This is a genomic window from Allokutzneria sp. NRRL B-24872 (assembly GCF_002155965.1).
In the GTDB taxonomy this organism is placed as follows: domain Bacteria; phylum Actinomycetota; class Actinomycetes; order Mycobacteriales; family Pseudonocardiaceae; genus Allokutzneria.
Window position 1 is genome coordinate 1 of the sequence record NZ_MUMH01000137.1, and the last position, 85025, is coordinate 85025.

The window sequence follows — 85025 nt, forward strand, 5'->3', positions numbered from 1 at the left end:
GTCCGCCGCGGTCCACACCGACGTCGGGGTGGGCCGGTTCGGGTGGTTGCGCTTGAGCGCGGCGTAGGCTCCGTGCTCTCCGTGCTCCGCCACCAGTCGCTGGTACTGCGGGTCAGCCTCCAGCGCCGCGGTGCCCAGCCGCCGTCCGATCTCACTCTGGTAAATGCCGTCGGAGGTCTCGGCCCAGCCGAACACGCCGATTCCGCGATCCTGCGCGACATCGGCGAGCACGAAGTGCATCGCGGTCTCCGCGAGCTCTGTGCCCGCGCCCAGCCTGCCGCCCGTCCGGACGATCAACTCGCTGTCGACGACCGAGACGGTCGAGGCCGCCCTGATCACACCGTGGTCGTGGGCGACCACGACGAAGTGGGACCGTTGCAGGTCCTGCAGCAGGCGGTGGGCCAGCTGGTCGGTGTTGGGAGTCGACCTGAGCTGCTGTTCCATCCAGTCCCAGCGCTCGGTGCCGCGCTCGACCACGTGCACCGCGCCTTGCCGCTGACGGAAGAACTCCACGGTCTGCGTGGTGATCTTGTTGATCGCGTCCGACGGAACGGGTGCGTCGACGGCCCGAGTGTGCGGCGCGGGCGCGACCGGTCCGGTCGTCTCTGTCGCCCTGGCCATGGGAGCGGCAGGGGGAGCGGAGACGGTCTCCGCCGGTGCCTGCGTCGGTACCGGTGCTTCAACCGCCGTCGCGGGCGCGCTGGTCGTCGGAACCTCCGGCACAGGAGCGGCTGTCACGGGAGTGGCCGTCGCGGTGTCGGGGGTGGGCATCGGCGAGAGCACGGCCAAGACGTCGTAGGCGTGCTCCACCCCGCCGATCGTCCGGTCCGTGGCCGTACCGGTGATCATCCCGGTGTCCACGATCTCCTGGAGCCGGGCGAGCGCGGCGGTGATCTCGTCCCCGCCCAACCCGGCCTGCCGGAACCGCGCGGTGAGCGTGGCGGTGTCGACCGAGCGCACCGCCTCCAGTACCGAGGCGTCGAGCTGCTTGCCGAGCCACGCCGAGATGAACCGCCCGTGGATGTGCAGACCGCGGTGCCTGTCCAGGGGGAACGCCTGCTCGTGATCGACCAGCAGCAGCTGCCCGTCCGGGCCGGTCAGGTAGTTCTCCGTGCCCCGGTCGGGGTTGGCGATCACGTAGTCGAAGACGGCGGCCCGCTGCTGGTCCAGCGCCGTGTACTGGCTCGGGTCCTGGTGTCCGGGGCGAGCACCGGTGTGCCAGCGCTGCAGGGAGCCCCAGCCTTCCGGGCCTTCCCAGTCAATCGTCGGTGCGACCATGTCGGTCCAGGTCAACGCCTCGGCCAGCTGAGAGGTGGCGATCTCCCGGACCGCTCCGGACTCCGCCCACGACGTGTTCCGCCTCAGCGGCTTGTAGACGGCCTGGGCGTCGAGTTCCTCGACCCGGACCAGCATCGGCTGGGTCGAGCCGGTGCCGACCCGCCAGAAGGTCATCTCCGCCCGGTCACCGGAGAAGCGCTCACGCAGATCCTGTCCGGTGTGGACGGTCTCGGTGAACGGGTCTCCCTGCTCCTGCTCGACCTCCGCCGCGGTGTCCCGCGTCGCGGTGGCCGGTTCGGTGAGATCGACCGGAGGTCCGGCGTCCGAACTGCCGAACCGCCACTGGGCGGCCCGCAGGTCTTCCGAGGTGAGCTCGGTGAGCTGCTTCGCCTCGAGTTCCCGCGCCTCCTGCTCGAACGGGTCGTCGAACCCACCCACCCAGGCGGCACCGGTGATCCTGCCGTGGTTCCTGACCTCCACCAGGCGGTCGAGCGCCCCCTGGATCTCCTCCTCCCGCATGCCCGCCCCGCGCAGGCGGTCCGTCAGCCGCCCGAGGTCCACCTGGCGCAGGGCACGCAGGGTTTCCGCGCTGAGCGTCTTGTTGAGCAGTGCCTTCGTGAAGGGCGAGTCGATGAACGCCCGGCGCTCGCGCACCTTCGCGGCGTCCGGGAACGCCCTTTCGTGATCGATGAGGAACAGCCGGCCGTAGCGGATCAGGTAGTTGGTCGCGTTGCGGTCGGTGTTGGCGATCACGTAGTCGAACACCGCGGCGCGCTCGACGTCCACGGCGTCCAGACGGGACAGGTCGTGCTCGGCTGAGGGCAGTGCGCCTGCCGGCTCAGCACCGGGTACCCACTTCTGGGCCGAGCCGCGACCCCGTGGCCCGTGGCCCCACTCGGTGGCCGTCGGCACCAGGTCGGTCCAGCCGATCTCCTCCGCGACCCTGGACGAACCGATCTCCCGGACCGGCTTGTCCTCGGCCCAGTCCAGCCCCGGGGCGACTCCCTTGTAGATCAGCCGGTCGTCCTCCGCGCCGAAGTCGAGGATCCTCGAATCCGAGGAGTACCCCAACCCGAGCGTCCAGTCCGAATGCTCGTCCTCGGTCAGGTGGCGGTGCATCTCACGCTCGAGTTCGCTGCGTCCGAACTGGTCGAGCCCGTCCTCACCGATGACGAGCTCGGCCGCCTCGAGCCGGTCGTCCTCGCCCAGCCTGACGAGCCTGGCGCGGAGCCTGCGCTCGGCGAAGATCTGCGCCTCCGAGGACAGGTTCCTGAGCACGACCTCTCGCTCCAGCACGTCCTCGCCCACCCTGGTCCTGAGCGCGAGCACGGCGAGGTCAGCGGAGTCCGCCAACCGCGTGCGGATCGTGGGGTCCGAGATGTGCCCCAGCAGGGCCGTGATCACGTTGATCTTGGCCAGCTGCGCGTACTCGCGCCCGGCCAGCGGGTACTGGTCGCCGCCGACCCGACGCTGGGCCCTGTCGTAGAGCCCGACCAGCGCCTCGGCGAGTTGCTCGGCCACCGACACCGTCGCCTGGGCCGCGTCGAGCGGGGCGTTGATCCCGATCGTCACCTCGTGCCTGCCGGAGACGTCGTGGTTCACCTCGTGGTAGTCCCGCAGCCTCGAGTCGTCACGGATCACCTTGACGATCGGGCTCTGCCGGAACTCGGCCGAGGTGACGTTCATCCACTCCGCTCCGTGCGCTCCGCGGACCACGACCTGGGGGATCGCCATGAGATGGCCCAGCAGCAGCTCCGGCTCGCCGTGCTCGTGCTCACCGTGGAAGAGGTGGTCCACGGCGTCGCTGTCCGGCCGGGTGACCGGCCGCCTGCCCTCCACCGGTGGTTCCTGACCGATCTCCGGCGGGGACATGACCAAGGGCTGCGGCCGTTCCGGGTGCAGCCGGCCGACGGCGACCGCCGCCACGTTCTCGGCGTGCCGCTCCAGCAGGTCGACCGAGGTGTTGCCGGGCCGGACGCCCGCGCGCAGCCGCTCGGCGTGCGCGAGCTCGTGGGCCAGGACCTCCGCCAGGGTGTCCAGGTCGGCGAAAGCGTCAGGGCCGATCCAGATCACCCGGCCGTTGCGCGGGTCACCCTCGGCGTAGACGGGGGTGTGGGCCTTGGCGCCCTCGCCCGCCATCCACGCGAGGTTGTCCTCCCTGCGCACGAAGACGATCTGGTCCACGGCCGCCAGATCGGCTTCCATGCCGATGCGCTTGGCGACCTGCTTCAGCACGGCCCGCAGTGCCGCGTCCGCGGGCTGAGCCCCGTCGTCGACCTCCGGGCGCGGCCCGATCTCCCGGGGCGAGGAGCTGTCGTCGCTGCCGTCGGACTCCTCGGCGTCACCGATCTCGCCGCCCCACGCCTCGCCGGTGATCATGCCGTGCTCGCGGATCTCGGCGAGCCGGGCCATCGCGCCGATGATCTCGAGTTCGCCCATGCCGAGGGCGCGCAAGCGCTGTTCCAGCCTGTCGACGTCCACCGCGTTGACGGCGTCGAGCACGTCGCCGTCCAGCGGCTCACCCACCAGGTCGCCGACGAACTCGCCGTCGATGTTGACACCGGCCGCGTGCCGCAGCATCTCCTTGACGGACGGGAATGCGTAGCCGTGGTCGATCAGGATGAGACCGTTGTCGCCGTCGGTGTTCGTCAGGTAGTTGGACGGGTTGCGGTCGATGTTGCCGATGACGTAGTCGAAGACCGCGGCGCGCATCCGGTCGTACTCGGAGTAGCCGGTGTGTGAACGCAGCGACCGGCTGGTGCCCTCCACCCACAACTGCGCCGAGCCACGCCCCGAAGGACCGTCTTCCCACTCCGTGGCCACGGGCACGAGATCGGTCCAGCCGATCTCCTCGGCGACGCGGTAGGCGGCGATCTCTCGGAGCCCGTCGCCGTTCGCCCAAGTCTTGAACTTGCTGAGGGCCTTGTAGATCACCTTGGTGCTGTCCGCGAGCGCGACCAGCAAGGGGTTCGTGCTTCCGCTGCCGACCTCGGTGACCTTCCAGTCGGCGTCCGAACCCACCTCGAGGCGGCTGCGCAGTTCGCGCTCGGCCGCGCTGGTGCCGTCCTCGGCGACATCCAGCTGTGCGGGGGCGTCCTCGGCGATGCCGCCCTCCCACGCGTCGCCGGTGATCATGCCGTTGTCCTGGATCTCCCGCAGCCGCGCGACGGCCTGCTCGATCTCCCAGCGGCCGAGGCGCGACCGCAGCAGCACCTTTTCGAACTGCTCCAAGGAGATCTGGCGCACCGCGTCCAGCACGTCGGCGTCGAGTTCGAAGCCGATGTGCTCGACGACGAAGGGGGACATGATCGTCGGCGTGGTGTTGTGCCACTGCTCCTGGGTCGGGAACGTCAACGCGTTGTCGATCAGCCGCAGCTCGTTGCCCGGAGTGCGGAGGTGGTTGGCCGCGCTGCGGTCCATGTTCGCCATGACGTAGTCCAGGACGGCGGCGCGCTGGGTGTCCGCGTCGTCGTACCGGCTGATGTCCTCGTGTCCGCGCAGCGCCCCGGGGACCCACATCTGCACCGAGCCGCGTCCGAGCACACCCTCTGACCAGTCGGTGGTCGTCGGGATGAGCTGGGCCCAGCCGAAGAGTTCGGCCAACCTGGACGCAGCGACCTCCCGGCGCGGGCCGGTGTCCTCCCACGCCAGGTCGATGGGGTCGGACAGCTCCGGCTTGTAGATCGCGCGCCCGTCGTCCTCGAGCAGCACCAGCTGCGGCTCGGTGCCGCCACGACCCAGGTCGATGACCTCGGACCGGTCGGTGAGCCGGTCCAGCAGTGCCCGCTCCGCTTCGCTGACCTGAAGTCTCTCCGCGATCTCCAGCAGTTCCTCGATCGCGGCGGCCAACGTGCCCTGGTTCAGGAAAGCGTTGGGGGACAACATGATCACCTTGCCGCCCCCGTTCTTGGGAACGGAGCCGCCCGTCGGCGCCTCGGAATCGTTGCGGATGACGACGTCGTCCAGCGCGGCAAGCCGTTCGGCGAGACCGGCGTCCTCGGCCACCTCGCGCACGGTCTGCATGGTCTGCGGAAGTCCGCCGTCCGTCCGCGCGGTCGGCGGTCGAAGGTGGCTGGGCGTGCTCTGCCCCGGTTCGATCTCGCCGTCCCAGACCTCCCCGGTGATCTTGCCGTTGTCCCGGATCTCCTGGAGCCGGGCGAGTGCGCCGTCGATCTCGGCGTCCTCGATGCCCAGCGCCCGCAGGCGTTGTGCGAAGCGTTCGGTGTCGACGCCCGCGACTGCCTGCAGCACTCGGGGGTCGAGCGCCTGGTTGAGCATCCGCAGCGTGAACTCGGACTTCAACGCCATCCGATCGCCTGTTTCTCGGAGGACGGCGTCCACCAGGCTGATGGCGTTGTCGATCAGGACCAGTTTGCCGTTGACCGTGAGGTAGTTGCCGGTGTTGCGGTCGTGGTTGCCGATGACGTAGTCGAAGACCGCGGCGCGCTGCACGTCGAACAGGTCGTAGTCGCCGATGTCGCGGTGGGCAACGCGAGAGTCGGCGATCCACAGCTGGGCGGAGCCGATGCCTTCGGGGCCGTCGGCCCACTCCGCGGTCACGGGGACGAGGTCGGCCCACCCGAGTTCCTCGGCGATCCGGTAGCCGGCTACCTCCCGAGCGGGAAGGCTGTTGCCCCAGTCGCCTTCCTCGTCCGGCTTGTAGACGATCTTGTCGTCCCCGAGCGTGACGATGTTGGCGGTGGAGCCCCGGAACTGGAACGGCGGTGTGGTGACGTCGGTGAGACGGTTCAGCAGGTCCCGCTCCGCAGCACTGCTGCCGTTCTCGGCGATGCCGTCTTCGCGCCGGAGGAAGTCCCGGTACGGCGAGTTCCGCGGAGCGTCGAGCTGCCTGCCGGGGACCGGCGGTTCCTGGCCTGGCCGAGGAAGGGCCATCGCCTCCGGCTGAGCCCGCTCCGGGGTCAGCCGGGCGAGCGCGACCGCGGCGGCGTTGTTCGCGTGCCGTTGCAACAGCGCGACGGAGGTGTTGTCGGGCGTGAGGCCCGCACGCAGCTGCTCCGCGTTGGTCAGTGCCAGCGCCAGGGCCCTGACCAGGGTCTGCGGGGTGGCGAAAGCCTCCGGCGCGAGCCAGATCTCGGTGCCCGCGGCGTCCACCGGCGTGGCGCTGAGCGAGCCTCCTCGGCGCATCCACTCGGAGTTCTCCGGCGTCCGGACGGTGACGATTCGCTCGACCGCGGCCAGCGACTCGCTGAGGCCGACCACAGTGGCGACCTGGGTGAGCACCGCACGCAGGACGGCGTCCGAAGGCTGCTGCCCGTTGTCGCTCAGGTTCGCCAGCAGCGCCATCGCAGGCACCTCGGGCTGGCCGAGCTGACCGCCCCAGGCCGCCCCGGTGATCATGCCGTGCTCGCGAACCTCGGCGAGGCGGCTGAGCGCCCCCATGATCTCCAGCTCACCCATGCCGAGGGCCCGCAACCGCTGGCCGAGCTGCCGCGGGTCGACGGACTCGACGGCCTCGCGAACGGACCGGGGGAGGACCTGGCCGCGCACCCTGTCGATGAAGCGGCCGTCGATGTAGGACCCCGCCGGGCCTCGTGCCATCTCCCTGACGGACGGGAACGACCAGGCGTTGTCGATCAGGGCGAGGCCACCGCGTTCGGTGGTCAGGAAGTTGCCGGCACTGCGGTCACTGTTGGCGATGACGTAATCGAAGACCGCTGCCCGTGCCAGGTCGTGCTCCGAGTAGGAGTCCAGGCTCGGGTCGGAAGCACTCGCGTTCGGCAGCCACAGCTGCGCTGAGCCCCTGCCGTGACTCGGCGTGGTCCAGTCGGTGGTGGTGGGGACGAGGTCGGCCCAGCCCAGCTCCTCGGCCACGCGGGACGCGGCGATCTCGCGCAGGGCATCGCTCAGCGGCCAACTCGCCGAGTCCTCCCACGGCTTGTAGATCGCCTGCGTCACAGCGCCAGGTGTCGCGGAGCCGTCGTCGACGGTGGCGAGGTACGGAGTGGAGGTCCCGCTGCCGACCATGCTGATGTCGGCGTCTGCGGCGGAGAGCCTCGCTCGCAGCTCTCGCTCGGCTCGGCTGCTGCCGTCCGCTTCCTGCTGAAAGGGAGCGACGACAAGACCGGACAGCTCGCCGGCGACGCCGATCACCCCGGCCTCGATGGGGTTCTCGAGGGGGAACGGGTCGCCGGGGATCTGCTGGTTCAGCGCGTGGCCCTGCATCTCCCGGATGAACCGGCCGACCTGCGGGGGCCTCGCAGGGTCCCAGCTCGTGGCGAGCTTGAGCACCGCGATCGTCACACCCGTGACGAGGTCACGGACCGCGGCGATGCCCTCGGCCAGCTTGCGGAGCCCCACGTTCTGGGCGTGGTCGCCGCGGCCGAGCGCCTTCGCCACCACGCCGATGACCGCGTCGCGGTGCGGCGAGGACGGATCCTCCATCGCCTTCACGACGTTCTCGACGCTGAGCCCCGGCAGCAGGTGCGGTGCCTCGGCGGTGAAGGACGCGATCGCCCCGGCGTTGCGGGGGTCCTCCACGTTGTCGGACATCGGGTGCAGCGGGGTCACCCGGGCCAGGTTCTTCACCGCCTCGACGCGCCCTCGGGGGGTGGTGCCGTCGAGCAGGGAACGGATGTTGCCCATCAGCCGGGCGACGGTCACGTCCTCGTCCTCGATGGCCTTGCCCTCCTCCCTGCGCTCGGCGATCTCTTCCAGATCGAGGAACGAGTGCAGCAGAAGGGCGTGGGTGATCCGCTGCAAGAGCAGCACATCGGCTCCGTAGCCCACGACGAAGGCGTTGAGCACCCGGGTCAGCGCACCCCAGTCGTCGCGCATCTCCAGGTACAAGGTCGAGACGAGATCGTCGACGTCGGAGAAGGGGTCGCCCTGGTCGGCGAGGACGACGAGATCGTGCGCCGAGGGGTTGCCTGTGGGGGGCGCGACCGGGGTCCTGACCGGCACGCCGCCCGGGCCCAGCGAGTCCGGGACCAGGTCGACGCCGTTGATGCGGACGTTGCCGTCGGCGTTGACGAGCAGACTGCCGGGGCGCAGCCTGTTGAGGGTCAGCACCACACGGCCGCTGTCCGCCCGCTCCGGGTCCAGCTCCGCGGCGCTGACCCGTGCCTCAAGGGCGGGCAGGACGCTGGTGAGGCCGTGACGCTCGAGGAACTCGGGGTGGGTCAGCAGAACTTCGAGCACAGCCGAGGGCATCTGGTTGCTGGGGAGGCGGAACGGCTTGGGAGCCGCCTCGGTGTCCTCGGACGTGCGGTGCAGCGTCGCGACGTGCCCACCCAGCTGCCGGGCCGCGTCGACCAGGATCGACAGCGCTCGCCGGCTCGACTGCTCGTCCTTGGTGTCCAGCGCTCTGGTGAGGAGTTCGGTGAATGTTCTGGCCCCCGCCTCGGACGGGAAGACCGCGATGCCCGTCGCCGTGCGGTGATCAGGAGAACTGAGGGAACCGACGTCGACCGGGCCGTCGACCGCGACGGGCACGCCGGAGCGCTCAGCCCCGCGGTCGATCGCGGCGCGGCCCTTCATGTCGCGGAGGAAATCACCGGCTTTGGTCTCCGCGTCGCTCCGGTCGTCGTTGAAGTCACCCCGGTCGTAGAGCTTGACCACTCCGATCTCCCGCACCCCCGACGGTGCGAGGACCTGGACGGAGTAGGAGCCGTCGTCCCGGATCCCGAAGCTCAGGTTCCGCGCGTCGTCATGGCCGAGCGCCGCGGCGACGAACTCGGCGACCTCACCCCAGTACGGGTGGCCAGCCTGCTTGAGCGCGGCCCTGACATCGACGGCGCTCATGCTGGGAAGGACACGCGGTGCCGCGTTCACGAACGCCCTGATGGCGTCGTGGTTGGCCTGCGGCTCGTTGTCGACCGAGCGCCGCTCCAAGTCCGTCGCCAGTGCCAGTTCCAGCGTCGTCCTGACGCGCTCCGCCTGAGGCGTCAGGGGCACGGCCTCCGCCGCCTCCACCGGGCCGGGGACGGGCTCCGCCGCCTCCGCCCGGGCGGAGGCTTCCTGCACCTTCTGCAGGTAGAGCGGTGTTTTCACCTGGGAGAGCCAGGGCTCCGTCGGCGGGTGGCTTACGGGGCGGATGTCCAGAATCCCGTTGCCGCGCAGCACTTTGCGGCCGAAATGCGCGAACGCCACGACCATCGCCATCGGGATTTCAGAGGTCCACCAGAGCGGGTCGCCGCGGAGATGGTCGCTGTTGAGCAGGACGTCGCCGGGCATCAGTTCCACGGAAACGGTGCGGTGCTCGGTCAAGTACGCCCCGCCCTGACCGCGGCTCACCAGCTCCTTGAGCACTGACGGCTCCGTCAGGCCGTTGATGTCGAGCACCATGCCGTCGGGTGTCATCACGCCGCTGTGCCTCGGCACCCAGACGCCGTCGACGAGGGAGTCGAAGGTCACGACGTCCCACCCGGTCATGTGGTGCAGCGCGGCGGCGAACCGGTGGCACTGGTGCCCGCTCAGGAACTCCCTCGCGTAGTCGTCGATCGTGTTCGCGGTGAGGATCACGGTGCTGAGTCCGCTAGCGGTGGGGCTGTGCATGTCGAAGATGATCTGCCCGTCGAAGCCGAGGCCGGCCGGATTGCGCCGGAAGGGCGCCACGTTCGGGTCGTCGTCCCCCAACTGCGGTCGGCTGCCCTGCTGTGATCGGCCCTCAGCGGCACCTGCCTGCTCGTCGTTGGCTCCGGGCTGCCGCGCGCCCGCATCTTCACCCGTGGTGGCGCCCCACGCCCGTCCGGTGATCGTGCCGGTCTCCCGGATCTCGGCGATGCGCTCGCCGAGGAAGTCGTTGGCGGAGGTGTCGTCGATGCCGAGCAGCCGCACCCGAGCGTCGTCGAGCCGAGCGACGGCGGCGACGGTCTCGGGGCTGAGCGAGCGGCCGGACTCCATCCAGACGCGGACGATGTCGGAGCGGAGCTCCGTGAAGGGCAGCCCCTGATGGGCGTCCCTGGGCCAGGACTGCCTGCTGCCGCGCAGCAGTGCCCGCCCGATCCCGCTGACCTGCTGGTGCTCGGCGGGCCTGCTCATGATCCCGGCGAGGTAGTCCAGCACCACGGCCCGTTCGAGGTCGATCGGTGAGTAGGCGCGCAGAAGGTCGACGGCCTGCCTGGCCTTGCCGTCGAGCAGCGTCACGGAGCCTGGGCCGAACCGCCCGTCGGACCACTGCATGGTGGTGCCGACGAGGTAGCCCCAGCCGAGCATCTCGGCGAGTTCGGCGTAGGCGACGTCCTTGGCCGCCTCGCTGTTCTCCCACTGCGGACCGGCCACCCGGTAGGTCGCCTTGTCGTCGCTGTCGATGAAGGTGATCTCGTACGTGCCGGCGCCGGTGGGCCTGATGCCCTCGATCTTCCGCTCAAGCATCCGCGCCAGCTCTTGCCTCCGCGTCCCCAAGTCCTTGACCGGGACGTCCGTGCTGCGCGGGCGCTGAGCCGGGGCCCTCTTCGCCTCTTCCTGGAGCGTCTCCCTCCGCGCTGGCACCTTCGCGGCGATCTCGTGCGCGGCGCGCACCGTCATCGCGGAGTTCAGCTGGCTGTCGGACAAGTACTGGGCGGCGCCGTCCACGAGACGGCCCATGTCGCGGTGCGTCTGGACGTTGTCCTGGTCGGCGAAGCTCCCGACGCCCAGGTGCTGCTCACCGTGCGACTGGGTCTGCGCCTCGGCGATGACGCAGCGCGCCAGCGCGAGTTCGATGGCGCCGGCGGCACCGGGCAGCGCGGACGTCGAGGTGACCAGGCGTCCACCGACGCGCAGGTAGGTCTTCCACTCGCCGTTCGGTGCCTGGACGTGCGCCTGGTTGACCGGGGCGACGGCGCGGATCTGGCCCATCACGTGGACGACCACGACGCCGTCGTTCCTGGCGTTGAGAACAGCGGCGATGTCGTGGTCGGCCTTGTCGCCGTTGTTCAGGCGTTCCAGGTCGCGGAGCAGTTCGGGCCAGCGGCTGTCGCCCTTCATGATGACCTCGGCGACACCGCCCGCGTCGTGGGCCTCGTTGGCCTGGCCGGCGATCACGTCGATCGCCTCCTCCGGGACCACCGCGTTCAGCTCGGCGTCCACTCGGTCGGCGAGTTCACGCGCGTCCGCCGCGGTCCACACCGAGTTGTGCGCGTGCGCCCACGGGATGCCCGCCGCCGCGTGCTGGTCGAGCCTGCGGCCGATGAACAGGTGTCGCGAGATGGGCGAGGTCTGCGTGTCGTGCCGGTCGAGCACCGGTGCGCCGCGTTCCTTCGCGATCTGCGCCAACAGGTGCTGCGCGGCGATGTCCGCCTGCGGCAGACCGTTCGCCAGAACACCGGAGGCGAGCACGATGAAACCGCTCCGGGTGTCCTGCACCAGCGTTGCCGCCTGGAGGCCGCCCGGGGTGGTGGCCACGATCGCGAAGTTGGCTTGACCCAGTTTCTGCTGGAGCTCTGTGGCGACGCGGTCACCCGCCTGCTGGCCGCGTCCGGTGTCGTGGAACAGCCGCTGCCAACCCGGGCTGTTGCGCCAGATCACTTCGGCGCGGCCCTGATGTTTCCCTCGGAACTCCCTGACGTCCTTCACCACGTGGTCGACGGCCGCGTCGGGCACACCTCTGCCCACGTTGCGCTCGAACGGAGCCCCATGGCCGTGCCCGTGCTCCTTGTGGAACAGGAAAGACATGTTCTCGGTACCGGAGCGCGGCGGTTGCCAGGCGATGTTTTCCGCGTCGGCGTAGGCCGCCTCGCGGTCGCCGTTCAACCTGGCCAGAGCGACGGCCGCCCAGGCGTGGGCGTGCTCCTCGAGTGCGTCCACCGAGATGGTGGCAGGGGTGTGACCCGCGCGTAGTTGCTCGACGTGGGCGAGTTCGTGCGCGAGCACCCGCATGAGGGTCTCGATGTCGGCGAAGGCGGCGGGCGCGAGCCAGATCTCGTGGTTCTCGTCCTTAATGGGGGTTGCGCCGAGGGCGTTCTCTCGCCTGAACCACTCCAGCGTCTTCTGCTCGTGGTCGAGTACGACGTTGACCGCGAGCAGTTTGTCGAGGAGCCCGGCTTTACCCGCGGCGTCCCAGACGGAGTCCATGGTGACCGGGAGGCCGGGGTCTGCTGTGGCGGAGCCTTCGGACTCCCACTTGGCCCAGGCGTGGTTGTACTCCAGGGACAGGTTGACCCTGCTCCTGATGATCCGGCCCCACGCCTGGCCGGTGATCCGGCCTTCGCGCTGCATCTCCAGCAGACGCTCGACCGCGCCCTGGATCTCGTACTCGCCGATACCCGCCGATCGGAGTGCGGCGGCGAGCTTGTCCGGGGCCATCTCGCGCAGTTCTCGCGCGACCTGTGCGTCGAACGGCTTGTTGAGATGCTCCGACACGAAGTCGGAGTTGATGGCGACCGTGCCGGACTCCACCTGTTCGCGCGTCGGCAGGATGTCCGCGTCGCCGTGCAGCACGAGGTTGCCTGCGAAGTCGGTGCCCCACGCGCCATGCGCTCGGTGGTCACCGGTCTTGGCCAGCAGGTAGTGCACCGCCGCCGCGCGCTGGCCGTCCAGGGACCGCTGAGCGGCGGATGACACGCCCCACGTGAAGCCCGGCACGTGCTGGAGCACGACACCAGGGTCCTCGGGCCCATCCCACGCCACTGTGGCTGTGCCGATGTGCGGCCAGCCGATGGCGACCAGTGCCCGCCACTCCGCGAGCAGGCGCTTGGTCGCGCTGTCCGGGTCAGCGGGGTCGAGCGTCATCTCGCCTTGCGGGACGAACACGCCGATCAGGTCGTCCTCCGGGCCGACCCGGTGCTGGCCGTATGGGGAGAGCTCCGACAGCAAGTCCTCGTCCCGCCACACCGTGGCCTCTGGGGAGTCCAGGTCGGCCGCGAGGTCGGTCTCGGACTCGTCCACTTCGTGTTCGGAGGCCGCTGCGGTGGTGCCCGCCGCAGTCAGCACGGTGAGGTCGGCGGGGGAGCCTTCGGCGAGCTCGAGCACCGGCTCCGCTCCCGAGGGGAGGGAGGCGACGATGAGACCGGCCAGTTCGCCGTCGACGCCGATCACCCCGGCCTCGATGGGGTGCACGAGGGGGAACGGGTCACCGGGGATCTGCTCGTTGAGCGCGTGGCCCCGCATCTCCCGGATGAACCGGCCGATCTGCGGGGGCCCCGCCGGGTCCCAGCTCACGGAGAGCTTGAGCACTGCGATCGGCTCGCCGGTGCCGAGATCGCGGACCTCGGCGATGCCCTTGCTCACCTCCCGGAAACCCAGGTTCTCGGTGTCGGTGCGGCCGAGCGCCTCGGCCACCACGCCGATGACCGCGTCGCGGTGCGGCGAGGACGGATCCTCCATCGCCCGCACCACGTTCTCGACGCTGAGCCCCGGCAGCAGGTACGGCGCCACAGCGGTGAAGAACGCGATCGCCCCGGCGTTGCGGGGGTCCTCCACGTTGTCGACCATCGGGTGCAGTTCGGTCGCCCGGGCAAGGTTCTTCACCGCCTCGACGCGGCCCTGGGGCGTGGTGTCGGGGCCGAGCAGGGAAGGGATGTTGTCCAGCAGCCGCGTGACTCTCGCGTCCTGGCCGTCGTATCCCTTCTGCGCGCCCTCGGCGATGTCCTCCAGATCGAGGAACATGAGCAGCAGGAGGGTGTGGGTGACCCGCTGCCTGATCGACACGCCCGGCCACGCGGCCTCGTAGCCCGCGACGAAGGCCTCAAGCACCTCGGTCAGCGCGCTCCAGTGGTCGCCCATCTCCTGGTACAGGGTCGAGACGAACGTGTCGATGTCGTAGAAGGGGTCGCCCAGCTCGGTGAGGACGACGAGCTCGTACACCGGGAGCTCGCCCTCGGGGGGCGCGATCGGAGTCCTGACCGGCAGACCTCCGGCGCCCAGGGAGTCCGCCACGTACGCGACGTTGGTGAAGCGCACGTTGCCGTCGCCGTCGACGAGCAGGCTGTGGGGGCGCAGGTTGTTGTGGGTCAGCACGACCCGACCGCTGTCCGTCCGCTCCGGGTCCAGCTCCGCGGCGATGACCCGTGCCTCGAAGGCGTCGAAGCCCTCGGCGAGGCCGTGGCGCTCGAGGAACTCGGGGTAGTCCGTCAGCACTGCCAGCACGCCCGAGGGCATCTGGTCCCTGTCGATGGAGAACGGCTCGGGAACCGCCTCGGTGTCCTCAGACGCGCGGTGCAGCGTCGCGACGTGCTCACCCACCTGTCCTGCCGCCTTGACCAGGGTGGACAGGGCTCGTTGGCGTGGCTGCTCGTCCTTGGCGGAGCGCACCTCGTTGAGGAGGTCGGCGACGTTCCTGGATCCCGTACTGGACGGGAAGACCGCGATGCCCGTTGTGGTGCGGTCGTCGAGATCGAGGGAGCCGACGTCGACCGGGCCGTCGACCGCGAGGACCACGCCGGAGCGTCGGGACGCCTGATCGATCGCGGCGTAACCCTTCATGTCGCGGAGGTAGTCGCTCGCTTGGGCGTCCGCGTCGCCCCGAGCGTCGTAGAGCTTGACCACTCCGATCTCCCGCACGCCCGACAGTGTGAGTGCGAGGACGGGATAGGCACCGTCGTCGTTCGGTCGCCCGAAGCTCAGGTTCCGCGCGTCGTCGTGGCCGAGTGCCGCAGCGACGAACGCGGCCACCTTGGGCCGGTACAGGTCGTCGACCTCCTCGATCGCCTCCTTGACGTCGGCGGCGCTCATGCCGGGAAGGACGCGCGGTGCCGCGTCCACGAACGCCTTGATCTTCTCGCGGTTGGGCTCCGGCTCGCCGTCGTCCGTGCGCCGCTCCAACTCCGTCGCCGACGCCAGCTCCAACGTCGCCTCGACGCGTCGTTCAGGGGTGGCGTGCCGCGGATCGACGGGAGCCGTGCTCTCCGCCCACGCTTGCCCGGTGATCGTGCCGGCCTTCCTGATCTCGATGATGCGCTCGACGAGCCAGTCACCGGCGGCGGTGTCGCCGATGCCGAGCAGGCGCACGTGGGCCATGGTGAGTCCGGCGACGGCGGCGACGGTCTCAGCACTCAGCGGGAGACCGGTCTCCTGCCAGGCGCGGATGACGTCGGAGCGGTTGTCCTCGAAGGACTGACCGCGGTGGCCGGCACCGGGCCAGGAGTCCTCGCTGCCGCGCAACAGCGCCCGTCCGGTTCCGCTGACGTGCAGGTGACCGGAGGGCCTCGCCATGACCCCTGCGAGGTAGTCCAGCACCGCGGCCCGTTCGAGGTCGATCAGGGAGTAGGAGGCCGCGGGGGTGCCTGCCTTGGTGGCGTCGCGGTCCAGCAGCAGCACCGAACCCGGCCCGTGCGGTCCGTCCGTCCAGTGGATGGTGGTGCCGACGAGGTAGCTCCAGCCGAGAGCCTCCGCGAGACGGGCGTAGGCGATGTCCTTGGCCGCCGCGTCGTTCTCCCACGTGCTGTCGCGCAAGGGCGCCGGTCGGTAGAGCGCCTGGCTGTCATCGGTGAAGGTGATCTCGTACGTGCCGTCTCCGATGTGACTGACGTTCGCGACCTCCCCGGCCAGCTTCTGCTTCAGCTCCTCCGTCTCCGCGGGGACGTCCTTGGCCGGGACGGCCGTGAGCAGGCGCTGGACCTGCTCGGTGACGGCGTCCTCGATCGCCTGCATCCGCGCCGAGACCTTCGCGACCATTTCACGCGCGGCCCCCGTCAACATGACGGAGTTCGCCCAGGGAGCGAACAGGCCCTTGCCCGTCCCGTCCGTGCGGCGGCCCAGGGCCTCGTGCGCCGGGAGGTCCTCGGGCTCGACGGAACTCGCGAGGCCCCGGTACGCGGACACGTTCTCCAGCGGCTTCTTCGCCTCATCGACGACGCGGCGCGCCAAGGCGAGCTCGGCGGCACCGGTGACGCTCGACGGCGCGTACGTCGAGGTGAGCAGGGGTGCACTGACGAACAGGTAGTCGTAGTGGTCCTGAACCGCGGCGACGGCTTGCACCTTGCCCCGCACGCGGACGACCACGACGCCGTCGTTGAGGCCTCCGAGGACGGCGGCCATCTTGCGGTCGGCCTCGTCGCCGGTGCGCAGGCGCTCCAGCTCGCCGATCAGTTCCTGCCAGCTGCTGTCGTCTCTCATGACGACCTCGGCGACACCGCCGGCGTGGTGGATGTCGTTGGCCTGTCTGGCGATCGTTTCGACCGCCCGTTTGGGGATCGCCGCCTTCAGCTCGGCGTTGACGTCGGCGGAGAGCTGCCGGACGTCCGAGGTGGTCCAGACCGAGTTGTGTCCCGGGTGAGCGCCCTTGATGCCCGCCGTCGCGGCGTGCAGGCCGATCCTGCGGCCGAGCAGCCGGTGCCGCTCGGTGTCCTCGGGAGTGCGGGCGTGCAGGTCGAACACCGGAACGCCTGACTCGTCGGATTCGTCGGCGTCAGGGAACCGCAACCGGGACGCGATGTTCGCGAGTTCGTGGTGCGCGGCGGTGTAGGCCTCAGACGGGCCGGTGCCGAGAGTCCCGGCCGCGAGCACGACGAAGCCCTCCTCCCGGATCTGCACGAGTGCCGCGGCCTGGATCTCTTGCGAGGTCTCTGCCACGACCGCGAAGTGGGCGCCGTTCAGCGAACCGTCCATGGTGCGGGCGTCGACGCCGTCGACGCCGTCGGCGTGCGCCGTGCCCGCCTTGATGGCGCGGACCAGCTGCTGCCAGCGCGATGGGTCCCTATCCGGGTAGATGGCATCGGCACGGCCACCGGACTTCCGGAAGGCCCTGACCTCATCCACGATGTGGTCGATCAGCGGTTCCGGAATGCCCTGTCCCGTGTTGAAGTCCGCCGGAGCCCCGTGCCCGTCCTCCCTGTGGAACAGGAACGACGCGTTCTCGGTGCCGGGGATCGGGGGCACCTTGGGGATGTCCCTCACGCCAGCGAACGTCGCCTCACCGCCCCGCGCCTTGGTGAGCGCGGTGTCGGCCCAGCCGTGCGCGTGCTTTTCGAGCTCGTCGATGGAGGTGTTGCCGGGCCCGAGTTCTGCCTTGAGCTGCTCGGCGTGGGCCAGTTCGTGCGCGAGCACCCGGATGAGGGTCTCGATGTCGGCGAAGGCGGCGGGCGCCAGCCAGATCGTGCGCCCGCCCTCCTTGACGGGGGTGGCGCCGAGCGCGTTCTCCCGCCTGAACCACGCCAGGGTGTCCCGGTCGTGCTCGGTCACCACGTTGACCCTGCTCAGCTCATCGAGGAGCCCGGCCTCGTGCGCGGCCTGGCGAAGGGTCTCGTCGTTCACCGGGAGCCCGGGTTCCGCCGTCGCGGAGCCCTCGGAGATCCACTTGACCCACACGTGGTCGTAGTCCTCGGAGAGGTTCACCCTGCCCCTGATGACCCGGCCCCACTCCTCGCCGGTGATCTGCCCCTCGCTCTGCAGCTCCAGCAGGCGGTTGACCGCACCCTCGATCTCGTACTCGCCGATGCCCGCCGCGCGCAGCGCGGTGGCGAGCTCCTCCGGAGCGATGGCGAGCAGCTCCTGCTGGACCTCCTCGTCGAACTGCCGGTTGAGGTGCTCAGCGACGAAGTCGGAGTCGATGCGAACGGTCCCGGACTCCACCTGCTCCTGGGTGGGCAGGATGTCCGGGTCGCCGTGCAGCACGAGGTTGCCCGCCCGGTCGGTGCCCCACGTGCCGTGCGCCCGGTGCTCCCCGGTCACGCCGAGCACGTAGTGCAGCGCCGCCGCGCGCTGGCCGTCGAGGGACCGCAGGGCGGTGCGGTTCACGCCCCGCACGAAGCCCAGGACGCGCTGGAGCACGACACCGAGCCCGCGGGGACCTTCCCACGCGACCGCGGGCGGGCTGAGGTGCTGCCAGCCGAAGGTGACCAGCGTCTGCCACTGCGCGAGCAGGCGCTTGGCGGCGCTGTCGGCGCCGTCGGGCGCCTTCTCCCCGGTGGGGATGAACGCGCCGATCAGGCCCTCCTTCGGGCCGACCCGCCATTCGCTGTACTCGTGCAGCTCGGGCTCGGAGAGCCCGAGCTGCTCCCGCCACACCGTGACATCGGGGGAAGCCAGGTCGACGAGGAGCGCAGCCGCTCCGGCGTCCAGCTTCCCGGAGACCGAGCTGATGGCGCCCACCTTGGGCAGGCTCTCCGGGTCGATCCCAGCCAACTCGGCGAACGCCGCGGCGCCCCTCGGCGGGACGGGAGTGCCGTTGGCGAACTCGATCCCGGCGACGGCCGCACCGGTGATCATGCCGGTGTCGCGCATCTCCGTCAGCCGGGCGCTCACCCCGGCGATCTCGTCCTCACCGAGTCCGTCCCTGCGCAGCTGTTCCGCCAGGTGCTCGACGGAGACGTTCTCCAGCACGGTGCGCAGCGTCCAGTCGCTGAAGCGCACGCCGAGCTGGGCGGCGACGAAGTTCGAGCGGATGACCGCGCCGTCCCGCCCGGGGAACGCCGGGTAGTTGACCTTGAGCACCGGCGCGGCGCCGGTGGCCGCGAACAGGTCGGTCCGGTAGATGGTGCCGTAGGTGTCCTCGTCCCGGCCGAGGTGCCCGATGGCGTAGTCGTAGATCGCCGCCAGTTCCCGGTGCAGCTGGTCGTAGTCGCGGACGTCGAGTGCGTCCTTCGTCAGCGTCTCGGGGCTGCCGAGGGCGTCGAGGGGCCTGGGGTCCCCGACGCCCAGCCGCTGCCGAACCACTCCGGGACCCTGCGGACCGTGCCACGGCGTGGCCGACGGCACCATCGTGGCCATGCCCCGCCGCAAGGCGGTGGACGCGGTCAGACCGAGCTCGTCACCGATGTGACCTGCTGCGAGGACCTCGCTCAGCATGGTGTCCTCGACGGGAACGCCCTCGTGCTGCGCCAACCTCGACAGGTAGTCGCCGACCGGACCGTGCGGCCCGTCGAGGCGGAGCCAGCCGGGCTCGTCAGAGAGCTCTCCGGCGACCGTGAACCCCGCCTCCAACTGTTCGCGCAGCTTCAGCTCCGCCGGCCCCATCAGTTGGCTGGGATCGGAGTCCCACGCCGCGTAGGAGGCGGCCTTGCCAGCGAGCAGCGCGTTCGCGTTTCCGCGCAGGTGCGCGGTGGTGAGGGCGGCCCAGTCCTGTCCCTCCGGCAGCTCCGCCAGCACGCGGTCGGCGAACTCCAGGAACTCCGCGGCGCGCGCGGCGATTTCGCGCCTGGTCGACGGCAGCGGCCGCTCGAGTTCCGCGCCCTCGCCCTTCGCCTGGTCCAACTGGTAGGCCATGACGTTGAGCACCGCGAGCTTGCCCGCGGTCTCGGCGCCGACGGTGGTCTTGGCCGACCACGGCAGCAGGCTCCGCAGACCCGACGGCTTCTCCTGGCTGGCCAGCTTGCCCAACTGGTAGGCGTACTCGCGCACGGCCCGCTCGTGGTCGAGGCCGCGGCGGACCTGGATCTCGGCGGCTCCGCCTCGGCGGATCCGGAACGAGGACAGGGCGTTCTCGTCGCCCGGCTGGTGGAATCGCTTGTCGGTGGTCAGCCGCAGCTGGGTCGAACCGAAGCTGACCTCGATCGGCTCGCCCGGCCGGTGGGTGCCGTGCTTCAGCCCCGGCACCGCGCCGGACCAGCGGAGTTCGTCGAGCGCCCGGGTCACGTCCGACGATGCCGGGTCGAACGGCCGGAGTGAACGAGCGGACCCGAGGGCTCGCGCCCACTCCGCGTCGCGCACCGCGGGTTCCTCGATGGCTTTGGCGTCCCTGTCCAAGCCAGTGGGGAGCTCGTGGAAGAACGTCAGGGTCGCGAGGACCGTGCGGGCCCGCGCGGTCAGCCGTCCGCGCTCGACCAGCTCGGCAACGCCGTTCTCGCCGACCGCGCCGATGAGCGTCAGGGTGGCCGCGCGGAACTCGATCCACAGCGGGGAGCTTTCCAGCCCGATGATCGGGTCGAATCCCGTGTCGGTGGCGTGGATCGCGTTGGCGGTGGCGTTCATCCGGTAGAGCGGGCGGGTCACGCTGTCCACGCCCGGCGGCGGCGCGCCGTGCCGCGGCAGGGGCGGGGGCGGGGCCAGCGGGGGCAGCCCTGCGTCGTGGCGCAGGCTGCCCTCCAGGGTGCCGATCAGCTCGGCCGCCGCGATCACGGCCCTGACGACGCTGTGCCGCCGCGCGATGTACAGCACGGCGGTCTTCCCGCCGAGCGCGTTCTCGAACACTCGCACGTGATCGAGGAGGTCGTCCTCGGCGACCGTCACGGCGAGTTCCACCTCGGCTCCGGTTTCCCGGAAGAAGAGCTTCGGCGGGCGGCCCTGGGCCTGTTCGACGGACACCCCGGGCATCGAGCCGATCATCGCGATCAGCTCGTCCATGCTCCCGACGTCGGTGACGCCCCCCTCCCGGAACAGGGTCGCGATGTCGTCGTCGGAGAGCGGCCCGTGGCCGTGCTCCTTGTGGAACAGGATCTTGATGTGCTCGGTGCCGGGGGGCGGGAGCACCTCGCCGATGCGCGGCAGCGGAACCCGCTTCGCCTTGCCGCCCCGTGCCCTGGTGAAGGCGCCGTCGGCCTCGGCGTGCGCGTGCTCCTCCAGCAGGTTGATGGAGGTGTTGGCCGGGCTGAGCCCCTTGCGCAGTTGCTCGGCGTGGGCGAGCTCGTGCGCGAGCACCCGGATCAGGGTGTCCATGTCGGCGAAGGCGGCGGGGGCCAGCCAGATCTCGTCCCCGCGCTTCTCGACGGGGGTGGCGCCTAGCGCGTTCTCCCGCCTGAACCACGCCTTCTTCGTCTCGGAGTGGTCGATGACCACGTTCTTGACCCTGCGCAGCTCCTTCTGGAGCCCGGCCAGTTTCGCGGCCTCCCGCACGGTCTTCTGGTCCACCACCAGGGTGGCGTCCATGTTCGCGGAGCCCTCGGAGAACCACTTGGCCCACACGTGGTCGTAGGTCTCGGAGAGGTTCACCTGGCTGCGGACGACGTGTCCCCACGCCTGCCCGGTGATCCGGCCCTCGCGCTGCATCTCCCGCAGCCGGGCGAGCGCGTCCTGGACGATGTCCTCGGCGATGCCCGACGAGCGCAGTGCCTCGGCGACGCGCTCGGGCGAGATGTCGCGCAGCTCGCGCTGGACAACGGCGTCGAACGGCCGGTTGAGGTGTTCCCGGACGAAGTCGGAGTCGATGCTCACCTCGCCGGACTCGACCTGCTGTCGCGTCGGCAGGATGTCCGGGTCGCCGTGCAGCACGAGAGCGCGATCCGGGCTCTTGCCCGCGGTTCCACGCACACCGGGCACGTTGGTCTTGGCCAGCAGGTAGTGCACGATCGCGGCGCGCTGCCCGTCGAGGGAGCGCAGGGTGGCGAGGTCGACGCCCCGCGTGAAGCCCGGCACGTTCTGGAGCACGACTCCGCTTCCCTCGGCGGAGTCCAGCACGGCGGCCGGGACGCCGAGGTGCTTCCAGCCCACCGCGAGCAGCGTCCGCCACTCCGCGCGCACCCGCTGGGCCGCGCTGTCGGGGTACCTGGCGTCGAGCACCATCTCCCCGAGGGGGATCAGCACGCCGATCGGGTCGTCCTCCGGCCCGACCCGGATGTCGCCGTACCGGTGGAGCTCGGACTCCAACAGCCCGCGGTCCTGCACCCGCAGCCGCGCGTCCCGGGCGGTCAGCCGCTCATCGAGGGCAGCCTCCTCGGGGCCGTCGGTGACGTCGGCGGTCGCCACGTGCGGCCGGTACACCAGGAATTCGTCGTTCTCGGTGAGCAGGTGCTCGCCGTCCTTGCGGGCGACGCCCTCGGCAGGAGCCTCGCCGCTCACCCTGGTGATCGCGGCTTCGGCCGCGGCGTCGGCCTCGGTCAGCCACGCCGAGTGGTCCACCAGCGGCCCGGAGCGGAAAGCCCTGGAGTACGAGAGTTGGGCCGCGATGGTGCGGATGAGCGTCGCCTCGTCGGCGAAAGCCTTGGGGCCCAACCAGAACTCGCTGCCGCGCTGCTCGGACGGAGCGACGCCGCTGGCGTGCTCCCTCGCCATCCACGCCACCGTCGGCGCGTCGTCGATGATCAGGACCCGCACGCCGTCGATCGTCAGCGCGCCGTCGGTGGCGTCGATCCCGGTCGTGAACCCGGCCCGCTCGGCGGCCTCCCGCGTGGCCGCGCGCCGCTCTGCCCGGTGCTCGATGTCGGGGTTGAGAGGGGCTTCCCGCGTCTCCCAGCCGTGGCCGAGCTGTGCCCGCACCTCGTCGGCGACCTGTGCGGCGTCCTCCGCCGACCACACGGAAGTGGGGACGGGGCCCGTGGACCCGGCGAGGAAACGCCTGCGGCCCTCTGGCCCGCCGTGATCGGCGACCAGCCGTTGGTAGCGGGGGTCGAGTTTGAAGGCTTCCGTGTCGAGGCGGCGGCCGATCGCGTGGTGGAACGGCCTGGACGACTGGCCACCAGCACTGTCGTACGCGCTGAAGACGGTCAGCCCGCGCTGCCGGGCCAGGTCGGCGAGGACGTACTGCACCGCGGTGCCAGCACCCGCCGCACCCCGGTGCGCGCTGCCCAGCAACATCACGTGGAGGCTGTTCGAGCCGGGGAAGACGTCGATCCCCAGTACCGCCTGGATGCCGTCATCGTTGTGAGCGACGATGACGGAGTCGGACAGAGTGAACGTGTCTCTCACGTTCTTCCGGCCGTAGTCGACGCGGGCCGATGTGGCGCGCCGGTCCATGAGCGCGCTCGCCTGCCGCTGGAACTCGTCCCACTCCCGGCTGCCCCGTTCCACCACGGCGATCCGGCCGCCATCGGCGAAGAAACGCTTGGTGCGGCGGGCGATGAAGTCCACGGCCTCCGGTGAGACCCCGTTGCCCGTGTTGCGCGGGATCTCGCTGATAGGAACGGAAACGCCGTTGCGCGCCAACGTGTGCCCGTGCCCGTCCTCCCGGTGGAACAGGAAGGTGACCTTCTCGGTGCCGGGGACCGGGGGCTTCTCGCCGATCTTCGGCAGCGGAGGCCGCTTCGCCCTGCCGCCCCGTGCCTTGGCCATGGCGGCGTCGGCCGACGCGTGCGCGTGCTCCTCCAACACGTTGATGGAGGTGTTGGCCGGGTTGCGCGACCAGCGCAGCTGCCTGGCGTGGGCCAGCTCGTGCGCGAGGACCCGGACGAGGGTGTCCATGTCGGCGAAGGCCGCGGGTGCCAGCCAGATCTCGGTGCCGCGGTAGTAGACCGGGGTGGCGCCGAGGGCGTTCTCCCGCCTGAACCACTCCTGCGTCTCCACGGAGTGCTCCATGACCACCTTGGAGACCCAGCGCAGCTCGGTCCGGAGTCCAGCCAGCTTGGCGGCCTTCTTCACGGTGTCCATGTTCATGGGCAGCGCGGGGAGCGCGGTCGGGGAGCCCTCGGAGAACCACTTGTTGTACACGCGGTCGTACTCGCCGGACAGGTCGGTCTTGCCCCGGATGACCCGGCCCCACGCCTGCCCGGTGATCCGGCCCTCGCGCTGCATCTCCCGCAGCCGGGCGAGCGCGTCCTCGATGATGTCCTCGGCGATGCCCGACGAGCGCAGTGCCTCGGCGACGCGGTCGGGCTCGATGGCGAGCAGCTCGCGCATGACGTCGGGGTGGAACCTCGTGTTGAGGTTCGCGCTGACGAAGTCGGATGCGATCTGCACCCCACCCGCCTCGACCCGTGCCCGCGTCGGCAGGATGTCCGGGTCGCCGTGCAGCACCAGGCGCCCCGCCGCGTCGGTGCCCGCCGTGCCGCGCACGCCGAACGTGCCGAACTTGGCGAGCAGGTAGTGCATGATCGCGGCGCGCTGGCCGTCGAGGGACTTCTGGGTGCTGAGGTCGGTGCCCCGCGTGAAGCCCGGCACGGTCTGGAGCACGACACCGCGTCCCTCAGCGGAGTCCAGCACGGCGGCCGGGACGCCGAGGTGCTTCCAGCCCACCGCGAGCAGCGTCCGCCACTCGGCGATCACCTGCTGCTTCCCCGTGCGGAGCACGACGCCGATCGGGTCGTCCTCCGGCCCGATCCGGGTGTTGCCGTAGTCCCGGAGCTCGCCCCGCTTGAACGGATCGTCCACTTCCCACAGCCGCGCGTCCGGACCGGTCAGCTGCTCGGACAGGGCCCGTTCCTCGGGGCCGTGGGCGATGTCGGCGATCACCGCGCGCGGTCGGTGCGCCAGGAAGTCGTCGTTCTCAGTGGTCAGCTTCTCGTCGGCCTCGCGCGCGGGCACGTCGGCGGAGACGTCGATCCCCGCCCTGGCGAGCGCGGCGGCGATTTCGGCGTCGGCCTCGGCCCGCCACTCCTGGTGGGACGCTCGCCCGTCGCGAGCGGTGGCCCTGGCGTAGGCGACCTGGGCGGCGATGGCGCTGATGCGGGACTCGACGCTGACGAAGGCCTTGGGCCCCAGCCAGACCTCGTGACCGAGCCGGTAGAGCTGGGTGACGCTGCTGGCGTTCTGCGACGCCATCCACGCCACCGTCGGCGCGTCGTCGACGATCACATAGTCAGTGCCCTCGATCTTCAGCGTGCCCTCGGCCGCGTTGAACTCCGTGCGGTAGCCGGCCCACTCCGCGGCCTCGCGAGCGGTTTCCAGGTGCTCTGCCCGCTGCGCGGCTCGCTGCTGGGCTTGCTGCTCGGCGTCGGGGTTGGGGGCCTGTCCGTCGGACTCCCAGCCACGCCCGATCCTCGACCGCACCCCTGCGGTGATCTGTTCGGCGTCCTCCCTCGACCACGCCGAGGTGAACCGGCTGTGGAACATCCTGCGGCCGTGGTACTTGCCGTACTGCCTGAGCGTCTGCTCGTAGTTCGAGTCGAGCTTGAACGCGTTCACGTCGAGGCGGCGGCCGATCGCCAGGTCGTAGGGCTTCGACGGCTTGTCGCTGTGCGCCTCGTACGAGCTGAAGATGTTCATCCGCCGCTGACTGGCGATGTCCGCCAAGGCGTAGTTCAACGCGGTGCCTGCGCCCACGGCGCCCCGGTACGCGCTTCCGTGGGACTTGACGTACAGGCCCCGGTAGATGGACCGATTCCTGTGGGTGAGGTCCTCGACGGCCATCACCGCCTGGATGCCGTCGTCGTCGTGGGCGACGAGCATGAGGTCGTGGTCGGAGGCGAAAGCGTCGTCCACGTAGTACCGGCCGAGGAGGTCGTTCTCCGACCGCGCGTGCTCGGTGTCCATCAGCGCACGTGACTGCCGCTGGAACGCCAGCCACTCCTGGCTGCCCCGCTCCATCACGGAGATCCGGCCGCCTGCGTCGAAGAACTTCTTGGTGTGGCGGGCGATGAAGTCCAGCGACTTGTCCGGGACACCCTTGCCGACGTTGGGCGGGAACGCGCGGGAGGACGTGAAGAGGCCCTTGGTGACCAGCGCGTGGCTGTGCTCGTGCTCCCGGAAGAACAGGAAGTCCAGGTTCTCGGTGCCGGGGACCGGGGGCTGCTCGCCGATCTTGGGCAGGCGGACCCGCTTCGCCCTGCCGCCCCGCGACTTGGCGAGCGCGGCGTCGGCCGAGGCGTGCGCGTGCTCCTCCAACAGGTTCACGGAGGTGTTGGCCGGGGTGCGACCCTTGCGCAGTTGTTCGGCGTGGGCGAGTTCGTGCGCGAGGACCCGGATGAGGGTGTCCATGTCGGCGAAGGCCGCAGGGGACAGCCAGATCTCGGTGCCGTGCTTGTCGACGGGGGTGGCGCCGAGCGCGTTCTCCCGCCTGAGCCACTGCTCGTTCTCCGTGCTGTGCTTCATGACCACGGAGACCTTGCTCAGCGCACGCCCGAGCCCGGCTCGCCTCGCGGCCTCCTGCACGGTCTCGAAGTTCGGCTCCAGCGTGGGAGCGACGTTCGAGGAGCCCTCGGAGATCCACTTGGTGTAGACGTGGTCGTAGGTCTCGGAGAGGTTCACCTGGCTGCGGACGACGTGTCCCCACGCCTTCCCGGTGATCCGGCCCTCCCACCGCATCTCGGCCAGCCTGGCGAGAGCGTCGTGGACGAGGTCCTCCGAGATGCCCGACGAGCGCAGTGCCGCGGCGACGCGGTTCGGTTCGATGTCGAGCAGTTCGCGCTGGACCACGGCGTCGAACGGCCTGTTGAGGTGCTCCCGGACGAACTCGGAGTCGATGCTCGTATCGCCCGACTCGACCTGTTCCTCCGTCGGCAGGATGTCCGGGTCGCCGAGCAGCACCAGGCGCCCCGCCCCGTCAGTGCCCGCCGCGCCGTACAGGCCGGTCTTGGCGAGCAGGTAGTGCATGATCGCGGCGCGCTGGCCGTCGAGGGAGCGCATGGTGGCGAGGTCGACGCCCCGGGTGAAGCCCGGCACGTGCTTGAGCACGACACCGTCCCCGTCGGGGGAGTTCAGCATCGCGGCCGGGATGCCGAGGTGCTTCCAGCCCACCGCGACCAGCGCCCGCCACTGCGCGCGCAGGCGGTTGATCGTGCTCTCGGGGTCGCTCGGGTCCTGTGCCATCTGCCCCTGGGGGATCAGGACACCGATCGGATCGCTCTCCGGGCCGACCCGGGTGTTGCCGTAGTCACTGAGCGCGGACCCGCCTTGCTCTTCCCACACCCGTGCGTCCGGGGCGGCCAGGCGCTGCTCGAGAGCGGCTTCCTCCGCGCCGTGGGTGATGTCGGCGGTCCCCGATTGCGGCCGGTACGCCAGGAAGGCGCGGCCCTTGGTGAACGGCGACTCGTTCCGGTCACGCGCGGGCATGTCGGCCGGGTCTTCGTCGCGCACCCTGCCGAGCGCGGCGGCGGCTTCGGCGTCGGCCTTGGCCTGCCATCCCCGGTCGTCCCACGGCAGGACGCGTTCGAGGGCCTTGGAATGGACCAACGCGGCCGCGATGGCGTGGACGAGGGCCTCGTCACTGACGAAAGCCTTGGGCCCCAACCAGAACTCGCCACCGACGCGGTCGAGCGGCGAGACGGTGCTGGCGTTCTCCCGGGCCATCCACGTCGCCGTCGGCGCGTCGTCGATGAGAACCACCCGCACGCCTTCGATCAGCAGCGTGCCCTCGGTGGCGTCGAGTTCTGTGGCGTACCCGGCCCACTCCGCGGCATCGCGAGCGGCTCTCAGGCGAGCGGCTCGCTGCTCGGCCCGCTGTCGGGCGTCGACGCCGGGGGCTGCTTCGCGGGACCGCCAATCGCGTCCGAGCTGCTTGCGCACCTCGTCGGCGACCTGCCCGGCGTCCTGCGCCGACCACGCCGAGGTGAAGCCGGTGGTGTAGTCGGCGGCGACGCGCCCACCGTGCTCGGAGAGCAGCGTGTGGTAAGCCGGGTTGACCTGCTGAGCCGCCATGTCGAGACGGCGGCCGAGCGCCTGGTGGAAGGGCTTGGACGACAGGCTGCCGTGCGACTCGTACGAGCTGTAGACGTTCCGTCCCCGCTCGCGGGCGAGGTCGGCAAGGGCGTACTGCAGGGCGGTTCCCGCGCCCGCGGCCCCTCGGTACGCGTTGCCGAGCCACGTCTCTTTCAAACCGGCGAAGTCGGGAAGGTCCCTGACACCCACCACTGCCTGGATGCCGTCGTCGTTGTGGGCGACGATCATGAAGTCGTGTTTTTCCTTGAACGCCGTCTTCACGTGCTTCTGACCGCGTTGGACGATCTCGGACCGGCCGGGGCGCTTGATCATCAGTGCGCGTGTCTGCCGCTCGAACGCCAGCCATTCCTGGCTGCCCTTCTCCACCACGGAGATCCGGCCGCCGTCGGCGAAGAACCGGGCGGTGTGGCGGGCGATGAAGGTCACCGCCTCGTCCGGGACCCCGTTGCCCACGTTGGGCGGGGACGCGACGGCGGAGGAGAAGAATCCCTTGAGGAACAAGAATCGCGGGTGCTCGGTGCCCTCCTCCGGCGGCTCCTGCCCGACGGTGGGCATGTCCATCACGTCGGGGATCACGCGCGCCTCGAGAGGCATGTGAGCCTGGCGCGCCTGGGCCACCGCGGCGCCCATCTCGGAGTGCGCGTGCTTCTCGAGGAGCTGCCTGGAGGTGTTGGCAGGGGAGAGACCGGCCTTGACCTGACGCGCGTGGCCGATCTCGTGCGAGAGGTACCAGACGTGAATGACCACGTCGTCTCCGGCGAGAGCACTGCGCGACAACCAGACCTCGCCGTCCTTGTCGACGGGCGTCGCTCCGTGAGCGCCTTCGCGCTCCATCCACGCCTCGGTCACGGCGTCGTCGATGATCACCACGCGGATGCCGTCGACGATCACCTCACCGGGGCGCGGGGACGGTTCGACGGTGTAGCCCGCGGCCGTGGCCGCCGCCCGGACCTTGGCCAGCGCCTCTGCGAGCTCCATCGCCTCCGCGCGCTCGTGCCCCCACACCACGTGGGGGTTGTCCTCCAAGGACTCCCAGCCGCGACCGAGGCGTTCCTGCACCCCGTCCGCGATGGCGTTGGCGTCGTCCGCGGTCCAGCGCGCGCCGGTGCCGACGCCGAGGCGACGGCCGAGCGCCTGGTGGTAGCCCGAGATCCCGCCGAGGTCGCTGACGACGCCCATGTCGTGGCGCCCGGCGAAGTCGGCGAGGGCGAACTGGGTCGCGGTGCCCGCACCGGCCACGCCGCGGTAGGCGTTGCCGAACGTGGTCACCTTGAGGCCGCCCGCCCCCTGATCGACGCCCAGCACGGCCTGGATGCCGTCGGCGTTGTGGGCGACGAAGGCGAACTCCGGCGTGGAGCGGAAGGTCTCCAGGACGTTGCGCCTGCCCTGGCTCACCCGCTCGTCGGCGACGTCGACATCCGGGGTGAGCGCAAGAGCCTGCCGCTCGAACTCCGCCCACCGCCTGGTGCCCGGCTCGATCCGCGTGATCTTGCCACCCTCGGCGAAGAACTGGTCGGTGCGGAAGGCGATGAAGTCCATCACCTCGGCAGGGACGGTCTCGCCCGTGCGCGCGGGGACGTCCTCGGCCGACGGTGCGCGGACCTCGCCGGGGGTGATGTGCTCGGTGATCCGCCAGGAGTCCGAGGCCGACCAGATCGAGTCGAACGCCTCCGGGCCGCGCTGCACGGACTTCCGGTCCACCCGGCGGCCGATCGCCTTGTGGACGTGGTTGTCCTCGAACGCGACGCTGACGACGGCCGTGCTCCGCTGCGCGGCGTACTTGGCCAGCTCCACCTCGGCGGCGACCGCCGCGGTGTTGACGCTCGCGTCCGGTCCGAACCCGGCGGTCAGCGCCGTCTCGATCTCGACCTCGATGAAGCCGTTGTCGGTCTCGGTGATCGCGATGGTGGCCTGCACGACGCCGTCCACGTGCGCCACGACGACCTTCTGGCCGTGGTTGAGCGAGTCCCACATCGACGGGGGCAGCCCCGTCGACCTTGTCGACTCGGGCGCCTGCTCGCGGAACTCGTCCAGACGCGCGTCATCGGCGGCGTCGATGATCTCGACCTTGCCGCCCATCGCCCGGAAGGCGTTGGCGTGGAAGGACAAGAACGCCAGCGCCGCGTCCGGAACGCCGTCGCCGGTGTTCGGCGGGACCGGGTTCGGGTTCGGGTCCGGTCCGTCATCGCCCGGCGATCCCCAGCCGCGGCCGTCGAGGCGTTCCCGCACCCCGGCGGCCAGCTGCGCCGCGTCCTGCGCGGTCCACCGGGAGTTGACGAGGTGCCCGCGGTTCTCCTCGAAGAAGGCCTCGGCGCCCTCCTCCGAACGCAGCTTCGTGACCTGGGCGTGGAGCTGCCGGTCGAGCACGATCGCGTCGTGCCCGACGCGGCGGCCGATCGTCCGGTGGTAGGTCTCGTCGTCAGTGTTGTCGTAGGTGCTCAGCACGGGCAGGCCGCGCCGCTGTGCGAGACCGGCGAGGACGTACTGCAAGGCGGTACCGGCACCGGTGGCCTGGCGCGGGGGACTCCCGAGCGTGCGCGATGCCAAGCCCGCGCTGCTGACCTGGATCCCCAGCGCCGCCTGGAAGCCGTTCGCATCGCGGGCGATGATGATGAAGTCGTGTTCGCTCGCGTCCGCGTTCAGCGCCAGCGCTTGGCGCTCGAACTCCGCGTGCTGAGCGCCGCCGCGCTCGACGACGGTGATCCGGCCGTGGTTGGCGAGGAACTGCTCGGTCTGATCCGCGACGAAATCCATCGCTCCTTCGGGAACGCCCTGACCGGTGTTGGGCGGGACGGGCGTGGCGGGTGGCTCGGCGCCGTAGCGCAGGAAGCGGAGCACCAACTGCTTGCCCGCCCGGAGCCGTGCCTGCACGGCGTCCACCAGGCGGTTGCCCGGGTCCTCGCCGCGGGCCCTCGCCAGCGCGACGCGGGCCGCCTCGTCGGCCTTGGCCGGGGTGTCGTCGGAGAGGCGGTGCTGCTGGAGCTGCTGTGCGTAGGTCAGCGCCTGAGCGAGGGCGGCGACCAGGCTCTCCTCGCTGGCGAACGCGCCAGGTGCCAGCCAGATCTCCCGTCCGTACTGGTTCTCCGGCGCCGCGAACAGCGTCTCGCCGCGCTCCAACGCCGCCAGCTTCCAGCCGCCGTCGACGACCACGACGTCGACCGGTCCCAGCAACGCGGTCAACCCAACCCTGGCCGCGACGTCGTGGACGGTCACGAGTTTCGCCGCCCGCTCCCGCCGCCGTTGCGTCGTGTCGGCGTCGGCGGCGTTCTCCGGGGAGCGCCAGTCACGGCCGCCCAGTCGGTCGTACACCCCGTCGGTGATCTCCAGCGCGTCCTGCGCGCTCCACGCCGAGTTGTGCCTGCTGTCGCCGGAGAGGTTGAAGGCGCCCCGGTCGATGCGGCGACCGACGGCCAGGTGGTACGGCTCGACGCGAGCGTCCTCGTAGCTGCTGAGCACGGTGGCGCGCCGCTCTTGGGCGACGTCGGCGAGTGCGTACATCAGCGCGGTGCCCGCACCGGCCGCTCCGTTGTAGGCGTTGCCGATGCGGTGCTCGACGATGGTGTTCCCGCTGACCGCGTCCTCGTTGACCGAGAAGGTGATCACCGCTTGCAGGCCGTTGTCGTCGTGGGCGACGAGCGCGAAGTCCGGCTTGCCGAGGAAGGGCGCGAGCACGTTGTCGGCGCTGCCCTCGGCGTACATCGGCGTGCCGCTCCCGCTCTCGCTGAGAGCACGCGCCTGGAGCTCGAACTTCGCCCACTGCGCGCTGCCCCGCTCGACCAGTGAGATCTCGCCGTTCGCGCCGAAGAACCGCGCTGCCTGCCTGGCGATGACGTCCATCGCCTGCCGAGGCACACCCTGACCGGTGTTCGGCGGGGTCTGTGCCCCGCTGTGGAGCAGGTAGCCGTCGACGTGGGGCCGCTCGGGGCGGTACGGCGACTGCTCCTCTGGTTCCAGGCCCGCCCTCTCGAGCGCCGCGGCGGCCTCTGCCTGGGCGTTGCTCTCCAGCAGGTCGACATCGGTGTTGCCGGGGGTGAGCTTGGCGTGCAGCTGCTTGGTGTGTGCCAGCTCGTGCGTCACCACCTCGACGGCCTTGCTCCAGGAGGTGAAGGCCCAGGGAGCGAAGAGCACCGCGTCGCCACCCATGCCCACGGGCGTCGCGCCGGGAGCGCCCTCGCGCCGCAGGAAAGACACCTCGCTCGGCGTGAGCTTGGAGTAGCGGACGTCCTTCACCCTCGCCAGCTCGGCCTCCGCGCCACCCAGCCTGGCGGCTTCCGCGATGGTCTCGTAGGTGATCGGCAGGCCGCCCGCGGTGACGTCGACGCCCCACGCGCGACCGGTGATGGCCCCGGTCTCGCTGATCTCCTTGGCCCGCTCGACCAGCCACGCCTTCGCGCTCTCGTCGCTGAGACCGAGGGTCATCAGATTGGCGTGGCTCAGACCCCTGACCGCGGCGACGATCCTCGGGTCCAGTTCGTGGCCGGTCCTGGCCAGGTCGAGCCAGAGACCGACGAGCTCCGAGCGGTCCGGGTCGAACTTGGGCCGGTTCTCGTTGTCCGTGGGGACCGAGTGTCCGCCCCGCTCGAGCACCAGCGCGCCGTTCACGGACTTCAGCACACCGTTCGACAGCGCACCCGCGAGGTACTGGAGAACCGCTCCGCGCTGGATGTTCCACATCGAGAAGGTCTTGCCGATCTCGTCCGGCTCGACGACGGTGCCGGTCTCGATCAGCTGGACGTAGCCGGAAGTGTTTTCCCTGCTCCACCTGACGGTGACCGGAACCAGATCCGGCCAGCCGAGCTGATCGGCGAGCTCGCTGACCAAGCGCATCCGGAGGGCCGAGCTGTCGCTGGCTTCCTCCCCGCCGTACTCGGGCACGTAGAGCGCCTTGCGGCCATCGGGCAAGGTGACGATCTGGTCGTCGCCGACGCGCTCGACGGAGGTGTCGGGGTGGGCGAGCAGCACGCCGAGTTCCAGGCGCTGCTCCGCGATGTCCTTGGTCGACCGCGCGCGCTGGCCGTCGGCGGTCGGGGTGGGCTTCGGCTCCTGGGCGATCTGTTCCATCCGCGCCCGCACCGCGTCGGCGAGGAAGCGGGCGTCCTGCGGCCTGATCACCGAGTCGACGTCAGGGGCCACCGCGAACGGCTGAGCCAAGTTGCCCATCTGGCGGCCCATCGCGGCGTTCCGCTGAGTGGCGTTCCTGCCATCCGAGCTACCCGCGATCTCCTGATTCGTGGTGCTCGCGTGCTGCACCAGTGTCAGCTCGACCGCACCGGCGAAGCCCTTGGCGGGATTGGCGATGCTCTTCAGCGGCCCGGTGTGGAAGAGGCCGGACCACGTGTTCAGCTGCGCGACCGCGTGAAGTTCGCCGTTCACGTGCGCCACGACGAGCCCGTGTCCCAGCGGGTCGCCCATCACCGGCATCGGGTCGGGGCGGACTCCCAGCGCGGCGGCCTGGCTGACGAGGTCCTGCCAGCGGTGGTGCCCCTTGTAGATGATCTCGACGGTGCCGCCGTGCTCCTCGGTGAACGTGTACCGCTCGCGGGCGATCACCTCCACGGCCGACGGCGGTACACCGCGGCCCACGTTGCCCTGGGGCTGAGCCTGGGCAGGTGCGTTCTGCTGGCGGGGGTCGATCACGACGACGTTGTTGCGCACCGCGATGTTGCGGAGTTCGTGCTGTGTCGCGGTTTCCGCGGGTGCCAGTCCTCTGCCGACAGTTCCCGACGCCTGGAACACAAGTCCCTGCGGCGTCCGCATCGCCACCGTCGCCGCGTGCAGCTCGTTGTTCACCGTAGCCACGACGACGGAGACGGAGCCCAGCTGCCTCTGCTGGGCCGCGCGTGCCAGTTCTTGGTCGATCTGTTGCGCGCCCTTGTGACCGCTCCTGGCCGAGGACTTGATGTCCTGCTCCAGCTTGGCCCACTCCGGGGTGTTGGGCCGGACCTCGAAGGTCTTCCCACCAGCCCGGCGAAAGCCCATGACCTGCTCGACCGCGGAGTTCCTCGCTTGCGCGTGGGCGGGTCCGTGCTGGTGCCCGTGTCCGCCGCCGTGGAACAGGAAGCGCTGCTCCTCCACGTCCCGCTCCGGCCCGCGTTCGGGCATCTCGACCACTGTCTCGGGCCTGCCGTGGAAGCGGTCGAGCGCTGCCCGCGCCTCGCCCTCGGCGTGCTCTTCCAGCAGATCGACGGGGGTGTTGCTCGGGCGCAGCCCAGCGCGCAGCTGCTCGACGTGGCCCTTCACCTCGTGCGCGATGACCTCGGTGGCGGCGGCGTCGTCGAGGTCGAACAGATCCGGCGAGAACCAGACCTCGGTGCCGCCCTTGTCGACCGGAGTGGCACCGAGCTCCCGCTCCCGCCGCATCCAGGCGACGGTGGGGGCGTCGTCGATCGGGACGACGGTGACGCCCTCCATCACCTCGGCGAGCCCGACCCGGGCCGCGAGTTCGTGGACCCGGCGCACCCGCGCCTCGCGCGTGGCCTCCCGCTCGGCGTCGGTCTGCTCGGTGGGGCTCTCCCACTCCCGGCCGCCGATGCGGTCCCGCACGCCGGTCACGACCTGCTCGACGTCACCCGTCGTCCACACGGAGTGCGTCTGGTTCTCGACACGGCGGCCGATCACCTGGTGGTAGGCCTGGTCCTCCGCCGAGTACCCGCTGAGCACACCGAGGCCGTCGCGGTGCGCGAGCTCGGCCAACGCGTACTGCACGGCCGTTCCCGCGCCGGGCGCGCCACGGTAGGCGTCGCCCAGCGCCTGCACGACGAGGTTCTCCGGCCCCCGCTGGACGCTCAGCGCGCCCTGGATGCCGTCGGCGTTGTGAGCGACGATCACGTAGTCGTGCGGTGTGCGGAAGGACTCCAGCACGCCGTCCCGGCCTGCCGTGATCCGCGCGTGCGTTCCGGGGTCGCTCTGGGTGAGCGCCAGCGCTTGCCGCTCGAACTCGGCCCACTGCGGGGTCCCGCGCTCGACGACGGTGATCCGGCCGCCGTCGCCGAGGAAGCGCTCGGTGTGGAAGGACATGAAGTCCACCGCCTCGCTCGGCACGTCCTCGCCCGCGTGCGGCGGGACGACGGCGGGCGGGAGAGGCGCGGTGCCGGGCTCCGCCAGCGCCGGGAGGGCCTCCAACCGCCCCCGGACCCCGTCGGTGATCGCCCGCGCGTCCTCCGCCGACCAGAACGAGTTGAGGTCCTCGGTGGTGGAGCGCGCCTCGGTCCGGTCGAGACGACGGCCGATGGCGTTGTGGAACGGCCGCGAGGCTTCGTCGGCGACGCTGGCCACCGACACGCCCAGGCCCGCGACGTGCTCGGCGATCGCGAGCTCGACGGCGACCGCCGCCCCGCGCACACCGGAGTCGTGAGAGCTGCCGAGGGAGAGGATCTCGACGCGGCCGTCGGACTCGTCGATCCTCGCGGCGGCGTGCAGTTCGCCGCCGACGTGCGCGACGAAGATCGTCTCACCGTGCTGGAGCGCGTCCTTGAGGTACTCGCGCCCCTTCTTCTCCTGTTGGGTCCCCGTGGTGACCGAGGCCAGCCCGGCGGCCTGCTCGAAGAACTCGAACCACGAGTCGTCGGCGATCCCGCTCGCGGGCCCCCTGACGACGGTGACCTCACCGCCGAGCTCGCTGAAGGCCCTGCTGTGGAAGGCCATGAGGTCCATAGCCGCCGCCGGGACGCCCTGCCCGGTGTTGGGCGGGACGTCGCCGACCGAGGGCCGGAAGGAGCCGGTCGAGACCAGCCGCGCCCACACGCCGTCGGTGATCGCCTTCGCGTCCTCCGCCGACCAGATCGAGTTGAACGGCTCCTCTTCGCCGGGGCGCTCGATCTCGATGTCGAGCCTGCGCCCGAAACCGTTGTGCAGCACGTGGACGTCGGAGCTGACGTCGGTGACGCCGAAGACCGGCATGCCCTCCGACGCGGCGAGGCCGGCCAGCGCGTGCTCCACGGCCACGGCGCCGCCGCGAACGCCGGTGTGCGCGCTGCCGAGCGTGACCACGCTCAGGTAGTCGTCGCGGTGCCTGAGGCTGACGGCGGCCTGGATGCGCCCGTCGACGTGGGCGACGATGAAGGTGTCGCCCATCGTGACCGCTTCCAGCAGGTAGCGCCTGCCGAGCGTGACCTCGTCCTCGTCCTTGCCGTCCTCCTGCCGCGCGATCCCCTCCGCTTGGTAGCGGAAGCCGACCAGGTCCGCGTCGCCCTCGCGCAGCACTGAGATCGTGCCGCCTTGAGCGCGGAACTCGTTGGTGTAGAAGGCGATGACGTCCAGCGCAGCCGCCGGGACGCCCTGCCCGGTGTTGGGCGGGACATCGGCGACCGACGGCCTCGTCAGCTGACGAGTGCCCTGCCCGGCGATGAAGCCCATCGCCTCGCCGGGAACGCCGTCGCCGACGTTCGGCGGGACCTCGGCGCCGCTGTGGAACATGTACTTGGCGTTCTGGTGAGCGGGGTCCGGGGGCTCCTGGCCGATCGTCGGGAACCACACCCGGGCGCGGGGCTCGTCCTCCGGGACCTCACCGCGTTCCTTGCGCGCCGCGAGCTCCAGGGCGGCATCGGCCACGTCGTGCGCGTGCCGCTCCAGGAGGGCCAGGGAGGTGTTGCCCGGGGTGATGCCCTGCCGCAACTGCTCGGCGTGCGCCAGCTCGTGCGCCAGCACCTTCATGAGGGTGCGCTCGTCGGCGAAGGCCGAAGGCGCGAGGATGATCTCCAGGCCGTGCTTGTCGACGGGCGTGGCGCCGTCCGCGCGCTCGCGCCGGATGTGGGCCAGCTCCTCCGGGTCGAGCATCGACATGCGCACGTTCACCCGGGCCAGCTCTGCGCTCATCCCGATCTTCGCCGCGACCTTCGCGACGGTCTCCTGGGAGATCTCCAGGCCGGTCGAGGTGAGGTCCACGCCCCACTCGCGGCCGGTGATGGCCCTGGTCTCGCTGATCTCCTTGGCCCGCTCGATCAGCCAGCCCTTGGCGTCCCTGTCGCCGAGGCCGAGGAGGGCCTGCAGGTTCTTGCCGTGCAGACGGGTGACCGAGCTGACGATGTCCGGGTCCAGCTTGTGGCCGGTCTTGGCGAGGTCGAGCCAGAGCCCCAGGAACGGCAGGCGGTCGAAGGCCTTCTCGGCGTCGAAGGACGTGGAGTCGCGAACACCGGTTCCCGGGAGCGAGGACGAGTTGCCGTGCAGCACCGGGGAGCCGTTCACGGAGATGACGTCGCCGGCATCGCGGTACATCACGCCGGCGACGTACTCCAGGACGGCGACCCGCATGATGTCGCGCACCGAGAAGTGCAGGCCGATCTCGTCCCGCGTGATGACGGTGCCGGACTCGATCAGCTGGACGGCGCCGGAACCGGGCACACCGGTGGTGAGGGCGACCAGGTCCGGGGTGCCGAGTTCCTCGGCGAGCCTGGAGACGTCGAGCATCCGCATGGCGGCGCTGTCGGTGTTGTCCTCCCCGCCCCGCACGGCCTGGTGGACGGCCTGCCGGTTCTGCGGGAGGTCGATGACGCCGGGCTTGATCCCCGCTTCGGCGACCTGCCGACCGAGTTCCAGGCGCTGGTTGGCGAGGTCCTCGGCCGACCGCGCGCGGTGGACCTCGCCGGAGCGAGCCTCCGCCTCCGACCGTGCCGCCTCCGCCTTGAGCACGGCCATCCGCGCTTCCACCGACCACACGATGACGCCCGCGTCCGACGGCATGATCATGGAGTCGGCTTCCAGCGACAGGTCGCGGTGGCCGCCGTCCATCCGGCGCCCCATCTCCAGGCTCGCCCGAGATGCTTCCGGGCTGCCCGAGACACCCACGATCCGCCACGGATCGGTGTTCTCGTCCTGCGGCAGGCTCGCGAACCGCGCCAGCTCCAGCTCGATCGCGCCCGCGACGGTCTGAGCGACGCCGGGAGCAGTTACGAGCGGCCTGGCCAGGTAGAAACCGGCCCACGTCTCCAGCTGCACGACCGCGCGGACGTTGCCGTTGACGTGAGCCACGACGAGACCGTCCCCGCGCGTGCCGCCCAGTCCCGCCGAGGTCCTGGGGTGGACGTCCAACGCCTTGGCCTGGGCCTCGAACCGATCCCAGTAGGGGTGGCCGGGGTAGACGACGTCAACCTTGCCACTGCCCTGCCCCTGCTCGCTGAACTCGTGCGCCTCGCGGGCGATCTTCTCCACCGCCGACGGCGGCACACCTCGACCCACGTTGGCCGGGCTGGGAGCGGGGGCCTGGACCGGGGCGCTCAGCCGCGCCTGGACGCCCTGCACGAGCTGAGCGGCGTCACCGCTGGTCCAGACGGAGTCGTGCAGCGGCAGCCCGGGGAAGCCGCGGTAGCGCTGCTCCAGCGCGCGCTGCGGGCCGACCTGGCGCAGCAGGTGCTGGAAGGGCGCGTCGAAGGCGTGGGCGTGCGGGCCGAGCCGACGGCCGAGGTCGCTGTGGAAGGTGTCGTGCCGGGCCAGTGGACCACGCGTGCCGCTGTGGTCGAACACGACGCGGCCGCTGGTCATCGAGATCTTGGCGAGGTGGTGGTGGGTGGCGGTTTCCGCGGCCTCCCGCCGCGGGCCGAGGGATCCCGAAACCTGGACCGCGAGCCCGCCGTTGACCGCCGACGGCGTCTTGGCGGTCAGCGTCACCAAGGTCACCGCGTGCGTCCTGCCGTTCACCTTCGCGATCAGGGCGACCGTGTGGGGCAGTTGCCGGGCGTCCAGGCGTGCCAGGACCTGGTTGATCCGCTGAGCGTTCGGGTCGCCGTCCTGATCCGCCCTCTGGAGGTCCCGCACCATCGCGGACCACGCCGGGTCGTTGTGCCGGGCCTCCCGGATCTCGCCGGGGAACTGCCGGAGGTGATCGGCGACGAAGTGCACCGCTGTCGCGGGCACTCCGTTGCCCACGTTGGGCTGGAACGGCGCACTGTGGTGGTGGCCACCGTGGAACAGGAGCTCGATGCTGTCATCGAATTCGGTCTGGTCGCCCTCGCCCTCCGTGGGTTCGGTGACCTGGTCGGTGAGGTTGCCGGGTTCTCCGCGCGCCTGGCGGAGCGCGGCATCGGCGTAGCTGCGGGCGTAGCGCACCAGCACGCTCCTGGCGGTGTTGCCGGGCGTGATCCCCTTGCGGAGGTGGTTGGCGTGGGCCAGCTGCTGCGTCAGCACCTCGACCAGGGTGGCCATGTCGGCGAAGGCCGACGGTGCAAGCCAGATCGCGGTCCCGCGCTTCTCAACCGGGATGGCGCCGCGGGGGCCGTTCTCGGCGAACCAGGCGAGGGTCGCCTCGTCGTGTTCCAGGACCAGGTCGGTGATCCTGGCCAGGTCGCCGTCGACGCCCGCGAGGAGCGCGGCCCGCAGGACGGTCTCGGCGGTCCTGGGCAGCTCCACGCCCTGCTGAGCCGCGGTGAGGTGCTGCTCAGCGCGCCCGCGGCGAATCCCGTGGTTGTCCTTGCCGGAGACAGGGCCCCGCGACGCCTGACCGGTGATCTTGCCGAACTGCTGCATCTCCCACAGGCGGATGAGCGCGGCGTCGATCTCGTGGCGGTCGAGCCCGGTCTCCGCCAGCACCTCGCCGAGGACGACGGGGTCGATCGCGCGCAGCTCGGCGAGGACCTCGGGGGCGAAAGCGGTGCCGAAGTGCTCGTTGATGAAGTCCGACCCGATGGCCAGCTCCGTCGGGTGACCGGCGAACTTCCCGGGGAGGGAGTCCCCGTCGTCGGTGAGCACCAGGCTCCCGTCCGGCCGCGTCCGGTGCGTGGAGTACTCGCTGCGCTTGCCGAGCAGGTACTGCGCCGCCGCGACCCGCTGCCGATCAAGGACGTAGTAGGCCTTGGGAGCCAGGGGATCGCGCAGGCTGGGGTCGAACTCCACCACCACGCCAGACCCGATCTGTGCCAGGCCGTCGAAGCGCGTCGTCGCCAGGCCGAGGTGCGACCACTTCGCCACGACGAGCGTGCGCCACATCGCCTGCAGGCGGTTGGTCTTGTCGGCGGCCCGTTCCGGGTGGCGACCGCGGGGTTCATCGGCGATGAAGCTGCCGATCGGGTTCTTGGCGGGCCCGAGCAGGGGCGGGCCGATCGTCGGCCGAGGCCGGGTGCCGATCCTGCCTGCCTCCTGGGTGGTCAGGCGGCGCGCCATGTCGATCTCGCGCTGGTGCAGGCCCGCGGCGGGCACGTTCGCCAGCGCGGGGGGAACGGACCCCGCCGCGGGCAGGGGCGCCGGCTGGAGGCGGCTGGCCGTGGTGCCGTCGGACCAGTAGACCTCGACACCCTCGCCGAGGATGCTGCGGTGTTCGACCATCTCCTTGATCCGTTTGACGACCCCGGCGGTCTCCTGCTCGGTCAAGCCGTACGCGCGTAGCCGCGCCGCGAGGCTGTCCGGCGTCACGGCCCTCAGCCTGGCCAGCACGTCCTCGCGGAAGACGGTGCGCTGTTCGACCACGGATGCCACGAAGTCGGACTTGACGACCGGCTTGTTCAGCCGCCCGCGGCTCTCGTTGTCCGGCGGGAACGAGCGGTGGAAGCCGGACAGGCGCGGTTCGCCAGAGGGCCCGGTCTCCGAGGAAGCGCCCTCCGCGTTGTACCCGACCGCGTAGTGCACGGCCGCGGCCAGCTGCTGGTGGAACTCCGAGTAGCTCGTGACGTCCGCGTGCCCCGGCGTCGTGCCGGACATCGTGCGGCGCACCGCGCCCGGGCCCTCCGGGCTGTTCCAGAACACCGCCTCATCCACGATGCTGGTCGCGCCGAGCGCCTCGGCGGTGTACGCCGCGGACACGATGCGACGCGCCGCGCCGCGCGTGTCGCTGCCGACCTTCGAGCGCACCGGGGTGAAAACGCCGATCTCTCCGAAACGCCCCGTGACGCGGTAGAGGGATGTGGTGACGCTTGTGGAATTCGAGGCGACCGTCACGCCGTCGGCCGCGAGTGCGTCGCGGAGCGTGGGCCGGGCGGGAGGCGCTGTGTCCGCCGATCGCGGTCGCGTTTCGGTCGTGGAGTCAGCTCGGGTCCTGTCGGCGCTGGCCTCCTGGGCTGTGGTGAGCAGCGTTCGCGCTGCCTCGGTGAGGTGCTCGGCGAGCCGCAGCCCGGTCGGCAGTTCCTCGCCGGTGCGCCGGGCCAGCGCGAGGAAGTCCCGCGCCAGCGCTGCGGAGGGCTGCTCGGCCCACTGCGCGGCCATGGTGTTGAGCACCGCGATCCGGCCCGCGGTGTCCGCGTCGAGAAGAGAGCCGGTGATGCCCCGAGACAGGACCCGGGGCGTGTTCGCCTGCCCCGCGTCGGTGATCTCATGCGCCAGCTTGCCGAGCTGGAAGGCGTACTCCCGGGTGGCCCGTGCCAGGTCGGTGCCCTTGCTGACCTTGATCAGCACATGAGTGTGACCTTCGCGCTGCGAGGAGGACAGCGCGCCGTCATGCCCGAGGAAGCGGGAGGGCTGCTCCACGTCCAGGCGCAGTTGGGTGGAGCCGATGAGGATCTGGATCGGCTGTCCCGGCACGTGCGGGCCGTGCCGCAGTCCCGACACCGCACCCGACGCGGCGAGCGTGTCGAGCACCGTGACGAGATCACGCGTGTCGAACGCCCGCTGCGAGGAAGAAGAACGGAACACCCCGTCCCACGCCTCGGCCCGCGGCAGAGCGGCCTCGGGCCTGCCACCGGTGGCGGCAGGGGGAACCTCGTACCCGAGCGTGATCAGCACCGACCTGGCTCGGGCGGAGAGAACTCCCTCGCGGACGAGCCGGGCCAGCTCGGCGGGTGTGACCTGCTCCTGCACTCGCGACAGCCCGTACCGGAAGTTCCTGAGCAGACTGGCGCCGACGGGCCCGCCGTCCGCGCCGAACTCCAGGCCCAGCGCGTGGATCCCGTTGGCCGCCGCGTTCATCGACTGGATCGGGGAGTTGACGACAGCGGGGTTGGGGGTGCGCGGGTCCTGGTTCACCGGCTGTGGGAGCTGGGCCTCTCGGCGGTGCCAGAACTCGACCATGCCCAGCCGCTCCGCGAGCGTGGTGACCGCCTCGACGACGGTGCTGGCCCTGCCGATGCCCACCAGGGCGACGGTCGAGCCGGACGCGCTGGTTCGCACGTCCAGGTAGCCCAGGCGGCTGTCGGTGAGCGCAATGGCGACGTCGACCGTGCGACCGGTGGACTCGAAGGTGACCCGTGGCCCGCCGTCGGCGTTCGGCTCGACCGAGACGCCGGGCAGCGGGCCCATCAGCGTCAGCAGCGCGCCGAGGTCGCCGACCTCCATGACGCTGCCGCTCGCGGCGAGAACCTCGTCGGCGCGGTGCGCCGGACGGGTCGCCTCGGTCAGCTCGTGAGCGTCATCCCGACCTGGGGCGGCGTCTCCGACCGCTCGACCAGCACCGTCGTCCGACCCTCTTCCCGTGCCCTTGGCGTCGGGAACTCCACGCCGAGCACCTGCCACTGGGTGTCCGTCTCCGGATCCCGCAACATCAGGTCGTCCGTCATGGTCCCGGCGGTCAGATACCCCGAAACCAGCAAGCCCGCCCTTCGCGGGAGGTCGTCCACGTAGGCCACCTGGAACTGCACCGTCACTGTCGTCTCCTTCAACGAGATGTCCGTCTGTGGTCGCTGCCGGGGCGGTCGTCTCCGGCTCCGGCTCGCGCTCCGAAGTCTGCCCTGTCTCCCCGGCTTCCCCAGTGGAGGCGGCCTGCTCCGGCGTGGTGTCCGGGCGCTGGTCCGGGTCACCGGGCGTGCTCCCGTCCGGCGTGCCGTCGCCGCCGGGACGAGCGCTGTTCGCCTCTCCCGTCAGCCTGCCGCTGCGCTGGACGATCTCCAGCACGGTGAGCGCGGCCTCGATCCGGTCGGCGTCCATGCCGATCGCGGCGAGGTCGGCCCGCAGTTGGTCGGCGGTGACCGCGCGGATGTTCGCCAACAGGTCGGCGTGCAGCTGCCGGGTCGGGTCGGCGAGCTCCTCCTGGACGACCGCACCCGCGAAGGGCGAGCGGTGTGGGCTGGTGCGGATGTTCTCCTCGGAGTACGCGCGGTCGGAGACGCCGGGGAACGAGGCGCCGAAGTCGACCGGGCGCGGCACCAGCTCGCCGGTCACCTCGTCCACAGTGGTGACGTAGTTGTTCGGGTGCTGGTCGTCGTTGCCCGTCAACCAGTCCAGGAATGCCAGGGCGTCGCGGTGGTACGCGCCGTAGACGGAGGGATCCGGGCTACCTGGCATGGTGTCGTCGAGCCACAGCCGGATGACACCTGGCCGATAGTCGTCGTCGCCCTGCCAGTAGACGGTCGGCGGGACCAGACCGAGCTTGAACCGGTGGTCGACCGCGTAGGCGCCGACCTCGTTGATGCCCTGCTGGTCGACCTGGTCGTCGTCCAGGTAGTCCGGCTTCGGCTTGTGGATGACCTCGACGTCGTTGCCCAGCGTCAGCTTCTGGCTCTCGTTGAGCGAGAAGTTGAGATCGTCGCCGAAGCTGTCGGTGTTGACGTCCGCGAGGTCCTCGGCGGACATCAGGGAGTTGGTGACGACGTTCTCCGCCGCCACGACGCCCTGCTTGAGGCCGTACCGGAGCACGTGGGTCGGGTCGTCCGCGCCAGAGGCGGCGGCGTGGTAGGCATCGGCGCCGTAGAACAGCAGCGGGACCGGGCCTTCGGCCAGCGGCATGCCCGCGTAGGTGCTCTTCTCCGGGAAGGCCGGGGGAGTGCCGCCTTCCGTCAGTTCGTGCAGGCGGGCAATGGCCGCGTTCTCGTGCGCGTCGGCGTCGCCCTCCAGGACCGACGTCGGCGTGTTGCCGGGAGTGATGCCCGCCTGCAGCATCTTCGCGTGCCGCGTCTCGTGCGTGACGACGCGCGTCAGCGTCTCGAGGTCGCGGAAGGCCGACGGGGCCAGGAAGACGACCCTGCCCTTCTCGTATTCCTTCTCCTTGCCGTTCTCGTCCTTGAGCGTGACCTTCTCGGTCGGCGTGGCGCCGTGGGCGCCCTCGCGCTCCCACGAGTCCAGCGTCGCCTGGTCGGTGACGACCACGTACTTGACGTCGGAGCGGTCGATGCCGACCAGGTCCGCAGCCCACTCCGCCGCCGCGGCGGTCATCGGCAGCTCCGCCTTGACCGTGTTCGCGGAGGCGTCCAGGGGCAGCGGGGGCCGCTCCGGGAGCGCCTGGTTCGGGTAGCGGGCCTGGACCAGCTGGTCGAGGTCCTCGAAGGACCACTTCGCGGGCAGGCCTGCTGGGTCGAGCTCGAACTCCTCGAGCACCTGGGACAGCGTGAGGTCCGGGGTGCTCAGCTGCTTGCGCAGGAGCTTCACGGTCATCGGCGAGAGCCGCCCGGTCTGCTGGGCGATCTCCAGGTAGGCCTCGGTCAGCTGCGCGTTCGCCTTGCCGAAGCCCTCCGCGTAGGCCAGCGAGTACAGGATGCGGTCCGGCGACATCACCTTGGAGTCGCGGGACAGGATGTAGTTGTTCAGCTCACCGCGCTGGTACGCCCCGCGCGCGTGCCACTCCGAGGCACCGACGTTGAGCCCGGTGGAGACGATGCCGCTGCCCACCTGGATGGCGGTCTTGGTCAGCTCGACACCGCTACCGGCGGCCTGGCTGGCGATCCGGCCGAGGAGGCTGGGCAGGTTGCCCGTTCCGGCGTCCTGGAGCAGGAACGCGCCCCGGCTGGGCACGCCCGTCGCGCCGTGGTGGTAGATCGCCACCCACGTCTCGATCAACGGCAGCAGAGCGTTCGCGTCGCTGCCCATGGCCAGTGCGTGCGTGTCGGTGCCGTTGGGCACCAGCAGGCTGTTCGGCTCGCCCGGCACCGGCGGCAGCAGCCGCAGGTTCATGAAGCGCGGGTGCTTGCCCCTGAACTTCGCGCCGAGGTTCTTCCAGCCGGGCTTGGCGGTCATGTCGACCCACAGCTGGTACTGGCCCCTGCCGATCCGCCGGATGTTGCCCAGGTGCGGGATCTCGCCGACGGTGCCCGCGTCGATCAGCGCGTCGAAGTCGTCGATGATCTGCTCGGGATCCCTGTCGTACTGCTTGAGCCGCTCGGTGAGCGGGCGCAGCCGCTCCGCGAGGTCGTCGTCGGAGATCGTGCCGACCAGGTCGGTGATCGCCTTGCTGGTCTGGCGCAGCCGGTTGGAGCCGTGCCGCACCCAGTCGTCCATCGCCCGGGGTGTCACGTCCTCCTTGCTCACCCCGGTGCGCAGCGTCCCCGCGGCCTGTTCCATGAGGCGGCGCGCCCTCATGACCACGGTGATGCTCTCACCGACGGCCGCGACCGAGTCTGCGAGCGACTGGCTCATCGAGGCGATGCTGGCCGCGGCGGCGGTCTCGGCGGCGACCTCGGCCTCGGCGGGGGACATGCCGTCCGCGAGCGCCTTCTCCCGTGCGGAGTCGGCTTCCGAGCTGCTCATCACACCGCTCACGACGGCGTTGAGCACGCCGCGGCCCAGCGTCCGGATACCGGCGTTCCACGCGAGCTGGCGCTTCTCCCGGGGGTGGACCAACCGTTCCGTCACCATGATTTCGCCCAGGTGCTCGGACAGCCACACCTTGGCCTCGTCGAGGGTGAGCCGGGTACCGTCCTCGGTCCACTCGGTCGGCAGCAACATCGCGAACTCGCGGATGTCCTTGCCCTTTTCCGCCGCGGGGCCCTTGTCCGAGCCGGTCCGGACGTCCGCGTGCGTGGTGAACGGGCTGAACGGGCCGAGCAGGTGTGCGGATTCCGAGAGCCCGATCTTGATCAGCGCGGGCATCTTCGGGTTGCGCAGCTCGGGCTTGCTCTCGATGACCACGACGGGTCGGAACTCGTCGATCTCGTTCAGCTCGATCCGGACGCTCTGCACCCGGTCCAGGCCCTCGGCCTCGGCCTTGAGGTGCTTGGCCGCAGCCATCATCATCGCGGCGTGCCTGACGGCGCCCTCGCGCTCGGCGTCGGGCACGTGCGTGAGCGCCTCGGCCAGGGCCTGCTCCGTAGGCGTGACGGGCTTGGGGGGCTTGTCGCCGTCGAAGGAGACGGTGAGGGTCGGGCGGTAGTCCCTGGTCTCGTCCAGGTCGATCCGGACCCCCGCGGCGTCTGGCTGGGCTCGCAGTTCTTCGGCGATCTTCCTGGCCGCCACCAGCATCTCGCCGAGCGGATCGTCGGAGACCGCCTGGCCCGTCGAGCGGGGCGGCAGCTGCGACTCGACCTCCGCGCGCAGCCCGTCGGTGACCCGCGTGCTCGCGCCGATCAGACCGAGCGCGTTGTTCGCGTGCTTGGTCATGTCGTCGGTGCTGACCAGTTCCTGCCCGGCCTGGCGTTCGCGGCTGGAGTGGGTGTAGAGCGCGAACGCGGACTGGCGGTGCCGGGCGTTCATGTACGCCTGCAACGCCGAGCCCGCGCGGATGCCCGCGCTGGCGATCAGCGCGGGTGCGAACAGGGGCATCGTGCTCGTGAGCAGGGCGAAGCCCAGGGTGAGCCCCGGATCCAGCGGGTAGTTCCAGAACAGGAGGAACTTTTCCTTGAAGTACTTCTTCATCGCGGGCTGCAGCATCACCCGGGACGCGGCACCCGAGAGCGTGCCGATCTTCGCCGCGACCTCGGCCACCATGGCCTCGGGTCCCTGCTTGACCAGGTTGGGCGAGACCTTGACCCAGTAGCGCAGTTCGGACTTGCCGACCGCGGCGCCCTTGAGGAACTGGTCGGTGTGCGCCATGTCGCCCTCGACCAGCGAGATCTTCACGTGGACGGGGAGCCGGGGCTCGTCCTTCTTGGGATCGCCGGTCCACACCGTGAGGGAGAGGGTGCCGAGGTCGTTCGGCTGCTGGGTTCCCGACGCGTCCTGGGCGGCGATGAACTCCTTGGAGGACCAGCTGACGTCGGTGGCCTCCGTCATGAGCTTGTCGATGTCGGCGCTCTGCGAGTACTTGTCGACGAACTCCTGATCGTTGATCAGCTGGGCGATGGTCTCGCCCGTCCACCGCACCCGCGTCTCGAAGTTCCTGCGCTCAGTGGTGGTGAGCTCGTGCAGCTCCTGGTAGGGCAGTGCGTCGGGCAGCGCGACGCCGAAGGTCTCGGTCGCCGCCGCCAGGCCCTTGCGGGTGGTGAACGTGGTGTCGGTGATCTGCTTGTTGGTCGGGCCGATGCCGCCGCGCCAGCTCGAACGCAGCCTGCGGGCCGCGTTGCCCGCCTCGGTGTTCTTGCCCGCGTAGGAGTACCAGGTGGTGATGCCCGCCAGGGACGACCACAGTGCGACCGCGCCCACGCCGACGACGAACGGCAGTCCGACCCACGCGCCGAACAGCAGCGAGACCCCGACGCCGAGGGCGGTGCCCAGGATGTTGCCCGCCTGGTAGAGCAGCGTCGCGTTGACGTCGACCTTGATCGGCGGGACCTGCGGGACGTAGTTGGCCACCTCGGCGAGCAGGATCTCGCCGAGCGCGGTGTCGATCTCCTCGGTCGTCGCTCCCTTGCGGACGTCCAGCACCAGCTGTCCGCGCTCGACCCAGCCGTCCTTGGCCACGTCCGAGCGGCGCACCGCGGGCCCGTCCGCGACGTCGACCACCCGCAGCTGCAGGGTGAAGCCGGGGCGGAACAGCCGCAGCGGCCCCGACGTCCAGGACACGTTGAGCTGCGTGGTCAGCGCCGGGTTCGCCGCGTCGTGCTGGCTGGGCAGCGAGTGCTGGCCGAAGGCGAAGCTGACGTCGTCGACCGAGATCTCGGTGATCTGCTGGACCTTGATCTTCTTCAGCGTGTCGTTGAGCCTGCCGCGCACGTCGGTGTTCTTGGCGTAGTTCTTGGTCCCCAGCAGCCGCAGCGTCCTGGCCATCTCCGGGACCGGGTGCTCCTCCAGCCGCGACATCTCGCCGACCAGCCGCAGCCCGGCCAGCGTGTTGGGCAGCCCGCGGAAGCGCGGGTGGTTGGTGAGGATCTTCTCCAGCCAGCGCATGCGCTTCGGCGAGCCCTTGACGACCTCGTTGAGGCCGAAGCCGTGCCGTCGCCCGTCACCGTTGATCAGGGTGCGCAGCCGCAGGTCGACCTGGGCCAGCTCGGCGGCCGTGCGACGCGCGGCCGCCGGCTTCGTCGAGTCCTCGCGCAGCCCGGCGAAGTCGGCGGCCCTGCGGCCGTCGAAGCCCGCCGCCCGCAGCGCGGTGACGAGCTGCCGGTGCTGGTTCAGCAGCGCGAGCAGATTCTCGGCGGCCTCGATGTCGCTGGTGGCGACCTTCTCCATGCCGGGCCAGCGGCCGGGCTTGGGCTTGGCGGCCAGCACCGACACACCGGTGTCGTGCTTGATGCCCAGCGTGACGTCGCCGGCGACGAGCATCACCGGGTTGGCGGCGTGCAGGTCCTCCAGCAGTTCCGCCTCGCGCTGGACCCGGGTCAGGGCCCGGTTCAGCGCTGCGAGGTGCTTGTCCGCCTCCACGCGAACCTGGTCCGCGCGCGCGGTGGTCTCCTCGGAGAAGGCCCGCAGCCGCTCGGAGGAGATCTCCTGGCCGAACAGCCGAGGAGTGACGTTGCGCTTCTCGGTCTCCGCGGCGGCCATGGCCTGGTAGGACCAGGCCAGCGCTTCGAGGTCCGCGTCGTGGGCCTGCGCCAGCAGGTCCCTGCGGGACTCCGCCACGTCCATGAGCACGGCGAGCGCGTCGGTCAGCCGCCGGTACCGGTCGGAGAGCCGGATCTGCGCGGTGGCCAGCCCCGTCTCGCTCGGCTTGGAGTGCACGTCCACCAGGGCGTCGGTCTGCTCGGCCAGCAGCACCGCGTCCTCGAAGAGCTTGGTGACGACCCGCTCCTCGGCGAGGATGTTCTCCGTCGTGGTGGCTTCGCCGCCGGCCAGTGCCGAGCTCTCGCGGAACTCCTCGACGGCCTCCATGAGCTGGCGCAGCTCGCCGAGCACCTTGCCGTCCGCGTCGAAGTCCTGCGCCGACGTGATGATCACCGCCGGGGTGGCCGCCCGCTTGGGCACGACGGCGAGGGCGTTGGCCGCCTCCTCCGCCTCCTCTGCGGCTTCCGCTTCCGCCGCGTCGGCGTCGGCCTCGGCGAGAGATTCCTGCTTGGCCTCGTCGATCTCCTGCTGCCGCTTGGCCTCGGCCGCCTCGGCCTGCCTGCGGGCGTCGTCCTCCTCCGCGGCGCGCTGCTCGCTCTGCTGCACCTGCCGTGCCCGCAGGCGCTGGTTGACCAGCTCGTTCGCGGACAGACCACTGCCGCCGTTGCCGTTGGCGGTGAGCCAGGACGTGGGGACGAAGTCCGGAAGCTGGTGGAACGCCGACTCCAGGGACCGGAACAGCATCAGCTGCTGCCCGACGGTGTTGCGCGGCAGCGGCGGCACCACCAGCTGGACCGCTCTCGCGTCCTCGGTCAGCACCAGCTGCGGTGCGTCGACGGTGCCGTCGATCACCACGAGGACGTCCACAACGGACCCGTTGACGAGGTGCGCCTTGACCCGGACCGGGGTGTCCTCGGTGACGACCGCGCCGGGAACCTTGGCCGCCGCGATGCGCACGGCCTCGAGCTGCAACACGGTGCTCGTACCACCGGCCCAGGTGCGCGCGCCGATCACCGGCACCGGAACGCCGGGGACGCCTCGACCGGCGTCATCACCGCCCGTGTCGGGCGAGGACCCGTCGTCGTAACCCAGCGCCGCGCGAAGGGCGGGCTCGGTGAAGAGCACCGGCATGAAGTGGCCGTTGTTGTGCAGCAGGACGGCGTCGGGGACGCCGGCGCGGCCGTCGTGCCTGACCACGCCCTCGTCGTCGACCACGGCGATGGCCAGGTCGTGCCGCGCCGCGATCATCCGCGTCATCGCCGCCAGCATCGGAGCGGTGAGCAGGCCCTTGGCGCCCCAGGTCGAGACCGCCTTGCTCTGCTGCGCCTCGCTGTGCAGGCCGGTGAGCGGAAGCAGCCGCCGCTCTCCCCCGGGCAGGCCGAGCTCGCGTTCCAGCTCGGCGCGCAGGTCCTGCGCCAGCGCGGTCGCGTCGTGGATGCCCGCCGCGGCGAGCTTGCCCGCGGGCAGCTGCCGGAAGACCGCCTCGAACACGTTGGCCGTGCCGTTGGGCACCCACGCCGTCAGCGCCTCGTTGAGCGAGAGGAACTCCAGCTGGGCCCGCGTCGGGACGTTCTTGTCCCCGGTCTGCTTGACCACGTCGGCGGTCGTCAGGGGGCCGGTGAACGTGGAGCCGGGCAGCTGGGAGGCCACCCAGGCCGCGGCGGGCGCGCCCCAGCGCGCCAACGCCTCGTCGATCGCCGTCCGGCCCGCCTGGTCCAGCGGGTTCGGGCCGCGGTAAGCGCGGTCCATTCGCAGACCGTGGTAGTAGCTGCGGACGATCTGCTCGACCGTGTCGGCCCTGGCCGCGCGGTCGGAGTCCAGCGTGGGCGCGGGGGTCTGCTCCAGTTGCGCCGGGCGGGTGTTCACCGCCGAGGCGAGCCAGTGCGGGTCCACCTCCAGCGCCAGCCGCCGCTGCGCGGGGTCGAACAGCCCGAAGTTCACCGCCAGCTCGGCGGCGAGATCGCGCAGCAGGCCCGACTCGTAGACGCGGATCGTGCTGGTCAGCCCGGCCTGGTTGAGGAGATGCCGGAAGCGCGCCAGCTCCCCTGGCGTGGCCTTGAACCCGAACAGTGGGGCCAGTTCGGCCAGCGTGAAGGCGGGCTCCCGCATCGGCAGCACCGAGACGGCCGACCGCAGCGCGGCGTCGGGGGAGATGCCCGCCTCGACGGCCTGCTGGTAGACCGCCACCAGGTCGAGACCGCCCGCGATGGCCCAGGTGACCGCCGTGCTGGTGGAGATGTCGGCGCCCTGCCACGCCTGCGCGAGCGCGCGCTGGAAACCGGGACGGATCGCGTCCCACTCCGCCCGCGCCCGCTCGGTGTGCTCGACCAGCAGCTCGGCCCGGGTGACGTCCGGGTCCTGAGCGACCTGGTGGAGCACTTCGTCGACGTCGACGCCCGCGAACGCGGCGTCGATGACGGCGGAGTCCCGTGCCTCGGCGACGACCGCGTCCAGCGGCTTGCCGATGGCGGAGGAGCGTTCCAGCATCTCGCTCAGGTCGATCCGCATCCGGATCGCGTCGCTGAGCGCGTCGAACTCCCGGATCAGCGCGCCCTCGGAGTCGACGTCCGTCGGCGCGCCCTGCGGCACGATCAGCTGGGCGAGCTCCGCGAACGGCGCTCCCTCGCCCTCGCGCACCACCGCGCCGTCCGGTGCCACCCGGAAGGTGGTCACCGTGCCGTCGTTCTCCTTGCGCGACAACAAGATCTCAACGCGCAGCTGGTTGGCGACGCCGCGCGCGACCTGGATCGGGTCACCGGAGTGCCGCAGCTGTTCGGCCGCCAGCGCCGTGAGCGCCTTGAGCGAGGTGGCCGCGCCCTCCTGGCCCTTGGTCAGGCGGGTGAGGTTGTGCTCGACGCGCTGGAGGGACTCGCGCAGCTCGCTCTCGCGCGCCGCCGCGACCTCCCACGCCCCGACCACGGCGTCGAACTCGGTGCGCGCCCGCTCCATGCGCACGCCCTCGTTGCGCCGCACCTGCTCCAGCGCGGCGTCCAGGCTCGCGACCCCGGTGCGGGGCAGCCGGTTGCGACCGAGCCGGTCCAGCATCCGGCGCACCGCCGAACGCTCCTTGGCGTTCGCGCCGTGCTCGGCGTAGGCGCGCTCGACGGCGGCCTTCCACGCCTCCTCCGCCGCGCGCAGCTCGGCGCGGGCCTCGGCGAGCGGTTCCCCGGTGGTGCGCTGCTGCTCGGCGATGGCGACCGCGTTGTCAGCGGCCTCGCGCGCCCGGTGGACCAGCGCTCGGTCGACCTTGTTGGGGTCGAGCCCGGCCAACTGGGCTCGCGCGTTCACCATCGCGTCGGAGATCCGCTGGGCCCGCTCGGCCTGTTCGGCCGCACTGTCCAGCAGCGGGTCGCTGGCGAGCTTGACGAGCATCTGCCCGCTGATGTCGGTGCGCTGACTGACCAGGACCTTGGCGATGTTGTCGGGAAGGCCGTCGAGGATGCCGTGGCTGACCGCCACGTGCGGGTAGTCGGTGTCCAGCGCCTTGGCCTGCGCCATGACGTCCGGCTTCGCCCTCGGGTCGCGGGCGTCCAGCGCCGCGCGCTTCTCCGCTGCCTCGGCCAGCAGGCGCCCCAGGTCGAACTCCCGCGCCTCCTGGTCGCGTCGGGCGAGGGCCTCGCGGACCGCCTCGCCGTCGTGACCCTGCAGGCCCAGCGCCACCAGCCGGTCCCACGGTTTGGCCGACTCCAGCTCCTGCAGCAGTGCGGGCAGATCGCGTTCGTAGACCTTGAAGTTGAGCCAGCCGGTCGCGGCGTTGGGCCGGTTGCGCTCGCGGACGAGGATGTTGCTGTTGTTCACCTTGGTGGTGAACTCGCGCACGATGAGACCGGCGTGGAAGCGGGCCCGGACGTGCACGAGCGCGCCGAACTCCTCGGTCTTCTGGTCCCCTCGCGCTCCGGTGCTCGCGGTGATGCTGGCCTGGCTGCCCGCACCCGCCGACACCCCACCGGCGCCGTCGACCCCGAGGGCCTCGCCGAGCGCCTCCTCACCACCGAGGCCGAGCGGTGTGGTGCGCTGCCTGTTGATGGTGATGTCGGTGCCGGCGTCATCACGCAGGACCTGGCCGATACCGCCGTTGTCGGGCTGGTCGCTGACGACGTGCACGCCCGACACGTCGAACTTGGCGCGGACCTGGATCTTGTTGACGGCGAAGCCCGCACGCCCGCGCCTGCGCAGCATGTGCAGGTCGGAGCCCAGCTCCGCGCCGTCCTGCTCGTTGACCATCCTGGCCACCCGAGAGCCCAGCGCGGTGACCGAGGTCATCTGTTCGATCGCTCCGCGCAACCGCCTGACCCGGGAACCGTAGAGGTCCGCCAGGAAGTCCGTGACGGCCTTCCTGACGGGCTCGTTCGTCACGTTGTCCACGCCGACCCGGTCACCCGACGGGAACTCGGTGATCGACCGGTAGTCGACGTGCTCCGGTGGCGCCGGCCGTTCCCGCAGCAGTTGCCCATCGGAGACGTGCAGCCCGATCGTGCCCTGCAAGACCTCCGTCGTCGTCCTCCCGCGCCTGATGCTGCGCAACAGGACGTTGTTCAACGGGCCGCGCTCGGTCCCGCTCCGGACGACCTTGAGCTTCACCTCGACGGGGACCTTCACGTCGTGCGCCCCGCGCCAGTCGAGCTGGGTGGTGGCGCGAGTGACGTTGCCCCGCTTGTTGTGCGTGGTGCTCGTGCCGATCTGGGTGCTCGCGGACAGGGCGTCCGGCCCGGTGTCGAGGACTCCCTCACCGGACAGTCCCGCGCCCACGCTGGTGCCCACGGTGGTGGACGCGGACTCCTGGTTCACCTCGCGGATCTCGTTCTCCGTACCGCGCGCCTTCTGCTGGCCGACGACCTCCGCGTCACCGACCGGGCTCACCGAGATCGCCAGCTGGACGCGCTCGACCAGCCACGGGTACCTGGAGCTGACGGGTACCAGCACCTCGATCAGCGAGCGCTCGCTGTTGAAGGCGTCGTTGAGCAGCGCGTACGGACGGTTGCCCGCGAGGCTGGTCTCCAGGGCGCGCTGCACGTTCGGGTGGGCGAGCAGGTTCGGCGCCGTCCTGGCGAGCAGGTCCCTGACCGCCTGGTCCAGCTGGACCTGCTGCGTGTCACCGCTGGTCGCGTCGGTCCTGGACATCTCGAAGGCGTAGACCGCCCGACTGCCACCCAGCGACTCGCCCTTGTCCAGGAACTGCGGCAGGCGCAGGGCACGCAACTCGGCCGATGCCTCGGGCGAGTGCTCGGCGACCGCGGCCACCACGTCCAGGACGTCTTCCGCCCCGGCGCGCTCGGCGGCGTCGTAGACCTCCTCCGAGGAGTAGCGCAGCAGCACATCGCGCAGCAGCTCGTGGTCGAGCTCCTCGCCCGCGTCCCGCTGAGCAACGGAGAAGCGGTGCACCGCCCTGGCCATGACGTTGCGGCTGATGTCGTTGTCGCCGTCCTGCCAGCGCCGGAAGGAGGTGGTCATGTACTCGGCTGGCAGGTCGAGCTTGCCGCTGGCGTAGGCGGCCACGAGATCGGACTCCGGGCTGACCCAGGTGATCTCACCGCGGTGCCAGACCGTGACCGTCTTCGAGGCGGTCACGGCGGCGGCGCGCTTCTTGAACAGGCCGCCCCGCAGCCGGTCTCCCACCGTCTGCTCGACGAGCTCGGCCTTGAACATCAGGCCGGTGCGCAGGTGCAGCCGCTGGTCGGCCTCGAGGTTGAGGATGTCCTGGCCGAAGGCCGCCGTCGTGCTCTGCGACCTGCTGGTGCCGACGGAACCGCTCACCGAGGGGCTGAGGCCCACGTCGCCGCCGATGAACTCCGTGCCCTCGGTGACGCCGCCGTCGGAGCCGAGGCTCCCGCCCCTGCTGTAGCCGGAGCCGAGGCTGGTGTAGTTGAAGGAACCGTCGGCCATCACCACGTTGCCGCTGACGAGGCCGAGCACATCGGTCTCCAGCGGCACCGCGGAGATCTTCAGCGCGTAGCGCTTGTGCGTTCCGAGACCGCCGAAGCTGCCCAGCTGGAACAGCTGGTCGCTGGTGCTGCCGCTGAGGATGTAGTCGGTGATCGCCGCGTGCAGCGACCCCGCGCTGAGCTCGGCCGCGACGGCCTGCCGGTTCGGCGAGTCCACGCCGAGCAGCCGGCCCGCGCTGGCCTCCACCTTGGCGAGCAGCCCCTTGACCGAGACCGAGACGACCTTGGCGTCGTTGTCCCGGAACAGCTCCGGGTCGGTCTTCTCGGCCACCCTGACCGGTGCCTCGGAGTGGACGAAGCCCTCCGGCACGTAGATCTCGGTGCTGGCGTCGAAGGTGACCGAGCCGTCCCTGGCCGCGCCCGGCAGCGCGACCGCGCCCTTCGCGCCGTTGACCCGGACGACCAGCTTCAGCGGCACATTCCACCCGAGCACCGGGCTGTCGTTGTGGATGAGGTTGACCTTGACCTCGCCGTTGGTGACGGAGACGTTGGCGCTGACGTCCCTGCCGAAACCACCGCCGATGGCCCCGTTGCTGTCGATCGCGTCCAAGGCACCGGAGTGGTTGCCACCCAGCTGCTTCGCCTTGGTCTCGGCGCTGGAGACCGTCGTCGAGGCGTCGTGCCAGAACATCCCGTAGACATCGCGCGAGGTGTCAACACCGAGGAAGACGGCCTTGTCGTAGTCGGCGACACCGCCGATGACGATCTCGACGTTCTCCTCGGCGTAGCCCTTGAGCGGGTTCAGCCGCTTGACGGTGAGCCTGATCCCCTCGTGCATCAGCGTGGTGTAGTCGAGGGCCACCGCGGCGCTGGAGAGCTGGTCGGAGATCATCGCCCGGTTCATGGCGAGCAGCAGCTGCGCGCGCGAGGTCAGCTGCGCGCGCGTGCCGGGGTCCATGTCCGAGGGGAAGCCCTCGCCCGGCACCACGAAGTCCTTCGTGGCCAGGGCCTCGACCAGCATCTTGTGCACCGGGGCCAGCAGATCGCCGTCGTCAGCGGTGCGGGGTGAACCGTCCCGGTTCTGCGCGGTCAGCCTGTCGATGGCCGCCATGCCGGGGCCGCCAGAGCGGAAGTGCTCCGGGAAGCGCACGTCCTCCGCCTCGGGGTCCTTCCTCGGCACGTTGCGCAGCGGCTTGCCGTCCGGCCCGATGAGGGCGGCGTCGACGGGCATGCCCGCCCGGAACGCTTCCGCGTCCGGCGTCTCGGTGTGCACCTTCACCGTCGTGGTCTGCGCGGCGACCTGCAGTTCCCTGCGATCCTGGCCGAGCAGCCGGACCGTGACCTCGGCATCGGTCAGGTGGCTGGCGACTCCGCCGCGGTAGCGGTCGATCTGCAGCCACATGCCGGTGGAGTTGGTCGACAGACCGCTCTTGGTGGCCCGTTGCCACGTCCGGCTCAGCTTCGCGCGCAACGCCTTGGACGTGGCCTTGGCCTGTACGCCCGCCCCACGGCTCATGGAGACGCTGCCGTTGGAGCTGTAGGTGGTGTAGCCCCAGAACTCCAGGTAGGAGTTGGCGCCGTCGCCCATCAGCACGGCGGTGTCCATCAGCATCTTCGCCGAGATCTCGGCGAAGACCACCTCGTCGGTGTCGAGGACGACCGGCAGCTCGACGGAGGAGTTCACCGCCTTCTGCCACTCGGTCAGGATGTGCGGGATCGAGTCCTCGACCTGGGCGCGCAGTGCCGCGCGCCCAGTCGCGGACATCTCCTCGTAGCGCGAGCCCAGAGCCGTGCGCAGCTGCTCGACGACCATGTCGGTGATGCCGTCGCGGTCGGACAGCGCGCTGGCCTTGGTCCTGGGCATCTTGGCGTCGATGTGCCCGGGGTCGACGCGGCGGCGCACGACGTCGGTGACGGGGCGCAGGTAGGACTCGTCGACCGACAGCCGCAGCGTGTTCGGTTCGTCCGCGGACCATTCCCGGTGCGGGAGCGCGTCGAAGCGCACCTCCGTCCCGTCGGCCCGGATCTCGGTGACGACGAGCGTGGCATTGCCCTCGAAGTAGGAGAACGGACCCTGGCTGCCCTTGAACGCCCGGTAGTTCTCGCGGGTCGTCTGCCCGCCGACCTGCTGGGCCTGGCTCCACGACAGGACCCGGCCGAGGGTCACGTTGGCGATCTTGCTCAGCCCCGGCACGCCGGACAGCGTGTCGATCAGGGAGCCGAACCCGGCAGCCACGGTCACACCGAGCTTGCTGCCGCGCGCGAGGTTCATCGCCTGGCCCCACAGCCCGCGCGCGTACCTGCCGCGGGCCTGGTCGGCCATGACCACCCCGGAACGGACCTTGACCAGGTCCTCCAGGGTGAGGGCGATGCGGAAGCGCTTCGTCTCGCCCGTGCGGGTGGTCAGGGTCAGCACCTTGCCACCGGGGGAGGTGACGTCCGCCCAGTTGGCCAGGACCTTGGCTTCCAGCCTGCCGCGGGGGACGTCGAGCTGCTTCGCGTACTCGGCGATCCTGGGGATGCCGCTCATCACGCCGGCCTCGGTCAGCGCGGAGCGCGTGAGCTCGCCCGGAGCGACCGGCTGCCCGTCGAGGCCGAGCATCTCGCCGTTGGTGAAGAAGTCCAGGTCGGCGAGCGGGTCGAGCGTCGCGCCCTGCGCGGCAAGCTGCGCCTGGAGCGCTGCGGCCAGGGGGTCGTCGGGAGCGGACGGGGCGCCGAACTTCGCGCGCTCGTCGACGATCCGCTGGTGCAGCCCGTCAAGGGCCCGCTCCAGGACGGCCTGCTGCGCCGCGGCGTCAGTCGGCAGCAGTGGCATCCTCAGCCGGGTCGGGTCGTCCGGGTTCTTGCTCAGGAACAGGCGCGGGCTGTTGAGGTCCGGACTGGTCTCGATCACCAGCGCGATGCGGCCCCCGCCGGGCGTCCTGAGGTGGAACTCGCCGAGGAAGTCCGGGCTGACGACCACCGGGACGGTGGGGGAGGCGTCGAGCGCTGCGACGACCGCGGGGTCGATCGTGGTGGCGGTGCCCTTCGCCCAGACGCCCGCGAAGCGCACGGTCGCGACCTCGAACGCCGTGTTGCCGGTGTAGGGCGGGCGCGTCGGGAGCACCGGGGCCGGGGGTGCGACCGGCACGGGCATGTCCGGCAGCGTGGGTGCGGTGCCGGTGAAGCGCACCGGCATGAAGTGCTCGCCCGTGCTCAGCAGCGCGACGAAGTGGCCGTCGCCGCCGAACCGGGTGAGGGCCGTGTCCCTGCCGACGACGAGGACGTCCAAGCCGTGGCGCGCTGCCAGCAGTTTGGGCATCTCCGTGCGGAGGGCGCCGCCGAGCTGGTCGTGGTTGCGCCAGTCGCCGAGCGCGCCCTGGCGCTGCGCCTCGCTGCGCAAACCCTCCACCAGCGGGAACAGGGTGCGCTCGGCCGCGGGAAGACCCAGCTCAGCCGTCAGCGCGGCCATCATGTCCTTGGCCAGCTCCTCGGCGGTGAAGATGCCCTTGTCAGCGAGCGCGTCGGCCGGGAGCTGCTGGAAGATCGCCGCGAACGGGTTGATCGACCCGTTGGCCACCCATCCGGTGAACGCGTCGTTGTCGTGGAGGTAGCGCAGCTGCGTCGGCGTCGGGACGTTGTGGTCCCCGGTCTGCCGCGTCGGGTTCTCCATGGTGAAGTCGCCCGCGTACGCCGACCCGGGCAGCTGCGTCGCCACCCACGCCGCGTAGGGCACACCCCACCGCGCGAGCGCGTCGTCGATCCGCTCGCGACCGTCGGAGCCCAGGTCGTTCTCGCCGCGGTAGGCGCTGCCGAGAGGCAGGCCGTGGTAGTAGCGCCGGACGATCTCGTCGACGGTGCCCGCGCGCGCCTGCCGCTGGGCGGCGTCGTCGGCGACCAGCGGAGCCCTGCTGGGCTCGGCCGGGCGCAACCGCGCCGCGGAGATCGTGTGCTGGGGGTCGACCTCCAGCAGCTGCCTGCGCTGCCACGGCTCGAACAGGCCGTGGGTAACGGCCATGTCCGCCGCGACACCGCGCAGCAGTGCCACGTCGTAGTTGTCGAGCGCGTCCGCCATGCCCGCCATGGCCAGCAGGTGCTTGAAGTCGGCCAGGTCCGCGGGCGTGTTCGCGAAGCCGAACAGCGCGGCCAGCTCCGCGGTCGTCGCCGGGCCCGCGAACATGGGCAGGGCGTTGGCGATGCTGCGCAGTTCGGCGCCTGGCGAGCTGCTCGTGTCCTTCAGCTGCAAGTAGAGGGAGCGGAGGTCGATGCGGTTGACGAGAGCGCGGATCACGTCCTGCTCGGTGATCCCGCCCTGGACCAGGGCCTGCGCGAATCCGTCGCGCATGCCGTCCCAACGCCGCTGGGCGGCCTCGGTCTTCTCGGCCAGCGCGTCGCCGCGCAGGTCCCCCATCTCGATACCGCGCTGCTCCATGGCCGCCCGGCGCACCGCGGCGTCGGCCAGGACGCGGTCGACGTGCACGCCGTAGCGCGCGGCGGTGACCACAGCCGGGTCACGGGCCTCGGCCACCAGCATGTGTATCGGGCGGCCGGTGGCCACCGAGCGCTCGATCAGCTCGCCACGGTCCAGGCGCTTGCGCTCGACCGTCCGCTGCAACACCTCGTCGTTGTCCAGCTCGAAGGCCGGACCGCCGTCGGCGTTGTCACGGCGCACGCCACCATCGGGCGCGACCCAGTAGCGCACCGTTGAGCCGTCGGGCTCGGTCAGCGTCAGCAACACCTCGGCGCGCAGCTCGGAGGCCACACCACGGGCGGTCTCCAGCGAGTCACCCTCGTGCCTCAGCTCTGTGTGGCGCAGCGCGGTGAGACCGTCGAGGTCGTCGAGCACGCCCTTGACCGCGCGGTCGAGCTCCGTGAGCGCGTTGTGCAGCTCCCCACCGCGGCGGACCGCGGTCTCCCAGCTGCCCATGGCCCGGGTGACGTCCATCCGCCGCAGGTCGAGCAGCCGTCCGGTCTCCCGTGCGGCCTGCTCGGCAGCGGCCACGTCGGGCCTGCCGAAGCCCATCCGCTGCCCGACCCGCTGGAACAGGCTCGGCTCGTCCTGCCGTCGGGTCTGCTCGGCGAGCACCGCCTCGGCCTCGTCGTGGGCGGTCTCGGCGCGCCTCAGCGCGGCCCGGGCCGCGGGGATCTGGTCACCGGTGGCGATCATCTCCGCCGCGATCGAGGCCGCGGCCTGGATTTGCGCGACGGCCTGCTGGGCGGCCCGCTGGGCCTCCGCGGTGCCCAGCGCGTCGACCCGGTTCTGGATGGCGACGACCTCGGCGAGCACGCGCCGTGCCAGGTCGTGGTGCTCGTCGACGCGCGCGATCGTCGGATCGCTGTCCAGGCGCACCAGTACCTGACCGGTGATGTCGTTGTGCTTGTTGCGTTCCAGCAATTTCTGGACGGAGCGTGGCAGCGCGGCCTCGGCCTGCTTGGCGGCGCCGAGGAACGGGTAGTCGGTGTCGAACTTCGCCCGCTTCTCGAACGGGGTCTCTTCGGCGTCGGCTGCCCGGGCTGCCTGGTCGATGAGCTGGTCAAGGTTGAAGCGGGGGGAGTTCTGCTCCCGCTCCCGCAGCTTCGCGGCGATCTTGTCGGGACTCAGCGCCGCCAGGCCCAGCACCGAGTCGCGGTCCCAGGCGTCCGGGTTCTCCAGCATCGCCAGCAGCGCGGGCACGTCCTGCGAGAAGACCTTGAACTGGACCGTGCCGCGCGCGGCGTTCGGCCGGTAGACGCTGTTCTTCAGCGTCTTGGTGCCATCGAGGGCCACCCGGTGCCGGGTGCCCTGGAAGTCCACGTGGTAGAAGGCGAACACGTCGACGACCTCGCCGACGATCTTGTGGAAGTGCTCCTCCCTGGTGCCTCCCCACACGCTCAGCCCGCGTCCGCGCTGGGCGCCGACGTTGTAGTTGAGCTTGCCGCCGACGCCGTCCGGCAGGAAGCGGCTGGCGCTCTCGAGGTCCTCACCCGCGCCCAGGCTGAACGGCAGTGTGCTCTGGTTGCTGACGCCGTAGGAGTAGGTGTGCTGGCTCCTGCCGGCGAAGCCCTGGTTGAACCCGTCCGGGCGCTCCGCCGTGACGTGCACACCGCGAAGCTTCATCTTGGCCGTCGCGGTGATCTCGTCGTGCTTGTACCCGGCCCGCAACCGAGCCGGGATCTTCTCGGCGGAGAAGATGTTCTTGCCGTCCATCCACTTGCCGAGGGAGCTCTCGACGTGGTCGGTGCCGACCACCGCGTCGGCCATGTCGCCGTGCTGCGCCATGTCGACGCCGAGGGCCGCGAGGAACTTCCGGAACGGCTCCCGCATCGGCTCGGTCTGGACGTCATCCGTGCCGACGATGTGCGGCGCGGGTCCGATCATCTCTCCGAAGGAGATGTGCGCCGGCGGCGTGGGCCGCTCGTCGGAGACCAGTCCGGAGGCGATCTCGACGGTGAGCACGCCGCGCACCGTCACCGAACCGGAACTCGTCACGTTGAACATGCCCTGCGGGAGCTTGTTGCGCCCGGACAGCAACAGATTGTTGAGCAGCTTGCCCGGCAGCTTCGACTTGTCGACGGAGAACGTCAGCTCCACCGGGATCTCCACGATGTGGACACCGCTCCAGTAGCCGCGGCTGACAATCGTGGTTTCTTGGCTCTTGTTCTCCCCGGTGGCCGAGCTCCCGCGCCCGGTGCCCACCGAGACGTTGTCCGGTAGCGCGCCACCGAGGCCGCCACCGATCGCGCCCGCGTTGTTCACGCCCACGCCCGTGGAGACGTTCACACCGGCCGATTTGGCCGTCTCCTGGTACTCGTAGAACAGGTTCTCGATACCGCGAGCGCGCACGCGACCCACGATCACCGGGTCTCCGACGGCCTTCATGCTGCCGTGGATGGCCAGCTGCTCGGCCGTGACAGGCAGCTTGCCGCCCGCGACGCCGACCGGGACCGTTCCGGACCACAGCTTGTGCTTGCTGTTGAACATGGACTTCATCTGGCCGCGCATCCGCGTGCCCGCCGTCTCGGCGGCGAGCCCGCCGTGCAGGCCGCGGATGCGGTTCAGCAGCTCCGGCGCGTTTTCGTTGATCAGCTCCATCAGCAGGTCGTGCTCGTGGACCTCGACGGGCTGCCCGTCGACCTCGTGCTCCAGTCGCAGCGACCGCACGGCGGCGTTGCCACCGATCGACTGTCCCTTGGCGAAGGAGGCGGGCAGGTGCTGCGACCGCATGGCCACCGAGGCCGCCGGTGCGGTCTTCGCGATGTCCTCGAGCCTGGCCAGGTCCGCCTCGCTCACGATGCGGGTGGTGAGGGTGAAGTCACCCCGCTCGTCCGAGGAGTACTGCTCCAGTGCCGCGGTGAGCAGGTCGACGTCGACGTCCATGCCCGCGGCCTGCTGCGCACGGGCAAGGCGGACAGCGGACAGCGTGACCGTGTTGCGGCCGAAGTCCGCGTCGTCCTCCCGCCAGCGCTTGAGCGAACGCGCGACGTCCTCCATCGGCAGCGCCAGCGTGCCGTCGGCGTAGTCCTCCATGATCTCGGACTCGGCCTTGACCCAGGTGATGGCGACGTCGTGGACGACCTGGCGGGTCCAGCCCTGCTGCCCTGGCAGCTTGCCGCCCGGCTCGTAGCTGACCTCGACGACCAGGTCGAACTCGGTCCGCAGGTGCGGCTGCTCGTTCTCGAAGGTCAGCGGGAGCTGTTCCTCACCGCCGATCTGCGTGCGCGTGGAGCCCTCGGTCCTCGCGGCGTTGATGTTCGCGGACAGACCGGTCTGGCCGAGCAGGTCCTGGAGGGACTCGCCGAAGGAGCCCTCGACGCCGCCCGGGGTGGACCGGCTCACGTTGCCGGTGACCGCGTTGAGCCGGAAGGTGAAGTGGCCGGTGACCGCGTTGGGGATGTTGCCGATGCGGTGGGTCTGCTTCGGCACCGCTCGCATCGTGACCTTGTACTTGCCGTGCCGCCCCGCGGAGGTCTCGAAGAGCTGGTCGTTGGTGACGCCGTTGGCGATCATCTGCTTGAACTGGGCGAACAGCGTCGAGTTGTCGAGCATGCTCTCCAGCACCTCGACGGAGTCCGAGTCGGGCTCGAACAACTCGGGAACGATCCCCTTCACCGCGTCCCGCAGGCCCGGCGACTCGACGGAGGTGACCACGGCGCCGTTGGTCGCGAAGACCTTCTTGTCGGTGACGTCGGCGACCTTGGTCGGCTCCGTCTCCTGGGCGAAGCCCTTGGGCAGGAACACCTTGACCATGCCGGTCTGGGTGACCGTCTGCGGCTTGCCGTCCGGCCCGGTGACCGTTCCGGTCAGGGTGATCGGAACCAGCCAGGCGTCCATCCGGCCGTCGGTCTCGAACAGGTGCACGTCGTTGGCGCGCTCGGCGTTCGAGGAGCTGGTGCTGACGCTGCGACCGCTGCCGCCGCCCTGGCCGAACTCACCGAACTCGATCTTGTCGCCGCCCCGGCCGGTGATCCAGCGCTTGACCTTGGCCCTGACGGTGGAGTAAGAGACCGCGGCGGTCTCGATGAGCAGCCGGGCGAGCTGCTTGCGCTGGGTACCGAGGTAGACGGCGCCCGCGTGGTCCAGCTTGGCGTCGACCCGGACCTGGGTGACCCGCTCGATCTCCGGGGTGCGCATGTCCTGGTGCTTGAGGAAGAAGATCTTGCCGTTCTGCACCAGCTGGTCGATCTGGGACTCGACCATCGCTTCGGTGAGCTGGCGCTCGAACCACCGTTCGTTGAGCACCTGCTTGTCCCGCGTGCGACGGCGCCAGGTCAGCTTCTCCTGGGAGCTGTCGCCCTCCTCGGCGGAGGTGACCGTCCCGCGCACGGCGCCGGTGTCCGCCGCCATCGCCCGCACCTGCTGCATGAACGACGCGAGCGCGTCGCCCTGGTGCTTGCCCCCGAGCGGCTGGCCGTTCTCGTCGTGCAGGACGAGGCCTTCCAGGATGCCCGTGCCGACGCCGACCTTCGCGACGTGCTCCGGCAGCTTCGCGTCGGGCGCGTCGGGATCCTTGCGGATCGCGTCCACCGACTCGCCGTTGGCGTCGACCGCGTCGCGCGAGGTCGGGTAGCCGTGCTCCACCGCGTCTTGGCGCGACATCTGGACGATGAGCGTGCTGTCCACGATCGACGGGTCGCCGACCTTGTGCCCGAGCGGGCTCTGCACCTGGATCTCGATCGCGGTGGGCACCTGCAGCGTGACCGCCTGCTCGCGCCCCACCCGAACGTCGATGACCGTCTTGTCGGAGTAGGTCGCGCTGGTCTCGGAACGGCCCCACATGCGGCCGCCCTTGTGCGGGAGCACGAAGCCGATCCACTTTTCCAGCCGGCTGAGCAGCTTCGAACCGACCCCGGCCTCGGAGTTGAAACCGCGGGTGACGGCGGTGACGCCACCGGTCTTGAGGAACCAGACCAGGACGCGCTCCAGCAGCAGCCCGCCCTTGGCGAAGCGCCCGGAGTCGCTACCACCGAGCATCATGGATCCGGCAGGGTCCATCGTCGGGCGCAGCATCGGCCGCGCGACGATGTTCTTCGCCGAGTCCACGATCGTGAACGAGTAGCCGCTCTCCCGGTTCGCCGGGCGGACCATGTCCGCCTCGAACGCCAGGACCGCGGTCTCGACCTGCTGGTGCAGGTCGGGGACGGTCGCGGCCAAGGCCGGGCCGAGCATGTCCATGAGCCGGTCGACGGTGGCGTTCCTGCCGTGCCACATCGCGATCGCCATGTGCGGCGTGTCGGCCGCGGTGGTGTCCACGCCGGAGAGGTCGCGCCGGACGCTGCTCCCCGCCCGCTGCAGGAAGGAGTCCGGGACGCCGACGAGCAGCGTGTCGGGGGAGCCGGGGTACCACTTGCCGTCGGGGGCGCTCTTGAACGGCCGGAACGTCCTGACCTCGACCCACTTGGTGGGGTCGTCCTCGCTGGGCTCGGAGATCCGCAGGGTGACCGCGACCTCGAACGCGGTCGCCGGTCCTCGGTTGGTGACGATGGCGTGGTTGGTCTCGCCGTACTGCTGGGACATCACCGTCTGGCCGGTGGAGTAGGAGCCCTTCTTGCCCGCACTGCCGGAGAAGATCGGGTTCTCCCCGATCGTCAGGGCCGAGACCGGGATGCCCGTGAGGAACGTGACGGCCGCGCCGGCCAGGTTGACCACGTCGTCGGCCGACAACGACGCGCCGAAGCCGATGGAGCTGCTGCGGCTGGAGGACTCATCGAAGCCTGCTTGGCCCTGCCCGAGCAGACCGTGGCCCTGCTCGTGCGGGCGGACCGCGGTGCGCACCCGGCGCGGGTCGCTGAAGTCCATGTGGATCAGGCGCCTGATCTGGCGGCCGTCCAGCGTTCGGAAGTCGATCACCGCGCCGTCCGGGCTGAGCACCTTCTGCCAGTGCGACCTGATGGCCTGGTTCACGTCCGCGACGGTGACGTTGAGCATCTCGGCGAGCTCGGCGGCGTAGGGGATGTGACCCATGGCGGCGCCGTTGATGAAGCCCGCGAGCGTTGGCTCACCCGGCGGAACCAGGTCGCCGTTCGCGTCGCGCTCCAGGCCTTGGTCGTAGACCAGCGGGATGCCGCTCGCGGTCCTCGTCGGCCTGCCCTGCGCGTCCTTGCCCTCCTCAGGGGCTCCCTGCTCGGCCGCGTTCCGTTGCTCTGCCTCGACGAGCACGGCGGGAAGCTGTTCCATGATCTGCTCGACCACGAGCCGCTGCGCCGCGGGGTCCTCCGGCAGCGACGGGACGATCGCCTGGAACGCCTCCACCGTTCCGTCCGGCCGCAGTGTCACGAAGACCTGGGGCTCGGTGGACGGGTCCATGGCCACGCTGATCCGCAGCGGGACGGTGTCCTGACCGAGCTGCACGAGCAGGTGGTCACCGCTCGGCGCGAGTTCGCCAGCGACGGCGTCGTCATCGCTGAGCCCGGTGAGCACGTCGGGGGCGATCGCGGTCGCCGAGCCCGGGTGGGACCACGGGCTCAGTTCCGCGAGCGGCACACCGATGTCGCGCGAGGAGGCGAACAGCCCCTGCAGCTCCGCGAGCAGCCCGGCGAGCACGCCCAGCTGCTCGGCGGTGTCAGCGGGCAGGGCCGGAACGACGAGGGTGAGTCCGATCATGTCGCCGGACTCGGTGCGAAGGGCGTCCACCCGCGCTTCGGCGACGGAGGTGTCCACCGTGATCCGCACCGGGACGTCGTCCTCGCCGATCCGCACCGGCACCTCGTCGTCGGCCAGCTCCTCGACCTGCTGGGTCTGCGCCTGTCCGCGCAGGAGCCCCACGACGGACGGGGCGACCGAGTCGGCGGTCCCGTCGGACCACGGCACGGCGATGCGGGCGAAGTCGGTGTCCGGGACGAGCGGGAGCGGCTGCGTCTCCGCCTCCGGGGCGGGCTGGGGGTCGGCCTGGGGGGCGTGCGTGCGCGCCTCGGCGACGGCCGCCGGGAGCTGGGCGACGACCGCTTCGAACATGGCCCGGACGTCGGCCGACTCCGTGGGCAGCGACGACACGAGCACTTCGATCGACCGCAGCGAACCGTCGCGCGCGATGGCGACGACCACGACGGGATACGGGTTCGATCCGCCGCGGAAGACCACCGGGACGCTCGCCCCGTCGATCTGGACCGCCAGGTCGTGCGCTGCCGTGGGCGCGCGATCACCTGGCACGTCACCGGCGTTGTGCAGCGCCTCGACGACCATCAGGTCGAGGGTGTCCCCGGAACCGGGGAAGCCCCACGGCGCCAGCGCCCTGGCCGGCACGTGGACGGTGACGCCCTCGTCACCCCGGTCGTGGACCGAGACTTCCTGAGTCTGAGTCTGGGTCTGGGCCTGCTGCTCGGTGCTCTGTTGTGCGGGGGCCTGCTGTTCGCCTTCGGCGGCCTGGTTCGCGGCGGCCCGTCGCTCCGCCGCCTCCTGTGCGGCAGCACGCTGACGCGCGGCCTCCGCCGCCAGTTCGGCGCGGTGCTCGGTCACCAGGTCCGCGAGCTGGGCGAGCAGTGAACCGAGCACGACCTGCTGGTCGATGCCGCTGTCCGGCAGCGCCGGGACGACCAGCACGACACCGGGGTCCGGGCCGACCTCGACATGCGGTCCGGCCGCGTTCGTGTCGACCCGGATCACCAGCGGCTCGGCGTTGGGGCCGATGTGCAGCAGGAGTCCGTCGCTGTTGGTCGGATCGTCGGTGACCGGGATGTCCGAGGCTTCGAAGAGCCTGTCGAGGACCTGGGGGCGCACCTCGGTCTCTGTGCGGTTCTGCCACGGTTCCAGGACCGGGACCGCGACGTTCTGCGGTGCCACCGGCAGGTTCGGGCGTTGTTCGGTCAGCAGATCGCTCGCCAGCGCGGGGAGCTGGGCGAGCAGCGGGCCGAGCACTGCCCGCGCACCGGCGGTGTCCTCCGGCAGCAGGGGGACGGTCAGCACGAGGCGGCCGTCCGGACCGAGTTCCAGGTACGGCTTGGTGACGTCCTGCTCGATCCGGATGACCAGGGGCGCGGTGGTGGAGCCGATGTCCAGCAGGTAGTGGTCGGCGTCGGGCGACTCGAGGGTGATCGGGATGTCCGGGTCGGCGACGAACCGGTTGTGGGTTTCGACGTGCACCGAGTTCTTGGTGCCGTTCTCCCACTCCAGCAGGACCGGGACCGCCACCCTGAGCGGCGGCGCCGTCTGTGCTTCGCTCTCCTGCTCGGCTTCCTCGGTCTCCGCCGACTCCTCGGCCGTGGGCCCGGCCTGTCGCTGCGCGACGCGCTCACGCGCCCCGGGCAGCGCGTCGCGCAGCTCCTGGACCTCGTCGGGCACGCGGCTGCCGAAGCTGCGCTCGATCGCGAGCTGGAACAACTCGACCGGAATCCGCGCCAGCGCCTCGTCGCTGAGGCCGGACCACGCGAACGACCAGTCGCCGCGGAGCATGATCGGGTCGAGCGGCTGGCCCATGACCCGGTGCAGGTGGTCCATGCCGAGGGCGAGGGCCGTGACGACCGCGGCCGGCGCCTGGACCGGCCCGAACACCCTGGAGATCTGACGCAGGGCTTGGACGTCGAGCCCGGCCTCGCGCAGCGCGGTCGCGTCGATGTCCCCGGCGAACGCGGGAACGTAGTGCCGCAGCGCCTCCAACGGCGTGATCTCCGCCAGGCGCGGGGCGACCCGGCGGGGAAGGCGGACGGGGGTGTTGGTCGCGGGGGCCTCGCCGTGCAGCACGACCAGCCCGGCCCTCGCCTGCACGGCGTAGGCCGGGAGGTCGGTGCCGAAGAGGCGGTTGAGCGCGATGTCCAGCAGTTGCAGCGGGACGCGCTCGCGGTGCCCGGACTCCTCGCTGATCAGCAGGACGAGCTGCCGCCTGACCAACAGCGGATCTTCGAACAGCGGCATGAACCGCATGCCCCGCGCGCCCCGCACCAGGTGCGCGGCGATCACGGCGGGCAGCAGCTCGGGGGCGGTCGTGGCGGCGATGACGCGCAGTTCCGCCTTGGAGAGCCCGGCCGCGGCGAGCGCGTCGGGGTCGATCTGGCCGGTGAACTCCGGGACCAGCCGCCGCAGGACCTCCTGCGCGGTGAGCGCGGCGACGGTCTTGTCGGCTCCCATGCTGACGTAGGTGGCGTCCGTTGCGGAGCCGGGCTGGGCAGCCTCACCCAGCGGCGCGGGCATCTTCCGCGTCTGGGTGTGCGCCGGGAAGTAGTGGGTTCCCTGGCGCAGCACGACGAGCCGCCGTCGCCCGGACTGCCCGTGCTCCACGACGGACCCGTCCTCGGAGACCAGCACGATCCGCACGCCGAGCTGGTCGGCGACGGCCGCGAGGTCGGCTTCGGAGGTCTCGTCCAGCTCAGCGGTGCCCGTGCGCGCGCCCGCGCGGTCCAGCGCCGCGCCGAGCGTGCCCTCACCTGGCATCGTCCACTCGATGCGCAGGAACGAGTCGTTGAGGAACTCCTGCTGCGCGCGCGTGGGCGCGTTGGGATCGCCGACCAGTGCGACGAAGTCGGCGTCGGCGAGACCGGACACCTGGCGGGCGCCGGGCAGCTGGCTGACCATCAGCGCCGCGGCGCCGATGCCGTAGGAGTAGATCGTCGAGCGCACCTGGTCCCACAGCCGCGGCGAGGCGAGGCTGCCGCCCGCGACCGGAGAGCCCGCGGGCTGGCCGTGCAGGAACTGCAGCAGCACCTGGCGCGCGCTCGCGTCCAGCGCCGCCCGCGCCGCGGAGTCCTCGGGCAGGGGCAGGGGAAGGGGGGACTGGGCGGGCTCCAGGAACGAGGGGCGCAGCCGCACGGCGGCACCCAGTGCCTCCGGGTCGTCCTCGATCGCGGCGCGCCGCTGCGCGGCCGTCGCCAGACCACCGCGCACGGACAGGTCGGCCGCCGCGGAGCGCAGCGCCCTCAGCTGGGTGTGGGACAGGGCCTGCGGGTCGATGCCCGCCAGCTCCAGTGCCGCACCGAAGTCCGCCATGTCGGCGGCGTTGGAGCGGCTGTAGCCGAACAGCTCGGCCGCGTGGCCGATGTCGGCGGGCAGTGGCGCGATCTCCGGGCTGAGCCGGGCCACCTCAACCTGGAACTTGGCGACCCGCGTCGGAACGTTCTCCCCGTAGCGGTTGGCGATGGCCACCCGCAGCAGCGACTGGGGAACGCGTGCCTTGCCCTCGTCGTCGGCGCCGATCCACGCGTGGTGCAGCATCGCCCGGCGCATCGGCTCGTCCTGGACCTTGCCGATGGCCTTGGCGTGTTCCATGCCGCGCGCCAGTGCCGTGACGATCGCGCCAGCGAGATCCTGGGACCCGAACAGCCGGTGCAGCTCGCGCAGGTCGACGTCGGTGCCCGGCTGGACCAGCCGGGCCGCGTCCAGTGAGATGCCGAGCGAGGTCACGGCCTCCCAGAAGGCCTGCTCCCGAGCGGCGCTGGAGAGCACCTCGTCGTCGGTGGACCGCTGCAGCATCGTTTCGCCGCTGCTGAGCGCGGCCAGGTACTCGCTGTCCGGCCGGTGCAGCTCGTTGCGCACGATGGACTCGAAGTCCAGCGCCTCGGCGATCGCGGTCATCCGCGGGGTCCGCGCCTCGGCCGGGATCGCCAGGTAGACGGACCGCTCGGCCATGTGGGCCGCGACCTCGCGCTCCTGCAGCTCCAGCGTGCCCAGTCCCTGCGGCGGGCCCTGCAGCCAGTGCGTGACCTCGTGCACCACGCGGCCGGCGATCTCGCCGACGGTGACCCCGGGCTCCATCAGGATGGAGACCTGCCCGTCCGCCCAGTTCAGCACCGCGAGGATGCTGCCGTCGGGCAGCATCGTCATCGTCTCGACGATCTGGTGGATCTCGTCGACGAGGTCTTCCCGCGAGTAGCCGTTGGCCGTCCCGACCACGTCGGCGATCGCGTCAACGCCCAGCTCCGCGACCCTGGCGATCTCCGCGCGCACGGCGTCGAGATCGGTCACGGGGGTGGCGGCCACGGTGGCCAGACCGGGGTCGAGCAGGTCGTGCAGCGTCCGCACGGCGTCCTCGACCACGGTGCGGTCACCGGTCTCGGCGAACTCCCGGTAGGCGTTGAGCACCTGCTGCGCCGCGACGAACTTCTGGTAGCTGCCCAGCTCGTCGTCCAGCACCAGGCCGCGAGTCGCCGAGTCGTAGGAGTCCCGGAAGTGCTGGACCAGCTCCTGGGCGAGGTCGCGCCTGCCCGCGTCGACGAGGTGGGAACGCAGGGAGTCGCCGAGCTCGCGGATGTCCACGTCGCTGCGGACCGCGGCGGGCTCACCCGTGCTGTCGAGCACGACGAGCCTGCCGGTGCCGTGCTCGTCCCGGTAGAAGCGGAAGTTGTCGACGGGCGAGTCGCCGTGCACAGCGGAGATCCACTGGCTCGGCAGGAACTCCGCGGTCCGGGTGGTGCGCGCCAGCGCCGTGACCACCTCGCCGGTCACCAGGTCGTTGTTGCCGTCGGCCACCGCCATCGCGCGGGCGGCCTCGGCGAACTCCGTGGCGAGCCCCAGCCAGTGCGCCCCGGCCGGTGCGTCCTCGCCGGCGGCCGCACGGGTGTGCGCGTGCAGCTCGGCGAGCGCCTTGGACGCCAGCGCCAGCGCCTGCCTGAGGTCCGCGACGGCCTGCTGGTCAGCGGGGTCGTCGGCGACCCGCTGGATCAGCGTGCTCAGCGCCTCGCCGGGCGTGGTCGCGGTGAGCGACACACCCAGCATCAGGTCGTTCGGGCCGTGCACGACACCGAGCCCGAGGAAATCGGGCGTCTCGAAGCTGGTCCTGCCCTCTTCGGCCAGGTGACCGTTCGCCCAGAAGCGGAACGCCAGGTCCTCGACCGAGCTGTGCACGGCGAGCACGGCGAGCGTCTCACCGTCGGCGACCACCCGGAAGGACCGCCCGTCGGCGAGCGGCTCCAGCGTGATCTCGTCCTCGTTCCTGCTGAAGCGCCCCGCGAGCTGAGCGGCGGCGAACTGCCGCAGGCTCTCCCTGTGGGCCGCCCCGGCGCTGCCGGGCTCGTCGGCGGTGGCGAGCGCGGCGGAGTACTCGTTGGACGCGGCGGAGCGCATCGAGGGGGAGGCGATGTAGGTGTCCACGCGCGTTCCCGCGACCACCGGAAGTGCGTCGACGAAGGCGTTCAACGCGTCCTCGGAGACCCGGACGCGCTGACCGGGCACGCTTGCCACGACGCTGTCGACCATGCCGTGCAGCTGAGCGGTCGAAGGCGTCATCGCGTCACCGGGACGCAACGAGCGCATCACCTCGCCCGCGCGGTTGAGCTGGCCGCGCAGCGGGTCCTCCCGCCGCGAGTGCCACGGGGAGCTGTCGCCATCGGTCAGCGCGGCCAGCAGCGGGCTGTCTGCGAGGTTGAGGGCGTCCGCGCCGCGTTCGACCATGTCCGGCGTCCACGTCGCGACCCTGGCCAGCTCCTTGGTGAGCACCGAGACCGGCAGCGACCGGTACAGCGCCAGCTCGGCCTTGTGCGCCTCGATCTCCCTGTGCCGCAAGACCTCCGTCGGCAGGCCGCGCGGATCGCCCTGGAGCAGGTGGGCGGTCTTCTGCACGACGCGGCCCGCCAGTTCGGCGACGGTGACCCCGGCCTCGACCCGGACGGCCAGCCGCCCGTCCCCGACCGACCAGTCGATGACCGCGCGCGCGTCGGTGTCGGGGTCGGCCAGGACGGTCGCCGTGCTGACGGTGTCCTGGATGATGCGCTGCACCTCGGCGACGGGGCGCCCGGAGAGGTCGGAGATCTCCTGTGCGACGGACTTCGCGACCTTGCCGATCAGTTCTCGCGTGGCGTCGTCCAGTTCGGTGACGACGGTGGAGACGGCCGCGGTCGTCTCCGCGTCCAACCTGGCCAGCCCCAGCAGCTCGCGCACCGCGTGCACGCGGTCGGCCGTCAGCGCCCGGTCGTGGTCGCGCGCGGCTTCGAGCACGTCCCGCGCGGCGGAGAGCAGCGCGGTGCCGGACGGGGTCACCGGCGCGGTGCCCGTCATCACCATCGAGGCGAGCGTGCTCGGAACCGTCTCCGGCCTGCCCTCGTCCATCGCCAGCGCCGACGCCTCGCGCAGGACCTCGATGGCCCGTTCGGTCGCGGCGTCGTCCAGCTCGGTGCTTTCGGGGGTTTCCCGCGCGTCCTCGAACGTTTGCGCGGCTTCGGAGGGGTTCGCGGTGGTGCCCACGAGCAGCAGGTCGAGCACGAGCTCGCCGTTGACCACCCGGGTGTCGATGATCTCGAACTCCGCGCCGGGCGCCAGCAGCGCCTCGCGCTCGGAGACGGTGCCGGACAGGTCACCGAGGTGGATGACCTTGTTCCCGCTCGGCACGTAGACGTTGGCCCGGTGCGGGTGCCCGGAGTTGACCGGGACGACCGAGGTCGACGTCGGCGCGTGGTTGGTGAACCGCCTGCCGTGCAGCTCGCCGGGGTCGCCGAACTGCCCGACCAGGCGTTCGAGGTTGTCGTAGCCCCAGTACAGCTTCACCGGCTTCTTGGTCGGCTTGACCTTGTCGAAGACCTCGACGGCGCCGTTGAGGTACCGGGCGTCCTTCCTGGCCTCCCGGCGCAGCTCCCGCTCGGTGTAGCGACCGCTGGGGTCCTCGTAGAGCCCGGTGGCGAAGAGCTCGTTGCCGGTGACCGGATCGGTGCGCTCCTCGACCGGGCGGGCCGCCATCACCGCGCGGTAGGCGTTGTTGCGCACGTCGGAACCGATGCCGGTGAGCCCGTGCAGCGCGTCGACGTCGGCATCGGTGATCCGCCAGGAGCGGTCGATGCCCATGGTCCAGCCGGAGGCGTCGGTCATCAGCTTGACCGAGCCCTCGTCGGCGTCGACGGCCAGGTCCACCGTCTCGTTGCGCAGCGCCGCCTCGTCGCGGCTCATCCGCTGCGGTGCGCGCACGGACTCGACCCCGGCCGGGGTGACCAGGGCCTCGCGCAGCGCCTCCGCCCTGGGCAGCAGCGCGCGACGCCGTGCTTCGCTCGCTTCCTGCCTGCGCTGCAGCGCGTCCAACTCCTCGTCCAGCTTGGCCTGGGCCTTGGCCCTCTCCTCCTCGGTGCCGGGGGAGGTGCGCAGCGTTTCCTTGAGACCGTTGAGCTGGGTGATCGTCTCGGTGCTGGTGTCCACCTTCGCGCCGAGCCTGGCGATGGTGTTGGTGATCCGGCGGACGCGGGCGCCCTCCTCGGTGACCACCCGCACCTCGACCCGCTCACCGGTGTGGACGTCGCGCGCGGTGAAGCGCAGTCCCGGGTCGCCGTCGGGCCACCCGTTGACGATCGGCCCGTCCACGTGCAGGGAGTACTCCTGCATCTCCCGCAGCAGAGCGCGGACGTGGTCGGCGTGCCCCTCCGTCGGCAGCGTCACCAGCACGTGCGGCCGCAGGTCGCCGTTCGGGGCGAGCTCCTCCTCGCGCTTGACCTCGTCGGCGGTCTGGTCGATCGCGTTGTAGAGGTTGCGCAGCACCCGTTCGGTGACGCCCTCGTCCTCGGTGTCCGCGTCGGCGTCGGAGGCGTCGTTCGAGGAGGTGCCCAGCGCGGGCCCTCCGGTGAGCACGATGTGCAGCTGGACCTTGCCGTTGACCTCGCGGACGCGGACGACCTCGAACTCCGAGTCGGCGGGCAGCACGGTGTCCGCCGTCCCGCTGTCGGAGCCGATGTGCACCACCCGCGCGCCGTCAGGCACGTAGACGACGGCCTCGTAGGCGTTCTCGGCGGCGTGCTCGGTGCTGGTCGAGGCCGCGATCGGGCTGGTGTGGGTGAAGCGGTGCCCGATGAGCTTCGCCTCGTCCGCGCCCACGGTCGCGAGCAGGTCCTCGAAGCCCCAGCGCACGGCGACCGGACCGGTCACGGCGGTCTCGTACCCGCCGATGTCCTTCATGATCTCGTTGAGCACGCGGGCGTCCCGCGCGGCGAGGCGCTTCTGCTCCTTTTCCACTCGCAGGTCGTTGAAGCCGTACCAGCGCTTCAACGCCTCCGCGTCGACCAGTTCCTCGTAGACACCGGTCGCCACGAGTTCCTTGGCGGTGATCGGCCGGGAGGTGTCGGCCCACTTCTCCTTCCGCGCGAGCTTGCGCAGCCTCGCCAGCTCCCGGAGATTGCCCCGGATGTCCTTGAGGTAGCGCAGGGACGCGGTCGGTTTGACGAGTGCCTGCAGGTGCTCGAGCTGACGCAGGTTCTCAGCGCGGGTCTGCAGGGCCTTCTGGTGCGCCTCGGTGATCCGCTTGGTGTCCTCGGCGGAGTCGGAGAAGGCCGCCATCGCGCCCAGCGACAGCTCGGGCATGTCCTCGGGGATCTCGCCGAGCCGCTGCGCGGCGGCCTCGCCGTCGACCGCATCGGCGACCCAGTCGGGCGCCTTGGCCTGTGTGAAGGCCGAGCGCACGATCGGGGTGAACTCCGGCCGGACGGTGTCCAGGCCGCGCGGCACGATCCTGGACTCGGCCAGCTCGGCCTGCCGCTGCTTCAGCTCCGCTTCCTGCAGCGTCAGCTGCGCCTCTCGCTGCTCCAGCTGCTCGAGCCTGCGCTCGAGGTCGGCGAGCGCGCGCTCCAGCGGATCGCCCTGCTCCTGCTCCGATTCCTGCGTCTGCTCGGGGGTCTGCTCCGGCTCCGCCCGCCGCACCGACGGCTCGGTGGACTCCTCCTGCTGCTTCTGCTGCTGTCGGAGGGCTTCCTCGCGCTGCTCCAGCTCCTTGCGGAACCTCTCGACCCTGCGGTCGATCTCCTCCGCGGTGAGCGTGCCCTCGTCGGCGCGACGCTGAAGCTCGCGCTGGGTGGCCTTGAGCTCCTCGATGGCCTCGGCCAGGCGGGGCTGAGCGCTTTCCAACCGGGTCAGCCCGTTGACGACGTTGCGAGCCTCCGCGCCCTGCGGCGTGACCAGCCGCAACCGCACCAGCTGCCCGGTCTGCACGTCGCGCAGCTGGACGACGAGGCCGCTGTCCCCGTCGGCCCACGCGTTGACGATCGGCCCGTCCAGCTGCAGTCCCACTCCGTGCAGCCGCTGCAGCAGGTCGCGGGCGGCGTCGGCGTGGCCGGTCTCGGGCAGCCGCGCCATCCCGGCGAGCGTCGAGGGGCTGTCTCCGGGCAGCGCGAGGTCCTGCACCAGGTCAATGCCCTTGCCTGCCTCCTCGACGGCCTGCTGCACCAGCTTGATCGCCCGCTCGCGGGGGTCTGCGGGGGGCTCGGCGCTCGGCCGGGAGAGCAGCTCGTCGGCGGTCTCGCGCCAGTCGCCCGTGGCGCTCAGTTCCGCGACGCCGTCGGGCACCGGGACGGCCCGGTACACCTCTTCCATCCGCTTCGCCAGCGCGTCCCGCAGCGGGTCGTCCTCGGCGAGGGAGTCCAGCTCCTGCTCGGTCCTGAGCCCGGTCAGCCGCGCGGTGAGCGAGGCCGGGGTCTCCAGGTTCAGCACGATGGTGTCGCCGCCGGGGGTGAGCCACGTGGTGCTCACCCCGAGCCCGCCCGCGGTCCAGCCGTTGACCAGGCCGTCGCTGTGCTCGTCGGCGACGAGGGTGTGCCCGCTCGCCTCCATCGCGAGGATGATCCGCTGGACGTCCTCGGTGTGCTCCGGTCCCGCCAGCCGCACGGTGTAGCGCGAGCGGTCGCCGGGGGCGTCGGGGTCCGAGCTCACCCGCGCGGAGGGCACCGCGGAGTTGACCGCCGAGAGCACCGGAGTCGCCCGGTGGCTGGTGCGCAGCATGAGTTCGCCGTCGGCGAGCAGGCCCTCACCCATGACCAGCTCGTGCGCGCGCATCAGCGCCTTGCGCGTCAGCACGCCGGCGATCATCCGGCGCTGACCGGCGTTGTCCGGGCCGAACCCGGAGACTTCGATCAGCATCGGCGTCGCCTGCCGCAGCACGCCGTCGACGACGACCCGCTGCGGCGGGGTGATCCGCATACCGCCCGCGCGCAGGTCGTTGACGGTGCGGATCTGGGCGTCGACGACCGTGCCGTCGGGGAAGTGCAGCCGGATCAGCTCGTCGCTGACCTCCTCCATCCGCACCGGGAGCGCGGCACCGGTGTCCGGATCGACCGCGGTCTGCCCGACGAGCCGCCGGACCGCGTCGACGAGCTCGCCGTCGAACTCCTCGTGGTACTCGGAGTCGGCGCTGACCTCGACCTTGTCCTCGAGCGGCTTGGTCCGGGTCTCTCCCGAGGTGCTCTCGGCGTTGTGCGATGTCCTGGCGTGCGGCAGAGCTCCGTCGGGATCGTTGCCCGGCACGGTGTTGTGCAGTTCGCGCAACGCGGTGTCGATGTAGGAGCGCATCTGCTCCGCGTCGGCCGTCGCCGGGATGGTGACCCGCGCGGTGGTCTGCTGGGCGATCGTCCCGTCGTGCAGTCCGATCCAGTCACCGGCGTCGACCACGATGTGGTCGGCCTCGAAGTCCACCACGACGTCGACCGCGATGCGGGTGCTGGTCGAGTAGTGCACGAGCATCGTGTTCAGCCGGGGCTCTTCTTCCGGCTGGACGAACGCCAGCGCCGCCCGCTTCGCCGACGGGACCTTGGCCTCGGCGTGACCGGTGACCGCGATCGGCCTGGGGCTGCCGTCCGGGGAGCCGGTCTGCTCGCCGTTCTGCAGCCGCTGCAGCTCCTCGGTCAGCACCCGCAGCGCCCGGTCCGAGTCGTCGAGGTCGCTGTCGGCGTCGTTCTCCGGCGAGGTCTTGGGGTCCTCGACCTGAACGGCGCGCGGCACCGTGTGCCAGCTCTCGCCCTCCCTGGCCACGTCGGGGTCGGCGGGGGTGGCCCTGCCGTTGCCGGCACCGACGTTGCCGGCCTCCACGACCGGGCTGCTGGTCCACAGCACCCGCAGCGCCCGGTCCAGCTGGGCCTTGGAGTGCGCGATCATGCCCAGCGTGTCGTTCGCGATGGCCGTGGACACGTGGATCTGGGCGGGACTGGTCTGCACCCAGCCGTTGGGGGTCAGCTCGAAGCTGCCCGGCACGGCGCGGACGGCACCGGTCGGCAGGTCCGGGTCGACCGCGAGGGACACTTCGACGACGGTCCCGTCCTCGGAGACCGCGGTGATGCCGGTGGGCCTGCCCTGCGCGTCGGTGTTGACGGTGACGGCACCGCGGTTCTGGAGGTCCTCGATGGCCGCGGAGAAGGACGCCTTCGCCATCTCCTCGGAGTGCACGACGGGCGCCTCGGTGTTCTCGCCCTCCGTGGTGAACTCCGCCATCCGGTCTTCCGGAGTCTCCAGCGTCTGCTCGGGCGACTGCTGGGTGTCGCCGACGGTGCTGCCGCGCCGGCCCCCGTCGCCGGTGGAGGTGTCCCCACCTCGCCGCTGGTCACCGCCTTCGGAGCTGGTGCTGCCGGTGTCGCCCTCGTTGGTGTTGGTGTTGCCGGTGTCCCCGGTGTTCGCCTCACCCGTGTTCGGGTCGCCGGATTCGCCGGTGTTGCGGGAACCGGTGTCCGCGCCCGGGTCGCCATCGGGGTTGGTCTGACCGGTGTTCGCCTCGCCCGACTGGTTCTGCGCCTCGCTGCTGCCGCCGGTGTTGGTGTTCCCGGTGTTGGCCTCGCCGGTATTGGTGTTCGTGTTGCTCTCTGGGACGCCCTCGGGCTGAGCCTGTCCCTGCTGTCCCTGCTGTCCCTGCTGTCCCTGCTGTCCCTGCCGCGCCTGCGCCTGGTTCTCGGGCGAGGGGTTGGGGCTGCGGGTCTCCGCGGCGCGCTCCGGGGTCGGGGTGTTCCCGCCCTGCCCCTGCGAGGTGTCCGGGTTCTGCTGCTGCGGGGCGGGCTGACTCGGCTCGGCGACGCGCCTCTGCTCGCTTTCGCCGCCGCGCTGGCCACCGCCGGTCTGGCCGCTACCGGTCTGCCCACCGCCGGTGCTGGGCTGCCCGCCGGTCTGCCCGCCGCCGGCGAGCGAGGGGTCCGGCGGGGTGATCGGCGAGGGGGCCGAGCCGAACATGTCGGGAAGTGAGGACTGCCATTGTGAGCCGACCTTCAGCCTGAAGTCCTTGGCGGCCATCCGGGCGTCGGCCCAGCTGCGCTCACCGATGACCTGCTCCCAGGTACCACCGAGAGCACCACCGACCGCTGCCTGCCAGAGGTTCTCGGCGGACAGCTCCTCCGCGGGGAGGTTGCCGCGCGCCGCGCGCTGCGCGATCACGTCCGCGGGCGCGGCCCCGAGTGAGACCGCCACCTCCTGCACGCCGTAGGAGGCGTACGCGCCCGCGATACCGCCGACGGCGCCCAGCGTGAGGTAGCCCATGGTCCGGTTGGCGAAGCCGAGCGGAGCTCCACCGAGAGCCGCGCCGACGAACGCCTGCACGGTCGCCAAGGGGTTGTACTGGTAGAAGCCGTTGGTGCGCGCACCTGTCATGATCTGCGCGCCGACATCGGTGCCCACGCCGTAGAGCAGGGCCGAGCGCAGACCGTAGCCCTTGATGCGCTGCCACAGTTCACGGCGCGCGCTCGTTTCGGCCAGGGTCCGGTCCATCTGGTTGATCAGCTGCCTGCGCAGCGCCGGCTCCAGCGCCGTCTGCGGCAGTTCCCGTCCCGCGAACCGCGCCGCGACGAGGCGAGCGACCTCGCGGTTCGTCGCGGTGCTCATCACTCGACCGGCCATGCCCCTGCGCATCGCCTGGGCTCTGGCGAAGCGCCCCGCGCCCTGTTGGGTGCCCCTGCGCAGGGCCTGGTTGACCAGCCGTTCCGCCAGCGCGTGCTGCACCCGTTGCGCGGCCCCGCGCCCGGCGATCGTGGACGGCCGGAACACGTTTCCGATCCTGGCCAGCCCCCTGCCCGCCACCCCGGCCGCACCCTTGCCAGCCGTGGTCAGACCTCTGCCCGCCGCGGCTATTCCCCTGCCCGCGCCGTGCACCACGTTCATGGGGTTGTGCGCCAGATGTGAAGCACCAGCAGCGACGCGTCCAGCCGAGGTCACCGCTGCGGTCTTGAGCTTGCCCGCGCCGGCGACGATGCCCTTGCCGATGAGCTTCGGGACCGTGATGGCGACGGTCTTGGCCACCACCCTCGGTGCCTGTCGCGCAGCGGCCTTGAGCCCGCCGAGGGTGATGGTGCGGATCGGGCCGTGGCGCGCGACGATGCGCGTGACCGCGTCCATCGCGTTCCTGGCGATCGTCTTGGCCGCGAGGGTGCGCGCGATGAACGTGGCCGGGATCGTGCCCAGGCTGCCGCCCAAGCTGATGGGCGCCACGACGATCGCTCGGATCACCTCGTAGGCCAGCAGCGCGAGGTTCGCCTGGTACATGCTCTTCATGAGCACGATCTGGGAGTTGAAGTTCATGACTCCCATGCCGACCTTGGACATGGCCTGGGCGTAGTCGTAGAGGCTGCGCTGAACCTCAGCGATCTTCTCGTCGACCGAGGACGCCGTCGCGCCCTCGAAGCTGAACTTCAGCTCGGAGCTGATCCGCAGCAGCTCCTCGCTGAAGTCCGAGATGCGGCTCGACTCGTCGAAGTAGTGCTTGGCCAGCTCGGCGGAGAGCTCCGCGTCGGCTTGGGGGTATTCGCCGAGCAGACCGTTGACCACAATGGTCATGTTGATCGGTGGCACCCAGATGCCGAAGTTCGAGGCCCACTCCTGGAACTTCGTGATGTACTCGTCAACCGACTTCGCGAAATCCTGCATCGCGTAGGCGAAGGGGTCGACTACCGAGTCCACCGCGTTTCCCACCAGGTACCCCAGACCCTCAAAGTGAAAAATGACAAAAAGGACACGTCTCCGTGCCGATCAACTATTGTGATGTGCCCGAAGGCGTGTTACTTGGTCTCCGTCGAGCGGTGCTGCGTCTCGTTGGCGTTCTCCCCGACGCGCAGCTCGGCCGCGGTTTGAACCATGTACGCCCCGAGGTCGGCGATCTTCGCGCCGGTGTCCTGCCCAGCCGCGCCCAGCGTGCTGGCGGTGTTGGGATCGTACTGCTTCTTCATGGCCGCGCCGATTTTGTCGTCACCGAACGTGCGGCCCTTGCTCTCAGTCTCGTGGCCGCTCTTGGCGTTCTCGGTGGAGGCCGTGCCGAACTCCTTCCCCGCCTCTGAGATGCGGTTGCCAAGGGACTCCAGCTGCTCAAGGAAGACGCGAAGGTTTCCACTCATTTCTTCTTCTCCTTCCGCTCGGCATAGACGTCGGCGTCGCTGCGGAACATGCCCGCCAGCGGGTCCTCCTCGTCGAAGGTGCCGCCGCCGGCGAGATTCCGCAGCTCACGCATCTCCGGGGGGAAATGCTCGTTCATAATATCTTGCGACTGCTCGCTCACGTCCCGGACCGCCGCGTTGCACGCATTCAAAATCTTGCTTCTCAGTTCCGCCGCGTCCGGTTTGCGAAAAACCCTCGGATCGATTTCCAGATCGACCACCTGGCCACGCGGTCCGACAACGACTTTCACCATCCGGTCGTCGGACCAGGCGGTGCCGTGGATGTCCATCATCCGCTGCTGCGTCTGCGGAATGGCGGCGGTCGTCTTTTGCAACTGCTCCAGCATGCTCTCGAAGAAGTTGTCACCCGGCATCGAGTAATCCATGCTGCCCTCCCCTTGCCGCGCGCCGTGTTCGCGGGTCGCCCGCTTGGCGCCCTCCAGCCATTATCCTATTATCGCGGCCGTGAACGCCAAGCGCATCGGCCGTGGTCTTGTTCTCGCGGTCGCGCTCTCCGCAGGCCTGCTCGTCGCCCCCGTCACCGTGACCGCGCAACAGCAGTGCGTCGTCGGTGGCTCCGACATCCGCTCCGTTCCGTGGCCGCAGCGCCAGCTCGCGCCGGAACGCGCCTGGCCGATGACCACCGGCGCCGGGCAGAAGGTCGCGGTGATCAGCACCGGCACGGGGGACAACCCACTGCTCTCCGGCAAGGTCGCCGACTCGACCACGCTCGCCCGTACCGACGGCCGCAACGCCAGCGGCAAGCCGGACTGCATGGGCACGGGCACCGGGGTCGCGGGCATCATCGCCGCCGACAGCTCCCAGGGCGTCGGCTTCCACGGCGTCGCGCCGGACGCCGTGCTGCTCTCGGCCAAGGTCGTCGGGGACAGCTACACCTCGGGCGGCCCGCCGAAAGCCGTCGAGCCCGGCCTGCTCGCCGATGCCGTCGACTGGGCGGTCAGCAAGGGTGCGTCGGTGATCGCGGTGGCCGAGGTCGCCCGTGAGGACAGCGCCCAGTTGCGGCAGGCGGTGCAGAACGCCCTCGCGAAGGGCGCGGTCGTGGTCGCGGCGACGGGGGAGCCCGCTGGCAACGACAGCCCGTACGCGGGCAAGCCGACCTACCCGGCGTCCCAGGAGGGCGTGCTCGCGGTCGGCGCGGTCGACGAGAGCGGCCAGCTCGCGACCGCTGCCAGCAGGATCGACATCGTCGCGCCGGGGCTGAACGTGCTGACGACCGCCGTTGGTGGCGGGCTGGCCACCGGCGGTGGGAGTTCCTTCGCCACCGGCTACGTCGCGGCGGCCGCGGCGCTGGTGCGCTCGTACTGGCCGAACCTGTCCAACGCTGAGGTCGTGAAGCGGTTGCGGGCCACGACCACCCCGGCCAACGTGGGGCCGGACCTGCGCGTCTACGGGGACGGAATCGTCAACCCGTACCAGGCGGTGATCGATCAGATGGCCAAGGGGGCTCCGGCGGTGCTGCCGCCGCTGCGGCAGGAGGAGCCCTCCGCGGCGGAGAAGGCGCGCATGGCCGCCGAGGACCACGCGAGGGCGTGGGGTTTCGGCGCTGCGGGCATCGGGGTCGGGGTGGCCGGGCTGGTGATCGCGCTGGCGATCTTCTGGCCGAAGGGCCGCCGCCGCGGCTGGCGCAGCGGACTGGCGCCCGAGCCCGTCGAGCACCCCGAGGACGAGCTGCCCCAGCCGCCCGCCGAACTCTTCGGCGGGCGCGCTGGGAACAACTGACGGGGTCGTCCGCACGGTGCTCGTCCCTCGGGGTCCGGATGGCGGCGGGGCCAGGGTGGGTAAAGGAGAGCCACCCGCGCGGGGTGGGACCGGACGCTCGTCTTAGAAGAGGCCGGTCAGCGACTGGTCGAGGGCCTGCATGTCCTGCGAACCCAGGGTGGTCTTCTGGCCGAAGTTCTCCTGGGCGCTGCCCATGCCGTCGGCCATCTGGTTCCACTCGATCTGGGCCTGCTCGAACGCCCCCATCGCGGCACCCTTCCAGGCGTCACCGCAGATGGACTGGGCCTCGCGCATCAGGGCGGCGAACGCCTCCTTCAGCGCCTGCGCGTGGGTCCGGGTGTTGGCGCCGAGCGTCTCGACTTCACCGAACCTGTAACCGATGGGCATGCTCATGGGTCTTCCACCTTCGAGTCTTGTCTTCGCTGGTTGAGTGGCTGTCGAGCGTCCTGGGGCAGAGGTCAGCCCATACGGCTGTTGAAGAGCTTGCCGTCATCGCCCAGGTTCAGCGCCTCGAAGTTGCGCTTCTGCTCGTCGGAGAAGTCCAGCACCCGGTTCTTGGTCTGGGTGACACCGTTGAGCAGCTTGGTCAGGATCTCCTGGATCCGCTTCCACTCGTCGCTGAAGTCTTCCTGCTTCGTCAGCGCCGCGTTGGCCGCCGGACCGGTCCACGAGCCACCGACGTTGCTCATGTAGTCCTGCCGGATCTTGTTCATGATCTCAAGCGAGTCGTTACCGGTCTGCTCGATGGCCTTCTCGAGCTTGATCATCATGTCTTCTGTGAGCTTGGCTTCCGACACGGGCTGGTCACCTTCGATCTTGGAATCAGCGAGTCGTTCACATTTCCGACGCACCGTAGCGGCACGCGGTTCCATCGGACCCTAGAACAAGCTTAACCGCAGGTTGAAGCCTCGACTCTTCAGTTTCGATGGAAAAGTTATTCAGGTTTAGCGTCCGTTCAGCCCGCGCTGTGAACCGATCCAGCCAGGCTCGGGTCCAGGGTCGGACCCACCGGGATGCGCTGCACGAGCGAGGCGGGCATCGACACCGCGGACGCGGGTGAGTAGCCGAGCTTGCCCAGCACCTCGGCGCTGGGCACCGGATAGCGGATGCCCAGGTCGGTGACGATGTTGAGCGCCCCGCCGTCCGCCCGGTCCGACGCCGTCGCCCGCACGATCACCACTCCGCCCGGCGGGAGCAGCACGCGGTCGGCCAGCTTCGTTCCGCCCTGCGTCTGCGCCCGCGTCGCCAGGCCGTTGGCCAGCGCGTCCGCCCTGCCACCGAGGGAGACCTCCGGAGCGGTCCTGGCGTCGACCGCGCGCGAGCACACCGGCGCCTTGCCGCCGTCGCCGACCACCGCCAGCGCCGGGGGCTGCGCGGGAAGGGCCGCGGTTCCGGGGGGCGGGTCCATCGCCTTGCTGCTCGGGGCCGCGGTCGCGGCGGCGGCGGAGACCTCCACCGGCTGCACCGAGTACTGCCCGCGCAGGATGCGCACCTGGAAGTCGTTGATCGGCGCGAGGCCTTCGGAGCGCACCAGGTAGTTCTGCACGCCGTTGCCGACCTGGTGGAAGACGATGTCACCGATCTTGCGGCCGGTGAGCACGGTGGAGCTCTGACCCTGGTTGTCGATCTGGATCTGCCCGATGTCCTGGCCAGCTGGCAGCCCGTTGAGCCAGGCGGAGCCGACGGGCTCGATCATCGTCTGGGCGCCGAAGACCGAACGCAGCAGCGGATCGGGGGAGTTGCCGGTGACCCGGTACCGGTGGTTGTGCCAGACCAGGTGCACGCTGCGGTCGGACTCGTCGCGCACCAGCAGGCCACGCTCGCCGAGCGGGGTGCTGCCGGGCACTCCCGCCCCGACCATCAGCGTGGTGGTCGGCGTCAGTCCGCCGGTGCCGTTGTCGCCGAGCACCGAGCAGGTGGTCCACGGTTCGGTCAGGGCCTGCTTGGCGTCGGGCAGTGACATCGGAGCCCCGGGGATGCCTACCGTGGCACCGCTGCGCGCGATGCCCGCCAGGTCGGCGGCGGACACCCGGTACGGGCCCGACGTGGTGGTTCCGCCCGCGCTGAGCAGCCGCGCGGAGGTGTAGTTCAGCGTGGGTTGCAGGCTCGCCTGCGCGTCCGCGCCGACACCGGGCAGGTAGACGAAGGTCGCGCCGGTCTCCCGTTCGATGATCACCGCGCCCGGCTGCTTCCACGAGGTGCCGCCGATCCCGGTGAAGATGCCGTAGATGCCGTACCCGGCCGCGACCAGCACCGCGATCATCACGCCCGCGAACACCGCGCCCACGCCGCGGCGCAACGGGGTCTGCTCGGGGTCGGTCTCGCGCAGCATCACCGCGGAGATCACCCGCTGCATCATGAACTGGTACGCCTGGAGCTGGTCGCGTCGGGTAGCCACGCTCGTCCTTCGCTGGGTGGGGGCATCGGTCGCGGCCTCAGCCGACCGAGGCCATCAGTCCTTGCACGTAGAAGAAGAAGCCGGTGATGTAGCCGGCGTAGGGGATCAGCGCGATCAGCGCGACCACGTCCAGGATGTCGGCGAAGCGGCCGAGCCACGGGGACGGTGCCTTCTTGCTGTAGGTCAGCGCGGAGAGCGCCACCAACCCGGCGAGCACCACCACGCCGAGCAGCAGCAGCGAGCGGGCCAGCGTGGTGTCCACGACCGACACCCAGCCGCCCGTCAGCATCAGCGTCACCAGCACCCCGGAGAGCAGCAGCGGCAGCCGCTGGCGGGGGATGGGGAACAACCGGGCGCGCAGCACCAGCGCGAGCGCGACCAGGACCGCCATGGTGATGCGGGAGGCCCCGCCCTCGGAGATCAGGTACATCGAGGCCACGACGCTGCACACGGAGACGCCGAGCAGCAGGCCGGAGAGCGCCTCGTCGGTGCGGCCGACCGCGGCCACCACGACCGGGGACGGCGGCTGCCTGTCCTCCTTGACCAGGTCGGCGGCGCGCTGCGGCAGCTCCGGCAGCGGCAGCCTGCCGATGCGCATCGCCAGCATCGGGTAGCCCGGGAGCAGGCCGATGCCCACCGCGAGCACCACCGACGCCGCGCCGCCCGCGGTCATCGAGCCCGCCAGCAGCGCACCGAGCGCGCCGAGCACCCCGGTGAGGATGGCCGCGACGAACACCCGCCCCGCCACGGCGATGGAGACGTAGCCGACCACGCCGAAGACCAGCAGCGCGATCGCGGCCAGCAGCAGCTGGGTCGAGCCGAAGCCGAGCAGCGGCATGTGGTTCGCCGCGGTGAGCTGGTAGCCACCGACGACGGCGTAGGGCAGCGAACCGCCCGCGAAGACCACCCCGGCCCAGGCGTCGGGCACGGCGCGGGCGATGGTCACGCCGATCGCCATCAGCACGGCACCACCCGAAAGCATGATGATGCCCGGGACCAACCACGGTGGCTGGAACAGCAGACCGCCCAGCGAGCCGGCGAGCAGGATCGCCGTGGCCAGCGCGAGCCCGCAGCGGCGGGTCGCGGTGTTGCCCCAGCTGCGGCCGAAGCGGCGGGAGCCGCTGGCGATCGCCTCGACCAGGTCGTCGTAGGAGATCTCCGGCCACTCCGCCTGGCCTGGGCCCAGGTGCAGGATCTCGCCGTCGCGCACCTCCTGGGCGCCCAGCGCGCGCTGGCTGTCCAGGGCGTCCCCGGTCGGTCTCCGCAGGACCCAGCCGCCGTGGCGCTCACCCTCGTCGGCGGCGTCCTCGCCCGCGTGGCGCAGCAGGTAGGGCAGCAGCTCGGCGACGGTGACGTCCTCGGGAAGGGCGACGTCGATCGTGCGCTTGGGGGTCACGACCGTCACCTTGGCCAAGGTGGCGCCCCGTACGGGCATCGTCATGCGCACCTCCCACAAATGGATCGGGCATACCGGGCACAATGAGACCGTGATTCGCGGGGGCGGGCAGCACAGACAATCACCGGGGTAGTTTGCCCCATCAATACCGCGGCCGTTTCAGCACCAGGATTTTCGGGAGAAGGTTCAGGTTTTGGCAACGATCATCGTCAGGAGGCCGGAGCGCCGAGCGGCGCCCGAGCTCCCCTCGGGTGAGGTGGTTCTCGAGCCACCACCGGAGAATCCGCCCCCCGGCGGCAAGGGCTGGGGTCGCGCCATGATGATCCTGCCCATGCTCGCCGGTACGGCCGGTATGGCCCTGTTGATTGGCGCGGGTGGAAACCGAGGGCCTCTCATGTAC

The 85025-nt window shown here is 70.9% G+C and carries 8 protein-coding genes and 1 pseudogene; 2 read left to right on the plus strand and 7 right to left on the minus strand.

What is annotated here, in order from left to right:
- The 3 genes and pseudogenes from CCN37_RS30705 to CCN37_RS30715 form a co-directional block, all read right to left on the minus strand.
- Positions 1-78621 (minus strand): annotated as a pseudogene (locus CCN37_RS30705) (hypothetical protein); the annotation flags it as partial.
- A gap of 98 nt (positions 78622-78719) precedes the next feature.
- Positions 78720-79052, minus strand: a complete 333-nt coding sequence (locus CCN37_RS30710; protein ID WP_086827558.1) for a hypothetical protein — start codon at positions 79050-79052, stop codon at positions 78720-78722.
- Positions 79049-79477 carry a YbaB/EbfC family nucleoid-associated protein gene (locus CCN37_RS30715; protein ID WP_086827560.1) on the minus strand — a complete coding sequence of 143 codons (429 nt, stop codon included), beginning with the start codon at positions 79475-79477 and terminating at the stop codon, positions 79049-79051. Before CCN37_RS30715 ends, CCN37_RS30710 begins: the two co-directional genes overlap by 4 nt.
- A 79-nt stretch (positions 79478-79556) precedes the next feature.
- Between CCN37_RS30715 and CCN37_RS30720 the strand changes: the two genes are divergently transcribed.
- On the plus strand, positions 79557-80831 hold the full coding sequence (locus tag CCN37_RS30720; protein ID WP_246843404.1) for a S8 family serine peptidase: 1275 nt from the start codon (positions 79557-79559) through the stop codon (positions 80829-80831).
- Positions 80832-80933: 102 nt separating this feature from the next.
- Here CCN37_RS30720 and CCN37_RS30725 read toward each other — a convergent pair whose 3' ends face one another.
- The 4 genes from CCN37_RS30725 to eccD all read right to left on the minus strand — a co-directional run bounded on the left by CCN37_RS30725 (position 80934) and on the right by eccD (position 84670).
- Positions 80934-81224 (minus strand): WXG100 family type VII secretion target, encoded by a 291-nt coding sequence (locus CCN37_RS30725; RefSeq protein ID WP_030430346.1) that lies wholly within the window; start codon positions 81222-81224, stop codon positions 80934-80936.
- A gap of 65 nt (positions 81225-81289) precedes the next feature.
- Positions 81290-81628 (minus strand): hypothetical protein, encoded by a 339-nt coding sequence (locus CCN37_RS30730; protein ID WP_086827564.1) that lies wholly within the window; start codon positions 81626-81628, stop codon positions 81290-81292.
- Positions 81629-81786: 158 nt separating this feature from the next.
- Positions 81787-83229: a type VII secretion protein EccB gene (gene eccB, locus CCN37_RS30735; protein ID WP_086827567.1), complete on the minus strand. Its 1443-nt coding sequence runs from the start codon at positions 83227-83229 to the stop codon at positions 81787-81789.
- A 37-nt stretch (positions 83230-83266) separates the two neighbouring features.
- Positions 83267-84670, minus strand: coding sequence for a type VII secretion integral membrane protein EccD (eccD, locus tag CCN37_RS30740; RefSeq protein ID WP_086827570.1), 1404 nt, complete (start codon positions 84668-84670; stop codon positions 83267-83269).
- Positions 84671-84818: 148 nt separating this feature from the next.
- Here eccD and CCN37_RS41130 point away from each other — a divergent pair.
- Positions 84819-85025, plus strand: a 207-nt coding sequence (locus CCN37_RS41130; RefSeq protein WP_143261879.1) for a hypothetical protein, incomplete at its 3' end; no start/stop codon positions are given.

Excerpts from the sequence above, each read along its gene's own strand:
- eccD (WP_086827570.1), bottom strand. The coding sequence starts at position 84,670 with ATGACGATGCCCGTACGGGGCGCCACCTTGGCCAAGGTGACGGTCGTG.
- CCN37_RS30710 (WP_086827558.1), bottom strand. The coding sequence starts at position 79,052 with ATGAGTGGAAACCTTCGCGTCTTCCTTGAGCAGCTGGAGTCCCTTGGC.
- CCN37_RS30725 (WP_030430346.1), bottom strand. The coding sequence starts at position 81,224 with ATGAGCATGCCCATCGGTTACAGGTTCGGTGAAGTCGAGACGCTCGGC.
- CCN37_RS30715 (WP_086827560.1), bottom strand. The coding sequence starts at position 79,477 with ATGGATTACTCGATGCCGGGTGACAACTTCTTCGAGAGCATGCTGGAG.